Raw genomic sequence first — 114,537 nt, forward strand, 5'->3', positions numbered from 1 at the left:
GTTGGCACTCCTCGGTTTCAGTTGCGCAGGTCTTGCGGCAACAGGTCGGCGGGGAAATTCTGGTAGGCGACGGGGCGCAGAAACCTGCGGATCGACATGGTCCCGACGCTGGTTGCGCCGAAGTTGGTCGAGGCCGGGTAGGGTCCGCCATGCACCATGGAATCGACAACCTCGACGCCGGTTGGAAAGCCGTTGACCAACACTCTGCCAGCCTTCCGTTCGAGGATTGGCAGCAGGTCGCGGGCAAGGCCCAGATCGGCGTCGTCCATATGGATCGTCGCTGTCAGCTGTCCCTGAAAGCTTTCGGCAAGGGTGAGCAACTTTTCAGGCGAGCCGACGCGCACGACGAGGCCGAGAGGACCGAATACTTCTTCGCTGAGCGAGTGATCGGCAAGCCAGGCCGAGCCGTTGGTCTCGAACAGGTTCGGCGTTGCTTCGCGGTCAGCACTCTGTGCCGCCAGAACCGGAGCGACGGCATTGCTTGTCCGCATGCGCTCGACACCTTCGTGATAGGCCGTGGCGATGCCTTTGGTCAGCATCGTCTGCGGCGCCACCTTTTCAAGAGCCGCCTTGGCGGCACTGGTGAACTTGTCCGCCTCCGGCCCGTCGACGACAACGGCGATTCCGGGTTTGGTGCAGAACTGGCCGGCACCAAGCGTCAGGGAACCGGCCCAGCCTGAACCGATCGCCTCTGCCCGGGCAGCGGTAGCGGCCGGCAGCAGGAACATCGGATTAACGCTGCCAAGTTCCCCGAAAAAGGGGATCGGCTCAGGGCGTTGGGCGCAAAGGTCAAAGAGCGCCCTTCCGCCGGCAAGCGAGCCGGTAAAGCCAACGGCTTTGATGGCCGGATGCGTCACCAGCGCCGTTCCGACATCACGGCGCCCCCCTTGGATTAGGCTGAAGACGCCGGCCGGCATTCCGGTGCGCTCGATAGCGGCTGCAATCGCCTCGGCAATGATCTCACCTGTGCCGGGATGGGCTGAATGTCCCTTCACCACGACCGGGCAGCCCGCGGCAAGCGCGGCTGCCGTATCGCCGCCGGCCGTCGAGAATGCCAGCGGAAAATTCGAAGCGCCGAAGACGGCGACCGGGCCGATCGGCCGCTGCACCAGACGGATCTCGGGCCGCGGCGCCGGCTGCCGATCGGGTTGGGCTGCGTCGACGCGAGCGTCGAGATGCGCGCCCTTGCGGATATGGTCGGCAAACAGTTTGAGTTGGCCGGTGGTGCGAGCGCGTTCGCCGTTGAGCCGGCCCTCCGGAAGCCCGGTTTCCTGCGTTCCGATGAGGGTGACGGCCTCGCCGCGCTTGTCGATCTCCTCGGCGATTGCCTCGAGGAAAATGCCGCGCTCCTCGCGTGTCGTTGCCGAAAACGCTGCAAAAGCAGCTTCGGCGGCGCGGCAGGCGCGGTCGACCAGTTCCGTTGTGCCGACAGCAAAGTCATGTGCCTGCCCATGCGCCGGCTCTGACCGAAATGTCGTCGTTCCGGCAATCCACTCGCCGGCGATGAAATGCCTGCCTGAAGGGGTCCAGCTCATTGTTCTTCTCCTCGGCGGAGCCTCGCTCCGTCCTGATGCGTGAAGTGTTGTCCAAGGTTGGGTCGCCTTAGCGGCCGTTTGCCTTTCGCCATTCGGCAAAGAGCGTCAGATTGCTTTCGTCGGTGGCCGGGTAGAGGCCGATGATCGTATGACCTTGCTTGACGCGCTCGGTGACGAAATCTTCGTAAGCGGTCATCTCCACCGCTTCATCAGCGATCTCGTCGGCGATCTCAGCCGGGATGACGATCACGCTGTCGTCGTCGCCAACCATGATGTCGCCCGGGAAGACCGCCACATCGCCACAGCCTATCGGCACATTGATGTCGATTGCCTCGTGGAGCGTCAGGTTCGTCGGGCTGGAGGGACGATTGTGATAGGCGGGGATATCAAGGCCGCCGATGGTCATGGCGTCCCGGAAGCCGCCATCGGTGACGACGCCGCCGCCGCCGCGCATCATCAGGCGGGTAATCAGGATGTCGCCGGCAGAGGCTGCGCGCGGATCCTTGCGGCTGTCCATCACCAGAACAGAGCCTTCCGGGCACGTCTCGATGGCAAGCCGTTGCGGATGTTTCGGGTTCCGAAAGACATTCATTGCGTTACGGTCCTCGCGCGCCGGCATGTAACGCAGCGTAAAGGCTGGTCCGACCATATTGCGGCCCTTCGGCTGCACCGGCCGAACATCCTGGATCGTCTGGTTTCTCAGACCGCGCTTGAACAGTGCCGAACAAAGCGTCGCGACGGAGACGCCCATCAGTTTGTCACGGGTTGCGGGGTTCATATATCCTTCTCCTCGTTCTCATTCAGACGCCGAAACTGCAGGTTTCCACGGTCCAGTCACGAGCCTTGCCCGTCAGGCTGCAACCCAGGCCCGGACGGGCCGGCACGATCATCCGGCCGTCCTTGATATCGAGTTGTTCGTTGAACAGTGGCGCCAGCCAATCGAAATGCTCTACCCACGGCTCATGCGCATAGGCGGCCGCCAGATGCAGATGGATTTCCATGGCGAAATGCGGGGCCAGGCGCATACGTTTCGCCTCGGCGTGTGTGCAGATGCGCAGAAAGGGCGTGATGCCGCCGACACGCGGCGCATCCGGCTGAATGAAGTCGACCGCATCGGCCCGGATCAGCGCCATGTGTTCGTCGGCGCTTGCCAGCATTTCGCCGGTGGCGATCGGCGTGGCGAGTTCGCGTGCCAGTGCCGCATGGCCCTCGGCGTCGTAGGCATCGAGCGGCTCTTCGATCCATTCGAGGTTGAGCGGTTCGACCAGCCGGCCGAAACGCAAGGCCGTCGTGCGGTCCCATTGCTGGTTTGCATCGACCATCAACGGGACACGGCCATCGATATGGCTGGTCACCGCATCAAGCCGGCGAAGGTCGATCATCGGGTCCGGCTGTCCAACCTTGATCTTGATGCCGCCGATACCGGAGGCGATCGAGTGGTCGATGGCATCGCGGATTTCCTCGACGCTCGATGACAGGAAGCCGCCGGAGGTGTTGTAGCAGGCGACACTGTCGCGATGGGCGCCAAGCAGTTTTGCGAGCGGCAGGCCGGCGCGTTTCGCCTTGAGGTCCCAGAGGCAGATGTCGATGGCGGCGATTGCCTGCGTTGCGATGCCGGAGCGGCCGACCGAGGCCCCTGCCCAGCAGAGCTTGTCCCAGATGCGCGCGGTATCGTTGGGATCTTCGCCGATCAGGTTGTCGGCAAGCTCGCAGGCGTGTGCATAAAGGGCAGGTCCGCCTGCCCGCTTCGAGTAACTGAAACCAAGCCCACTATGGCCAGCCTCGGAGACGATCTCGCAAAATAGAAAGGCCACCTGGGTCAGCGGCTTCTGCCGGCCGGTCAACACCTTGGCATCGCTGATCGGCCGCGCCAAAGGCAGGTAAGCGAGCGACAGGGTGACCGATCGGATGGCGTCCAGCTTGGACGGACCGGCAGCGAAGCCAGCCTTGGGCGGCTGTGCGGGGATCGTGCGACGATTGGGATCAAACATCGTGGTGCCTCAGTTGATGGCCGGTTCCGGCGTCTTGCCACCGAATTGCGTTGTCAGGAAATCAAAGTCGCAGCCTTTGTCGGCTTGCTCGATATGGCCGGAGAACATAAAGCCGTAACCGCGTTCATAATGCCGCGTCGGCGCCACCCAGGCGGCCCGCCGCGCTGTGATCTCTTCTTCGGCAACCAGCATATTGAGGCTGCGTGCCGGAATATCAAGCTCGACCATGTCCCCCGTCCTCAGCAGCGCCAAAGGCCCGCCAACATAAGATTCCGGTGCGACATGCAGCACGCAGGCGCCGAAACTGGTTCCGGACATGCGGGCGTCCGAGATGCGTACCATGTCGCGCAGGCCGAGCTTCAACAGCGCCTTCGGCATCGGGATCATCCCCCATTCCGGCATGCCCGGTCCACCCTGGGGGCCGGCATTGCGGAGCACGAGAACCGTGTCCGGCGTCAGCGGATAGTCGGGATCATCGATGATCTTCTTCATCTCCGCATAGCTGTCGGCGACCAGCGCCGGGCCGCGATGGCGATGGAATTTTGGGTCGCAGGCCGCCGGTTTGATGACCGCGCCGTCGGGACACAGGTTCCCCTTGAGCACGGCCAGCGAACCTTCATGATAGACCGGGTTCGACAATGGCCGGATAACGTCGTCATTGTAGATCTTCACCTGGTCGAGACCATCCACCAAGGGTTTTCCCATAACGGTGATCGCGGTGGGATCCAGCTTGTCGCCGAGCTGCTTCATCAGGGCACGCAAGCCACCCGCATAAAAGAAATCCTCCATCAGGTAGGTCGAACCGGAAGGCCGGATGTTGGCGAGAACCGGCGTCGTGCGACCAATGCGATCGAGATCATCGAGCTCCAGCGGGACGCCGGCGCGCCGCGCCATGGCGATCAGGTGAATGATCGCATTGGTGGAGCAGCCGGTCGCCATGGCGACCGTGACCGCATTGTCGACGGCCGCGGGAGTGATGATCTGCTCCGGCGTCAGATCCTCCCACACCATATCGACGATGCGGCGGCCGCAGGCCGCCGACATGCGCTGGTGGTTGGCGTCGGCTGCTGGGATCGAGGATGCGCCCGGCAGCGTCAATCCCATAGCCTCTGCGATCGCCGTCATCGTCGACGCCGTGCCCATGGTCATGCAATGGCCGTAACTGCGGGCGATTCCGCCTTCGATGCCCTGCCACTCCTCCTGGGTGATCGTGCCGGCGCGGCGCTCGTCCCAATATTTGAAGCCGTCGGTACCGGAGCCCAGCGTCTTGCCGGCATAGTTGCCGCGCAGCATTGGGCCGGCAGGGAGATAAATGAAGGGAATGCCCATGCTGACTGCGCCCATGACAAGGCCTGGTGTCGTCTTGTCGCAGCCACCCATCAGAACGGCGCCATCGACAGGATGGCTCCGCAACAGTTCCTCGGTCTCCATCGCCAGCATATTGCGATAGAGCATCGTCGTCGGCTTGACGAAGTTTTCGGAAAGGGAAAGAGCGGGCAGTTCCATGGGGAACCCGCCCGACTGAAGAATTCCCCGCTTCACCCATTCGGCGCGTTCACGGAAATGCATGTGGCACGGCTGCGCATCGGACCAGGTGTTGATCACCGCAATGATCGGCTTTCCCTGCCAATCCTCCGGCGCGTAACCCATCTGCATGGTCCTCGACCGGTGGCCGAACGAGCGCTGATCATCCGGCAGCATCCATCGGGCGGACCGCAATTGCTCGTAGGTTTTCCTCGCGGTCACGGCTTTCTCCCCACCTTTTCGCTTGCTTATTTCAGCGTTTGCACCAACTGATATTTTAGTTTGACATATATATCAATGGAAAGTTTGTCTTCTTGTGCATTAGGTCGTGCAAAGCTATGAATGGGACTGAAAAGGACGCCTCACATGAATTCCCAGTTCGCCTCCACATTCGGCCTGACCGCGCCCGGCTTTCCGGTCGTTGCCGGCAGTACGGTCCAGCGGGTCTATGATGATCTGCGAAAGCGCATCATCACCATTCAGTTGCCGCCGGACACCACGCTGTCGCGCACCGAGCTGACAGAGACTTATGAAGTCAGCCAGACTCCCATCCGTGACGCATTGCAGCTTCTCAAACAGGAGGGCCTGGTTCGCATTTACCCGCAGTCCCGCACTGTGGTGACCAGGATCGACGTCCTGCAGATTTACGAGGCACATTTCCTTCGTGTTGCACTGGAAACGGAAGTTTGCCGCCGCCTCGCAACCGATCCGGATCCGGATCCGAGCATCATCACCCGCGCCCGGTCGATCATCAAGATGCAGTCGGCAGTCGCCGACGACGCCGATCAGATTGCGATCTTCCAGGAGCTCGACGAGCTCTTTCACCAGACATTGTTCGCAGGCGCCAAGCGCAGCAGCCTCCACCAATTGATACGCGAGCGCTCCGGCCATCTCGAGCGTATTCGTCGCCTGCATCTGCCCGAGAAGGGCAAGATCGTCAGCATTCTCGATGGGCACCACGCCATCATCGATGCGATTGCCGCGCGCGACGAACAGGGTGCGGTCGATGCGATCCGAGAGCATCTCAGCCGCACCGTCGCAAAAGTGGAAGACCTGCGGAAGGAGTTCCCGGACTACTTCGTCTGATCTGCCGCGCCGCGGGTTTTGCCGGATCAATTGACCGGCGTCAGCAACGGCCTGCCTGCGAAGAAGGCGGCAAGATTGTCGACCGTCAATTGCGCCATCCTGTCGCGCGTTTCCTCGGTACCGCTGGCATGGTGGGGATAGAGCACAACGTTGTCGAGCGCGGCGAAGCGCGGATCGGGATTGGGTTCGTTGAGGTAGACATCGATGCCGGCCGAGGCGATCCGCCTTTCCTGCAAGGCCTTGATCAAGGCCGGCTCGTCGACCACGGTGCCGCGGGCAATGTTGATGAAGCTGCCCGTCGGTCCGAGCGCATTTAGTACGTTCGCCGAAATCAACCCTTCGGTCGAGGGCCCGCCAGGGGTCGCGACGATCAGGATATCGGCCCAGTCCGCCAGTTTTGCCGGTGCGTCGAAATAGGCAAAATCGTTGCCGGCTTTCTTCGTCCTCCCATAATAGCCGATCGTCAGGCCCACAGCTTCGCATCGCTTGGCAATGGCCATCCCTATGCGGCCGAGGCCGACGATCCCGGCCTTCTTGCCCGATGTCGATGTCGTCAGCGGCATCATGCCCTTCTGCCCCCAATCGCCGGAGCGCACATAGCGATCGCCTTCCGGCAGGCGCCGGCGTGCCGCCAGCATCAGAAGCAGTGCCATGTCCGCAACGTCGTCGCACAGCACCTCGGATGTGTTGGTGAGCTTGATGCCGCGCCGTGTCATCGCCTCGACGTCCATCTGGTCGTAGCCAGCCGAGGAACAGGCGGCGAGCTTTAATGCCGGCAATTTCGAAAGCAGGGCTTCGTCGATCGTCACATGGCCGTTGCAGACCAGCGCGGAAGAGATCGGGCCGGCTTCCCGCAAGAGAGCATCCCGCTCTTCGCCTTTGACAAGATCGAGCCGGTGCAGCGTGTAGGTCTCCTCCAGCATTGCCATCTGATGGGGCCGGAGCGGATAGGCGACGATGACATCGGGCTTCATGCGGAAACGAGTCCTTCCTGTCGTTGGCGGGCGGCGCGTCGGGTGGCCTGGATCTCCGGATCGGGATCGAGGCTCGCGGCAAGAAGCGCCTGCGTGTAGGGGTGGGAGGGCGCGTTGAAGATCTGCTCCACCGGACCCTCCTCGACAATCTCGCCGGCCTTCATGACGATGACACGATCGGCGAAATCGCGAACCACCGGTAGGTCGTGCGCAATGAAGAGGTAAGACAGGCCGAATTCGCGACGCAGGCCCTCAAGCAGGGCAATCACCTGTGCCTGGATCGACACGTCGAGCGCCGAAACCGCCTCGTCGCAGATGATCAGTTTCGGCTCCATCGCCAGCGCCCGGGCAATCGCGATGCGCTGGCGCTGGCCGCCGGAAAACTGATGTGGATATCTATCGGCCATATCCGGTTTCAGGCCGACCTTGACCAGCAACTCGGCCACTCTCTCCTTCCATTTCGCTTTCGGCAGGATATCCGGGTGAATGACCCAGGCCTCGGAAATCAACCGGAACACGCTCATCCGCGGGTTGAGGGACTGCGTCGGGTCCTGAAAAACCATCTGCAAATCGCGACGCAGTCCGAATATTTCTCTCGGGGTCATCGCAAGCAGATCGTTGCCGCGGTAGAGAACCTGGCCCTCCTGAGGATCATCGAGGCGAACGATCGCCCGGGCAAGGGTTGACTTGCCGGAACCGCTCTCGCCGACAACGGCAACGGTTTCGCCGGGCATGATGACGAAGTCCACGCCCTTCAGCGCCTGGAATGCGCCGAAACTCTTTTTCAAGCCGATGGCGCGCAGCAGAGGTTCGCCCTGCCGGTCACGCTCTTGCGCCATCGCACCCTTCCCCGGCGCGGCGGCAATCAGCTTCTTCGTATAGGCGTTCTGCGGGTTGCGATAGACTTCGGCCGCATTGCCGGTTTCGACGACGCAGCCGGAATTCATCACCACCACCCGGTCGGCGATCTCGGCAACGACGCCCAGATCGTGGGTGATCAGCAACAGGCCCATGCCGGTTTCCTGCTGCAGCTCCTGCAGAAGTTCGAGCACCTGCGCCTGCACGGTCACATCAAGCGCGGTGGTGGGTTCATCCGCGATCAGGATATCGGGCTTGCAGGCGATTGCCATGGCGATCATCAGGCGCTGCCGCTGTCCGCCGGAGAACTGGAACGGATATTTTCGCATCGCCGCCTGCGGATCGCTTATGCCGACGCGCCCGATCAATTCGAGCGCCCTCGCGCCGGCGCGCTCCGCCGACTGGCCATGCGTCGTCATCATCTCGGTGATTTGCCAGCCGACCGGATAGACCGGATTGAGGTGGGCGAGCGGGTCCTGAAAGATCATGGCGATCTTGGCGCCGTTGATCGAGCGCCGCTCCTCGGGCGTCATTTTCAGCATGTCGCGCCCGTTGAGGAGAATGGTGCCGCTGGTGATCTTGCCGGGCGGCATGTCGATCAGGTTCATGATAGCCGAGGCCGACACGGACTTGCCCGAACCGCTTTCCCCAAGGATCGCCAGCGTCTCGCCGCGATCGAGATGCCAGCTGACATCCTGCACCGCCTTGACGGTCCCGCTGGCGGTGTGGAACTCGACCGAGAGGTCACGCACTTCCAAAAGATGTTCAGCCATTTTTCCTGCCCCTCATTTCAAGGCGCCAGCGTTGTGTCGGATCGAGCGCGATGCGCAGCCAGTTCGACAGAAGGTTCAGCGACAGCGTCGTCAGAATGATTGCAAGGCCCGGCCAGAAGGAAAGCCACCAGGCATTGGTGAGATAGGGTCGTCCTTGCGCAACCATGAGACCCCAGGTGATCTCCGGCGCCTGAATGCCGATCCCAAGGAACGACAGGGAGGATTCCGCCAGCATGACGAAGGCGAAATCCAGCGTCGCGATGGTCACCAATGTGGGAAAGATCACAGGTAGGATGTGATGGAAGACAATGCGCCAATACGATGCTCCCATGACCTTCGCCGCCTGCACGAACATCCGCTCGCGCACTTCCAGCACTTCGGCGCGCGTGGTGCGCAGATAGATGGGAATGCGGGTGATCGCCAGGACGAGGACGATATTGGTGACCGAGGGCTCGAGCATGTAGAGCACAATCACCGCCAGAAGCAGCGACGGAAAGGACATGATGACGTCGCCGAGGCGCATGATCCATTGAGCCGCGGAGGAACGGCTGTAACCTGCCACCAGACCGAGCGTCGTACCGATGACGGATGATGCCAGTACGGCTGCCGCGGCAACCAGGATGGTGTTTTGCGCCGCCACGATGACGCGGGCAAGAAGCGGCCTGCCCAGCGCATCGGCGCCGAGAACATAAAGCATTCCGCGGGTGATATCGAACGGCGGCGCGTTGCGGCCCCGCAGGTTCTGCTTGGTGGCGATGGCTTCCAGCAGGAGCGGGCCAAACAGCGCACAGAGCAGAACGATCAAGAGGAACAGAGCCGCGAAGAAAGCGAGCTTGTCCGCCCACAGCATCGTCAGCCAGCGCCCGATCGGGCCGCTTGGTTTTTTCTCGGCGAGGATTTGTGTGTCGGCCATCGTCATCGCTCAATACCGGATGCGCGGATCGAGCAGCGCATAAGCGATGTCGATCAACAGGTTCATGATGAAGATCGCCAGTGCCGAGACCATGATGACGGCCAGCACGACGGCGAAATCGCGAAGCAAAATGGAATCGATCATCAGCTTGCCGATTCCAGGAAAGCCAAACACCGTCTCGACGACGACGGCACCGTTCAAGATGGCGGCCGCCTGGTCGCCGATGACTGTGATCACCGGCAGCATGGCGTTGCGCAGTCCGTGAATGAAGATGATTGAGTTCGAGCGGACCCCCTTGGCGCGGGCTGTCTTCACATAGGCGGAAGACAGAACACTGATCATCGAGCCTCGGACCACCTGCAGGATCAGGCCGAAAGGCCGGATGAACAGCACGCTGACCGGCAGGACCCAGTGCCAGAAAGTTCCCGTCCCCGATGTCGGCAGGACATGCAGTTTAACGGCGAAAATGACGATCGCCACGATGGCCAGCCAGAAATCCGGCGCCGCAGCGCCGATCAGCGAGAAAAAAGTGGCAAGACGGTCGAAGACGCCGCCGACGCGAAACGCCGCCAGCGAACCGATGACGATCGCGGCGACCGTGACCAGCGCCATGGTGATGGCAGCCAGCCAGAAGGTCCAGACGAAGGCCTCCAGCACCACATCCATGGCCGGACGGGCCTGTCGCAGTGACTGACCGAAATTGCCTTGGGCAAGATCCGAGACATAACGGCCGAATTGGATGATCAACGGATCGTTGAAACCGTTCATCTCGCGGAATTGCTGGCGCATTTCCGTGCTCGCATCGATCGGCAGATAGAGGTCGGTCGGATCGCCCGTCAGCCGGGACAGGAAGAACACGATGACGATAAGCACCACGAGCGATACGCCACTGGCGATCGCGCGTTTGCCGATGAAACTCTTCATGCCACTCCTCCCGAGTGACCCCCATAGGGGCCGTGATGTCCGGTTTCGTCTTCGTCTGTGCTACCTGTGATACCCCTCCGGCAACAGGCACGGCTCGACGACCAGTCTCTGTAACTGAAATATTAGTGCATCTAGAATTTTTGTGAACCCCAAAAATGATCGGGGTTTATCGCGGCGGCTTGCGTCGCCATGTCATGCCGCGGGTTCCAATAATGGCCACGCCGATGATCACAGCGGCTCCGATCCACGTCTGTACGGCCGGAACTTCCGCGAAAAATGAGAAGGCCATGAGGGCGACGACAGGCAATCGGAGAAAGTCGAGCGGTGCCAGAACGCTTGCGGTCGCCATACCGAAGGCGCGCGTGATCAGCGTCATGTTGAGTGCGCCGAGTGCCCCTTGGAGGGCAAGCAGTCCGAGTTGGCTCCACGTCGGCATCGACCAGACCGGCAGCATGACGATCAGGCCTAGCGGTACCGTCGCTATCAGATTCCATGCAACCAGCCGGTCGGCACTATCCCTCAATGCCATCCGCCGCAGCATCAATTGGCTGGCTGCCGTCAAGACCGCTCCTGCCAGCGCAAAAAGCAGCCAGTGGTCGAAACCGGACGCTCCAGGGCGAATGATGATCATGACGCCGATAAAACCTGCGACAATGCCGGCCACGCTGGAGATGCCGACATGTTCCTTCAACACCAGCCACGCACCGAGAACGAGAAACATCGGCATGGTGAAATTGATCGCCGTGGCATCGGCGAGTGGCGCGTGCGCAAAGGCGACGAACAAAGCAACCAGTGAGGCAAGCTTCAGACCCGCGCGCACGACATGCAGAACACGATAGGGAGAGGATTTCAGGTCGACCCGCGACACGATCCAGGGCGTGACGACAAGAAGCCCGAAAAGCGACCGGAAAAAGCCGATCATCAATGGATGCACGTCGCCGGCCAGCAAACGCACAATGACTGCGTCGAAACTATTTAAAATGGAGGCAGCCACCATCAAGCAGACGGCAAGGCCTGTGCGACCAGGCTGCATCACGCTTCTCCTGACCAGACCAAGGTGAACCCCGCTATATCGGCCATTCGATACAGCTGCGCGTTGAACCGGCAATCCATTGGAAATAAAGCCTTCCTGGCGTGTCTGCTAATCTCCCACTCCCACGGTTTGCCGCGACGGAGACCACTCATTCTCACCAGGGGCCGGCAGCATCCATTATCTCCGGCGCGGATTAACGGCTTTATCTCAATCCATCAGCCGCCGTCCACAGTGAGAGCATGATGCCGAAAAGTGTGAGCGGTTTTCGGACGACATCATGCTCTAACTATAAGAACAGGATTCAGATTTTAGGCCGAGCCGGCCTAAAATCATCCTGTTCTAGTGGATCATTCCGTTCGTCTTCGCCCGGTTCGAGAACTGGTGAACGAGCATGATACCCTGCTCGAGGAGCAACTCGGCGGCCTGCAGATCGCGCGGCGTCAGATCGCCGGATAGACCGCGAATCGTATTGGCGACGCAGATGGAGTTGGCGACGAAGCGGACGTCGCCCTCCCCTTCCGCCTCCTCGGCCGTTGCTTCCAAGGCGTCGGCGACGGTGTCGAGCAGGCTCGAGCGTTCGACGAGCGTCATGTCGTTCAGGGTTTTGGAAATGCCGTTCATGATTGTCTCCTCGCGTGTGCTCAAGGCGGATCGCAGCTCCGTTTTCTCGATTTCAGTGACGTGGCGGTGACTGTCAGATAGGATAGCTGTGTTCAGAAGCAACTCATGGCTGCCGCGCACCTCACGCATGAGTGAAGCGAGATCAGACGGCTCAATCAATAATTTCGGGCCGATCATTCAAGATGCGTCAGGAGGTCGGCAAGCATCGGTCGCTGCCCTTTCAACAGTTTTATGGCTGCGTCGGGCGGTGAAAACCACCCCGCGCGATCGACCTCCGGAAAGCTCTTTACCTGGCCCGACCGTGGTGGCCATTCCATTTCAAACTCGGAACTCTGTATCGTATTCACGTCCAGTACCGGATCGGCTTCGATCGACCACGCAACAACCATCTTTCCGCCAGGTTGCCGGTATTCGCCCAACGGTGTGAACCTGCCATCGACTGCTACACCCAGCTCTTCGGTAGTCTCCCTTATTGCTGCCGCGAGCTCATCTTCTCCAGGCTCGACCAGCCCCTTCGGGATCGACCACGCAGCCTCGTCTTTCCTAGCCCAGAAAGGACCGCCCGGATGGACGAGAAGGACTTCGATGTCGCTGGAAACGCGCCGGTATATCAGAAGTCCGGCGCTGCGGATTGCCATCGCCTTGTACCCTTCTTGTGTCGATCACGAGGCCAGGCATTCCTCACAGATGCCGCAGCCGTCATCGTCCATCCACCGACGCCGGCGCTTGCAGCAAAGGCAAGCAGCACGGTCTGGCTGTTCTTTCGTGTCTTCCGGTGGAATGATCTCGATCGTCTTGTCGATTAGAGTGTCGGCCACAAGCTCCGCCATCTCATTGCTCCATCAGTGTATTCTAATAAGATAGGAGCGGCGATCGATACCGGCAAGCTCTCGACGCCGGTCGGAGCGGCAAATGGCATGCCGAACCACATTCGGCGCTCTCAACATCGAGCGCTGGGCCTTTTTGCGACAGGTGATATAGTTCAATTTCGGTCGTCCACTAAAGCATGTTGCGCAAAATTGTGCAGCGGTTTTGCGAGAACGACATGCGTAAAAAACAAAGACCTAAAGCGCGAAGAGCGAATCTGAAAGATCGCGACGCGCTTTAGCGCGATACGACAAAGGAATATTCCATGGGAGACCAGAAACGCCCGCTGCAACCAGGAGAAAGTGCCCCCGCCTTTGCACTCGCTACGGCCAACTTCGACGGAACCGTCTCCTTCGCTGACTTGAGCGGTCGCCCGTTCGTGATCGGGTTCTTTCGCGGGTTGCACTGCCCGTTCTGCCGGCGTCAGTTAGAGCAGCTTGCCGGCGTACACCCGACCCTGCGCGCCGCCGGGGTGGAGACCGTGGCCGTCATCAACACGCCGGTGGAACGTGCCCGCCTGTATTTCCGCCACCGGCCGACGCCGATAACGCTTCTGTGTGACCCGGACTGCCGCACGCATCGAGCCTACGGTGTGCCCCATGGCGAGTTCCTGCCCGAAGGCAGCTGCGAGCAGCCCGAATGGCCCTATGGTGCAACGATGGCGCAGTTCCAGGCGGCACGCATCAACCCCACGGGCGAGCTGCCGGAACCGCTGCACCCGATGGAAGCCAACACGGTACTCAACGCCAAGGACGGCTTCGAGCTTGACGAAGCCGATAATGCGATCTTCGCGAACCACGCTACCCAGCTCGTCGGGCACTTCCTGGTCAATGCGAACGGCACCATCGCCTGGTCGCAAATCGAGGCGCTGGACGGGCCTAACAGTCTTGGCATCTTCCCGACTGCGGCGGAGATAATCGCCGCCGCCGGCAGCCTTGAACGCTGACTTTCAACGAACCATTGGCCAGCGTTGGCGAACTCTCCGACCTGTCATCAGTTTGACCTCCGCGTTCCGCCAGCCCGAGAAAATAGTCACGTTAGACAGACTTCAACCGTTGCTCGGTTTTTGCGTCGAACAGATGCAGTTTACTGAGATCCGGGGCAATGACGATCTGGTCGCCGGCGCGCAGATTAAGGCGCTCTCTTACCGTCGCAACGAGGTGATCCGCACCAAACTTCGTGGTGACCTGGATCTCCGCACCGGTGGGCTCGACGAGAACGACCTCAGCGGCAACGGGACCTTGTCCGATTGTGAGATGCTCAGGGCGAATGCCGTAGATAAGCTGTGCGCCGCGTTCCAATGGCGCTGCTTCGGGCAGCGGCAGCCTACCTCCGCCGTCCGCGATCAACTCCAGCGGCCCCGAAGTGCTGACTTGGCCTCGAATGAGGTTCATCGCCGGCGAACCGATGAAGCCCGCCACGAAAAGGTTTGCCGGCCGGTCGTAGAGATCGAGCGGCGAGCCTATCTGCTCGACGAAGCCGTCCCGCATCACAACAATCCGATCGGCCATCGTCATCGCCTCGATCTGATCGTGGGTGACGTAAATGGTCGTTGTCTTCAGTCGCTGGTGCAGTTGCTTGATTTCCGAACGCATCTGGACACGCAGCTTCGCGTCCAGGTTCGACAATGGTTCGTCAAACAGGAAGACCTGCGGATTTCTGACGATGGCACGGCCCATCGCCACACGTTGGCGTTGGCCGCCCGACAGGTTTTTCGGATATCTGTCGAGCAGATGCGCGAGTCCCAGAATTTCAGCGGCCTCTCGAACACGTTGCCTGGTCTGTTCCTTGGGTGCTTTCGCCAGCTTCAGCGAAAAACCCATATTCGCCTCGACTGTCAGATGGGGGTAGAGCGCATAGGACTGGAAAACCATCGCAATATCGCGTTCTTTTGGCGCGACATTGTTCACGACCTTGCTGCCGATCGAAATCCGACCAGCCGAAATCTCTTCGAGGCCGGCGATCATCCGCAACAATGTCGACTTCCCGCACCCGGACGGACCGACCAGGATCACGAATTCGCCGTCTTGGATATCGATATCCACCCCATGCAGAACTTCGAAGTGACCGTAGCTCTTGCGGGCATTCGCCACACTTACTGACGCCATAACTTTCTCCGGCTGAATGTTGGTATCTTCGGGACGCAGCCGCTCGTCTGACACGGCTGTCGATTGCTCATCGGATTGCCGTGGCGGCGGAATAAGGCGCCAGTGCCGCGTCGACCGCAGCAAGGCAGAGTTCGCGGGCCTTCGGAGCGACCCGCTTTGACACCACGTCGGAATATAGCCGGCCGAGATATTGGCTGATCAGAGTTTCGGGAATTTCATCGGGGAGCCGGCTGAACAATTCGCCGACGGCGGCGGATGCGCGAGGATCCGGCCAGTAATAGCGAATTCGATCACTATAGCTGAAATGTCGTTGCAGTCGCTCCTCATCGGGGCTGCCGCCATAGTGGCCCGCCCAGCTTGCCGGTTGTTCGACCATGATTTTTTCCATGGTCGTCACCAGTCCGGATCGTGGCGTCTTCCCGGCAAGCACGTCAGCGATCGCATCGAGACCGTAAAGCGCTTCGCGCAGCGCGAAAGTCAGCCCTGGTCCGACCTTGAGGATTGCAAAGCCGCCCTCAACGAGAGCAGACAAGGCTTCGGCCGGTTGGTAGTCGGTGGAATGTGCTTCGAAAACCAAGCCCGGCATGTCGTCCAGCGAACGAATGAGGCTCTTGGCCCGTTCAGGCTTGTAGAGCGCCACGTCCGTGTTTCCAAATTCCACGCCCGGCTGAACCACGATCCCAATGACCCGCTCCATTGCCGATGCCAAACCTGCTTCGGCAAACGACGCCCGGTGAACCGCCAGCGTTTTCATCGCCGCATCGGCCCGGGTAATTTCGATTTCTTCGAGTGCGTGCGTTGCACCACCTGGAGGCGGCACCTCGGTTCCGATGATATAGACCGGCGGACGGTGGTCTGAACGAAGAGCGGCCTCCTCAGCGGCCTTTGCCAATCGAGCGGCCCGCGCCGCGGTCAATTCGTCATCGAGCGCCGTTGGTTCACCGGCACAGCCCATCGACGTGTCCAGGTGAATCTTTTCAAACCCTGCCTCGACATAGGCCGTCACCATAGCCGCGGCGCGCAGCATTGCCTCCTCGGCCGCCAATTTTCTCCATGGGTTGGGACCGAGGTGATCGCCTCCGAGGATGATGCGTTCGGCTGGAAAATCAGTCGCTGCGGCGATGTCCTCGATGAACCGGCGAAAGTCCGCCGGCGTCATCGCGGTATAGCCGCCCTCCTGATTGACCTGATTGCAGGTGGCTTCGATGAGGACCGCCCGGTGTTCCATCCCGGCACGCCGAAGGGCTGCCTCAATGACCAGCGGATGCGCCGAGCAGACCGAAGTGACGCCATGGGGAAAAGGCAGGTTTCGGGCACCGAAAAGCTTTCGCAGCGCGGTCTGCCGGTTCTCTTTGATCGGCGTCATGCGAGCGTTACAACCTTCGTCAGGTGACGGGGAGAGACCGTATCGATATGCCGAGCCTGCGCGGCCCGCTCGCCGAGGACCTGCAACGCCGGAAGGACAACGAGACCCGCAAGCGAGAGATCGACATCAACGGCGAGTTCCAGATCGCCTGGACCACCCACACCGATAACGACCGCGCCTTTTTCTCTCAGTTCTCCCACCAGTTTCGTCTCCGCCTCCCTCTGGTCGGAGCTGTACAGCATGACCGCAACCGTCTTCCCGTCAACGAGGCTGATCGGCCCATGCCGGTATTCCAGCGGGTGGAAGGCCTGGGTCATGATCTGGCTCATTTCCATGAGCTTGAGCGCTCCTTCCAGGGCGACGCCGAAGAGCGGCCCGCCACCGAGAAAGACGAAGTGCGACCGGTCTGCGATAATTCCAGGAAGCGCCGCATCGAGAGCGCTCGCCAGCTGGCGGGCCGAATTCACGACAGAGGCAGGAACCTTCTGCCCGATCATCTGCAAACCGAGAAGGACCATGAGGCTCGCCGAGACCGTCATGACGATACCTTCATCCGGATGGGTTTCGGCCGCGACCATCCGATCGCAATTTTTCGCCAGAGAGCTTTCCGGTTCAACGGTTATCGCCGTCACGAAGGCGCCGGCGGCCCGGCTTGCCTTTGCTGCGGCGACTGTTTCTGTCGTCTCGCCGCTCCGGGAAAGCGCAACGACGTGTGTGTTGCGCCACTCGGGCCAGAAGGCCGACGGCCGGTTTTGCCATTCGGCACCAGGGACCGCGATTGCCTTGCGTCCGGCCATATTGGCATAGGCTGCCAGCGAGAGTGCAAGATTGAAGGATGTGCCGCAGCCGACGAAGACGAGCAGCTCCGCCCTATCGACAGCTAAATTCGAGCCGATCGCCTTCTCCCAATAGGGAAATTGCTCGAAAATGACTTTTTCGGTCGTGTTCATGAAGTCTCCGATTATTTGACTGAACCAGCCAACAGGCCGCTGACGAGGTAACGGTTGAGGAAGATGACGACGAGGGCGGGGATGACGATGGCGATCGAGCCGCTCGCGGTGATGAGCCCGTAGTCGATGAAGTTCTTCGTGACGAATTCCGGGATCAGAACCGTTAGCGGCTTCGTTGCCTGCGGCGAAAAAATGAGCGGCACGAGATACTGTCCCCAGGCACCAAGGAAGGTGAGGATCGCCGCTGCCGTCAGACCCGGTCCGGCCAGCGGCAGGACGATATTGAAGAAGATGTAGAGCCGACCCGCTCCGTCGAGTTGCGCCGCTTCCTCCAGTGCGATCGGAAGAGCTTCGAACACGCTCCGCAGCAGCCAGAGCGACAGGGGCAGGAAGGCCGAGACATAGATCAGCGAGACGCCCAGATAGGTATCGACGAGATGCAGCTTGATCATGATCTGATAGAGCGGGATCAAGACGGCGTAGGCAGGAATGGCCAGGGTCGCGACGACAGCGACAAAAAGCGCTTTGCGGCCGGGAAACTGCAGCCTGGTGAACGCGTAAGCCCCAAGTGAGGATATCGCGACGCAAAGCAGCGTAGCGGCGATCGATGTCACCACGCTATTGAGCAATGCGGCACGGAACTGTTTGAACACCTCCACACCCCCGATCCGGGCGATATTGATGCCGAGCAGCCGGGAGTAGTGATCGAGCGTAAAGTGCTGCGGAAAGAAGTTGATCGGTCGGGTCGAAAAGTCTTCGCTGGGCGTAACCGAACTCGCGATGGTCCAGTAGATCGGCCCCAGAGACCAGATCAACAGGATGACGACACCGGTCCAAATCATCATTCGATAGGCAATAGTGGATCTCATCAGTCGAACCGTGTGTTGCGATAGACACGAAGGACGTAGACCAGCGAAATCAGCAGAGACACGAGAGTGATCACCACCGATAGCGCCATGCCATACGAGAAGCGGAGATTCTGGAAGGTTTCGAGGTAGATCTGGACGAGCACTGGTCGGGTCTCGAGGCTGGCACCCGCCAGAACCCAGGCCTCGTCGAAGAGATTGAAAGCGTTCACGGTTGCGTTGGTCATGGCGACAGCGATCGCACTGCGAACCAGCGGCAGGGTTACCCATCCGAACATCTGAATGCGCGTGGCTCCATCGATCCGCGCAGCCTCATAGAGATGAGCAGGGATGCTCTGCATCGCGGCAAGGACGATGACGATCGTCAAAGGCATCATGCGCCAGACGTGGACGATTGTTACGGCGACGATGGCGCTGGTGCGATCGTTGAACCAGACGTGATTTTCGAAAGGGAGCCCGAGCGCCGAAAGAATGCCGTTCAACAGACCCGCGCCAGGTTGATAAATCCAAAGCCAAATGACCGAATTCACAACGCCGGGCAGCGCCCAGGGCAAGATCACTGCTGCGAGCACCCACCGCCGCCCGACCTTGATCTGATTGATGAGAGCGGCGGCAAGAACGCCGAACACGGTTTCGGCGACGACGGCCAGAACAACGTATGTGAGCGTGTTGCTCCAGGTCGTCGCGAGCTGGCCATCCGACAGCATTCGGCTGTAGTTTTCCAGGCCGATGAATGGCGTGCCGGCCTGCATGGGGTTGACCCTGTGCAGGCTGTCCCAGACGGTTCTTCCCATCGGGTAGAAGACCAAAGCTGCCATCGTGATAACGATGGGCGACACCAACAGCAAGCCGAGCGTGGCGTCGGCGTTGAAGCCGACCCCACGCTTGCTCGTGGCCCCTTCGGACGCCAAAGCTGTCATTGCGCCATCGCCTGCTTGGCGGCGGAAGCGATGGCCTCCATCGCCTGGTCGACGCTCATCTGTCCCTTGGCAGCGCTATTGATCGCTGTGTTTACGCCGCTGGAAAATTGCGGATACCAAGGCGGCGTGCCTTGCGGGAACAGCGGCTCAACGGTTTTGGACTGCGCCACGAGAGCGTCACCGCTGTTCAGCTTTCCGGACTCGTTGAGTTCGGAAAGCGCCGACGTGCGGGTCGGAAGGAAGCCGTTCACGGCATTCTTCTTCTGGAAGTCCTTGCTGGTGAACCATTTGACGAAAGCGATCGCCGCCTCCTTGTTGGGAGAGACGTTGGGAATAGCCAGCGCTTCCGGAAGGCCGAAGCTGCGCGTTTCACCGCTTGCAGTCGGCACGAGGATCGCCTCTACTTGGCCGGCGACTTTCGACTGCTTGGGATCGTTCATCTGGCCAAGACGACCAGGCTCACCGGAGATCATGATGCTGGCGATGCCCTGCGCGAACATGCTCTCATTGATCTGGCTATCCTTCAGACCGGTAGACGCAGGATCGACCAGCCCTTCCTTGAGGAGCATCAACTCGAAAGCAAGCGCCTTGTAACCAGCCGAATCCGGCGAGGTGAAGAGCGGATTGAAGTCCTTGTCGAAGAGTTCGCCACCGAAGGCCTTAGTCAGCAGGTACCAGCTCGTTGACGCGCCTTCTGTTGCTGAAACCGGCAGGCCGATCGGATACTCGACAATGCCTTTTTCCTTGATCTTCTTGGCTGCAGCGACCAGGGCGTCCAATGTTTTCGGCATCTCGGTGATGCCTGCATCCGCGAAATGCTTCTTGTTGACGAGCATCACCCGGAAGTCGTTGGTGTAGGGAATTCCCAATAATTTGCCGTCAACCGTGAAGATCTTGGCAACGCCGATATCTTTCAGCGTATCGGCGTCGATCACGTCGTTGAGCGGCATATACCAACCGGCCGCGCTGAACTGACCGGTCCAGGACCAATCGAATTCGGTCACATCCGCTGGCGCCGTACCGGCAACCAAGGCTGTCACCAGCTTCGGGCGGATGTCGTCCCACGACAGGGTCTGCAAGTCGACGTGAATGCCGGTTTCGGCCTCGAAGTCAGAGGCGATGTTCGGTCCCTGCGGCGATGGCATGAGCACCGTGATCGACTGACCGGCAAGCGGCTTGGCGTCCTGGCCAAGAGCGGGTGCGGCGATTGCCAAGGCCGCCGATGCAAGTAGAGGCAAGATCAATTTATGCATGTTCCCATCCTTCATTATTCTTGAGCTCAATTCACTGGGATGCGCAGTCACCGCCTTTGGCCGTGGCCACGATTTGCCCGAACCAGCCGTCGTCTAACGGCCAGCCGAGAAGCTGGGCGGCAGCCAGGAGCGCGCCGCCAATCGGGGGAAGTTTCGGCAAAGCCGAAGGCCTGCCAATTCGCCGTTCAAGCGCCTCCAAAAGAAGCCGGCTCGAAAAAGTACCGCCGGCATAGGTCCAGTCGGCATCCGGATCACAATGGCCCGCAATTGCCGCATGATGCTTCGCCAATTCATCGGCGGCCTGCTCGATCAACCCGACCGCCCCTTTATCGCCGCCAAGTGCGACCTGATCGACGAGGGTCGAAATTGCTGCAATGTCCGCCCGTTCATTCGCCAGGGAGCTGGCCCAATCGCCTAGCCCATTCATCGGATTGCTCAAGTCGATGCGAAGGTGGTCAAACAGGGCCTTTGCAAGAGCTGTTGCCGGAGCACGCCCGTCCAAGCTTTGGCTGACGAGATTGAGCGCCCTCTGCCCGATCCAATGGCTGCTGCCCTCGTCACCGATGAGATCTCCCCAGCCACCGGTGCGCGCCGACCGGCCTTTGGAATTACGCGCCCATGCCATTGAACCCGTGCCGGAAAGAATGAGGATACCCGGCTCGCCCGCAAAAGCACCGAGGTGCGCCGCGTCCACATCGTTGAGGACGCGCCGGTGGACGTTTGGGAACAGGCGCTCGATCGCATCGCGCTGTAGAGCCGACAGGCGCTCAACCTCGCCGTAGGCGGGCAGCGCTGCGGCGACGGCCGCCAGATTTCCTTCATCGCGAAAGGGAAGGAGATGCTGCTCCAACTCCTGGAGCCAATTCGGATTGTCCATGGGATTGACGCCATGGCCGCGTGAACGCCGCAATATCCGGCCACGCTTGTCCGCGAGGGCAACCAGCACCTTGCTTCCGCCACCGTCGATGCCGAGGATCAGCGCGTCGCTCACTCTTTCGCCCTCAGATCCGCGATTGTTGCGTCGACGCCGAAGTTGACAAGCTCCTCGCGCCAATGCCGCGAAAGCCCGGAATCGGTAATGACTTTCGCGGTGTCCAGCGGAGCGACCTTGTAGGTCGCCGTGGTTCCGAATTTCGAGGAATCGGCCAGGACGAAACGATTGGCCGACCGAGCCAGCATGCGCCGGTTGAGGCTCGCTTCCGCACTGTCCACGCTGTAGATCGCGCCGTCGGAGCTGATGGCGCTGGCGCCAAGAAAGAGCTGGTCGAACCATAATGTTTCCAGCATTGCCTCCGCCTGAGGTCCGACAAGCGACGCATTCTCGCTGCGCAGCTGACCGCCGAGAAGCACCACTTCCAAATTCGGAATATTCAGGAATTCCTGCGCTACCGTCAGGCCGTTGGTGAATATCCTGAGCGGCATGGGGTTGATGCGAACGAGGCGGGCAAGCTGGAGGACGGTCGTTCCCGCGTCGAGAAAGATCGCCGTACGCGGATGAAGCAGGTCGTAGGCCGCGGTGGCAATCGCCCGCTTGGCCGATAGATGGCGCTTTTCGCGCTCCTGAAATGCAACCTCAACCGACGATCCCTCGGCAATGCGCGCTCCACCATGCACGCGATCAATGGCGCCCTCCTGCTCAAGGATCTGCAGGTCTCTACGAACCGTGGCAAGCGATGCTCCGACCGCATCGGCAAGCGCCTGAATAGTCGAAAAGCCGTTCGCGTAGAGGTGGCTGCGAATGGCATCCAGTCGATCGACCTTCACTCCAACTGGCTGGCTCAACGAAAACCTCCCTCACGGCCGATCCCAATTTCGATCATACTTTCATTTCAAATGATCAGTGTCAATCAATTTTCTGACGTTTTTTGATTTATTGGATGGCGCTGGAATGAAAAAAACGCGCCGTGAATTCCCGGCGCGCCTAAAACGAATGAACTGCCATACGCTTGTGGCTGTCTTACCCGCGGGATCTCACTGATATCTCGGCAACAAATCGCCGTGAGCATCGATCAGGTCGTCGACAAGGTTCCAGATTTGGTCTGGCGACAATTCCGCGGACGTATGCGGATCGAGCAGAGCGGCTTGGTAGATGCGCTCGCGTTTTTTTGTAAGAGCCGCCTCGACCGTCAACTGCTGAACGGAAACGCTCAAGTTCATGACGGCGGAAAGCTGAGAGGGGATCCGACCGACCCGGACCGGCTGAATTCCGTTTCTGTCGACATGGCAAGGCACTTCCACGATGCATTCATCGGGCAGATTCTCGATCAGGCCGTTGTTTGGGACATTGCCGTATATCAGCGCCGGGTTGCCAGTCACTGCGGCATGAATGATGCCGGCCGCATATTCGTTGCTGCGGCACACCTCGATCGGCTTGTCGCCTTCCAGTTCCTTGCGCAGGGCATGCCACTCTTTGATCTGCACCTCGCAGCGCCGGATGTATTCGTCCAACGGAATATTGAGCTGATCGATCAGATCCCTTCGTCCCTCCTTGATGTACCAGGAGGTATACTCGGAGAAATGCTCGCTGGATTCGGTGACGAAGTGGCCGAGCCGTTTGAGCACATCGAACCGCACCCGATCGTCCGGCGGAACGCGGCTATCGGCGGCGAAAGCGTTCAGTCTCGGATAAAGGTCTTCCCGCCGTCCGTCGCTATGAATTTTCTCATATTTCAGGAAGAAGGCGACGTGGTTGATCCCTGCCGAAACATAGTTCACGTCGGCAATGTCCTCGCCGAGGCATTGCGCGAGATGCCCGGCTGTGTGCTGCACACTGTGACACAAGCCGACTGTGCGGATTTCCGGGGCCAGATCCTTGATCGCCCAGCAGTTGATGGCCATCGGGTTGACATACTGCATCAGAAGAGCCTGTGGGCAGACCCCCTGCATATCTCGGCAGATCGCCTCAAGGACTGGTATCGTCCGCAAACCGCGGAAAATGCCGCCGATGCCAAGGGTGTCGGCGATCGTCTGACGCAAGCCATATTTTTTCGGAATGTCGAAGTCCGTGACGGTCGCCGGTTTGTAGCCACCGACCTGCATCATGAGGATCACGAAATCGGAACCGCGCAACGCTTCCCGCCGGTCGAGCGTAGCGTCTATCCTGACGTTTGAAAGCTTAAGCGACTCGCAGATCCGGCGAGCAACGATCTCTGAGGTCTTCAGTCGCTCTGGATCGATATCGAAGAGGCTGATGACGTAGTCGCCGCCTCTCTGCGAAGACAGGACATCTCCTAGAATGTTCTGAGCAAAAACGGTGCTCCCAGCGCCTACCAGGCAAATCTTCGGCATTGCAATCTCCCTATCGGTTGTGATTGCTTATTGCTCCTTCTGGATCAGAATTTCTTCCCGGCATCGGCCTATTAATTCCGGAATTCGAGTCTTGCACACATGAAACATACCCAAAGCCGCGGTGAATGGATTGGATCCCGAGGGGAGTTCCTGATCGAGCGTCACATCGCCGATGCGATGGCCGCACCGCATTGGCACGACCACGTTGAAATAAACCTGCTCATGGCAGGCCAGATGACCTACCTTTTTAATGGAAGGCAGGAACAGGTGGAGGCCGGCCGCATGGTCTTATTCTGGGCCGCAATTCCGCATCAGACGATCGCTGTTAGCGAAAACGCGCCGCTGGTGTGCCTCTATCTTCCCCTTGTCGATTTTCTGGGTCTGCCGGTGGACAGAATGGCAAGGCAGTCGATCATGCAGGGGAGATTTTTGGCGCAGGGAAATCAGGAAACGATGGATGCTTTGACCCTCCCACGATGGGAAAAGGAATGGCAGTGCGGCAGTGCGGCAAGACGGAAATTGGTCGTGGAGGAAGCACGACTGCGAATACGACGTCTGATCCTGGACAATGCTGAAAGCGACAATTCGCCAACCCATGTCTCTCCGACATCGTTGGCCGGCCAGGCGGTGCGACACGTCGAGCTGCTGATCGACCTCATCAATTCCCGCTACGCAGATCCGGTAAGCGTACCCGGTCTCGCAAAACTCGCGGGCATGCATCCAAGCACCGCCAACAGCGCTTTCCGAAAGGTTTTGGGAATATCAGTCAACGAATACCTGACCCGACATCGCATTGCCCGGGCGATGCAGCTGCTGACGGATACGGACGATCCGGTCCTCCAGGTCGGTTTTGACTGCGGGTTTGGTTCCAGCAGTCGCTTCTACGAGATTTTCAAGGAGCGAACGGGTACGACCCCGCGTCATTTCCGGGAAGCGGTGAACTCCAAGAACGCTCCGGCGCCTTGACGGGATATGGACCAACGACCTGTTATTGCGGTGGATTTTTTATCTAGAAAACACCAGTTGCGGTTATGTGAGGGTAGTAGTTCAGTGGTCCGCCGAACAAACTATTTGATCCTTTCGTTCGAGAGCGCGCGTGGCCCCCGCTGATGTCACACCTCTGCCATAAGATCGGTCCTCACGGCACCGGAACCGAACACGCGCCCGTCAAATGACGGACGCGGCTCAGCGGGAGGCGCCGGGGGATCAGTCTATCCGATTGCCTTCGGTGGAGAAGAGGTGGATTTTCTCGGATTTGGGAGCGAGGTGGATTTGCTGGTCGGGCTTTAAATCCACCCGCCGGTGCAGCACGATGGTTGCCGTCTGCGTGCCGACACGCACCGAAAGATGGGTCTCCGCACCGGTCGGCTCGACAGTCAGCACGGTGGCCGGAATGCCCGTCTCCGCAATGTCGAGGTCCTCAGGACGGATGCCATAGGTGCGCGCCGCGCTTTGGCTCAATTGCGGCGGAAGCGGCAGGGAAACACCGCCTTCGATACGGAAGCCGCCGTCGCTGACGCCACCCTCGAAGAGGTTCATCGACGGCGAGCCGATGAAGGCGGCGACGAAGGTGTTATCTGGACGGTCGTAGAGATCCAGCGGCTTGCCGATCTGCTCGATGCGGCCGGCGCGCATGACGACGATCTTGTCGGCCATGGTCATCGCCTCGATCTGGTCGTGGGTGACGTAAACGATGGTAGTGCCAAGGCGCTGATGCAGCTCCTTGATCTCGCTACGCATGGTCACCCGCAGCTTGGCGTCGAGGTTGGACAGCGGCTCGTCAAAGAGGAACACTTTCGGATGGCGTACGATGGCGCGGCCCATGGCGACGCGCTGGCGCTGGCCGCCGGAAAGCTGTTTCGGCAGGCGCTCCAGCAGGGGTTCAAGTGCGAGAATGCCGGCGGCTTCGCTCACCAGCTTGTTGATTGTCGCCTTATCGCGCCCCTGCAGCTTCAGGGCAAAGCCCATATTTTCGCGCACCGTCATGTGCGGATAGAGCGCATAGGACTGGAATACCATGGCGATATCGCGCTCCTTCGGCGCGACGTCGTTCATGACGCGGCCGTCGATGCGGATTTCACCGCTGCTGATATCCTCTAGCCCCGCCAGCATGCGCAGAAGCGTGGACTTGCCGCAGCCGGACGGCCCGACGAGCGTGACGAACTCACCGTCCTCGATATCCGCGGAAACCCCATGGATAACGGAGGCCGCGCCGTATTGCTTCTGAACCCGGTCGATTGTTACCGATGCCATTGTCTGTCCTCCCTCACAGTTTCAATTGCCAGACGCCGGCCCCGGCGACGGCGCCGGTGAGCGTTGCCGAACGTGCGGCGGCAAAGCCCGGAATCCGTTTGGACCCCGTCCAGCGGCCGTTGTCAGCGAAGACCTCGATGGAGCCGGCATCGAGGAAGATGCGCAGGCTGGACGGTTTCGCGCCGGCGGCGACATAACGTGGCGGCGCCATACTGGTGCGAGCGTCGAAGACAATCGCCAGCCCATCGGCATCGAGTTTCACGCCTAGATCGACATCCGGATGATCGAAGGTGAGATCGAAGGCGGCGCCCGGCTCGGTGAGATCAAGGACGATCTCGACGGCGCCGGTGCCGAGCGGCACGGTCTTGCCGGCGGCAAGCGCGGTGTCGTCCAGCAAGTGATGGCGCAGGCTTTCGACGGCTGCGACCGGCGGGGTCAGCACGGTATCGCCGTCGAGAAGCACGCGGCGCGGTAGGGTCATGGTCGTCGGGAAATCGTCCTTCTTGGAAAAATCCGTCCAGTTGGCGAGCCAGGCGATGCCGACCGGGTCGTTGCCATCAACGAAGGCCTGGAAGGCATAGGCATCCGAACCGAAATCCAACTCCTGCACGAACTCCGCAGTGAAGGTACGGCCATCGAAACCGCCGACGGTGACGGACGTGAGATTGCGGCGGCCGGTGGCCGGGTCGCGGCTGGTGAGCAGACCGAAGATCAGCGCCCAGCGGGTTTTTCCGTTTTTGCCGGAAAGCGGCACCATGCAGGGGCATTCCGCCGCCGTCATGCCGAAACCGTCCTCACGATGGAGGATGCCGAGGAAGGTCCAGCCATCGGCGCCTTGCGCGTCTGCAGTTTCATAGAGCAGTACGACGCCGCCCTGCCTGTCGCGGCTGCCGAGCAGCATCTTCCAGCGCCCGTCCGGGCCTTTGAAGACATAGGGGTCACGGAAATCGGTGGTGAGGTTCAAGCCTTCCGGGCGCAGCGGCATCACGATTTCCGACGGGCCGGCGACGATACCGTCGCAGCTGACGGCGGAAAGCTGGATTTGCTCTTCCGGTTGCCGGTCACGCACATGCTCGGTGTAGAAGACGCGGATCTCCTCGCCTTCCGGGCCGGCGCCGGGGATCGCCGAGCCGGAGAAGGCACCGCCGCGGCCATCGTCCTTTTCCGATAGATGCGCCGCCGGGAAGAGGAACATGGGCAGATGCCTCCAGCGGACGAAATCCTTCGAGACGGCATGACCCCAGTGCATAGTATTCCAGCGCGGCTCATGAGGATAATGCTGGTAGAAGAGGTGAGCGTTTTCGCCGAACCGTCCAAAACCGTTCGGATCGTTCATCCAGCCGAAGGGCGGGCGGAAATGGTAGCTGTCGGGCACGTCGGGGGCGGCGGTGCGGGCATCGCTGTGCAGGACGCGGATGCCCTCCTTCATCACGGTTTCCGGCCGGAAGGCGTAAGCGACGGAGAGCGCTGTGCTTGTCGCATCATAAGACAGCGTGGCACGACCGCCTTTCGCGAGCGTCACAGCGAAGAACTCAAATTCCCCTGTGCGGCGGGTCGAGGGCTCGCCGATGTCGTTGCCATCAACGGCGACGAAGAGCTTCGCCTCGCCGCCGGCATGGCGCGCCTTCAGCCAGAGATGCAGCACCGTGCCTTCGGGCAGTTCCGCTTCAATGGTTTCAGGTGCTGACGTTTCGGATTTTGCCTGCAGAGACATGATCAACCTTTCACGGCGGAGCCGACGAATGAACTGACGAACCAGCGCTGGAAAGCCAGATAGAGAATGAGGACCGGGATCATCATCAGCACCGAGGCGGCCATGGCGCGGTCCCAGTAGATGCTGTCCTGTCCGAAGAAGGTGGCGATGGCGACGGCAATCGGCCGAGCATAGTCGGTCTGGGTGACCAGCGTCGGCCAGAGATACTGGTTCCAGCTTTCGATGCCCATGAGGATCGAGACCGTGGCGAGCGCCGGCAGGCTGAGCGGCATGTAGATCGACCGGTAGATGCGGAAGGCCGATGCGCCGTCCATTTCCGCCGCTTCATAGAGTTCTTTCGGCAGCTGCGCGAAGAACTGGTAGAAGAGGAAGACATAGAGCGGGCTTGCCACCCAGGGCAGGATCTGCACCGCGAAGGTATCCGTCAGCCCCGCCCGCGACATCATGACGACGAGCGGCATGATGATGCTTTCCTGCGGGATGACATAGAGCGCGACGACCAGCGCCAAGAGTGCCGCCTTGCCGCGTAGCGAGCCCCAGGCCAGAACGAAGCCCGCCATGGAATTGACGACCAGTCCCGAGACGACTGTGGCGACGAGGATCACCAGCGAATTGAAGAGATATCGGCCATAGGCCAGCTCGCCGGAGAAATGGGCGATCTCCTTGTAGTTCGACAGCGTCGGTTCGCTGACCCAGAAGGCGCGGAAGCTGCCCATGTCGGCGAGGATGCGGAAGCGGTCGTCCTTCAGGCTGGCGATCAGCAGCATGAACAGCGGCGAGATCATCACCAGCGCGATGACCAGGATGCAGAGGCTCTGCACGATGCGCAGGCTTCTCTTGCCGTTGCCCCTTGTGATTGCCAGCGGGACGGGCTGGGTCAAAGCGAGATCAGACATCGAAGCGCCTCAGGAGTTTGCGTTGCAGGAGCGCGATCAGAAGAACGATGACGAAGAGGATGACGGACACGGCCGATGCGTAGCCGAGTTTCTGCTCCTCGAAGCCGGCGCGCACCATGTAGTGGACAACGGTTTCAGTGCTTTCGTTCGGGCCGCCCTGGGTGAGGATTGCCACCTGCGTATAGAGCTTGAAGGCCTGGATCGTGGTGATGACCAGCACGAAGACATGGGTCGGGCGAAGGCCGGGCATGGTGACGTGCCAGAAGCGGCGCAGCGCGCTTGCCCCGTCGATGCGGGCGGCATCGTATAGTTCTTCGGGAATGCCCTGCAGGCCGGCGAGATAGATGATCATCTGAAAGCCATAGGCCTGCCAGGCTGAAAGCAACACGATGGAGAACATCGCCCAGTTGGGGTCGCCGAGCCAGTCGATCGGCTGAATCGTGCCGCCGGAAACGAAACCGACGATCTGGTTGAGCGGGCCGCTCGGATACTGGAAAAGCGTGCCCCAGATGACGCAGACCACCACCATGGAGGTGATCGCCGGCAGGAAGAACAGGCCGCGCAGCAGGTTTTGCATCGGCAGCTTCTGATGCAAGAGCAGCGCGGTCAGGAAGGCGAGGCCACACTGCAGCGGCAGCACCCAGACGGTGAAGCGCGTAACGTTCCACAGCGAGGTCCAGAACAGCGGATCGGTGAAGACGCGCTCGAAATTCAGGAGGCCGACGAAGCGCACCGGCGTCGGGCGCGGCACGAGCGGCTGGTTGGTCATCGCCGTCCAGAAGGACAAGAGGAACGGCGTGATCAGGAATATCGCCATAAGCAGAAAGGCAGGCGCGATCATCGCCATTTCCTGCCAGAGCCGCTGCTTGTCGCGGCGTTTCGCCGGACGTCGCAAAGCGGGCGTGGAGGTCTGTTGCAAAGTCATTGTTTCCTCCTCATCGGTCATCCTTCCCGAGATAGTCAGGGCCGGCAGGACGAGCCGGCCCCGTCAAAACCCCTTACTGCTGCTCGTCGAAGGGTGGGTAGCCGGCGTTGTCCTCGATATCCTCGTCGATCTTCTTGGCAGCGGCCGTCAGCGCTTCCTGCGCGTCACCACCGTTGAAGATCTTGTCGACGGCCTGCATGAAGGCCGAGGTGATTGTCGGATAGGCCGGGTGCGGCGGACGGGCGATCGCGGTCTTGGAAGCCTGCTCAAAGGCGACGGCGAGCGGACCGCCTTCCGCATAGAGCGGGGATTCGGCGGCGAAGCTCTTCAGGCCCGGATAGGCGGACTGGGTCTTGGCGTACTCTCTGTACTCCTTGTCCTTCAGCAAGAAGCTCAGGAACTTGCCGGCGATCTCAGGGTTTTCCGAGGTCGCGGAAATGCCCCAGATCCAGGTTCCGTTTGGGCTCACGCCCTTGTCGCCGATCTTCGGCAGCGGCATGACGACGATATTGTCCTTCATCGCTGCCGACGCCTCCGCGTAGAACCAGTGGCCGCCCATGGCGAGCGCGGCCGGCTGTCCCTCGGCGTAGAACTGGTTGGTGCCCGACGAAGTCGGTACGACCCAGCCCTTCTTCACCCAGTCCTGCATCATCGTCAGCGCCTTGACGCAGGCCTCGCCATCGAGCGTGCCGCTGGCCTTCCAAGTCTTGCGGTCGATCAGGTCGCAGCCGGCGCTTTCGAGCAGGGGGCCGTAGGCATAGGTGATCCACTCGGTCTTGATGCCGTAACCTCGGAAGGTGTCGATCGGCCACTTCACGCCTTCGAGCTTGGAAAGCTTTTCGAGATAGCCTTCGAATTCATCGCGGGTCCAGGCATCGTCGACCGATTTCGGAATGCGGGCGCCAATGGCTTCAAGATATTTCTTATTGCCGTAGAGCACGACCGAGGAGTCGGTGAGGCCGATCGCATAGAGGTCCTTGTCGATCGGATAGGTGCCCTGGGCGATATTCGAATCCGTCATGTCATCGAGCAGGTCCTTGTCAATGAGCGGCTTGACGGCCTGCAGATAGCCGGACCAGACATAATTGGCGAGGAACGGAGCATCGAGTTCCATGATATCGGGCAACTGCTTGGCCATGACGGCGGCGCTGAACTTTTCGTTGTAGGCATCGTGCGGCGCGTAGATCATCTCGATGTCGACATCGGGATTGGCGGCCTCGAAGCGGGCGGCAACGTCGCCATAGGCCTTCACCCAGCCGGGATCGCCCTGGTGCATAACGTGGATGACGGTCTTCGCCTCGGCGAAACCGGCGGTTGCGACCAGCGCGGCGGACGCTAAGAGTACGGAAAGTAAACGATTACCCATTAAAGTCCTCATTTCGTATTCTCCTCCTGTTTGGCACTATTCGATGTTCAGACGGATGCCCGTTCGACCAGATGGAACGGCAGTTTATGCAGATGCGGCGGTTCGGGCTGCTCGGCCAGGAGGATCTCCATGGCAAGGCGGCCCATGGCGCGGTGCGGCAGGGCCATCGTCGTCAATGGCGGGTCCAGCCGCGAGGCAATCTCGACCTGGTTGTCGAAGCTTGCCACCGCGATATCATCCGGAATGCGAAGGCCGGCGCGGGCAAGCGCCGCATAGACTTCCATCGCTACGCGGTCATTGCCGCACAAGATGGCGTCAGGCCGTTGACCGGATTTCAGAAGCGCCTCCACATGAGAGGCAACAAGGCTTGGCGCGCGGTCGCTGTAGACGCTGCGGCGCACCGCCGGCAACACGCCAGCGGGATCGATGCCCCCCTCCTCAAGCGCCGCACGAAACCCCGTCTCGCGTAGCGTTCCGGCGAGAATGCCCGGCAGGTTGATGAAGGCGATGCGACGGCGGCCGGCGACGAGGAGATAACGCACGATCTCCCGTGCGCCGCCCTCTTCGTCCGGCACCAGAGCGGTGACGCGGCCGGTAGCCTCGCGGCAGTTGATCATGACGCCGACGGCGCCCGCCAACCTGTCCGGCAGGGCGACATCCTTGTGGTACATGGCGGCATAAGCAACGGCGCGCGGCCGGAACTGCTGCACCTCGTCGAGCACCGAGCCGATAGACTGGCCGCTGCGGTGGTTGACCGCAAAGACCGCCATGCCGGCGCTGCGGGCCGCCCCGTCGAGGCCACGCACGATCTCGGTGGCGAAGGGCGAAGTGATGAGGCCGTCGGAGACGACTCCCACCAGCGGCAGCCAGCCCTGACGCACGCCACGCGCCGCAAGGTTGGTCACATAGCCGAGTTCTTCCGCAATAGCCTTGACCTTCTGGCGCGTATCGTCCGACATGCGGGCGGAGCCGCCGTGCAATGCGCCGGAAACCGTCTTTACCGAGACTCCCGCACGTTCCGCGATGTCAGAAAGAGATACTGCCACGATCCTCGCCATCCTCCTTGGGTGATCGATTACCCAATACTCGCGGCGGACGCGTTTTGTCAAGTGGCTTTTACGCGCACTGCTCAGCGTTCCGAACGCCTATCTGTCAATCGGCGCACAAAAATTGCCCCCTTATCGGCGCGCAATCTTCACCCGCTGTAGACGATCAGCGCTTTGCTTGGCCGGGGTTGAAAAAGGGTAGGCCGACTGCGGGTGACTGGGTTCTTCGGCTTTAGCTTTGAGAGCGGCTTTGAAGCGCCAGGATTCGTTTCCGGTTTCGACGATCTCGCAATGGTGGGTCAGGCGGTCGAGTAGTGCCGTCGTCATCTTCGCGTCGCCGAACACCGACGGCCATTCACCGAAGGCCAGGTTTGTCGTGACGGTGATCGAGGTGCGCTCGTAGAGCCTGCTTGATCAGGTGGAACAGGAGCTGGCCACCGGCAAACGCGCGGGAATGAAAGCAGTCGGGTTCACCTTCACCGGAGGTGGCCACGCGGCCGGTACAACGCGCCTTCCGGAAAATGATGGCTTTAGTGGAGCGTGCCGCTGATCACCATTTTTGACACGAATGCGGAAAGAAGCTGGCTATCGAAATGGCCCGGCGAATTCATCATCATGTTGATCGCCTCTGCTTGCGAGAAGGCGCGCTTATATGGCCTGATCGTGGTCAGCGCTTCGTAAACGTCACAAATCGCCGCAAGCCGGGCGACGTAGGGGATCTTCTTTCCGGCGAGCCGGCCAGGATAGCCCGAGCCATCGAACTTTTCGTGGTGGTAGCGACAAATGTCGAGCACCGGCTTCGGGACATGGGCGACATGAGAAACCAGCTCATATCCCCGCTGAGGATGTCCGCGGACAAGATCCATTTCCTCGGCCGTCAGCTTGCCGGGTTTCGTCAAAATTTCGTCCGGGAGCGCCATTTTTCCAAGATCGTGAACCAGTCCACCCAGTCCTAATACTCGCACATCCTCTTCTCCATGACCGAGGCTGCGCCCTAGGGTGATCATCAACGCGCTTACCGCAAGCGAGTGGAGGAACGTCAGCTCATCTTTTTCCTTGAGCTTTGCGACTGCGATCAGCGCGCCGGCATTGTCGAAGGCTGCCGACATGATCCGCTCCACAGCTGCGCTTGCCGCATCACTGGCGAAAGAGGCTTTGATCCTGGCGTGGGCAAGCATTTGACGGATCTGCGGTCTTGTATCCTCGACGCATTCCCTCGCCTGCTTGATATCCTTTGCTGAAAACACGGCACGAAGCTGGGCGTCAAACGCAGCCCGGTCGATGTCCTGTGCCCCGCTCGGGTCGACATCCGCGCCTTTTCCGACGTCGATAACAACAGTCATCAGACGGTTTGCCATCAAACTCTCGACCTGACCAGCGGCCGAGATCAGGAACGGCTTGAACCGGCGTGTCCTGTCTTCTCCCTCAATTTCGACGTCCTCGACATACATTCCTACCCGCAATTGGCTGACATGTATCCGTTTTCGCATCTGTGATCCGTTCAAAATAATCTTGATACTCAAGCGTTGTCTCAGGTATCCGGGGCTGGCCCGAGCGCGAAAACCTCGCTCAGGTTATAGGGCTCCGACACGGGTCTTGTCTTGGTTGAGCCGTTGTCCATGCAGCTCTAAAATGGCCGCGGCAACCGTGCGATCGACTGCTTTCGAAAACAGATAGCCCTGTCCGAGCTTGCAGCCGAGCTGGCTCAATTGAACAGCTTGGAGTTCCGTTTCGATCCCTTCTGCGACGACCCGGATTCCCAGCTTGTCAGCTATTCCGATCAGGCCCTCAACGATGAAGGTCCCAGCGTCGCCCGGCACCATGCGGTCGATGAAGGACTTGTCGATCTTGATGATGTCGACCGGCACCGTCAGCAGATGGGTCAAAGACGCGTAGCCCGTGCCGAAGTCGTCGAGGGCAACCAGCAAACCCTTGGACCGAAGAGCCTTAATCTCGTCCGCTACGACATAGTCCCGTTGTCCGAGATAAACCGATTCCGTCACTTCGAGGATGATGTGCTTGAGAGGAACCTCCGCTTCCCCGAAAATTCGGCACAGCCTGTCTTGCAGATTACCGCCACGAAAATCTGCGGCGGACAGGTTGATGCCGACATGCTGGAGAGGAAGGCCTCGGGCGAGCCAGCTGCGGATGTCTCTCGCAACCCTCAGCAACATCCGTTGGGTCAGCTCAGCAGCAATATGCGCGTCTTTCGTCGCCTCATGGAAATGCGCTGCGGCTATGATTTCACCGGAAGGCGTGGTCATTCGACACAAGGCTTCAAAACCGACGATTTCCCGAGTATCCAGGCGCAAGATCGGCTGGTAATGCGCGTCGATCCGATCGTCTTCCAGGGCAACGCCCACGTCCCGAACCGCCCTGAAGCGTCTGGTCAGGGCTGTGCCCAGGCCGGGATAGTGTTGCACGTACCGGCCACGGTTGTGTTCTTTCGCATGATAGAGCGCCAGATCGGCGTTCTGGCGGGTCTGGTCAGGGTTTGTTTCCGTCTCCGCCAACGCACCGCCAATCGTCGCGGCGGGAAAGACGACATGACCGTCGCACGTTGAAGGAGAAGACAGTGCTTTGAGGATGTCGGTTGCCCTCGCATTCAGATCAAGGTCTTTGTCGTCCGACACAATGACAGCAAACTCATCTCCACCGAGCCTAAACGTGTTTTGGGAGCCTGCTGTCGTGGCGACCCGGTCCGCAACCACTTGAATCAATGCGTCGCCGGCTGCGTGCCCGAACGTGTCGTTCACGAGTTTCAAGTTGTCGATGTCAACAAGCAAGATGCCCCAGGCGCGCCCGGACCGAGGCAGATCTTCGGCGAGAAGCTGGTTGAAACGAGCGCGATTCGACAGCCCCGTCAAAGCGTCGCTGTATGTCAGCCGCTGACGTTCCATCACCCGCTCTTCGCGATCGATGGCGATTGTGCAGAGATGGACACAAGCCTCGACGAGGTTCCGTTCGACGGCCTTCGGAGCGCCGTGTTCTCGATAATAGAAGGCGAAGGTGCCGATCACCCGCTCGCCACGCTTGATCGGGCTGGACCAGCAAGCCTTCAACCCCAGCGGAAGGACCAGGGACTTGAAGTCCTGCCAACGAGGATCGGTCTCGATGTCGGTGACAACGACCGCTTCTCCGAAATAGGCAGCGGCGCCACAGGAGCCCGCAAGCGGACCCGCTTCAAGATTGTCGACAGCCGCTGAATAGTCAGGCGGAAGGGAGGGGCCAGCAAGTGTGTGAAGACGGCTCCCGTCGAACGTCAGCACCGAAGCGGTGATCCCGGGAACGGCGGCCTCAACCTTGAGGCACAGTTGCTCGATCGTTGCTGCCAGCGGTTCCCCTTTGGCAATCATTTCCAGAATGGCATTCTGCAACTCAAGGATCATGACGTCACTTCCCGGAAGGAGACCCTCCGTACCAAACCGACTTTCAAATCAGGTTACGCCGTTGATTAGATTTTGATCGAATGAACGCACTCGCGAGCCATCAACGGCCGAGCCCCCAAGTGGGGTAGAAGGTCCAGACCGGTCGATCGGCTCACGGAGGCCTTGAACGATCGATCGTGGGACTCATCTCCTTTGCTCGTGGAACAGACGTTCCGGGCTGTGGACGGTGTGATGCCCGAGTGGGCGCATGCCCGGGGCGTCTCTGATCGGCGGGGCTTGGTGCCCTGTTCGACGATGCCCATGCCGTTTGAGGCAGACGTCCTCGACCGTCGGCTTGCTTCATTCAGATGTCACGGAGAGCAGAACATGACGAAAATTCCAACTATCGCCCGTATCTGGCGCGGTCGTACGAAGCCGGAATTTGCTGATGAATACGAAGCTTACAATCGCGCTGAGGGAATTCCGCCACTGCTAGAGACGGCGATCGGCGTTCAATTGCTGCGCGAAGATCGAAAGGATGAAACATGGTTCACGACGATCTCCTACTGGGCCGACATGCAATCGATGACGGCGTTTACGAAAGGTGATCCGGAGCAGGTTCATCATCTGGCGCGAGATGCAGAACTGCTGTGCGAACTTCCGGAGCGTATCCAGATACATAAGATAGTGGTCCCTCCAAATCTGCGTTGAGCGTTCTTAGCTGTCTTCCTGCAGCTCCTGCGCCTTTTGCCAGCCAGAGATAATCGCAGGATTCCTGTGGCTTTCATCAAGCCAAAACGTTTTGGCTTGACTCCCAAAACGTTTTGGAGAATCTTTTTCGCACTTCGGGAGGAAGATCTTGGCCAATCTCAAACAACTCGCGCAATCGCTGGGGCTGTCGATCACCACGGTGTCGCGTGCGCTCGATGGTTATGCCGATGTGTCGGCTGCCACGCGCGAGCGGGTTCGCGAGGCCGCCGACAAGGTCGGCTACCGGCCGAATGCTTCGGCCCGCCGTCTGCGCAGGCAGCGCGCCGAGCTCGTTGCCGTCACGCTGCCGAGCGATCCTGGCCATATCGGTCCTCCGCATTTCCTCGATATGCTGTCCGGCTGTGCCGAACATCTTGCCGCTGCCGGCCTCAATCTCGTGATTGCGCCGGTGCCGCGCGGCGAGAGCGAACTCGACATCTGCCGCCGCTTCGTCGATGGCCGCCGCGTCGACGCCATGCTTCTCGTCCGCACCAAACGGAAGGACGAGCGCGTCGAATTTCTGCAGTCGCGCGGCATTCCCTTCGTCACCAACGGCCGCACGGAAAGCCTGCTGCCCCATCCCTATATCGACGGCGACGGTTTTACCGGCTTCCGGGCCGCGACGCTGCGCTTCCATGCTGCTGGCCACCGCCGTATCGGCCATATCGCCGGCCCGCAGGAATATTACTTTGCACATGACCGCTGCCGTGGCTGGCGGGCGGCGATGGAGGAATGCGGCCTTGCCACCGACCTCTGCGCCGAAGGCGCGCCGTTGGAACAGGGCGGTTATCTCGCCGCACTCGAACTTTTGCGCCAACCATCGCGTCCGACCGCACTCGTCTGCGCCACCGACGAAATGGCGATCGGAGCGCTGAGGGCGCTACGCGAGGTCGATGGCGGCAACCAGATCAGCATTGTCGGCCATGACGACCTGGCGATGGGCGCATTCACAAGCCCGCCGCTCTCGACCATGCGCATGACCGGCGAAAACCTCGGCGCAAGCTTCGCCTCGCTGCTGCTCCGCGCCATCGCCGGAGAGCCTGCCGAAGAACTCCAGGAGCTTCACGCGATTGAATTCGTCGATCGCGACAGCCATCGCCGTCCCGCCAAGGCGGCATAGACAGCCGTGCATTCAAACAAAGAACAATGAAGGAGGAGAAGATGAAACATATCATGTCATTTGGAATTCTGGCTTCCACCGTGCTGGCCTTCGCCTCGCCGGTGCTTGCCCAGACGGTTTTCGTGTCCACCCAGCTTCGTCCGATCGAGGAAGCGACCGTCGTTCGCGAGGAACTCCTGAAGGACGTCGGCTCGGTCGATTACGTGGTCGAGGAGCCGCCGCAGTTTGCCGTCCGCATGGAAGCCGAACGCCAGGCCGGCAAGCACACCGTCAGCCTCGTCGGCGCGCTGCATGGCGAGCTCTCGCCGCTTGCCGACAAGGACACGCTCGAGCCGCTCGACGATCTCGCCAAGAAGTTGGCTGCGAGCGGCATGCCGCAGTCGCTGCTCGACCTCGGCAAGCTCGGCAAGTCGACCCAGCAGTACATCCCATGGATGCAGGCGACCTATGTGATGGCCGCCAAGAAGGAAGCGCTGCAATACCTGCCCGCCGGCGCCGACGTGAACGCGCTGAACTACGATCAGCTGATCGAGTGGGGCAAGAATATGCAGGACGCAACCGGCCAGCCACAGATCGGCTTTCCCGCCGGCCCGAAAGGCCTGATGGCGCGTTATTTCCAGGGCTATTTCTATCCGTCCTTCACCGGCGGCGTCGTGCGCACTTTCCAGAGTGCCGATGCGGCCGCCGGCTGGGAGAAGCTGAAGGCGCTATGGGCCTATGTGACGCCGAACTCGACCAGCTACGACTTCATGCAGGAGCCGTTGGCAGCCGGCGAAGTTATGGTCGCCTGGGACCATATCGCCCGCTTGAAGAATGCCATTTCCGCAGCACCTGACGATTACGTCGTCTTCCCGGCGCCTGCGGGTCCGAAGGGCCGCGGCTATATGCCGGTCGTTGCCGGTCTCGCCATTCCGAAGGGTGCACCCGACAAGGCCGGCGCCGAAAAGGTCATCGAGCACCTTTCGATGCCGGAGACGCAGCTCCTGACTGCCTCCAAGGTCGGCTTCTTCCCGACGCTGAACATCAAGCTGCCGCCGGATCTCGATGCCGGCGTCGCCCTGCTCGCCGGTGCGGTCACCGCCATCCAGGCTTCCAAGGACGCGGTCATCTCGCTGCTCCCGGTCGGCCTCGGCGACAAAGGCGGCGAGTTCAACAAGGTCTACATGGACAGTTTCCAGCGCATCGTGCTGCAGAACGAGCCCGTCGCAGACGTCCTGAAGGCCCAGGGCGCGACAATGGCCAAGCTGATGGCCGATACGAAAGCTGCCTGCTGGGCGCCCGATGCCAAGAGCGACGGCCCCTGCCCGGTCGAGTAAATCCGCCCATGAAGCGTCCGGGCGGAATGCCCGGGCGCTCTTCCAACACTCTGCTCGTCAAGGCGGGAGCCGATGACCAATAGCCGACCCTGGATCCCCTATCTGCTGATCCTGCCATCCGTCGCCTTTCTGGCGCTGCTGTTTGTCGTGCCGCTGGTGCAGACGATCTGGCTGGCGGTGTCGGATAATGGCGCGCCGTCGCTCGCCAATGCCGAGCGCATGATCACCGACATCAATTTCACCCGTTCGGTGAAGAACACCTTCCTGCTGACGATCGCGGTCGTGCCGGTGCAGATCGCCTTGGCGCTTGCCATGGGCACGATGGTCGCCAAGGTCGGCCGCGGGCGTGAGACGATCCTGTGGATCTGGACGATCCCGCTCGGCATTTCCGATCTCGCCGCCGGTCTCGTCTGGCTGTCGATCCTGCAGAATACCGGCTATCTGAATTCGTTGCTCTTCGGCCTCGGCATCATCGGCAGGCAGGCAAGCTGGCTCTCCTACCAGACGCCGGTCGCGCTCTTCCTCGCAATTGCGGTTGCCGAAATCTGGCGCGGCACGGCCATCGTCATGGTCATCATCGTCGCCGGCCTCAACCAGGTGCCGAAGGAATTCAAGGAAGCCGCCGAAATTTTCGGCGCTGGTCCGTGGACGCGCTTCTGGCGCATCACCCTGCCGCTGATCCGCCCTGCCCTGCAATCGGCGCTGATCCTGCGCACCGTGCTCGCCTTCGAGGTCTTCGCCGTGGTCTATGCGCTCGGCGGGCGCAATTTCCCGGTTCTCGTCGGCGAGGCCTACAACTGGCAAAACCAGAACCAGAACTACAGCGTCGCTGCTGCCTATGCGGTGCTGATCATGATCATCTCGCTTGCCGCCACGCTTATCTATCTCAAAGCCTTGAAGGTCGATCCGGAGCGCCTGCCATGACCACGGATACCGTCAGAACGACCGCGGACACTCCCAGAACCGCCGGCTTCGTCTCCTCGCGCCGCTGGCTTCTCTGGAGCGGCATCGCCGCCCTCTGTGCCTGGGTGCTGGTGCCGATTTATCTGGTCGCACTCGGCGCGCTCGGCGGTCGCCAGGGCGTCTACATCTGGCCGAAGACCGGTCTTCCCACGGGCATATCGCTGGAGCCCTTCATTCTCTTTCTGAAAACCGAAGGCGTCGTCCAATCCTTTCTCAATTCGCTGGGGGCAGCCGGCATCACGGTGGCGCTTTCGATCTTGCTCGGCGCGCCGGCCGGTTACGCGCTCGCCCGCTACGATTTCCGCGGCAAGGACAGCTACCGCCTGCTGGTGTTGCTGACCCGCGCTTTTCCGCTGGCAATCCTGGCATTGCCGCTGACGGTATCCTTCATCCGGCTCGGCCTCTACGATACGATCCTCGGCGTCGGCTTGATCCATACGGTGCTGGCGCTGCCTTTCGCGGCACTCGTTACGCAGGGTATTTTCCTCGGCGTGCCGAAGGAGTTGGAGGAAGCCGCCTGGGTGTTCGGCTGCACCCGCATCCAGGCCTTCTTCAAAGTGGTGGCACCCTTGGCGCTCCCCGGCATCGTCGCAACAGCGGTCTTTGCCTTCGTCATCTCTTGGAACGAGGTTTTTGCCGCCTCGGTGCTGACGGTGCGCAACCGCACGCTGACCGCCTACCTGCTGACCGTGCTTTCGGAAAGCCCGATGCACTACCGTTTTGCCGGGGGCCTGATGCTCATCCTCCCCTCGGTTGTCTTCATCTTCGCGGTCAGGCGCTACCTCTTCGCGATCTGGGGCATTTCCTCCAAATAACGGGACCAGAGATATGGCCAATATTGTCATCGACCGCATCCGCAAGAGCTTCGGAGCCTTCCAGGCGCTGAAAGAGGTCTCGCTGACGATCAACGACGGCGAATTCGTATCGCTGCTCGGCCCGTCCGGCTGCGGCAAGACCACGCTGCTGCGCATCATCGCCGGCCTCGAGACGGCAACAGCGGGAGATATCCGTATCGGCGACAAGTCGGTGATCGGCCTGGCACCCCGGGATCGCGGCCTTGCGATGGTCTTCCAGAACTATGCCGTCTTTCCGCATATGACGGTCTACGAAAACGTCGCCTTCGGGCTGCGGATGCAGAAGGCCGACGACGCACGCGTGAAGGCGCAGGTCGAGAAAGCCGCCGGCCTCCTGCATATCGAGCAATATCTCGACCGCTACCCGAACAAGCTTTCCGGCGGCCAGCGCCAGCGCGTTGCGGTCGCTCGCGCCCTTGCCGTCGAACCGAAGGTTCTGCTGATGGACGAGCCGCTTTCCAATCTCGACGCGCTGCTCCGCTTGGAAATGCGCACCGAGCTCAAGACCGTGCTGCAATCGGCAGGCACCACGACGATCTATGTCACCCACGACCAGACGGAAGCGATGGGCCTTTCCGACCGCATCGCCGTCATGCATGGCGGCGTGGTCGAGCAGGTCGGCCATCCGGTCGAGATCTACAACCACCCGGCGACACGTTTCGTCGGCGGCTTCATCGGCAACCCGCCGATGAACTTCATCGAGGTGCCGGTTTCGAACGGCCAGGTGGCGGCCGGCGCCGAACGGCTCGTGGCGCCGCAGGAATCCGGCGATCAAATCATCCTTGGCCTGCGCGGCGAGGCTGTCGAACTCGCGCCGCTGCCCCAGGGTCTCGAAATGCGGGTACGCGTTGCCGAACCGATGGGCTCGCACCTGCTGTTGACCGGCTCGATCCACGACCAGCCGGTCCGCGTCATCCTGCCGGCCTCGGAAACCGTGAAGAGCGGCGATACGATCGGCCTGAGGCTCGACCAGAAGCGCATCACCTGGCTTTCGCCTGAAAGCGGCAAGTCCTTTCCGGCCGTTTTGGCCTAAGAATACCGGAGCATCCAGAATGAACACGCATATCGACCAGGCGAAGCGCATCCTCGCCGTGAACGATCGTGGCGGCTATACCGTGCCGACCGACAGGCTCTACCCCTTCCAGTGGAACTGGGATTCCGCCTTCGTCGCCATGGGCTTCGCGCTCTATGATACCGACCGCGCCTATCGCGAGCTGGAGCGGCTGGTCGAGGGTCAGTGGATGGACGGGATGATCCCACATATCGTCTTCCATGCACCAAGCGAAACCTATTTCCCCGGACCGGATGTCTGGCGCACGCAGCACACGATCCCGACCTCCGGCATAACCCAGCCGCCGGTCTTCGCAATCGCGCTGCGCAAGCTGCACGAAGTCGCCGGCAAGGGTGCCGAAGCCCGCACCCTGCCCCTCTACGTGGCGGCGCTGAAATGGCATCGCTGGTGGTATTCGGCGCGCGACCCTGAAGGCACGGGGCTCGTCGCGCTGCTGCATCCCTGGGAAAGCGGCAGCGACAATTCTCCCGCCTGGGACATCGCGCTCGCCCGGGTGCCGACCAGTACCGATACGCGTGTCGTGCGCAAGGATACCGGCCATGTCGATGCCGACATGCGTCCTCGCGACGAGGATTACCGCCGCTTCATTCATCTCGTCGATACCTATGCCGCTTGCGGCTGGGAGCCGGCGCGGCAATGGGAAAAAGCATCGTTCAAGGTCGCCGAGATCCAGACGACCGCCATCCTGCTCAAGGCCGGCGAAGACCTCGAACACCTTGCCCGCCTGTTCGGCCGGACCGGCGACGCAATCGAGATCGCTGCCTTCAACAACCGCACTCGCAAGGCGATGACGGCCCAATGGCGGCCGGAGCTTGCCCGCTTCGTCTCGCGCGACCTGATCTCCGGCGAAGATGTCGAAGCCGCCACGCAAGCCGGCTTCATTCCGCTCCTCTCACTGGACCTCGACAGGCAGGTTGCCGACGCCCTGGTTTCGGAAATGAAGTCCTGGTCCAAGGATCTCAAGGTTGCCTTCCCCACAACCAAACCCGGCATCGCCAGCTGGGAGCCGAAGCGCTACTGGCGCGGCCCCGCCTGGGCGATCATCAACTGGCTGCTGATCGACGGACTGAAACGCAATGGTTATGCGGATGTCGCCGAAGAGCTGCGGCAATCCACCATAGCGGCGATCGAGACGGAAGGTTTCGCCGAATATTTCGACCCGGTCACCGGTGAAGGCTGCGGCGGCCTCGGCTTTTCCTGGACGGCCGCAGCCTATCTGTGGCTTGAGCGTGGCAGAGTGCTTGCCTGAGAATCGATCCTCATCAATCCGGCTGCCATGGCTGCATGGTGAGCACGTTGCCGCCCAGCTTGGCGAAGGCGCGCTGGCGGCAAGAGAAGACGAGGATCTGCTGGTCGCTCGATTGGCGGTGCAGCGCGTCGAACATCCGCTCGATCCGGTCATCGTCGGAATAAACAAGCGCGTCGTCGAGGATCACGGGCGCCGGCCGGCCGTCGCGGGCGAGCAGCCTTGCGAATGCGAGGCGGGTCAGCACCGAGAGCTGCTCCCGCATGCCGCCGCTCAGCCGATCGACATCCTCGTCCAGGCCGTTGCGGCGCACGATCTGCGGCAGCAAGGTGTCGCCGTCGAAGGTAATCGAGATATCGTCGAACAGCAGGCCCACCAGCGGGGCGAGCTCGTTCATGACAGGTTTGAGATAGAGGTCGCGCGCGGCTGCTCGCGTCGCCGTCAGCGCCTTGCGCAGGCGATCCAGGACGGCGACCTCCGCCTCGAAACACTTTACCTGTTCCCGCGCAGCGTCAAGCAAACCGCGAGTTTCCAGCCAGTTTTCTTCCACCGCACTGTCTGAGCGGGTGCGGATCTGACCGCCGAGATCGGCAAGCTCCTCGCGAAGCTTGGCAATTTCGCGGCCTGCGGCGTCGGCGACCGAGCGCGCCCTGGCAAGGGCGGCCTCTGCGCCTGCGAGGTCCCGACCTGTCCTGCGCAAAGGCGCGGCCCGGAGTTCGACAGCATCGACCTGTTCTTTGGCGCTGGAAAGTTTTACGGCAAGGTCCTGTTGCAATTCAGTCCGGCCGGCTTCGGGGCCGATGACCGCTTCGATCGCCTCGCGTTCCTGGCCAAGCCTGGCGTGCTCGGTCTGCGCGCGCAATATGGCCTCGCCTGCTTCCGTGCGCATCACTGACGCCTCCCGCGCCCGATTGCGCGCCAGTTCGATGCGTCGCGTCGCATCGGCGAGACGGGCGCGCACCTCCTCCGGGTTGGCGTCGAGTTCGACCGGACCCTGGCTGAGTTCAGCAAAGCGTGCGGCGTCGAGGTGAAGTTCGTCGATGCCATTCGGGGCGAGATCAGCGAGCCGCTGGCGTGCCCGCACCAGCTCCTCCTGCTTGTTCCGCGCGGCAATATCGCGCTGTCGTGCCGCCCGCAGACTGTCGACACCGAGCTTGGCAAGCAATGTTTGGCGCGTGGCTTCCGCACTCTCCAGCGCCCCGTCCTGATCTGCCTGTCGGCTGGAATGGATGGTCAGGGTGCCGACGCCTGCTATGTCAAGCCTCGCCATCCCGGCAAAGCTTCTATCCTCGCCCCCGGGCAAAGGCTGGCGGTCCATGCTCACCAAACCTGAGACGTCCTTCAGGTAATCGATCCTGAGCGTGGGAAGGCCGACCTCGGCGGCCGCGCGCAAGCCGACGATCTTGAGATCCAGCGCTTCAAGCCGTTCGATCGCATCGAGCGGAATGGCGAGCAACGCATGTGCAGCCTCGCCATCTTCGATCTGCTGGCGCGCCGCTTCGGCCTGTTCCAGACGCAGACGCACCTCGGCCAGCCGCTCTGCGGCGTGGCGTGAACGGAGCGCTGCCTCCAGCCGCGCAAGCAGCTCGCGGTTTACCCGCTCTTCCTCTTCGGCCGCTTGCACCTCAGCCGTCGCAGCTTCGCTTTCAACAAGCGATGCCGCGCGTCGCTCGGCTGCATTTGAGAGTTCTTTTTCCGCCACGGCGAAACGCCGCGCGAGTTCGTCGCTGCGGTTCAATGCCGTGTGGAAGCGGTCGAAAGCCTGCTGCGCCTCATCGCGGCGGCTGGCAGCCAAAGTAGCCTCGGCGTCGAGCGCTTTGAGCTCCCTGTCGTGCAGTTTAGCTGCCTCGAGCACTGACTCGGCATTGGCAATCGCCGCTCTCCGGCCGGCCTCTTCGTCCGAATTTTCCAGTTCGCTGAGTCTGGCCTGCACTGAGCGGCGGCGGTCGAGCGCGCCGTGCAGCATCTCCACCTCCTTGGCCAGCCGCGCCTCCTCCGCCTGCAGCCGGTCACGATCGTCGAGCGCGGCGGCAAAGCGGCCTCCGGTCTTTGGCCGGAGCGTCGCGGTGACCAGGCGATTGAGTTCTTCCTCGCAGGCTTCGAGCACCGCCGACATGCGCCGTCCGCCCGTCAGCGCCTCCACCTCGCCCTGCACCGAAGACAGCAGGCTTTCGCGCACACGCTTGTCGTTTTCTTCCTCGCTCTTGCTGCGATTTTCGATGCCGGTGACGCCCTGCCGCACCCAGAGCAGGCCCGCCGGGCCGGCAGTTCCGCCGGAAATGAGATCGCCGATGAAAGCCTCGGCCTCGTCGGCCTGGGCGACGAGCCGGCCGCTGCCGAGATCGGTGACGCTGGCGCGCCGTCCGCCATAGAACTGCTTGGTCAGGCGGTAGCGGCCAGCTTCTGTCGTGATATCGGCCTCGACGATCGGATTGCCGCCGCTATAGGGGCGCAGCATCTGAACGCTCTTTGGCGTGCCGCCGTGCGGCTGGAAGAACAGCGCATGCAGCGCCTCGAAACAGGTTGATTTGCCATGTTCGTTGGCAGCGCTCAGCACATTGACGCCGTCGGCGATTCCTTCGACGGATATGCCGCGGCCGGCGAAGCGTTTGACATTGTGAAGGCGAAGAGCGTTGAGTTTCATCGATCAATCGCCTCGCAATAGGAAAACAGGCGGATCAACGCCTCGCGCGCCACGCCCCTGTCATCGCCCGAGCGGGATTGGTCGAGGCTTTCGGCAAGCAGCAAATCCGCAGTATCGCGCAGCGCACCGGCTCGGTCGATGATCTCGAGATCATCGCTCTCGCAATCGGTCCCCAGCAGTTCCGTATCGATCTCCAGATGCGCAAATTCCGGCGCGACCTGTTGCAGCAGGCTGGTCATTGCTGTGCGCCCGTTCAATCGCGCACGGCCGGACAGTGCGACGCGCAACAGGGTTTGTCGCCGCGCGAACGGTTCCGGCAGTGCGGCCTTCAGCGCTTCAACACCGTCTTCTGACGCCAGCAGGGGAAGGTGCAATGTCTGCCAGGAAAAGCTGGCGGTCGCGACAGCCGTCGTCGTCGGCATCGCTCCCTGCCCGGCAATCGAAACGATCATCGCCTGCCCCGGCCGGTCATGCTTGAAACGGTCCGGCTCTGGCGCGCCGCTGTAATATGTTCTGGCGTCCACCGCCACCGATCCGTGCCAATCGCCGAGCGCCATGTAATCGAGGCCGGCCAACGCCGCGCGGTTCGGCGCAATCACATTGGTGGCCGTGGCATCCTCCGAGAATTCCTGGATCGGGCCATGGGCGAGGCCGATGCGGATGGAACCATCCGGCGTGGCTGCACCCGTCATCCATTCGGTCAGGTCGCGGCCCGGCCTCCTGGTCGTGCAAGGCGCCGGCAGCAGGATGACATCAGGTTCAAGCGGAAGGGGCGCCGCTTCCGTCGCCAGGATGACATTGTCGGGCACCACGCCACGCGCCGCGCTCCAGAGCTGATCCGCCAGCAGTGAATCGTGGTTGCCCGGAAGCAGAACCCAGCGCAGCGGCGTATTCCGAGCCATCTCGCCAAGCGCTTGGCGAAGCACGGCCGGCGTCGGCGTCTCGGTGTCGAAGGTGTCGCCCGCGAGCAGGATAGTACCCGCCCCATGCTCTCGTGCCGCACTGGCGAGTCTCCCGATCACGCCATGCCGCGCCTCGCGCAGGCGCCCTCTCAAATCCTCCGGAAGATTGCCAAATCGCTTGCCGATATGCAGGTCCGAACTGTGCAGGAAGGAAAACATTAATCAGCCATGTTTGCGATGCGCTGCGAGTTTTCGAGCATGGCCAAGGACCTCTCGTCCGCAGTTGTGATTCCGTTGTTCCGAGGCAGACCATGCCTCCCGGTTATGGGCGAGGCAAGTCCATCCTGGCCGAGCAAGCGGTTATCCAATGTTTGTCTAATTTTGAGCGGTGCACGACACCCATCCCGTCGCCGTAGAAGAATTATGCAGGCGCGGTGACCGACCACGTCGGCGAAGGCATCGTCTATTATCCAAGGGTTTTACTTGCCGAGGGAAATCGAACAGTTGATCCCATCATCGCTGCCCCTAAGTCACCTGGTTGAACACCACCATCTTGTCGTCGGCCATCTCTTCCATCGTCCAGGGAATGCCGCCGACCCCGTATCCTGACTGCCTGCGTCCGGCGAAAGGCATCCAGTCGGTGCGGAACGCCGTGTGGTCGTTGACGAGAACGGCCGATGCATCCAGATGTTTTGCCGCCTTGAGAGCAACCGCTATGTCGGCGGAAAAGACGCTTGCCTGGAAGGCATAGGGCAGCGAGTTGGCGATGCGGATCGCTTCGTCAAGGTCGCGGTAGCCGTAGACGCAGGTCAGCGGTCCAAAGACCTCGAGCACCGACACTTTCGCCTCAGTAGGCGGGTTCAGCAAGACAGATGGCAGCAGTGTCGTCTCGGACATCCGCCCGCCTCCGATCTGTCTGGCTCCGGCGTCCGTCGCCTCCTTGATCCAGGTCGTGACGCGGTCTGCCTCGCGTGGCAGGATGAGCGGCCCTACCTCGGTTTGCGTAAGTGTTGGATCCCCGACACGCAGGGCTGCAACCTTGGCGGCGAGGGCTTCGGTGAAGGAAGCCAGAATATCCTCGTGCACGAAAAGACGCTGAGCCGACACGCAGACCTGCCCAGCGTGATAATAGCCACCTTTGACGATAGTGCCGACAATCGCATCGACATTGGCGCTGCGGTCGACGATGACGGGTGCCGCTCCGCCATGCTCCAGCGCGCATCGGGTGCCCGGCGGCAGCTTGCTCTTGAGGTACCAGCCGACCTTGGCGGAACCGATGAAGCTCAGGAACGCCACGCGAGGATCGGTTGCGAAGGCCTCGGCAAGCGCGTTGTCCTCGGTAATGAGGGTCTGGCACCAGCGTTCGTCGAGACCGGCCTCCCAGAACAGCTTGACGATCTCGATGCAGGAAATCGGCGTTGTTGCCGCCGGCTTGATGATCACCGGGCAACCCACGGCGATCGCCGGCGCGATCTGGTGGATGATGAGATTGAGCGGATGGTTGAAGGCCGATATCGCCGCCACGACGCCGATCGGTTCCTTGGTGGTGAAGGCCCATCTGTTGGCGCTGGCGGCGGTCAGCCCCATGGGGATTTCCTTGCCGCCGAAATTGCGCAGCTCGTCCGCCGCGTTCACCAGGCCGTCGATCCCGCGCGTCACCTCGATGATCGCATCCGTGAGCGGCTTGCCGCCTTCACGGGCGATCATCATCGCAAAACGATCGCGGTTCTCCTGCAGAAGCGCAGACGCCTTTCTGAGGATCGCCATCCGTTGATGCGGGGGCAGCCAGCCATCGCGATCGGCGAAGGTTTTGGCGGCGAGCTGAAGCTTGCGCTCGAGTGCGGCCACGTCGTCTGCCGGCAGCTCTGCAATCGGCTCGCGGTTGAACGCCTGGTAGACCTTCATGGTAGACTGCATCTCAGGCCTCCAGTATCGCGGGGAGCCGTTCGCGAAGCTCCTTCACCAGCACGCGTTCATTTTCCGAGTAGTCGACCGGAACGTTCACCAGATGGACGCCACCTCCGGAGAATGCCTCTTCGAGCACCTGTTTGAACTGGCCGATATCGTCGACCCTGGTTCCCTTGGCGCCGTAGGATTCGGCATATTTCACGAAGTCGGGATTGCCGAAGGTCATCCCGAAATCCGGGAACTCGTCCACCGCCTGCTTCCAGCGGATCATCCCATAAGCATTGTCCTCGATGACAAGAACCACGAGGTTGAGTTTCAGCCGGACGGCGGTTTCGAGTTCCTGGGAGTTCATCATGAAGCCGCCGTCGCCGCAGATCGCCATGACACGCCGCTCCGGGTAGAGCATCGAGGCAACCATGGCCGACGGCAGCCCCGCTCCCATCGTTGCAAGAGCATTGTCGAGCAGCAGCGTGTTCGCCATCCGCGTCCGGTAGTTGCGGGCAAACCAGATTTTGTACATGCCGTTGTCGAGCGCCAGGATGCCATCATGCGGCATCACTTCTCTTATATCGTGGACCAGCCGCTGTGGCGTGAAGCGATCCTCCGTCGCCCGCGCGGCGATGCGCGCGAGAATGCGCTCGCGGAGATGGAGAAGCGCCTGCGCATTTGGTAGCTTGCCCTCGAGGCGATCCGCCAGCGCCTTCAGCGAAGGGCCGATGTCGCCGATGACCTCGGATTGCGGGAAATAGACCTGCTCGACGGTCGCCGGCTGATATCCGATATGAACGACCTTCGGGCCGCCCTTGCCCATGATGAAAGGTGGCTTCTCGATCGTGTCGTGCCCGATCGTGATGATAAGGTCGGCCTGTTCGATGGCCTCGTGGACATAATCCCGCTCCGACAGCGCCGCGGTGCCCATATAAAGTTCGGTTCCGCCGGGCACCGTTCCCTTCCCCATCTGGGTGGTAAAGAACGGAATGCGCGTACGGATCACAAACTGCGCAATATCCGATGTCGAGCGGGGACGCGAGGCGGCGGCCCCGAACATCAGAAGCGGACGTTTGGCTGCGGCAATGAGGGCGGCGGCGCGATCGAGGGCCGCGTCGCTTGCCGTCGGCAGTTCGAGCTGATGCGGCGCAATCAGCGCCACCTCCTGGCATTCTTCGGCCGCGATATCTTCCGGAAGCTCCAGATGCACCGGCCCCGGCCTTTCCTCCTGGGCGATGCGGAACGCTTCCCTGACCGTCGTCGGGATCATCTGCGGCGACACGATCTGCCTTGCGAGCTTGGTCAGCGGCTTCATCGACGCGACGACGTCGACCACCTGGAAACGTGCCTGGCGGGACGAGAGGATCCCCTTCTGACCTGTGATCATCACCATCGGCATCGCGCCGAGCAAGGCATAGGCGGCACCCGTCGAGAGGTTCAGAGCGCCGGGGCCAAGCGTTGTCAGGCAGACGCCGGGCTTTCCAGTCAGGCGGCCATAGGTCGCGGCCATGAACGCTGCTGCCTGCTCGTGTCGGGTGAGGACGAGCTCAATCGACGACTTGCGGATGGATTCGACGACGTCGAGATTCTCTTCGCCTGGGATGCCGAAAATGCGGTCGACACCTTCGTTCTCAAGCGCTGCCACTAGAAGATCGGAGCCTTTGGTCATGGATGTGTGCCCGTGCTGTTTGATTCGAGACTTCCAAAAAGGAAGGTCTCTCGAAGATATGTTCTTTTCCGGGCCTGTCCATGCGTTCGGCGGCATCGGCGGTTATCGTCGATGTTCAGCCACAGTTCCGGCTCGATCCCGGATCGTGACGAGTGCTTGCGCCGTCATTGAGCGCTGGCTCATATGGACGTTTCCGAGCGCTCACTGTGGATGAAGCTCGCGGGAGCACTGCGGGCATTTGGAGCCAGCGCTCAGTCGAAAAATACGTCTTGGTCTTCACCTGCGAATTTGAAGTCGCCTTAAGACCAAGAACAAAATTGAAGACATTTGCGCTGTCTGCTTCGCGCGTAAAGCTGAGATAGGAGCCGAATCGTTCGTATTCGACATTTCGAAGGTTTTGAATCGAGGCAAGAGTATCCTCGAAATCACGCCAGCACGCCTGCTTCACGATGATCTCGAAAATGCGCAGGACAGCCGGAGCGAGACGTCCCTGGGCGTCGGTCGTCGGCCCAATGATCTTGGCGCGGATATCAAGAATACCGCCCATTTCATCTCCACGAACCTTAACGAAGGTCGAGCTGAGGGGACGCACCTCGTCCCGTTCGTAGATGCGCTGAAAATAACATTCATAGCTGCGATTGCGCATCGATGCGGCTTTCCATTCGCTCATCTCGATGCCGGCCTCTCGAAGAGCACCGCACATATTCCGCCCCGAGACGCGCCAGATCCGCAGAAACTGACTTGCCAATTCCAGCTTCGGGACCTCGATCAGTTGCAGCGATATCGACGTTGACGGGAGGGGAGAAGGAGCCGCCGGATCTGGGCGGGCGGCGATGCGAGGTGATCGGGCAGCCTTATTGAGAGTTCGAGTTTCAAAGGGCTCGACCGGCTCTTCGAGGTGGTGGACTTCATGGTAAAAAATGACGAGGGCTGCAAGAAGCAAAATCGATATCAAAAGCCCCGGCCAAAGCAGGGACCAACGGTTGCTCGGCAATGGGAAGTTCCGGTGCCAACGTGGACTGTCGCGAGGAGGATCGACGGGTGATAACACTTTATCCACGGCGCGACCTCACAAGCAAATAGGAGCGGCTGCGAGTTCGAACTCAATCAATCTCGATCCTATTTGCGACCAACCGGTGTCGGTCGGCGATTGGATCAATCAGCCCCTGCTGGCGACTCCTTCTAAGGTGAGCAACGGATGCGAAAAACGGTACAGTCTGTCCGACTCACCTTCGACACTGCGAGTGTGAAGTCGCGTGTGTGCAGCGTCAAGCAGGCGGCGATCGATCAGGCTGCGCGTCGCAGGGTTGATGGCATATTCAGTGGCACGCTTGCCTCGGGACAAGCGGCGTCAAGATTTCGTCGTACATGGTGGCATCCCGTAATTTTGTCACAGGACCTGAACCTATGCGACAACCCGGTTTCCAATAAGGATAGATCGCAGGCCGGAGCTGAGTCTTGCACCCTGTTACAACGCAGCGGCGGCGATCTGGTGCCTGGCGCGCAAGCGGCCGTTGCCGATAGTGGTGGCCAGCAGCTGCTCGTCAAGCTTGCCTTCCCATTTGGCGACCACGACGGTGGCAAGCGCATTGCCGATCAGATTCACAAAAGTCAGCCCCTCGGCAAGGATGCGGTGAATTCCGAGGATCAGCGCGATGCTGGCGACGGGAATGGTTCCGGTGGTATTCAGGGTTGCCGCCAGTACAACGAAGGCCGCTCCAGCGATGCCCGCCGCTCCCTTCGAGGTGAGCAGCAACACTGCGATCAGGCCGAGTTCGTGCCAGAAGGTCAGATGTGTGTTCGTCGCCTGTGCCAGGAACACCGCGACGGTGGTCAGATAGAGGCATGTGCCGTCGAGGTTGAACGAATAGCCGGCCGGGATGACGAAGCCGACCACGCTTTCCTCACAGCCGGCCTTGCGCATCTTCTGGATGAGGCGCGGCAGCACCGTTTCGGTCGAGGTGGTCGCAGCGACGATGACGATTTCATCCCAGAGATAGCCTAGCAGCCGCCACAAGCTGACACCGCACCAATGGGCAACGCTGCCGAGGACGATTGTTGTGAACAAGGCGCAGACGACGAAGAACTCGATGATTAACTCGCCCAGCGACCAGAGCGAGGCGGTGCCGAACTGACCGACGGTAAAGGCAATCGCGCCGAAGGCCCCGAGCGGCGCGAAGTACATGATGTAGCCGATGATCTTGAAAAACCCTTCGGAGGCGCTTTCGATCACCTGGAACACCGGGCGTCCGCGTTCTCCGATGGCGGCAATGGCGATACCGAACAGGACAGAGATAAACAGGACCTGCAGAACGTGTCCTTCCGTCAGTGCGCTGGCGAAGGTGTCTGGGATGATGTCAAGGAAATAGCTTGAAATGGACTGGTCGTGCGCCGTCGCAAGATAGGTCTTGATCGATGCGGTATCGATTGAGGCAGCGTCGATGTTCATGCCCTCGCCCGGACGCCACAGATCGACTGCGATCAGTCCGAAGATCAGCGCCAAGATCGTGATCGCCTCGAAATAGATGATGGATTTCAGCGCGACACGCCCGACGCTCTTCATGTCGTTCATGCCGGCGATACCATGCACAACGGTGACGAAGATGATCGGCCCGATCATCATGCGGATCATTTTGATGAAGGCGTCGCCGAAAGGTTTCATCGCTACCGCGGTGGCGGGCGCGAAATGACCCAGCAGGATGCCGAGCAGCGTCCCTGCCAGCACCTGAAACCACAACTGGCCAAAGAGGCCAAATCGGCTCGGCGATTTTTGCGTCTCATCCACAGGTGTCATCGTTTTACTCGCCTCCAAATACGTCATGTTTTGTTTCCTCCCAAGCTGCCTGCTTGGCCAAGATGTCACATCTTTCAATTGTTCAATGGCAACTGCACCGTCCAATTGGCGCGCCCGGCGGCCCCGAAATGGTGACTGCGGAAGCAGCGATGCGGGCACTCGCAAAGATCGGCCGCAACCGGCCGGCCAGCGGTCCCGTGCGTCCCTGCGCATCGTGGACGATGGGGACTCCGGCATCTGCCAGGCCGTGGATGATGGCGGTATCGGCGCGTTCGATCTGGGTAATCGCATCGGGCATGCTCGATCTTCCCTCCTGTCTTGGCTGGGAATTAGGGGAGGGAATATTGAGCGGCAAAGCAAACTTGATTTGCGCACCGGTCATAAGCTGTGTTGAAGTGTGATGATGATTGCACACCGCGAACTCAACCTTCGCCACCTCGAGGCCGTCGCTGCCGCCGCGCGGCTGGGCAGCATCAGCAGCGCGTCTCACACCATGAATTTGTCGCAGCCTGCTCTGACCCAAGCCGTTGCCAAGGTCGAGGCGCAGCTTGGTCATGTGCTATTCGATCGCCAGCCGAGCGGCGTTACCAGCACCGAAGCGGGGCGCTTGATCACCGCCCGCATCGAACGCGCGCTCGCCTATGTGGCGCGCGGCGGCCAAAGCGTGCGACGTGGCGCCCGCTTGCCGCCGCTGCCTCATATCGAGCGGCGCATCACTTTTGGACAATTGCGCGCGCTAATCGCGGTCGATCAAGCAGGCAGCTTTGCGCTGGCATCGAAGCGAATTGGCCTGTCTGAACCGGCATTGCATCGGGCGAGCCGCGATCTGGAGCAGTTGCTGGGTGTGCCACTTCTCGTCCGGCAGGGGCGTACCGTTCAACCGACGGCGGCCGCCGCCGTGTTGCTGCGGTTCGCCCGTCTGGCGCAATCGGAGCTGGAGGCTGGGTTCGACGAATTGGAGGCACTGCGGTCTGAAGGCGCCGGACGTGTCACCGTCGGCACGATGCCGCTGGCGCGCGCAATCCTGTTGCCGCAGGCATTGGCTCGTTTCGCTCGCGCCTATCCAATGGCGTCGGTGAACGTGGTGGAGGGGCCATATGTGGAGCTATTGGCCAGGCTCCGCGAAGGCGAGATGGATCTGCTGATCGGGGCAATGCGCGACCCGCCGCCGGTCAAGGACATCGCTCAGGAACCGTTGTTCATCGATGATCCGGTGATCGTCGGTCGCGCCGGACATCCCCTGCTGTCCAAGCCGGGATTTGCCTTCTCGCGGCTATTGGATTTCCCATGGGTTATCGCCGCGACGGGCGCGCCGGTGCGCCATCGGTGGGAGGAGATGTTCACAGAGCACGGGCTTGAGCCGCCACGGCTACGCATCGAATGCGGTTCGGTTCTGGTAGTGCGCGGGCTGATGCTGGAGGACGATTGGTTGACGCTGATGTCGCGCGACCAGTTCCTGTTCGAACGGCGTGCTGGCCTGCTTGGCGAAGTCGCCGGCGCTGGGCTGTCGTTGCGTCGTCAGATCGGCCTCACGGTGCGCGATGACTGGCGTCCGACACAGCTGCAAACGGCATTCATGGATACCTTCCGCACGGTTTGTGCGGAGTGGACTTCAGGAAAAGCAATGGAGCGTGAACCCTTCCGATATGCCTGATCGTCGTCCGGTTCGTTAGAACGGGGCATGAGCAAACACCAAACGATCGCATTCACCGGTTTCGGAAAGCCTTCGCAGGCTTTCCGTAGGGGCTGGCTTCCGCGCCGGCTGCGACCTCGAGCGAATGCCGGTCCAGGAGCTAAGCCGCGTCATCGCCGGCCGGCTCCCCATGCCTTCCCCTCCGACCGCGGAATTCGCTGCCGAGGCGAACGCATCTTTGCCGCTACAGGAACCTCAAAGATATGATCATCGACTGCCACGGCCACTACACCACGGCCCCTGCGCTCCATGGCGAATGGCGAGCACGACAGGAGGCCGCCATCAAATCGGGCGGCGATATCGATCCCGCCTATCCGGACATTTCCGACGATGAGATCCGCGAGACCATCGAGGCCAACCAGCTGCGCCTGCTGCGCGAGCGCGGCGCCGACATGACTATTTTCTCGCCTCGGGCCTCGGCGATGGCGCCGCATATCGGCGGAGAATTGGTGGCAAAGGTCTGGGCGCGCCGTTCCAACGATCTGATCAAGCGCGTGGTCGATCTCTATCCCGAGACTTTCGTGGGCGTTTGCCAGCTGCCGCAATCCCCTGGGGTCTCGATCGCCAACGCGATCGACGAGCTGGAGCGCTGCGTCAACGAACTCGGCTTCGTCGGCTGCAATCTCAATCCCGATCCCTCCGGCGGCAAGTTCGATTCGCCGCCTCTCACCGATCGCGCCTGGTACCCCTTCTTCGAAAAGATGGTGGAACTCGACGTTCCCGCGATGATCCACGTTTCCGGCAGTTGCAATTGTGCGATGCATGCGACCGGCGCCTATTACATTGCCGCAGACACCATTGCCTTCATGCAGTTCGTCGAGGGCGACCTGTTTGCGGATTTCCCCTCGCTGCGGTTCATCATTCCGCATGGCGGCGGAGCCGTTCCCTATCACTGGGGCCGTTATCGCGGCCTCTCCGACATGCTGAAGCGGCCGCCGCTGGCCGAACACGTGATGAAGAACGTCTATTTCGATACCTGCGTCTATCATCAGCCGGGTATCGACCTGTTGTTCGAGGTGATCGATGTGGAAAACATCCTGTTCGGATCGGAAATGGTTGGCGCAGTGCGCGGGATCGACCCGCAGACGGGTCACTATTTCGACGACACCAAGCGCTATATCGAAGCTCTGACGATATCCGATGAGGACAAGCGGAAGGTGTTCGAACTCAACGCGCGCCGCGTCTATCCGCGTCTCGATGCGCAGCTCAAGGCACGGGGGCTGTGATGGCAAATTTCCAGATGGATCCCGATTGGCTCCGCTATCATCCCGACCCGAGCAAACCGCGCTACATTCCGCCGCCGGGTGCAGTGGATGCGCATTGCCATGTCTTCGGGCCTGGGGATGTGTTTCCCTATGCGCCCGAGAGGAAGTACACACCCTGCGATGCCGGCAAGGAGCAACTGTTCTCCCTGCGTGATTTTCTCGGATTCGAGCGCAACGTCATCGTCCAGGCGACATGCCACGGCGCCGACAATCGTGCCCTGGTCGATGCGCTGCATACGGCCGGCGATCGTGCTCGCGGGATAGCGACGGTACGCGACACGGTGACGAACGGGGAGCTCGCCGAACTGCATGACGCAGGCGTGCGCGGCGTGCGCTTCAACTTCGTTCGCCGCCTGGTCGACCCGAAACCGGATGCCTATTATCGTGCGATCATCGACCGTATCGCGCCGCTTGGCTGGCAGGTGGTGATCTATTTCGAGGCGGCCGATCTCGAGGAGCGTTGGGACTTCTTCACCTCGCTACCGACGACCGTCGTGGTCGACCACATGGGCCGGCCGGATGTCTCCCAACCTGTCGACGGCCCGCAGTTCGGCCGCTTTATCCGGTTCATGACCGAGCATGAAAATGTCGTCAGCAAGGTGAGCTGCCCGGAGCGGCTGTCGCAATCAGGTCCACCGAACTACGACGACGTCGTTCCGTTTGCGCGGACGCTGGTCGAGCGCTTCCCGGAGCGTGTCCTGTGGGGCACCGATTGGCCGCATCCCAATATGAAGGACCACATGCCCGACGACGGCGCCCTGGTGGACATCATCCCGCGCATCGCGCCGTCCGAGGAGTTTCAGCGCAAGCTGCTGGTTGACAATCCTATGCGGCTCTATTGGCGGTAACCCGCCTTCGGGGATGGCTGGACGACGCATCCCACGCAGGTGGAGGGCGCCGATCTGGATGCGCAAGGCATTCATGCATCGGTTGTGCGGACATCGCTGCGTGCATCGACATTTATTAAGAGGAGGAGATTATGAACATGAGCCTAGGACAACAAGTGAGCACGCCATCCCGGCGGATCGTAACATTGATGAAATCGATTATCCCGGCGCTCGTTCTAATACTCGCGATGGCGGTGGAAGCACCGGCGCAGGAGAACGACTATCCGAGCCGCGAGATCAGTCTTGTCATTCCCTTCGGCCCTGGTGGAATTGCCGACATCACTGCGCGCATCGTTGCGGATTCTCTCGGCAAAAAGCTTGGGAAACAGATCGTCATCCTGAATCAGCCCGGCGCGGGAGGATCGGTCGCCGCACGGGTGGCGCTGAATGGGGAGCCAGACGGATATACGCTCGCACTGCTGTCGAACGGAACTGCAGTCAGCGTTCCGTTGTTCAAAAACCTGCAGTTCGATCCCGTCGCCGATTTCGTTCCGGTATCCAGCCTCGCCTATTTCGACTTCGTATTCGTGACCAAGGCGGATGGTAAATTCAAATCCCTCAAGGATATTCTCGAGGCAGCCCGCGCAAACCCGGGCGCGCTCAATGTCGGGACGATTAATGTCGGGAGCAGCCAGAATCTTGCGGCCGAACTCTTCAAATCGACGGCCGGAGTGGACGTCACGATCGTTCCCTACAAGGGCACGCCGGATCTTCAAGTTGCCCTTCTCGGTGGGGAGCTTGACCTGATCATCGATAGCCAGACGGCGCTAAAAGCGGCACTTCAGCAGAACCAGGCTGTTGCGATTGCATCATCTGGCTCGGCCCGTTCTATCCTCCTGCCGGACGTTCCGACGGCCCAGGAAGAAGGCGTAAAAGGGTTCGATGTCACGTCCTGGAACGGTATCTTCGCTCCCGTCGGCACACCTCAGGCCGTCGTGAACAAACTGAACACGGCGCTCGTCGAGGTTCTTGGCGACCCCGACGTCAAGAAGCGGTTTGCGGATCTCGGCGTCGAGGCCCGTTCCAGCACGCCGCAGGAAATCGGCGATCGTCTGATGGCTGATATCGACAAGTGGTCAAAGGTCATAAAGGATGCGGGCATCGCGCGGCAATAGACGGAACGCGTCCGCCAGCCTTCCCGTGCCTCAGCCGGCCGGGTCGCTTCTCCAGCCGATCCGGCATGCCCACCCATCCACTTCGCGATCATCCCGTCGCTGCGGCTGACGATCTTTTCGGTCGCCGTCTTCAGCGACGGGTTCGGGCTTCATCCTGTTCTAGGAGGCGATGATGGAGCTTTTCAGCAATCTCGCTTGGCGCCAGGCCTCATAACGCTCGAGGGTCTCCTGGTTTGGCGGGTATACGCCCAAGGTCGATTTGCCTGACTCGATTTCCAGCTTGAGAAACTCTTCCTGCTCCTCCATCGCGACAGCTTCTTCGGCAATGTCATCGACATATTCCCGCGGAATAACGATCACCGCTTCGCTGTCGCCAAAGATGATGTCATCGGGATAAACGGCGACGCCGCCGCAGGCGATTGGCTGGTTCATGTCTGAGGCATGGTGGGCAACCAGGTTCGCCGGCGCTGCCGGTCCCATGCAGTAGGTCGGGAGCCCCAGCTGCGCGATATCGGCCGTATCGCGGACGCCGCCGTCGAGCACGAGACCGGCGGCGCCACGATAGACGAGACGACGGGCGAGCATGGCGCCAATGCCAGCGACCTCCGCCAAGGAGCGGCAATCGAAGACGAGAACATGGCCGTCGGGGATCGTATCGATGGCCTTGCGCTGTTGATTGGACGGATCCGAACTGTAAGTCGAACCGTCGATATCTTCCCGTGCGGGGATGTAGCGTACGGTGACGGCTGGGCCGATCATCGGCCTGCCGGCGCTCGCCAGCGGTCGCACGCCGCGAACCGCGGTGTTCTTCAGGCCACGCTTCAGCAACAGAGTGCTGAGACTTGCAGAATTCGTCCGCAAAAGCTTTGCGTAAACTGATGGGTCCAAAGCCGTCATGAGATCCTCCATTGTCCGGTGGAAGCTCTAGCATAACGAGAAGATAGTTCAATAAAGAATTTTATGTTTCTTATTTGGACAATGGCTGCTTGCCATTGATCGCCTTGGTCAAGATGGCGGCGCCCTCCACAACCTCGCGCTTGATTGCGCGCGCCCTGTCCGGCGTCGCTTCACCAATAAACGGGACGCTGATCGTCGCGACGAGTCGACCTTCGGAATCGAAGACGGGCGCGGCAAAGGCCCGGAGGCCAAGGTTGGATTCCTGATTGTCCTCGGCGCATCCATTGCGCCGAATTTCAACGAGTGCTTCTTTCAGCGCCTCCGGATCGGTAATCGTGTATGGCGTCTTCGACTCCAGTCCGCCGCTGCAATAGGCCTCGATGTCACCGTAGTCCGAATAGGCAAGGGCGAGCTTGCCGGCGGCGCCGACATGTTTACGCGAGCGACTGCCGACCTTGATGAAAAGCGAATAATCGCCGGGACTGGAGGCTGCAAATATCGTCATCATCTCGTTGCCTTCGGGGGCGGCCAGCCTGAAGGATTCGAAAATGCGGTCAGCCGCAGCCGTCAGGATCGGCCTTGCCGCCTCGATCACCGTTGCCCTGTCGGCGCCGGGCGAGATGCGCCGCGCAAGCTCGACGAATTTTGGCCCCAACTCGTAGGATGCTCCACCATTCACCCGCGCCACAAGCCCATGCGCGGCCAATGAATTGAGGATCCGATAGACGGTCGAACGCGGAACTCCAAGCTGATCGACCAGCGCGGCCAGGGAAATTCCCGTCTTCGCATCGGCAACGGCCTCAAGCAGGTGGGCGGTCTTTTCGACAACGGGTGATCCATGCTTTGGTTCAATCATGAACTTTGAATTCCATATGAGAATTATAATGTTGACTTCACCGGACTGAACGAGCATGCTCAGTGGCGTGAGTGTCACATTTGACACTACGCGCTTGGCGGAGGAAGTAAAGCCATTTGGATAGCCGCCGAGGCGGTGCGCAACCGGATGGTTTTCACAAGACGGCACTGCGATGGGCGGGATGCCGCTCGTTTGGATCTGGAGGAGGGATTTCATGAAGAAGATCAAGGCAATTGGTGCGCTGAGCATCGGACTGGCATTTCAGCTGGCTCCAGGCAGCGCAATTCGCGCCGACGCTGCCTCGGATAAGCTGACGGTGGTGGTGACCGACGAACCGAAGTCGCTCGATCCCTGTGACACCGACCTTTCGGGCAATTCTCGCATTCTGCACAACAACATCACGGAAGCGCTCGTCAATCTGAGCCCGGCCGACGGATCGGTCGTCCCGAGCCTTGCCACCGGCTGGCGGCAAGTGGGCGAACTGACCTGGGAATTCAAGCTCCGCGACGACGTCACCTTCCACGACGGCAAGGCCTTCGATGCCAATGCCGTCGTTGCCGCTCTCAAGCGGGCGCAGGATCCGGCACTGGCCTGTGAAGTCGGACTTGCGACGTTGAAGGGCGTCAAGTTCAATGCAGAAGCGGTGAACCCGACGACCCTCCTCATCAAAACGGATATCGTCGAGCCGATCCTGCCGAACAAGATGTCCGCCGTGGACATCGGTTCGCCGGCGACCCCGAACGACGGCAAGTCGCGTTCCCCGGCCGGAACCGGACCTTACAAGCTTGCAGCTTGGACGCCCGGGCAATCGGTCGACCTCGTGGCCTATGACGGCTATTGGGGCGACAGGCCGGCGGTCAAGAACGCAACCATCATCTGGCGCGCCGAATCCGCTGTTCGCGCGGCGATGGTCGCCACCGGTGAAGCACAGATCGCATATGAAATAGCGCCCCAGGACGGCACCACGGAACAGGATCATGCCTTCCCGAACGCCGAAACCTCGCTGCTGAGGATCGACGCAGAAATTCCGCCGCTCAACGACAAACGCGTGCGTGAAGCCCTTAATCTTGCGATCGACCGGGACGGCCTTGTCGGCACCATCTTCCACCAGGATGCCCAAAAGGCGATGCAGGCGGTGCCGCCGTCCGTCTTCGGCTTCAATCCCGACATCCCCGTCTGGACGTATGATCCGGAAAAAGCGAAATCCCTGCTCGCCGCGGCGAAAGCCGATGGCGTGCCGGTCGACGAGGAAATCGTCATCTACGGCCGCATCGGCATCTATCCCAATTCGTCCGAAAGCCTGGAAGCCATTCAGGCAATGCTCGCGGATGCCGGCTTCAATGCCCGGCTCGAAATGCTTGAAACAAGCCCGTGGCTGAAGAAGCTGCTGAAGCCTTGGGAGAAGGAACGTCAGCCGTCGATCCTGCAGACGCAGATCGACAACACCGAAGGCGACGCCGTATTCACGCTGCCGAACCGTTTTACCACCGACGGTAACCAGTCGACCATCGCCGATGCCAAGCTCGACACATTGATTGCCGACGCGTCGAAGGCAACCGGCGACGAACGCAAGAAACTGTTCGAGGAGGCGTTCAGCTACATCGCCGTCGATGCGGTCAATATCGTCCCGCTGTTCCACATGGTCACAATCGCCCGCGTCGCCGAGAATGTCACCTACACACCCGATGTGCAGGCCGGCAACGAGATCAAGCTTAAATCGATCAGCTACCGCTGACCGCCCAGACTGGTCGCCGAACGTCCCTTGAGGAGAGCGGATGTCCTTCACCTACTTCCTGAAACGTGCAGCCTTTGCGGCACTCGCACTTGCAGCATTGATGACATCCGCCTTCTTCCTGGTGCGGTTGACGGGTGATCCCGTCAATCTATACCTGCCCGTCGATGCCTCGGATGCGGCCCGCGAAGCCATGCGCGTCCGTCTCGGCCTCGATCGCTCCCTCCCATGGCAATTCCTCGATTGGGCCGGCGACATGCTGAGCCTCGATTTCGGCACGTCGCTTTGGCACAACCGCCCGGCCATGGACGTTGTCCTGGAGGCGTTGCCGAATACGCTGGCGCTCGGTGCCATTGCCTTGACCCTGGCCTTCATCGCTGCCGTCATTATTGGATCGATTGCCGCTGTGAATGCCGGCGGCTGGATCGACCGGGCTATTAACGTGCTGTCGCAGGCAGCGGCGAGCGTGCCGGATTTCTGGCTCGGGCTGATGGGCGTCCTGCTGTTTGCCGTTACCTTGCGCATTCTGCCGACATCGGGTTTCGGCGGTCCGATCTATTGGATCCTGCCGGTTGCCTGTCTTTTTGCCCGACCGTTCGGGACGCTGGTGCAGATCGTCCGCGGCTCGATGATCGAAGCACTGAACGCGACCTTCGTCCGGACTGCGCGGGCCAAGGGCGCGCGCGGCGGTCGGGTTACCTTCGTGCATGCGCTGCGCAATGCGCTGCTGCCCGCGGTGACCGTGACCGGTGACCTCGCCGCCCAGTTCGCCGGTGGCGGCGGCGTCGTCGAAGTTGTTTTCGGGTTTCCCGGCATCGGCAAGCTGCTGATCGACGGCATCCTGAAGCGCGATTTCGCGATTGTCCAGGCATCGATCTTCGCGGTCGCCGTCGTCATCTTCTTCATCAATATCCTGGTCGACATGCTCTATGCATCGATCGATCCGCGCGTGAGGGTCGAATGACCAGCACGTCCGCCGACTTCCTCCCTGCCCGCGAGCGCCGAAGCCGCCGCATCTTGTGGTTCATGCGCGCGCTCGCAGGCGACCCGATGGCGGTCGCTGCGACAATCTGGCTGCTGATCGTTGTCCTTGCCATTCTTGCGGATGCATCGTCGCTGCTCGGCGAAAACCGCATTTCGCTGAAGGCGCGCAACCTGCCGCCCTTCGACTTCGGCCAGTCCTGGACGTTGTGGCTGGGCGCCGACGCCCTCGGGCGCCCGCTCCTCGTTCGCCTCATTCAGGCGGCATCGACAACGATCGGCATAGCGCTGGTGACTGTTCTGACGAGCCTGATCGGCGGAACGCTGCTCGGCGTGATCGCCGGTTACTTCGGTGGCATCATCGGCAACCTTGTCATGCGGGTGTGCGACATCATCCTGGGTTTCCCGACGCTGCTGGTGGCGCTCTTCGGGCTCTACCTGTTCGGCCCGAGCGTCGGCAACCTCATCATCGTGCTCGCCGTTACCCGCATGCCTGCCTATATCCGCGTCGCAAGAGCCGAAACTCTGGAAGTCCGGGAGAGGCTTTTCGTTGATGCGGCGCGCGTCTTCGGGGGCGGGCCTGTCTGGATATTGCGCAATCACATTCTCCCCAGCGTCGCTCCCACGATGCTGACGCTCGCCTCGGTCAATCTGGCCATGGTCATGCTGTTCGAATCCGGGCTGAGCTATCTCGGTCTCGGCATCCAGCCGCCTGCCGTGAGCTGGGGTCTGATGGTGGCGCAGGGCCAGGGATATCTGTCATCCGCCTGGTGGCTGGGCTTTTTCCCCGGTCTGGCTGTGATGCTCACGACCATGTCCTTCAATCTCCTCGCCAACTGGTTCCGGATCGTCAATGACCCGTCGCAGCACTGGCGTCTTGTCAACCGGAGGCGCTGATGGCTCTTCTCGAAGTCAAGGACTTGCAGGTCAGTTTCGATACGGCCGCCGGCCGCATCCTGGCGCTCAACGGAGTTTCCTTCTCGCTCGAGCGTGGAGAGGTGCTGGCGCTTCTTGGCGAAAGCGGCTCCGGCAAGTCGGTGACCGCATCGGCCATCATGGATCTCGTTCCCAGCCCGCCGGGCGAAATCAATCGAGGATCGATCCGCTTCGACGGTGTCGAGCTGTTGCAGCTCTCGCGAAACGAGCGGCGCGATCTCTGCGGCGACCGGATCGCTCTGATCTTTCAGGATGCGCTCGCAGCGCTCAACCCGGTCTATTCCGTGGGTTGGCAAATCGCTGAAATGTTCCGCATCCACGGCCGTACTCCGGAAGGCGGTGTCGAAAAAGCCGTGATCGATCTCCTGACGGCTATCGGCATTCCCGACCCTGAAAGCCATGCGAGGCAATATCCGCATGAGTTTTCGGGCGGCATGCGCCAACGCATCATGATCGCCATGGCCGTGGCACTGGAACCGGATGTCATCATCGCAGACGAGCCGACGACAGCGCTCGACGTCACGATCCAGGCGCAGGTGGTCGATCTTCTGGAGACGATCCGCAAACGCAGCGATGCCGGCATGATCTTCATCACGCATGATCTCGGCGTCGTCGCCGAACTCGCCGATCGCGTTGCCGTCATGTATGCCGGCCGCGTCGTCGAGACAGCGAGCGTCTTCGAACTGTTCGAAGATGCACGGCATCCCTACAGCGTCGGATTGCTTGCCTCGCAGCCGCGCATGGACACGGATGAAGACGAATTGGTGCCGATCCCCGGCTCAGCACCCAATCCTGTCGCCCTGCCTTCCGGCTGCGCATTCAGAACGCGCTGTCCACGTGCCGAAGGGCTCTGTGCAGAGGTCGTCCCCTCTCTTGAAACCGTAGGGCCGGGCCGCCAGGCCGCCTGCCACTTCCCGGTATCACCCGTATGATCGAACCTCTGCTCAAGGTCCAAAACCTTTCCCGGCACTTCGGCAGCGCCTCGGCGCCGGTGCGTGCCGTCGACGATGTCAGCTTCGAGATTGCCAGTGGAGAGACGCTCGGCCTCGTCGGCGAAAGCGGTTGCGGCAAAACCTCGCTGGTTCGGACGCTCTTGAAGCTCGGGCCGGCGACAAGCGGCAGCGCGATGCTCGACGGCGTGGACATTACGACAGCCGGTGGCCGGCGGCTGCATGAATTGCGCCGCAAGATGCAGGTCGTTTTCCAGGATCCTTACCAGTCGCTCAATCCCCGCATGCGGGTCGACCGGCTGATTTCCGAACCCTGGGCATTGCACCCGGGGGTCGTGCCCAAGAGCAGCTGGCGTGAAGAGACGGTCAAGCTGCTCGAATCCGTCGGGCTACGCGCCGAGCATGCGGACCGTTATCCCTCGGAATTTTCAGGCGGCCAGCGGCAGCGCCTTGGCATTGCCCGCGCTCTTGCGCTTAATCCGACACTTCTTGTCTGCGACGAGCCTGTCTCGGCCCTCGACGTCTCGGTCCAGGCGCAGGTGATCAACCTGCTCGCCGGACTGAGGCGCGAGCGTAATCTGGCGATGCTGTTCGTCGCGCATGATCTCGCCGTCGTGCGGCATGTCTCGGACCGTGTGATGGTCATGTATCTCGGCAAGATCATCGAAACGGGGCCGAAGCAATCGATTTTCAGCGCAGCGGCTCATCCCTACACGCAGGCCCTGATGTCGGCGGTCCCGACACCGGATCCGAGGCGTCGCGCGCAGCGCAAGCGCATCGTTCTGCAGGGCGATCTGCCGAGCCCCGCAAATCCGCCCAGCGGATGCCGTTTTCGAACGCGCTGCTGGAAAGCGACGTCGATCTGCGCAGAACAGGAGCCTGCCCTGACCGCGCGAACGGCAGCACCTGGTCTTCTGACCGCCTGTCATCACGCCGATGCGGAAATCGCCAACGAAATCCCTCGCCTTGAAAGGACCTGAACCCAGGCCGATCATGCCAAGGTGATCGCAAAGCTGCGCACACCGTTGCGCCGGTCATCGACGATTATTTTCCGTTCGTGTTTCCTGATTGTTTGGTGGCTGCCTTCAGCCCGCCTTGCTGCAGATCCGCCTCGTCGGCAACAATGGCGGCTGCCTCGTCGAGCAGGACGTCTTTTGCGTTCTTGCGGGCATTCTCGATGGCAATATCAGCGCTCAGGCTGCGCTCGCCTGCCTCCAGGCCGTCATCTCCAAGATCCTCGCCACCGCTTGCTTGCGCTCGATCCTTGAACCGTTTCTCGCGCGCCGTCGCTTCTTTGCGACGTTCGGCTTCATTGAGGGAAACAATTCCTTTTTCCCGCTGCGCCTTGAGGTCGGCAATGTCTTTTATCAGGCGTTGGAAGTCCGGATCGCTCTCAATCCGCGCATCATGGCGGCTTTGCAATGTCGGCAGCAACGTCGTGACAGTGTCGGCGGCCGTGTACTTCGCAGGTTTGATCTGAGCCCACGGCAGGGCATTGTCATAACTGGTCTCGCCGAAGCTCGTCGGATCGGAAAGTCCTGGCAAGCCGATATCGGGCGTTACGCCGTGCAGCTGCGTCGTCCCGCCGTTGACCCGGAAAAACTGGGCAATCGTCACCTTCAGCTCCCCTAACTCGGGTTTGCTGTTGCGGACGATCCGGTCAAGATCGACGACGGTCTGAACGGTGCCCTTCCCGAAACTGGGTTCGCCGACGATCACGCCTCGACCGTAATCCTGGATTGCCGCGGCAAAAATCTCCGAAGCCGACGCCGACCCGCGATTGATCAGGACACCCACCGGGCCTGTCCAGATAGGCGCTGCAAGATCCGAGCTCCTCACCTCGACTTTGCCATCGCTGCCGCGTTGCTGAACGACCGGGCCATTGCCGATGAACAGGCCGGTCAAATCGATCGCCTCGTCCAATGAGCCGCCGCCGTTGTTGCGTAGGTCGATGAGAACGCTGTCGACCTTTTCTTCGCTCAACTCGCCGAGAAGCTTGGCGACATCACGGCTTGCGCTTTTGTAATCCTTGTCTCCTTTGCGCTTGGCTTCAAAATCCTCATAGAATACCGGCAGAGTAATGATCCCGATTTTACGCGTGGCGTCGCCCGCTTTTACCGACAGTACAGTCTTCCGGGCGGCCTGCTTGTCGAGACTGATTTTGTCGCGCACCAGGCTGATGACGCGATGCGTGCCCTCGGCTCCGGCATCTGCCGGCAGGATGTCCAGCCGCACGACGGAACCTTTTTTCCCGCGTATCATCTGCACGACTTCATCAAGGCGCGTGCCCACCACGTCCTTGATCGCGCCGTCCTTGCCTTGACCAACGCCGGTAATTCGATCTCCGACCGCGAGCTTGCCGGACAGCTGTGCCGGTCCGCCAGGAACGAGCTCACGGATCGTCGTGTAGTCGTCGCGCTCCTGCAGGACCGCACCGATACCAAACAGCGAAAGCTTCATCGAGACATTGAAGTCGGCTGAAGCGGCCGCACCGAAATAATCCGTGTGCGGATCGATCGACGTTGCGTAGGCGTCCATGAACGATTGGAAAACGTCGTCGCTTTTGAACTTGTCAGCGCGCTCGAGCGTGTTTTCGTAACGTTTGTCGAGTGTTTCGCGAATGGCCGCGTCGTTTTGGCCGCCCAGTTTCAACCGCAACCAGTCGCTCTTGACGCGCTTGCGCCAAAGCTCATTGCTCTCGGCTTCCGACTGCGGCCACGGCTCTTTATCGCGAAACAGGGAATAATTTTCCTGCGCGCTGAAATCGAAGCCCTGCTTAAGCAGGGTGCGCGCATAATTCATGCGGTCGACAACGCGCTGTTGATACACTTTGAAGATCGCAAACGGGATCTTCAAGTCCTTATCCTCGATGGCATCATCGATTTCGCTGCGGTCAGACATGAACCCGTCGATGTCGGCTTGCAGGAAGAGCATGCGGTCCGAATCAAGTGACTTGATGAACCCATCCATGATCCTGGCCGACAAGGCGTCGTCGAGTGGAACGGGCTTGTAGCTATACCGCGAAAGAAATTGTGCGCTCAACTCGGCGGCTTGCGCCTGTCGCTTTAGAGGCGCCAGAGCAGGCGGTGATGCAACTTCAGCATATGCGGACTGTGCAATTGCAAGAAATGCACCAAGGAAAAAGTAGGCTATGCGCATTCAGCGTTGTCCAATTCTTAATGCCGAGTGTCGATGTGCGATCTATGTGACGCAATCATGGTTTTTTGGCAACCAAATGGCAAACGACATGGTTTGCAAAGCTGCGGACATATCCGGCGCCTGGTTGGGGTCTCCGCAGCCGGCGCTCAATCCGCCTGCACGTCTTGCCAGGATTCGAATGTCGCAGCCTGACCGCGACGGCATCCGCTGCGGTCGACGAGATCCCAGACGATGGCGCTCTCGATATAGAAACGCCGCCCTGATTTGGCGATGCGAAGTCCACGATAGTCGGCGATAAAGCCGTTGGCCGCCACGGCATTCAACAACCTCTCGCGTTCGGCGCGATCGGGCGCCTCTGCCGAAAGACGCGATGGCAAAGTGACGAACTCGTCCCATGAATATTCAAAGCAGGCCTGGGCCGCGCGGTTTGCGTAGATGAAACGCGGATCGGCGTCGGTGTTGTGGGCAAGGACAACTGCCGGCGACTGGTCGTAAAGCCATTCGGCACCCCGGCCTTCCGGCGTCAGGCTGCGTCCCACGCTTCGTTCGAAGCTTTCCGCCATCAATGCGTAAAATTCGGGATCGTAGGACAAGTCGAGCCCGGCGTCGTTATAGTCGGCAATCATGCTGCGCATCCTGGATTGCGGCGAGAGATGTTGACGTGATGGTCTCGCTACAAAATCCTTTTGCGCTACGGAAAGTGCAAGCTCCAAATGCGACGCGGTCAAGCTGGGCGATCGGGACTTCAGGCGTCATCCTGGAGGTAGCGTTCCGCGAGCCTTGCCCACATGGCAGCGCCAACCGTCAGGCTGGCATCGGCGAAGTCATATTTGGCGCTATGCAGGATGGCGGAATTCATGCCGTTGCCGAGACGCAGGAAGCTGCCCGGCTTGTGCTCGAGAAAGTGCGAGAAATCCTCGCTGCCGGGAATGAGCGGGCAGGTCGCGACCTTGTCTTCGCCGACCAGTTCCATCGCGACGATCCGGGCAAAATCCGTCTCATCAGGCGAATTGACGACGACAGGATTGCCGCGATCGTAGTCGATCTCGATGGAGGCATTGTGCCCTTCTGCCACCGAGCGGGCGAGCTTGGTGATGCGTTCCTGCAGGAGGTCGCGAATGCCAGGCTCGAAGGAGCGCACGCTCAATGCGAGCTTGGCATATTCCGGAATGACGTTGACGGCATCGCCGGCATGGATCGTGCCGACGGTGATGACCGCCGTCTGGGTCGGATCGAGGTTGCGCGAGATGATGGTCTGCAGCGAGACGACGAGGTTGCACGCCACGACCACGGGATCAACGGTCAGGTGCGGCCGCGACGCATGGCCGCCTTTGCCCTTGACGGTAATCTCGACGGTATCAGACGCCGCCATCATCGGGCCTGACCGCAGCAGGATGGTGCCTTCGGGAGCGCCGGGGTGGTTATGCAGGCCAAAGATCGCGTCGAACGGAAACCGCTCGAACAGGCCGTCGGCGATCATCGCCTGGGCGCCGCTATTTTTGCTCGCCTCTTCCGCCGGCTGGAAGATCAGCGTCACCGTGCCGTTGAAGCGGCGGGTGCGGGCGAGATATTCGGCTGCGCCGAGCAGCACGGTGGTGTGGCCGTCATGACCACAGGCATGCATCTTGCCGGGGGTGCCGCTGGCATAGGCAAGTCCGGTTTCCTCGACGATCGGCAGTGCATCCATATCGGCGCGGATGGCGATGCCCTTGCTGCCCTTGCCGGCGCTGAGCCGGGCAACAACCCCGTGACCGCCGACATTGCGGGTCACGTCATAACCCCAGCCTTCCAGCTTTTCCGCGACATACCGCGCTGTTTCCGCTTCTTCGAAGGAGAGTTCCGGATGGGTATGCAGATACTGGCGGGTTGCCTTCAGCTCCGCCTCCATGGCTTCGAAATCGGAAAGGCGGGCATAGGCATTGTCGAGCGTGGGCATGAAAACATCCAGTCTTGATCGAAAAGGGCGATTGCTCCGGCCCGAGGGTCGAGGCAGAAGCTGACACCAGTCAGAGAAAACGGGCGAGAAAAGCCTGGGTCCGGGGATGTTGCGGATTGCCGATGACATCCTCGGGCTTGCCCATTTCGACGACATTGCCGCCGTCCATGAACACGACCCGATCGGCCGCCTCACGGGCGAAACCGATCTCGTGGGTGACGACGATCATGGTCAGGCCCTGTTTGGCGAGATCGCGCATGGTGGAGAGAACTTCGCCCACCAGTTCCGGGTCGAGCGCCGAGGTGGGCTCATCGAACAGCATCAGCTTCGGCTTGATCGCCAGGGCACGGGCGATGGCGACGCGCTGCTGTTGCCCGCCGGAGAGCTGACGGGGATAGCTACCCGCCTTTTCCGACAGCCCCACCCGCTCCAAAAGCCGCAGGGCGTTCTCGGTCGCGGCCTTGCGGCTTTCTCCGTGCACGCCGATCGGGGCCTCGACGATGTTCTGCAGCACCGTCATATGCGGATAGAGATTGAACTGCTGGAACACCATGCCGATCTTGCGCCGCTGGCTGGCGATCCCGTTGCTCGACAGCTTTTCCAGCCGGTCCTTGCGAAGGCGATAGCCGATCTGCTCGCCATCGACTTCGATGAACCCCTTATTGATCGCTTCGAGATGGTTGATGCAGCGCAGGAAGGTCGATTTTCCCGACCCGGACGGGCCAAGCACCACGACGACTTCCCCCGGCATGACATCGAGGTCGATCCCCTTTAGCACTTCGAGCTGGTCGAAGGACTTGTGGACATTGCGTGCCCTGACGAGGGGCTTTGCGGTCTCGGCGGCGATCAATGGTTTGCCTCCTGGACAAGGGTGTCGAGCTTGGCGGTAGCGACATTGTTGCGCCGTTCGCTGCGGCCGTAATAGGCCTCGATATAGCTCTGGCCGAGATTGAGGATCGACGTGATGAAGAGATACCAGAGAACCGCGACAAGCAGCATCGGCACGATCTCGAAGGTGCGATTGTAGATCGACTGGACGGAATAGAGCAGATCGGCCATGGCGATGACGCTGACGAGCGATGTCGCCTTGATCATGCTGATCAGCTGGTTGCCGGTCGGCGGCACGATCGAGCGCATCGCCTGCGGAATGATGATCCGCCACAGCGCCCTCGCCTTGGTCATGCCGAAGGCTTCCGCCGTCTCGAACTGGCCGCGGTCGACCGAGAGCAGGCCGCCACGAATGATCTCGGCCATGTAGGCCGCTTCGTTCAAGGCAAGACCGACGATTGCCGCCGTCATCGGCGTAATCACCGAATTGGTCTCCCAGCTCGCCAGCGTCGGGCCGAACGGAATGGTGATCGAAAGTTCGGGAAAGAGGGTCGAGAGATTGTACCAGAAGATCAGCTGTACCAGCAGCGGCGTGCCGCGAAAGAACCAGATGAACAGTGACGCCAGCGAACGTGCGAGCCGGTCATTCGACAGCCGGGCGATCGCCAGTCCGAGGCCGAGAACGATGCCGATGGCCATCGCGACCACTGTGAGGCCCAAGCTGACGTAAAGGCCGCTGATGACCGTCGGATCGAAGAAATAGGCCGCGACGACAGGCCAGCCGAAATTCTCGTTATGGGCGACGATCCATAGGAAGTTCGCGGCAATCAGGAGCACGACCACCCACAGGACGAGCCGGCCCGTTTGAAAAGGCTTGTGGGCGTGGGCAACATCCCTGATATCCGCACCGCCCAAAGGCGGTGCGGCAGTCGTGCGGTCATTGCTCATTTCGGCAGGGCTCCACCAAGATTGAGGCCGGGCTGCTTGATCATGTTGTTCTCAAGACCCCATTTCTTCATGATGGCGGCATAGGCGCCGTTATCCATCAACGCCTTGATCGAGTCGAGCAGAACGGGGCCGAGCGGCGAGCCCTTCGGCACGACGGCGCCTTGGTAGAGATCCTCGAACCCGTTTTTCTGGCCGACGCCGCTCAATTCCAGCTGGCCGTTTGCCTGGGACACGAAATAGGTCAGCGGCGCCTGCGAGGAGAAGAAGGCATCGGCGCGTTTGGAGCGGACCGCCAGGATCGAGCTCGGCTGGTCGGTGTAGGACTGCACTTCGGGCGCGGGCTTGCCCGCCGTCTTGCACTTTTCGACCTGGGCTTGGATTACCTTTTCGGCGGAGCCGCCGGCCATGACGGCGATGCGATTGCCGCAGGCGCTGTCGAGCGAGGTGATGGCCTTCGGATTGCCCTTCTGGACGGAGAAGACCACGTATTCCTGAACCCAGTCGACGAAATCATTGGCCTCTTCACGGGTCTTGAAGTCACCGATCGGGCCGAAGGCGAACTGGTATCGGCCGGAATTGATGCCGGCGAGCAACGCGCTCAACCCGCTGACGGTTTCGTGCTCGATCTCGACGCCGAGCATCTGGCCGATCGCATCGGTCAGATCAGCGCTGGCGCCGGTCAATTTCGTACCGGTGACGATCTCATAGGGAGGAAAGGAACCGTTGTTGACGGAGATCATCTTGCCGTCCGTGCGGATCTTCTCCGGCAGGCGGGCGCGAAGCGCGTCATTGACGGTCTGCTTCGGGACGGCCGCCTCCTCAGCGAACACCGAAGTCGTCATCATCAGGCCCATCAGGGCGGCGGAAGCGGTCAGTTTCAAATGCATGTCATTCCCCTTGTTTTGGTTTGCTAATTTGGTGGTCGACGATGAGGTCGCTTTCACTTCGCCATCGTCACCGGGACTTGGCGTGCCACGGAAAGAACTCGGCGGGCGTCAAAAGGCGCGGCATGATCTTCTGTTCGTAAAGTTCCTCGCCGAAATCGGCGATCATCGCCTCGTTTTCGGTAAATCCGCTGGTCCTCCAGGTCGGCGGCAGATCGGCCGCGCAGCGGCGCAGCTCGTCGATCATCCAGGGCGTGGTGTCGGCGTATTTCTCGCGCTTCTCCAGCCAGAGGCGCTGGGACTCGTCGATTAGCGCGCTGAGTTCATCCATGATCCAGGGGTGCTCCTGGACGATATCAGCCTTGAAGCCGATTAGATGCATGCCCGGCACATAGCCAACCTCATTGAGGTAAGCGACTTCCGCGGCGCGGAAATCATCCAGCACCTGGCGGAGCGGCGATTCCTGATCGAAGAAGCCCTTCGGCATGAAAGGCGTGAACACGGCATCCAGCCCGCCATCCAGCAAAAGATCGACCATCGGGCGTTCGCCGGGAGCTACCTCGATGCGCCCGGGCCTTCCAAAACCGTCGAGCCGGTCGACGATCGGATGAGCCTCCGTCAGGCGCCCGGCATACCACATGGCATCCTCGACGCCGACGCCTTCCCGGCGCAGCGCAGCACGGGTCCAGGTATTTCCGGAATCGCGCCAGCCCGTCACGCCGATGTTCTTGCCGGCCAGATCGGACAGCTTGCGGATCGGACTATCCTTGGTGGTGATGATGCAGCGATGGCGGAAGCCGCGCATGATGAAGTTCGGCATGCCAATGACCCGATCATCGCCATCATGACGCATCTGCGAATAGCGGCTGAAGGACATTTCCGCGGCGTCATGCGTCGGATCATCGGCGAGGCTGGAGACCAGCGTGCCCACACGATCCACTTTGATATCGAGACGGGAAGAACTGACATCTCCGAGCACGAGCGGTGTCATGTAATCCCAATCCCGGAGGGCGATGCGAAGCGTCACAGGCATGCAAAAACTCACAAAATTGCTCGACGAGTGGCAAATTAAATGTTCAAAATAGAGAGTACAAATGTTATTACGTTATTGAACATTTAAAGTGAGAGAAAAATGGGCGACACGGTCGAAGCCTCCTGGTTTGCCGAAAAAATAGCCGACCGCAGCATCCGGGGGATCGCTCTCGAAACGAGCGCGCTGATCCGTGCCGGTGTCCTGCCCATTGGGACGCGCCTGCCGGCGATCCGCGATATCGCATACGAATTGCACGTCAGTCCGGCAACGATCTCCGAAGCCTGGAGCGAATTGCGGCGGCAGAAGATCATCAGCGGCCGGGGGCGCAACGGAACCTGGGTCAGCGGCGACCGCTTTGTCGCCAAGCCGGAACGTCTCGCCAGCTCGGGAAATTATGCAGCAGGTGTGCTCGACCTCACCTTAGCCGGACCGGATGCAGCACTTCTTCCGCGCCTCGCCGAAGCTATGGCCTATGGCGCGTCCGTCGATGACCTCAACAGCTATGAGCGCAGCCGGATCGTCCCCGAGTTGAAGGACGCTGTTTCAGAGCGATGGCCTTATGAGGCGGAAGCCTTTCTGGCCACCAATGGCGGCTACAACGCCGTCTATACGATATTGCATGCGCTGGTTTCCTCGGGTTCGTCGGTCGCGATCGAACATCCGACCGCCATGCGGCTGCTCGATATTCTGGAAGATCTCGGCGTGAAAATCATCCCTGTCGCCTGCGACGGCGAAGGCCCCCTGCCGGATTCGCTGCGCGAAGCATTGCAGCAACGTCCGGCGGCTTTCCTGTTCCAGCCACGGCTGCATTCGGTGACCGGCGTGACAGTCAGTTCATCCCGCCTCGATCAGCTCGGCGATGTGCTGGAAGACAGCGATACGCTTATCGTCGAGGATGACGGCGTCGGCGACGTGTCGGCGGCACCTCCGCAGTCGCTCGGCGGTCGATTTGCGGAGCGGACGATCCATATCCTCTCACTCTCGAAAAGCCTCGGCCCGGATCTGCGTCTCGCGGTTCTGTCGAGTTCCGCGCCGATCGTCGACCAGATCCAGTCTTACCGTTCCTTCAGCGCCGGCTGGACCAGCCGTATCCTGCAAGGTGCCGCCGCCTGGCTATTGCGCGATCCGGCAACCTGGCAGCTTATCGGCGAGGCGCGCGAGATCTATCAGCAGAGGCGGGACGCCCTTGCCGATGCGCTCAGCGAACGGGGTATAGCCATCCCGGCAGGCCAGGGCCTGTGCCTCTGGGTGCCCGTCGTCTCCGAACCATTCGCGATGGTGACGCTCGCCGCACGCAATATCGCCGTCAATCCGGGCAGCAAATTCTCCGTCCTGCCAAGCAGTCACATTCGTGTCGCGACCAGCACGCTCAGCCATCGCTGCGAGGAAGCCGCCGATGCGATCGCGTTGGCTCATGCGCCGTGAAAAGGCAGGGCCGCAGCCCACGTCTCTGATCCCTAGTCATTCCACCCAAGTCCGGAAACTACTTTCCCTCAAGCCACTCCAGCAGCTCTGCCTCAGCCCGCTCCAGAGCGCTGTAGTTCAGGAGTTTGCGCAGGAAAGCGACGGTGACGGCGCGGGCGCGCAGATTGAAGCGGCCGTCCTCGTGGTCGTCGCCGGCGCTCTGGTAGACGTCGAGCTTGTCGTAGAGCTGCTGCAGGCGGTTCTGCACGCTGCGCAGCGAAAGGCCCCGACGTTTGGCGATGGCCCGGTCGGTGAGGCCGAGCGCGATATCGACGAGGATCTCGTATTCGGAATCGGTGAAGCCGTTCGTCTGGCCGAGGCTCTTCTGCTGCAGGCCCCGCACCTCGCGGTCGATGACGCATTGGCTCTCGATGAAGATCGAGCGTAGCGCAAGCTTCAGCCGCTCGTCGGAGGCGGATTTCAGCACATAGCCATAGGCGGCGCCATCCGGCACTATGCGCGAGACGCCGCGCACATAGGCTTCGTCCGAGTAATTCGACCAGAACAGGATGCGGGTCTCCGGCCGCTCCTTCCAGATGGTGCGCGCCGCCTCGATGCCGTTGCGGTTCGCCATCTGCAGGTCCATGACAATATGCGCCGACTTGTGGTCGCGGGCGAGCTTCTCGCCGACGGTTCCATTCTCAGCCTCGATCACCGTATCGCATTCCGGCAGGGCCGCGTTGACCGCCTCGTGCAGATAGGATCGGTGCAGCGGGTCGTCCTCGACGATCAGAACCTTCATAGTGCCCTTCTCCTCAGTTTGGCCCGCTCGGCGGGTCGTTCGGTACGAGCGGTAGCACGACCCGCACCACAGTGCCGCGATTGTTGTGGCCGGGGCCGGTCGTGAACCGCGCCGAAATCAGCCGCGCCCGGGTCTTCATATTGTCGATGCCGCCGCCGATCCGTCCCCGCGCCTTGGTAAGGCCGCTCCCGTCGTCGGAGATTTCGATCGACAGCCGCTCCTCGTCGGCCTCGAGTCGCACCATGACGGCCAGCGGCGCGGCATGGCGCACCGCATTGTTGATCGCCTCCTGGGCGATCCGAAACAGCGCGACGCTGACGGTCGGTTCCAGTCGCTCCAGTGCGCCGTGCGTCTCGTCGACAAGGCCCCATTCGATCCCCGATCCGCTGTCGCGGGTCGATCTGTCCAGATGATGTTCGATCGCTTGGGCGAGGCCGAAGAGCTGGAGCACGGAGGGTTTTGCCTGCTCGATGATCTGCCGCAGATCCTGCATGCAATGCTGCAGGGAACGGGAGATCGGCTCCAGCGTCTCGGGCGCCACCTCGCCGTTGCGCGACAGTCGATCGATCCGGCGGGCGAGCCGCGTCAGGTCGGCGAGCGTCTGGTCGTGCAGGTCCATGCCGATGCGCTGGCGTTCCTGCTCCAGGGCTTCGGTAAGCTTCAGCGCACCTTGCCGCAAGCCCTCCTCGCGGGCGCGGGCCTCTGCCTCGACAATGGCCGAGCGTTGCGCCTGTTCGGCCGCCTGCAGCGCGAAGAAATAGGGCGTCAGCAGATCGGCGATGATGCGAGCGCGTTCGATATCCTCCATCGCATAGACGCCCGCCCTGTGCGACGAACAAGAGAGCGCCGCGATGATCGTGCCCTGCACCTTCATCGGCACATGCAAGCGGCTTCTCAGCGACTGTTCGACGATCGGCCGCTTGAACGCGCCCTCGAAGTGGAAACGCGGGTCGGTCATGGCGTCGTCCGCCAGCAGAAAATCCACCTCGCCCCTGAGCAGCGAGCGGATGGGGCTGTTGACAACAGGCGCGCCGGCAAGCCCGCCCCAGGCGGTCTCGATGCCCGTCTCGTAGGCCGTGTGATAGTTGCCGCCCTCAAGCAGCACGCAGACATCGAGATGGTCGTGCGGGATGATGTGGGCGACCTCGGCCGCGACGGAACGGATAGCCGAGCGGAAGTCGAGCTGACCCGCGAGCAGCCGGGAAATGCCGAGATAATGGTCGAACATGGCTGCGGGTACGAGATGCAGCATCGTCAGTTCCTCCCCGAGGCGGTAGCAGGCTCCTCAACCCGCCGCGCCCCTTCCCAGTAAGCGCCCGCGGAAGCGCCGCCGTCTTGCGTAAACCCGCAGCTTGTTGCGCAAATCCCGCAAACGGATTGCCGCCTTGCCCCTGTACAGGCCGATCGATCTCCCGCATCCTGCCCTTACTGAGAGGAGGAAGCTCAGTGCAAGAACAATTTTCACTCGGACCCAGCTGGGCCGGCAGGAGTGAAGCGATCCGCCGACCAGCGCGATCATCAGGGAGGAAGACATGACAATCCGTAAGATGCTTCTGGCATCGGCCGCTATTGCTTGCGCCGCGATGCCCGTTTCCGCCTTTGCCGAGACATCGGCCAAGAAAATCGCCCTTTCCAACAACTACGCCGGCAATTCGTGGCGCCAGGCCATGCTGACGAGTTGGGGCAAGGTGACGGGCGAAGCCGTGAAGGCCGGCACCGTTGCCGCAGCCGACCCCTTCACCACCGCCGAGAACCAGGCGACGGAGCAGGCCGCGCAGATCCAGAACATGATCCTGCAGGGCTATGACGCCATCGTGCTGAACGCTGCCTCGCCGACGGCGCTGAACGGCGCGGTCAAGGAAGCCTGCGACGCCGGCATCACCGTCGTGTCCTTCGACGGCATCGTGACCGAACCCTGCGCCTGGCGTATCGCCGTCAACTTCAAGGAAATGGGCCGCAGCGAGGTCGAGTACTTGTCGAAGAAACTTCCGGACGGCGGCAACCTGCTCGAGATCCGCGGCCTTGCCGGTGTCTTCGTCGACGACGAAATCTCGGCGGGCATCCACGAGGGCGTCAAGCAGTTCCCGCAGTTCAAGATTGTCGGCTCCGTTCACGGCGACTGGGCACAAGACGTGGCGCAGAAGGCTGTTGCCGGCATCCTACCGAGCCTGCCCGACATCGCTGGCGTGGTGACGCAGGGCGGTGACGGTTATGGCGCCGCACAGGCGATTGCCGCAACCGACCGGAAGATGCCGATCATTATCATGGGCAACCGCGAGGACGAACTGAAGTGGTGGAAGGAGCAGAAGGACGCGAAGAGCTACGAGACCATGTCCGTCTCCATCGCGCCCGGCGTCTCCACACTCGCTTTCTGGGTGGCCCAGCAGATCCTCGACGGCAAGGAAGTCAAGAAGGACCTCGTCGTGCCCTTCCTGCGCATCGACCAGGACAATCTCGAAACCAACCTCGCCAATACCCAGGCCGGCGGCGTCGCCAACGTGGAATACACGCAGGCAGACGCAATCAAGGTCATCGAGTCGGCAAAGTAATTCTCCCGGCGACTGCCGCGCGGTCGTAGAAGGTCGCGCGGCATTTTTTGCAAGCAGGCATGGCGGGCAGCATGGATGACGTTTTGAAGGCGGTGATCGCCGTCGATGGCGCCAAGGTGAGTTTTGGCGCAGTCAGGGCACTCGATGGCGTGACCCTTCGCGTCATGCCGGGCGAATGCGTCGGGCTTGTCGGGCACAATGGAGCCGGCAAGTCCACCATCGTCAGCGTGATCAATGGCGGCCTCACACCACATGAAGGAAGTGTGGCGAGCGACGGCGAACGGCTGGAGCGCTATGGCATCAACGCTGCGCGTGCCCGCGGCGTGCGCTGCGTCTTCCAGGAGCTTTCGCTCTGCCCCAACCTTTCGATCGTTGAGAACACGCGCATCATGCATCGCCATCTCGGAGGCTTCGGCTGGCGACGGCGCGCCGCAAAAATCATCGAGACGAGCCTCGACGCCGTCTTTCCTGGCCATGGCATCGACAGCAGCCGGGCCGTGGGAGATCTTTCGATCGCCGAGCGGCAGATGGTCGAGATATCAATGGCCTTTTCCGACTCCGGCATTGCGCCGCGGCTGGTGATCCTCGACGAACCAACCTCGTCGCTCGATGCAAGCCTTGCTAGGCAGATGCTCGACCATGTCCGCCGCTTCATTGCCACGGGCGGGTCCGTCATCTTCATCTCGCATATCCTGCACGAGATCCTTGAAACCTCCGACCGCATCGTCGTCATGAAGGACGGCCGCGTCGTCGCCGAGCGCCTGGCACAGGGTTTCGACCATCACGGCCTTGTGGAAGCCATGGGCACTGTTGCGAAGGAGGAAACCAAGCGCTCGGCCCGCGAACAATCCACCGCTCCGCTCATGCTGTCCCATCAGGGGAAGGGCCTTTCCTTTGCGGCCCGCAAGGGCGAGATCATCGGACTGGCGGGTCTGGCGGGGCATGGGCAGACCGAACTCCTGCTCGCCCTGCATGCCGCCCAGTCCAGCAACTGGCTGCCCGAGCGCGATCCGCTCGTCACCTTCGTCGCCGGCGACCGCCGCCTGAACGGCGTCTTCGAACTCTGGAGCATCCTGCACAACTTCTCCATCGCCTCGCTCGGTGACCTCTCCCGGCGCGGCCTCATCCTCGCGGGCGAAGAGGAGACGAAAGGCGCCGACTGGAAGCGGCGGATCGAGATCCGCACGCCCGATATGGACAACCGCATCCTGTCGCTTTCGGGCGGCAACCAGCAGAAGGTGCTCTTTGCCCGCGCGCTTGCGACGCGCGCGCCTGTTGTCCTGATGGATGATCCGATGCGCGGTGTCGACGTCGGCACCAAGCAGGAGGTCTACGCGATCATCCGCGACGAGGCGGCGCGCGGCCGCACCTTCATCTGGTACTCGACGGAAATGGACGAGGTCCGCCTCTGCGACCGCGTCTACGTCTTCCGCGAAGGCCGCATCACGGCCGAACTTGCCGGCGACGCCGTCAACGAGAAGAACATCATCGCCGCCTCCTTCGAAGGGGTCGCCGCATGACGTTCCGGCTGTCGTCCGACGCCCTGCGTCTTGCCATTCCTGCCTTGTCGCTGACGCTGCTGCTCGCCGCCGTCTTCTGGCTGCAGCCGCGCGCCATGAGCTATGTCGGGCTCAACCTGCTGTTCAACCTGGCTGTGCCGATCGCGCTTGCGACGATCGCCCAGATGATCGTGATGGCGGTGAACGATCTCGATTTGTCGATGGGCGCCTTCGTCAGCTTCGTCGCCTGCGTCACCGCGACCTTTCTGCGGGATGCTCCGGTGATCGGCGTGCTGATCCTTGCCGGCGCGATCGCAACCTATGCGGCGCTCGGCGTCGTCATCTATCTGCGCAACCTGCCGTCCATTGTCGTGACCCTCGGCATGAGCTTCGTCTGGGGCGGCCTTGCCGTTCTGCTGCTGCCGGCACCGGGCGGGCAGGCGCCGGACTGGGTACGCTGGCTGATGACCGTCAAGCCGCCGCTGGCGCCGATGGCGATCGTCGCCAGCATCGTCATCGCCTTGGTCGCCCATCTTCTCGTCATGCGGTCGTCGCTCGGCGTGCTGATGCGCGGCATCGGCGGCAACCAGCGCTCGGTCGAGCGCGCCGGCTGGTCGATTGTCGGGGCGCGCGCTGCCGCCTATGGTCTTGCCGGCCTCTTCGCGGTGCTCGGCGGCATCGCCCTCGTCGGCCTGACCACCTCGGCCGATGCCAATATCGCGCTGCGCTACACGCTGCTGTCGATCGCCGGCGTGATCCTCGGCGGCGGCGAGTTCATTGGCGGCCGCGTCTCCCCGATCGGCGCCGTCATCGGTGCGCTGACGCTGACGCTTGCCGGCTCGTTCCTGTCCTTCCTGCGCATCTCGCCGGACTGGCAGATCGGCGCTCAGGGCGCGATCCTGATCATCGTGCTGGCACTCCGCCTGATGCTGAACCGCCTGGAGAAGCGGGAGAAACGCCGATGACCCCGCCCCTTCGCCTGTTCCGCAAACCCTGGATCTGGTCCTGGCTTGCCGCCTTTGTCGTCTGGTTCCTGACGATCATGGTGACGCTCGGCGCCAGCACGCTTGGCCTGTCGCAGGCAGCCTTCACCTTCGCGGCCTTCTCGGTCATCGTCGGCATCGGTCAGATGTTCGTTATCACGCTCGGTCCCGGCAACATCGATCTCTCGGTTCCCGCCACCATGACGCTTGCCGGCACGGTGGCGCTGAAGCTGATGAATGTCGAAAACGGCATGATCCTGCCAGGTCTTCTCGTTGCCATCGTCATCGGCCTTGTCGTCGGTCTCGGCAATTATGCGCTCATCAAGGCGCTGCGCATTCCGCCGATCATCGCCACACTGTCGATGAGCTTCATCGTGCAGTCCGCGGCGATCTGGACGAACCGCGGATTGCGCATCAAGCCTCCGAGCGTGCTGGCGGAATTCACCACGTCGAACACGCTCGGCGTGCCGAATGTGGCGATCGTGGCATTCCTCATCTCGCTGCTTGCCTGGTTCCTGCTCGAGAAGACGATCTACGGGCGCTGGATCTCGGCGATCGGCCAGAGCATGCCGGCAGCGCGCATGGCCGGCATACCGGTCGACGGCACACGTTTCGTCACCTATCTCTTCTGCGCCGTGCTCGCATCGGTCGCAGGCTATCTACTCGCCTGCTTCTCCGGGGGCGCGGCGCTCAACATGGGCTCGGAATATCTCTTGATGTCGATCGCCGTCGTCGTGATCGGCGGCACGGCAGTCGCCGGCGGCGATTCCAACGTGCCGGGGATCTGGGGCGCATCGCTCTTCATGTTCCTGGTCGTCTCCATGCTCAACACCTACGGGCTCGGCGCGGGCATCCGCCTGATCATGACCGGCCTCATCATCATCAGCGTCATCATGCTCGCCGGCGGTCGCCGGGCCGGCATGCGATAAACGGGAAGACCGCCATGGCCGAGGCCAGCATTTACGAAATCCACGACCCGCGCTTCCGGCAGATGATCGTAACAAGCGCCGGCCTCGACGAGCTCTATTCCGGCTGCCGCTGGGCGGAGGGTCCCGTCTGGTTCAACGACGCGAACCAACTGCTCTGGAGCGATATTCCCAACCAGCGCATGATGCGATGGACGCCCGAGAGCGGCGTCTCCGTCTATCGGCAACCCTCCAACTTCACCAACGGCCATACGCGCGACCGGCAGGGTCGGCTGATCTCCTGCGAACATGGTACGCGCCGCGTCACCCGCACCGAGGTCGACGGCTCGATCACCGTGCTCGCAGACCGTTTCGAGGGCGCCAGGCTCAATTCGCCGAACGATGTGGTGGTGAAGTCCGACGGCTCGATCTGGTTCACCGATCCGACCTACGGCATCATGTCGGACTATGAAGGTTATCGCGCCGAGCCGGAGCAACCGACCCGCAACGTCTACCGGCTCGATCCGACGAGTGGCGCGCTTGCAGCTGTCGTCACGGATTTCATCCAGCCGAACGGCCTCGCCTTCTCGCCCGACGAGACAATCCTCTACGTTGCGGATTCCGCCGCTAGCCATGACGAAAGCCTGCCGCGCCACATCCGCGCTTTCGACGTGGTCGACGGCATCAGGCTGGCAAACGGTCGCGTCTTCTGCCTCATCGACAACGGCATCCCGGACGGCATCCGCACCGACGTGAACGGGAACCTCTGGTCGAGTGCCGCCGATGGCGTGCATTGCTTCGACCCGACGGGCAAGCTGATCGGCAAGATCCGCGTACCGCAGACCGTCGCCAACCTCACCTTCGGCGGCCCCCAACGCAATCGGCTGTTCATTGCGGCGACGCGGTCGGTTTATTCGGTCTATGTCGCGGTGAGTGGGGCTCAGGTGCCGTGAGGTTGGTCGCCTTGAACCAATACAAACCGTTGCTACAAAAAGCTCGGCGGCCCACGTATGCTGGCCGCCCAGCTCCACATAAATCTCTTCATCATATGGGCTGATTGAACCCTCCGCTCGAGTCCGTAAGACCATGCATTTCCCGGATCAGATCGGCCGCCCGCTCTCCGATGACAACACAAGGCGCCATCGTGTTGCCGGTGGTGATGCGAGGCATGATCGAGGAGTCTGCGATGCGAAGGCCATCAATACCGTACACTTTGAGCTCGTTATCGACCACCGACATACTGTCGCGTCCCATCTTGGCTGTGCAGGATTGATGCCAGTAGGTGACCGCCGAACGCCGGATAAAGTCGATCATCCCTGATCTGTTGCGCGCGCCCGGAGCAGTCTCGGCCGTTACCAACGGCTTGAAAGCGTCGCTATTTCCCAATTCCCGGCATAGCTCCACCGCGGCCAGGGCAGCAGCCATGTCTTCTGGTTCGCTCAACGAATTGGGTTCGATGAGGATAGGGTCACTTGCGTTGGGGCCGGAGAGCCGAAGCCAACCACGGCTTTTCGGCTGGGCGAGGCCGTTAAACATCGTCCAGCCATGTTCCGGCGTTTCGAGACCCGTCTCGATGGGCGACGGCACGGCGAACTCCAGCTGGCACTGAAGAATGTCCGGCTGGGCGAGACGCGCGTCGCTTTTCCAGTAGAGTTTTGCTTCGCAGCCACTGCCACCGACGGCTTCTGGTTTTCGATATGCCCAGGTGCAGCCGAATGCGAGGTGATCCTGATGATTGCGCCCAACGCCAGGTAAATGTTGGACCACGGGAATGCCGTGGGCTTGCAGATCATCTTCCGGCCCTATGCCCGACTGCATCAACACTTTCGGTGTGTTGATCGCGCCGAGCGACAGTACCGTTTCGCAACGCGCAATGAATTGACGTCGCTGATCACCGACGAGAGCCTCGATCCCCGTAACGCGCTTGCCATCGAAGATGAGCCGCGTGACCAGTGCGTCGGTCAGCACAGTCAGGTTCGAGCGCGACATGAGCGGGCGGACATAGGATCCAAATACAGACTCCCGCTTGCCATCCCGGATCCGCAGTTCAGCGATGGATGCGCCGCCCGGGCCCTCCATCATTTCACCGTTCGGGCTATCGTAGACGGGAATGCCGATAGTGGATGCCGCACTCAACAAGGCCTCTGCGATCGGTTGGGGCGCCCGCGGCTGCGCTACGTATGCCGGCCCTCCGACGCCGCGACGCGTTGGGTCCGGAGCGCCCTGCCAATCTTCGATCCGGCGATAGTAGCCGAGGACAGACTGATAGCCCCACGCGTCATCGCCGGCTTCAGCGGCAAAGTGGTCCCAGTCCCCCTTGTGTCCTCTGGCCCACACCATGACATTGATGCTCGAACCGCCACCGAGCCCCTTGCCCATGCTGAGAGGAAGACGTCGTCCGTCCAGGCCGGGGGTCGGTTGTCCAACAAAGCCCCAGTCCCGGCTCGAGCCGAGATTGAGCGGCCACTGCGCAGGGTTCGTAACGGTTTCGGCCGCATCGTCCCCACCCGCCTCGAGCAGCAGAACGCTCGCGTTCCCATCCTCTGCCAGTCGCGCAGCGACAACGGAGCCGCTGGACCCGGCGCCGCAGACGATGAAGTCGAAAACAGCACCGACCTCGCGCTGAGGAATGGGCGGATTTTCGGGTGCATTTTGGTCATGACTATTCAGCTTCACGTGACTACCTCCGTGAATGGATTCAAAACAATAGCGAATTTGCTGGGGATCCCGGGGGCGAATGCGGGCAATGGATCCCAGTCCGAGATCGTGCGGCCTTCCATGTGCTCGCTTCGGCCCGACCTCGCTCGGTTCGACAGCCCCTGCTCGTCGTCATCGGGACAGTGCGGACTGTCCCGATGAGGCTACGTCTGTCATTGCTTCTTCGCCGAGACGGCCTTAGCGGCCTGATCAATGGTATCGGCGACCACCTTCGGCTGCGTCATGAACAGGGCGTGGCTTGCCGAAACCTTGGTGATCTTCGCCTTGATGCGCTCTGCCATGTGGATCAGCATCGCCTGATCGAATGCCTTGTCTTCGGTAGCGATGACGGCCCAGCTCGGCTTGGTGCGCCATGCAGCATTTTCCAACTTCGTGCCGAACGCCGACATGTTGATCGGGACCTGCGCATCCCTCATGAATGCAACATCCGCATCGCTGACGTCATGAGCAAAGCCAGCCTTGAACTTTTCCGGGCTGACATATCCAAAGCCATCTTTCGTGGTCTCAATGACGAATTCCGATGCAGGAGCAAATCCTTGGTATTGCTGTGCCGTTGTCTCGCCGGCATCGGGGGACAGCGCAGAAACATAGACGAGGCCAGCAACCTTTGCGTCGATGCCCGCTTCCGTGATGACCGTGCCGCCCCAGGAATGTCCAACGAGAATGACCGGACCATCCTGCCGTTCCAGCGCACGTTTGGTGGCGGCAACGTCGTCTTCGAGGGAGGTCAGCGGGTTCTGGACGATCGTAACGCGATAGCCGCGCTTGGTGAGATTGTCGTAAACACCCTTCCAGCCAGAACCGTCCGCAAAGGCGCCGTGGACAAGCACAACGTTTCTGACCGACTGGTCTTGAGAGATGGAGTCTGCTGCGTTCGCCGGCAATGCGGCAGCGGACAGTGAGGCTGCAGCAGCAATTGCGGCTACGGTGGTCGTGGTCTTGCGTGTCATGGCTATCTCCTCGGTAACTGCGATAACTGTTATCGCGATATATGTAAGCTCGCAGACTTTGGATTGCGCGTCAAGATAATTCTTATCGCGATATTTAATTTCTCTCTAGCATGGGCTATATGGAGTCTACAGGAGCTCACAATGACCGCACGCCATAACGACCCGCCCCCTCTGCACGACCAATTGTGCTACGCAATTTACACTGCTGGTATTGCCATCCAGCGTGCTTACAAGCCCCTTCTCGATGAGTTGGGCCTGACGTACCCGCAGTACCTCGTGCTCAACGTGCTGTGGGGCGAGGATGGGCAGACGGTGGGCGCCATTGCCAATGCCCTTGCCCTGGAATCCAGCACGCTGACGCCGCTTCTAAAGCGCCTTGAGGTATCCGGCCTGCTGCGTAGGACCAGAAACCTGAGCAACGAGCGCCAGGTGTTGATTGCGTTGACCGACGAAGGCAGGGCGTTACAGCACAAGGCTGGTTGTCTCAGCGACACCTTGCTTGCAGCTTCGACCCAGACGCCACAGGAACTGGGCGCTCTGAACCACGACGTCCGCCATCTCCGCAACGCGATCTATTCCCAGATCGGCGGCTGGGACGCACCCGCCTGATTTGCCGTGTATGTCGGCGCCTAAGCTGTTGGCACTGTCCCCCCATCGATTGTATATTCGGTACCGGTGATCGATGCAGCCCGGTCCGAGGCGAGGAAGGCAATCAGGTTTGCGACCTCTTCCGGCTTTGCCGGACGCCCCAGCGGAATGCCGCCCAGCCCGTCCATGATGATCTTTTTGCCCCCCTCGAGGTCTGTTCCGGCCTGCTTCGCGAGGCGCTCTGCAAGGTGGACCGAAGCTTCCGTTTCGATCCAGCCTGGCGACACCCGAACGACACGAACACCTTTGGGCGAAACTTCCTTCGACATCGCCTTGCTGTAAGTGGAAAGCGCTGCCTTCGCCGCAGCATAGGCCGTCGTCGATTCCGGAAGCGGCAGGACTCTCTGGATGGATGTCACATGCACCACCACACCGTTTCCTTGAGCGACCATGTCCGGAACCAGTTGCCGATCCAGGCGAACGGCTGGAAAAAGGTTGAGCGACAGCTCCTTATGCCAGTCGTCTTCCGACAGTGCAGAAAATCCACCTCCGGCCGCTGAAGAGCCACCCAGCATATGGACGATGACGTCGACGCCGCCAAGGCGGCGCCGCGTGGCCTCTGCGACGATTGCGCATCCCTCTTCTGTGGTCAGGTCCGCCTCGACGAACATTTCTTCCGACAGGCTTTCCGGACAGGCCCGCGCTGTCGTCAGCACCTGCGCGCCGAGCTCCCGAAACAGTCTGACGGTCGCGGCACCAGTACCTTTGGTTCCAGCCGTAATGAGGGCCCGTTTGCCTCTCAGGTTGAGAAAGTCGGCCATTATAATATCTCCAGCCTGACGATCCTGTCGTCCTTGATGGTGAAGGCGTGGGTGAGCATCACCGGGCTACCGGGAAACTGGCCGCTCACCCTCGCCCGGACGAGTGCCTTGTCGCCGTCAACCGCGGATTCCACGGGTTCGGCACGGTATCGGGTCGCCTTCTTCGCAGCCACCCACCAGTCGCGGATTGCGACGGCGCCCTGATGGCGAGCGTTCTCATCTTCGACCACGGCATCGACCGCGAGGGTCTTCACCAGCGCATCGGCATCATTGCGACTGTCGGCGTCAAAATACATGTTCACGATATCGGGCAAATCCATCCTGTTTCTCCTCATGATCTGCCCCGATAGTTAGCGCTCGACCATTGCATAGATAAGTGGGATAAACCGGAATGCGGTATTGAACAGATCGGGACAATGGAACACGCCAGCTTGAAGGAACTCGAAGCGGCCATTGCGATTGCCCGGCGCGGGACATTCCGCGCAGCAGCCATCGATCTCGGCATGTCGACCACCGCGCTCAGCCACACCATAGGCAGGCTTGAGGCCGGGCTCGGCGTGCGACTGTTCAACCGCACCACACGCAGCGTGTCGCTGACTGATGCCGGCAGGCTCTTTGTGCAGCAGGTCGCGCCATCGCTCCAGGATCTTCATGCGGCTCTGGATCTGGTGCGCTCCCACCGCGAGACCCCTTCTGGAACGATAAGGATCAACGCAGCGCCATTTGCGGCGCGCGCCATCATCTCACCGCTCGTGCTGGAGTTCCTGCGCCGCTATCCCGACATGAATGTCGATATCGTTACCGAGGGTAAAATGGTCGATATCGTCAAGGACGGGTTCGATCTGGGCGTCAGGGTTGAAGGCCTCGTTCCCAGCGACATGATTGCCGTTTCGCTCGGCCGGCCTCAGCGACACGCAGTGGTTGGGTCTCCCGAGTATTTCGAGAAACATGGTAAGCCCATGGTGCCTCCGGATCTTCTCAATCACAGGTGCATTCGTGTTCGCCTGCCAGACGGCTCCTTGTTTCGATGGCGGTTCGAAAAAGACGGCGAGCCGGTGCAGATAGACGTGCGGGGGCCAATCGCACTCGATGAGGCCAGCCTTACGCGGACTGCTGTGCTCGAAAGCGCCGGCGTGGGCTACCTCTTTGAACAGGACATTCTCTCGGACATAGAGGCGGGGCGCGTTGTTCGTGTTTTAGAAGATTGGACGCTGCCGTATCCAGGGCTATGCCTATACTATCCTGGACGCCGAAATCTATCGGCTGGCGTCCGAGCATTCCTCGACTTAGCTCGTGAGTTCTCCCGAAAAGCGGCTTGACCCACTGCCTTCACCTTGAACCGTTGGCCGATGCGTCGCTCCTGTCTACCGCCGGCCCTACTACTGCGCCGGTTCCAGCATCGCGCAATCTTCCCCGCCGGTGCACTCGCCCGAGAGGGTGCGCTGACCGAGGGCAATGATAAGGACGGTTGCGGCCCCAGCGGCTGCAGACACCCAGAATCCGCTCTGGGGACCGTAGCTGTCGACGACCCAGCCCGTGACGAAGGCGCCAAGCGCCATGCCGATGCCGATGCCGGTCATCACCCAGGTGACGCCTTCCGTCAGCACCGATTCCGGCACGCGACGCTCGATCAGTCCGAAGGCCGTTATAAAAGTTGGCGAGATCGCGATGCCGCTGACGAAGACGGAGATAGCAAGCAGGGTTACCGAGCTGTCGGCGACGAGCAGCGGCAGCGAGGTCAGTGCGAGGATCGCAACAGCGATCAGCAGCTGACGGTGCAAGGGGATGCGCAGATTAAGCGCGCCGAGGGTCAGACCCACTAGGAAGGAACCGAGGGCATAGACACCGATCACCAGGCTTGCCGCATTCGGTTGACCAAGCTCCTTGGTAATGGCGACGACACTCACTTCAGCGGTTGCGAAGATCGCGCCGACGAAGATCAGCGCGAGCGTGATGATCTGCACCGGACGCTGGCGGATCGCGGAGCCAACCGAAGCCGCGCCGGCGACATGACGCACCTTCGGCTCGGTGCCGCGCTGCACGATGAAGGCGGCCGTCCCGAGTGTCAGAAAAGCTGTGCTCACCATCATGCCGGCTTCCGGGAATAGGGCGACGGCCAGCCCGACCGATAGCGAGGCGCCGGCGATATAGACCAGTTCGTCCGCGGCACTTTCGAACGCGAAGGCGGTATTGAGCTCGGGCTGGTTGCGAAAGAGTTCCGTCCAGCGCGCCCGCATCAGCGCCGGAATGCTCGGCATCGCCGCTGCGAGGAAGGCTGAGGCGAACAGCGTCCACACCGGCCAGTTCTGGTTGGTCGCGGTGATCAGCGCGATAAACGCCAGCACGGATACGATGGTTGTGGGAACGACGACTGCCGTTTGGCCCAGCCGATCGACCGCGCGCGAAATCTGCGGCGAGATCACCGCATTGGTGAGCGCATAAGTCGCCGACACGGCGCCCGCCAGCCAATATTCGCCATGTGCCTGGGAGAGCATGGCAACGATGCCGATCGGCGCCATGGCGATGGGAAGGCGTGCGAAGAAGCCGGCTGCGGAGAAGCCCTTGGCCCCAGGTGCCGCGAATATTTGTTTATACGGATTTGACATGGGACGATCCTTCCAGCTATCGGATAGAACACTTATATACGGAGCGTATGTGTTTAGATAATGCATACGTCCCGTATGTCAACGAAAAAGATACGCGGCGTATGCCAATGGAGAAGCCATGCGCAAACCGCGCCAGGAGATGATCGCAGAGACCCGCGGCAAACTGATCGCAGCCGGGCGGCGTGCCTTCGGCACGATCGGCTATGCGGAAGCGTCGATGGACGATTTCACCGGCGAAGCGGGATTGACGCGCGGGGCCCTCTATCACCACTTCGGTGACAAGAGGGGCCTGCTCCAGGCCGTGATCATGGAAATCGACGCGGAAATGACTGAACGGCTGAACGAGGTCTCGGCCGCCGCTCCCACGCGCTGGCAGGGCTTTGTCGACGAGTGCTCCGCTTATATCGAAATGGCGCTTGAGCCCGAAATCCAGCGTATCATGTTTCGCGATGGCCCGGCTGTCCTCGGCGATATCTCGCAATGGCAGAACACCCCCGGCTGTATCGCCGCCCTCTCCCGCAGCCTCGACCGTCTCAAGGCCGATGGCGAGATCATCGACATCGACACCGAAACCGCCGCTCGCCTCATCAATGGCGCCAGCAGCCATATGGCGCTTTGGATCGCCAATGCCGAGAATCCGGAGGCGGTTTCGAAGCGGGCGGTTGCGGGATTCAAGGCTATGCTGGGCAGCCTCCGCAGGCAGCAATGAGGTGTTTGATTTTCTATTCCGGCGCCGTGGGGCCTGGGTCGTTCCCTGACGATCGCGTTCCCGCCGCTGTATAGCTGCCACTCCACACTCTGATACGTTTTTGGCATTTCTTGAAACATGCCAGATACGCAGACCCGTCAGACATCACTCCGTCACGAAATGTCGCCTCGGGCGACAAGAACATGGAGTGCCTCATGAAGAAGTTTGACAATATTCTCGCCTGGCGCCGGCTTGCCCGCGGAGCAATGGTGATGGCGGTTGGACCGATGTTGCTGTTCCCAGCCGGTTACCTTGTGCCAGCGAGTGCAGCCGACGTCACATCGGACGGGCCGGCGACGCCGATCGAGGCCGACGAAACGATCCGCCCGTTCCAGATCCACGTTCCGCAGTCACAGCTTGACGATCTGCGCAAGCGCATTGCCGAAACGCGTTGGCCAGACAAGGAGACCGTGAGCGACACCTCGCAAGGCATCCAGCTTTCGCGCGTCCAGGATCTGGTCCGTTACTGGGGCACTGATTACGATTGGCGCAAAGCCGAGGCGGAGCTCAATGCACTTCCGGAATTCATCACGACGATCGACGGGGTCGATATCCAGTTCATCCATGTGCGATCGCGTCATCCCAACGCCCTTCCGGTCATTCTGACCCATGGTTGGCCGGGTTCGACCTTCGAGTTCATCAAGGCGATCGGCCCTCTTACCGATCCGACTGCTTATGGCGGTAAAGCGGAGGACGCATTTGACGTGGTCATTCCTTCCATCCCCGGCTACGGCTTTTCGGGTAAGCCGACGGAGCTTGGCTGGGGCCCCGACCGCGTTGCGCGGGCATGGGACATCCTGATGAAGCGGCTCGGCTACGCGCACTACGTTTCCCAGGGTGGCGACCATGGTTCCGTTATCTCCGACGCGCTGGCGCGCCAGGCACCCAAGGGCTTGCTTGGTATCCATCTCAACATGCCGGCGACCGTTCCGGGCAATCTCACCAAGGCGATCAATAGTGGAGACCCGGCTCCTGCGGGACTGTCGGCGCCCGAGCGGGATGCCTATGAATCGTTGAGCACCTTCTTCGGCCGGAATGCCGCCTATGGGGCCGTGATGGTGACGCGTCCGCAGACAATCGGCTACTCGCTTTCCGACTCGCCGTCGGGTCTGGCTGCCTGGATCTACGAAAAATTTGCTCAATGGAGCGACAGCGAGGGCATTCCCGAGCGTGTTTTTTCCAAGGACGAAATGCTGAATGACATCACATTGTACTGGCTGACCAACACTGGGGCATCCTCGTCGCGGTTCTATTGGGAAAACAACAACAACAACTTCAGCTCAGACGCCCAGAAGACCAAAGAGATCAAGATCCCGGTGGCAATCAGCGTGTTCCCGAAGGAGATCTACCAGGCGCCGGAGAGTTGGAGCAAGGAGGCCTATCCCACGCTGCATTATTACCATCGTGTCGATATGGGTGGTCACTTCGCCGCCTGGGAACAGCCCAAGCTTTTCGCTGAGGAACTGCGAGAGGCATTCAGGTCGGTGCGCTGATCCATCGGCTGCAGAATGACGGCTTGGCATATCCGCGGCTGAGAGTGGCGAATTCAAAGCCGCGGAGAATCGAACTCGAACCGTTTCATCAAATCATCCTCATCTCACTCTATTCCTGGGGTCAGTTCAATGCGCCGCCCGCCGCCAATACCTCGTCCGGTGTGTCGACGTCGAGCAGGGCCGCGTCGCCAACATCGACATCGAGCACGGGCAGGCCTGATGTGGCGATGATATCGCGCGCGCCGACATCGCCTTCAAGTCTCAGGATTGCCTGATTGAGAGAACGTGGCAGGATAACGGGATTGCCCGGCTTGCCGCGTGAGACGGCGCGCACGACGGCCTCGCCGCCGGCGTTTCGAAAGGTGGAAATCAGGGCATCGAGATGCGTCGTGGAAATGCCGGGCATATCGGCCAGCATGACGAGAATGCCTTCGGCGCTGTCAGCGTCCCTCGATGAGAATCCTGCTTTGAGCGAGCTCGCCATGCCGCTGGCGTAATCGGGATTATCGATGAAAGTCAGAGCGAGCCCATCGAGCGCGGCCTCGATCTCGCTCCTGCGATGGCCCGTGACGACAATAACGGACGCTGCATCCGCAGCGAGTGCGGTCAATGCCGACCGCCGCACGAGCGGCACGCCGTCGAATTCGGCCAGCAGCTTGTGCCTCCCACCCTCACCCATCCGGCTTGCCTTGCCGGCAGCGAGAATGACGATCGCGACTGACGCCTCACGCATAAGCCACCAGTCTTGCCGCGGCGACATCCGCCAGAACAGACAGGGCGAGCGAGGTTGCATCTCGCGTCGGGCCGAACATCCCGATGGGCGCCTTGATGCGACCGATATCATCCTTTCCGAAAGCCATGGCTGTCAACCGCTCGACACGCCGATGATGCGTCCGGGTGCTGCCGAGCGCGCCGATATAAAAGGCGGGTGAGTGAAGCGCGGTCTCGAGAATGGCGGCTTCGGCGTCGAGGTCATGATGCAGGAGCACGACGGCCGTGAAGGGGTCGATGATGTCGGCTGCGACCTTGGCCCCCTCGTCCTGCCCCCTGACGATCACGTCGTAGGCGGAAGCCTCGGCCAGTCGTGCGACGGCCTGCGCTTCGATGGTCCGCCCGGAAAGGACAATGCGGGTACGGGGACGGTAGACGGTCAGAAAATCTCGCTCGAGCCAGCACGCCCGTGGCAGTGGGTCTACCGCTTCGAGCGTCTGCCGCTCCGGCGAATATGCAAGGCCGGCTGCCTGCCTGCGTTCGAGACGATCAAGAACATGCTGCAAAGCTCCGACATCTTTGAGGACATGGATTGCAACAGCGATCCCGCCGCCGCAGGGAAGGACAATGTCGAAGAAGGGAGAGCCGTCGCCGAACTTGACCGTGCGGTCCCGTCCTTCCGCCATTGCAAGAAGTGCTTCGGAAGCGACGGCGGCTTCGACGCATCCGCCGGAGACATAGCCGCAGAACCGCCCGTCTGCGGCAACCGCCATATGAGCGCCGAGCGCCCGCGCCGCTCCGCCCCGGATTTCGACGAGGGTGGCAAGTGCCGCCGCGCCGAGACCATGGGCGTCTATCGCGAAGCGAAGCAGTTCCGCCGGATCGTCGGTGGACGAGGCCCTGACGGGAATTGGCGCCGTGATGGGCGCAAGTGTCTGATCCATCGGAAATCCTACAGGAAGTGACGGCGGTCCGCTTTCGAGACCACCGCCGAAATAATCAGGCCACATCCGGCAAGCCACCGATGAGCTTGTCAAGTGTCAGCGGATAGTGCCGGACCCTGACGCCGGTCGCGTTATAGACGGCGTTGGCGATTGCTGCCGCGACGCCGCAAAGGCCAAGCTCGCCGACGCCCTTCGCCTTCATCGGCGAGGACATCGGATCGGTCTCGTCCATGAAGATCACCTCCTGGTGCGGAATGTCGGCATGCACCGCCACTTCATAGCTGGCGAGATCGTGGTTGACGAAGAAGCCGCGACGGGTGTCGACCGCCAATTCCTCGGACAGTGCACCGCCGGCCCCCATCGTCATCGCGCCGATGACCTGGCTTCGGGCGGTGATCGGATTAAGGATTCTTCCCGCCGCACAGACTGCGAGCATCCTGCGGATCCGGCTTTCCCCAGTGGCAATGTCGACGCCAACCTCGACGAAGTGCGCGCCGAATGTCGATTGCTGATGCGTTTCGGTGAGCTCGCCCCACTTGATGGTGTCTTCGCCGACAAGGCCATCCGGACCGGCGGCTTCGGCAAGAGGCACCGAACGATTGCCCGAGCGGACCGCGCCATTCTCGAAGACGATGTCTTCGGAGTTGAAGCCGAGCTTCTTGGCGATGGCCTCACGCAGCGTGACACAGGCTGCGTAGACGCCAGACGTGGAAGAGTTCGCACCGAACTGTCCGCCGGAACCCGCAGAAACCGGAAAACGCGAGTCGCCGAGTTGGACGGCGACCTTGTCGATCGTGACCCCCATCATCTCGGCCGCCGTCTGGGCGATGATCGTGTAGCTGCCCGTCCCGATGTCGGTCATGTCGGTTTCGACCGTTACGACGCCTTCCCGGTCGAGTTTTACCCGAGCTCCGGAGGGAAGGACGAGGTTGTTGCGGAAGGCAGCGGCAACGCCCATGCCGACCAGCCAGTTGCCGTCCCGCCTGGAACCCGGTCTTCCCCGTTCACCCCAGCCAAACCGTTCGGCACCGAGCGTGAGGCAGCCGACGAGATTGCGCTGGGAAAAAGGCCGCTGCGGCTTTTCCGGATCGACCTGCGTGTCGTTGATGATCCGAAACTGCACAGGATCGATCCCAACTTTTTCGGCAATCTCGTCGATGGCGATTTCGAGCGCCATCAGTCCGGGGGCTTCGCCCGGAGCGCGCATGGCATTGCCCTCCGGGAGGTTGAGCGTCGCAAGACGCATTGCGGTCATCCGGTTTGCACCCGCATAGAGGAGCCGTGTCTGGTTGACGGCTGTCTCCAATCCACCGCCCGGAAGATCGCCAGACCAGCTTTCGTGGGCAATGGCGGTTATCTTGCCGTCACGCTCGGTTCCAATACGGATCCGCTGGATCGTCGCCGGCCGGTGGGTCGTGTTGTTTATCAGGAGGGGGCGAGGCAAGGCGACCTTGACGGGCCGCTTGACCGCACGCGCACCGACAACGGCCAGCACGGCATCCGCCCGCAGGAACAGCTTGCCGCCGAAGCCGCCGCCGATGAACGGCGACATGAGATGGATCTTCTCCTTGTCGATGTCGAGCGTTGTTGCAAGGTCGGAGCGCCACCAGTCGATCATCTGGCTGGAGGTCCAGACGGTCACCTCGTCGCCATTCCAGGCCGCGATCGATGCGTGCGGCTCCATCATTGCATGCGACTGGTCGGGCGTCGTATAAGACGCGTCAACAGTGACGGGAGCTGACCTGAAGGCAGCCTCGAAGTCGCCGACCGCGGTATCGGGCTGCTGCGATTCATCCGGCTTGACGGCCGAATCCTTTGCTTGGCCGAGATCGAACACACCCTTTTCTTCGGCATAGTCGACCTTGACCAGGGAGGCTGCGGCGCGTGCCTGCTCGAAGGTCTCGGCGACGACGACCGCGATTGCCTGGTGATAGTGCTGAACCTCGTCGCCACCGAAAAGCTTGGCGGTGTTGAACCTGCCCTTCTTCCGCTCGCCGATGTCGAGCGTCGTCACGACGGCAAGCACACCCGGAGCCCTTTTGGCGGCGGAAACGTCCATGGACGTGATGCGGCCCTTGGCGATGGCCGCACCGACGGGATAACCATAGGCGTAGGACATATTCGGATCGTGCCACTCATAGGCGTACATCGCCCGGCCGGTCGTCTTGAGCTGACCGTCGATGCGGTGGATCGGCTGGCCGACGACCTTCAGATTGTCGATCGGGTTGGTTGTCGCTGGCGTATCGAACTGCATGGCTCAACCCCTTGCTTCGGCGATGACCGCGCCGAGCGTGCGCTCGACCAGGTCGATCTTGAAACGGTTCTGTTCGGTCGGGCGGGCGCCGGCAAGAAGCACGCCTGCCACCGCCCGCGCGCCTTTCGGCAGCTCGGCTTCGGCGGCCTCGATGCGCCACGGTTTGTGGGCGACGCCGCCGACGGCGACACGTCCTGTCCCATCCGGCTGGATCACGGCTCCGACCGAGACCAGCGCAAAGGCATAGGAGGCGCGGTCTCGCACCTTGCGATAGATGTGCTTGCCGCCGATCGGGGGCGGCAGCAGGACCGCCGTGATGAACTCGCCGCGCTCAAGAACGGTTTCGATATCAGGCGTGTCGCCGGGCAACCGATGAAAGTCGGCGATCGCAATCGCGCGGCGACTTCCGTCGGCCTTGACCGTTTCCACAACAGCATCGAGCGCCCGCATGGCGATGGCCATGTCACTCGGATGAGTGGCGATGCAGCTCTCGCTTACCCCGACCACTGCATGCTGACGGCTGAAGCCGCCGATGGCGGAACAGCCGCTGCCGGGCTGCCGCTTGTTGCACGGCTGGTTCGGGTCATAGAAATAGGGACAGCGCGTGCGCTGCAGGAGGTTGCCGGCCGTCGTCGCCTTGTTGCGCAGTTGGCCTGAGGCGCCCGCGACAAGCGCCCTGGAAAGCAGGCCGTAGTCGCGGCGAACAATTTCGTGAGCTGCAAGAGCGGTGTTGCGGACCAAAGCGCCGATGCGCAGCCCGCCCTCCGCCGTGGGTTCGATCTTGTCGAGGCCGACACCGTTGACGTCGATCAGATGCGCCGGCGTCTCGATCTCGAGCTTCATCAGGTCGAGGAGATTGGTGCCGCCGGCGATGAACTTGGTTTCGGGATTGGAGGCCGCCGCCTTGGCCGCGGCCTCGACGGACGAGGCACGTTCATAGGTGAAGGCTCTCATGCTTTTATCCCCGCGACTTCCGCAATGGCATCGACAATGTTGGAATAGGCGCCGCATCGACAGATATTGCCGCTCATGCGTTCGCGGATTTCGGCTGCAGTGACGGCCGCCTCTGCCGTAAGATCGCCGGTGACGTGGCTCGGTATGTTCGCCTTGATCTCCTCGAGCACCGCCACGGAGGAACAGATCTGTCCCGGCGTGCAGTAGCCGCACTGGAAGCCGTCATGCTTGACGAATGCCGCCTGCATCGGATGAAGGTTTTCAGGCTGGCCGAGGCCCTCGATCGTGGTGATTTGATCGCCTTCGTGCATGACCGCCAGCGTCAGGCAGGAATTGATGCGGTGGCCGTCGACCATGACGGTGCATGCACCGCATTGGCCGTGGTCGCATCCCTTTTTCGTGCCGGTCAGATGCAGGTGCTCGCGCAGTGCGTCGAGCAGCGACGTTCTGTTGTCGACCTCGAGATCGCGCTTCTCACCGTTAACCGCGAAGGAAACCTTGGATGTATAGGCCATGTCATTTCCTGGGGACTGTGCCGCCGCGGGAGCGACGGCTCCGGTGACCGCAATCGTTGCGGCCGACGAGATAAGTAGATCTCGACGGGAAAGTTCCAGTTGTATCTGGCTTGGCATGAACTGCTCCACCTTGCTCGTTGGACATAGGCGCGCGTCAACGCCGTCAGCTGAGGTAGTGCAACTCCGTCTCCTGATTAGACCCCTTCCGTTGCATACGGTTATCGATCTGGCTCATGAATTCCCCGAGCCGCGGTCATAAGATGCCGCGAGCCACAACTTCAATGAAGTTGGCTTGGACGCGGAAGCGCCAGCGGAGCAACGCCCGCCGATGCGCGCGAAAAAAAGCAGCGCCATGCGCAAAAAATGATGCTTTTCGGGCTCATCGTTATTCCCTACTCCCTATCGAAGCAGGTGACGAAAGGGGAAGACCGCATGCCCACGCCGTTTTACTGGAACGAGCTCAATACATATGATTTTGCCGGCCTCTCCCCCGAGACCACGATTGCCGTTCTGCCCATCGCCTCGACGGAACAGCACGGCCCGCATCTGCCGATCGCAACGGATGTCGCGATCGCGACCGGCATGCTGGCGGAGCTGAAGAGGCAGCGGCCGGAGGATCTGGACATGCTGGTCCTTCCGACACAGGAGATCGGCAAGGCCAACGAACACATCTACGGCCCCGGCACGCTGTCGCTCGGTGCCGAGCTGCTCATCCCCGTCTGGACGGCGATCGGCGCAAAGGTTGCCGAAGCCGGGCTGCGGAAGATGGTGATCGTCAATTCCCACGGCGGCAATGTCGACATCATGAGCATCGTCGCGCGCGAACTGCGCGTGCGCCATCAAATGGCGGTGGTCTCCACGCAATGGGGCCGTTTCGGTCATCCGGAAGGCATGGTCAGCGATCACGAGAGCAAATACGGCATCCACGGCGGCGATGTCGAGACGTCGTTGATGCTGCACTTCCGCCCCGAACTGGTGCGGATGGACAAGGCGCAGAACTTTGCCTCGAAAGCCGAAGGGATGCGGGAGCAATCCAAGTTTCTTCAGCCTCTGCCGCCGCATTCGCTGGCCTGGATCGCGCATGACCTCAATCCCTTCGGCGTGGTCGGCGATGCCTCGATTGCCACTGCCGAAAAGGGCGAGGCGATCTGCTGCCATCAGGTCAAGGGATTCGTCGAGCTGCTCCAGGATCTCAAGGCCTATCCGCTTTCGAATCTCTATGTGAAATAGGTTCAGCCGCGGGTTTCACATCCGGTGGGATATGACCCTTGGCCTGCAATTCCTGCACCAGGCCGAGCAGTTCGGCGAGCAGATATTCGACGAAAAGGCTGGTGGCCGCGTCAAGCGGCGCACGGGCGCGGGCAAACAGTTTCATCTGCTGGTAACGCGCATGCGGCTCGGCGATCGGCCGGAAGACGAGTTCACCGCGCCGGCATTCGGTGATGACGTCGAGCGGATTGAGCAGCGTCAGCCCGGTGCCGCATTTGACGAGCTGTTTCAGCATCTCCGATGCATTGGTTTCCAGCACCGGCTCGACCGAAATGGGCAGACGCGCAAAAGCAAGGTTGATCACCTCGCGCAGGCTGGTGCCCGGCTGCGCCAGAACCAGTTTTTCCTGGGTGACATCGGCAATGTTGATCGGCCCGGGACCGATCAGGTGATGCCCCGGCGGCAGCACGACACCGATCGGGATATCGAAATTTCCGAGCGTGCGGATGCCGGGCATGGCGGGGATGTTGAAGCCAAGACCGATATCCACCTCGCCTGATACAACGGGGCTGGCCGTCGTGCCGCCGGTGTCGTTGCGCAGCTGGACGAAGACGCGCGGATGTTCTGAAAGAAAGCGCGCGATGATTTCGGGCAGCGGTCCGGCGGCAAGCCCAACGGTGGTCACCATGCGCACCTTCCCCGCTTGCTGCATCTTGAGGCTGCGGATGCGCCCCTCCAGACGCTCGTAATTCTTCAGCACGTCCCGGATATGCTCGATGCAGAGTTCGCCGGCAGCCGTCAGCCGCAAGCCACGCGGCAGCCGCTCGAAAAGCGGCGCCCCGATCTCCTCTTCCAGCGCCAAAATCTGCCTGTTGACCGCCGATGACGCAACATTGAGGCGCGCGGCCGCCTTGCGGATCGAACCGCAACGGGCAATCTCGTTGATGTAAAGAAGGCGTCTGGAGTGCAGCACGGTCTCTCCGATGCATAAATTTTGCGCAGAGCGCACAAATTATTTTCAGCTTTCCGACAGATGCCGAAAAGGCATCAATGCGCACGAATTTTGATGCTTTTCAAAGCGCATGGCAATGGCTCAAATTCCCTCAAAAGGAGGCCGACCAAGGCCTCCCTCGGTCAAAAAGGGGAACTGCCGACCATGTTGAAAGCACAGACGAAGACGCAATTCCTGGGCTGCCTCGGCCTCGCTTCGATGCTTGCCGCCGCCTCGCCGGCGCTTGCCCTCGACAAGGTGAGCTACGGGACGAACTGGCTTGCCCAAGCGGAGCATGGCGGCTTCTACCAAGCCGTCGCCGACGGCACCTATGCAAAATACGGCCTCGACGTCACCATCGTCCAGGGTGGCCCGAATGCGGCAAACAGCGCGCTGCTGATCTCCGGCAAGCTCGATTTCTACATGGGTGGTCCTCAGGGAGAAATATCCGCCGTCGAGCAGGGCATTCCGCTGGTCGATGTCGCCGCGATCTTCCAAAAGGATCCACAGGTACTGATCGCCCATCCGGACAATGGCGTCGACAAGTTCGAGGACCTCGCCAAGCTGAAAACGCTGTTCCTCAGCAAGGACGGCTACCTCACCTATTTCGAATGGATGAAGGCCAACTTCAAAGGCTTCAAGGACGAGCAGTACAAGCCCTATAACTTCAGTCCCGCCCCCTTCCTCGCAGACAAGGAGTCTGCCCAGCAGGGATACCTGACCTCCGAACCCTACGAGATCCAGAAGCAGGCAGGCTTCGAGCCGAAGGTCTTCCTGCTCGCCGACAACGGCTATTCGCCCTATTCGACGATGATCACGACGACGCAGGCGATGATCGACGGCAAGTCCGACGTCGTGCAGCGCTTCGTCGATGCCTCGATCGAGGGCTGGTACAACTACCTTTACGGCGACAACGCCAAGGCGAACGCGCTGATCAAGAAGGACAATCCTGAAATAACGGACGGCCAGATCGCCTATTCGATCACCAAGATGAAGGAATACGGCATCATCGAATCCGGCGACAGCCTCGACAAGGGCATCGGCTGCATCACTGACGCCCATTACAAGAAGTTCTTCGACGAGATGACCGCCATCAAGGTGTTCAAGGCCGATACCGATTACACCAAGGCCTTCACGACGAAGTTCGTCTGCAAGGGTGCCGGAATGGCACTGAAGAAGTAGGCCGGCCGACGGCTCTCCTGGTCCGCCATTGAGGACGTGGCGGGCCGTATCCTCCCGCATGAACGAGACAGCGATGCTCCCAGCAGAAGCCCAGGCGGTATCCCCGAAAGAGACGCGCAAGCGGCCGCTTGTTATCATGCAGTCGGTCTCGAAGGTCTTTTCCAGCGGCACTGTCGCCCTTTCGAACATGTCGCTGACGGTCGAAAGCGGCGAGTTCGTCAGCCTGCTCGGTCCTTCCGGCTGCGGCAAGTCGACGGCACTGCGCATCATCGCCGGTCTCGGTGATGTCACCTCGGGAACGATCGACTGGCCGAGTTCGCGCATCAATTCCAGAGGTCTGCCGGAAGGCGATATCGGCTTCGTCTTCCAGGAGCCGACGTTGATGCCCTGGAAGAACGTGTTCGACAATGTCCATCTGCCGCTGAGGTTGAGGCGCGTTTCGAAGGCAGCCGCGCATGATCAGATCATGGAAGTGCTAGCCACCGTCGGCCTGCAGGATTTTGCCAAGGCCTATCCGCGCGAACTTTCCGGCGGCATGAAGATGCGCGTCTCGATCGCCCGTGCGCTGGTGACGAAGCCGAAGCTGCTGCTGATGGACGAGCCTTTCGCCGCGCTCGATGAGATCACCCGCCAGAAGCTCAACGACGACGTGCTGCGGCTGTGGAAGGCGACCGGCATTACGGTGATTTTCGTGACGCATTCGGTCTTCGAGTCCGCCTATCTCTCGAACCGCATCGTCGTGATGAAGGCAAGGCCCGGGCGCGTGCATGCCGACGTGCCGCTGATCACCAGCCTCGAACGCGACGCGCACTACCGCACCTCGGAAGAATACCGCAAGGCCTGCGAAACGGTGTCGCATTCGCTGATCGGGGCGATCAATTCGGCAGGGGATCATTGATGAGTGACGAAACAGACACATCGCCGCTGCTCATTAAGGGTACCGCAAGCGCAAGGCACCGCGATCTTGCGCTGCGCATCGCCATCCCCTTCCTCGTCATCGGCCTGATGATCCTCGTCTGGTACGCCTATGTGAAACTGTCCGGCGTGCCGCCCTATATCCTGCCAGGACCGGCCGCTGTGGCAAACGCCTTCGTGACGGATTGGGGTACGTTGGCCCCTGCCCTCTGGGTCACCACCAAGATCACCTTCATGTCGCTGATGCTGGCGCTTGTCGGCGGCGTCGGCTTTGCGATCTTTCTCGTGCAGTCGCGCTGGGTCGAGCTTGCCTTCTATCCCCTTGCCGTCATCCTGCAGGTAACGCCGATCGTCGCCATCTCGCCGCTGATCCTGATCTATGCGCCGTCGACGCAGGTCGCGCTGCTGATCTGCGCCTTCCTCGTCGCCTTCTTCCCGATCCTTTCGAATATGGTCCAGGGACTGAAGAGCGTCGACCACAATCTGATCAACCTCTTCGAGCTCTACGGCGCCTCGCGCTGGCAGACGCTGCTCTTTCTCAAACTGCCTGCCGCCCAACCCTATTTCATGACCGGCCTCAGGATCGGCGGTGGCCTTGCGCTGATCGCCGCCGTCGTCGCGGAATTTGCGGCAGGTTCGGCAGGCGCGGGATCCGGCCTCGCCTTCCGCCTGCTCGAAGCGCAGTACCGGATGAACATCCCGCGGCTCTTCGCGGCCCTGTTGATGCTCTCCATGCTTGGCGTAGCGATCTTCGGCCTCACTACCCTCATCGCCTGGCTGAGCCTCCACCGCTGGCATGAGAGCAGCATTAAACGGGAAAACTGATGACCTATTCCTTTATATCCCCGCCGAATGCGGCTCGCTTCGTGCTGAGCAATGCGACAGTGCCCGCCGTCAGCCTCGATCATGTCGACGTGCCGGTCACGGAAGGGCTGGCCACGGTCGATATCGTCATCAGCGACGGCATGATTGCCGCCATCCGGCCGGCCGGCGCCGCACCCGCCGATTATGCCAGGACCGATCTCAGGGACGGCATGGTCTGGCCGTGCTTTGCCGATATCCATACCCATCTCGACAAAGGCCATATCTGGCCGCGCCAGGCCAATCCCGACGGTAGCTTCATGGGTGCGCTCGATGCCGTCAGGGCCGACCGTGAAGCCAACTGGTCGGCGGCAGACGTCAAACGGCGCATGGAATTCTCGCTCCGCTCCGCCTATGCCCATGGCACCAGCCTGATCCGCACGCACCTGGATTCGCTTGCGCCCCAGCATCGCATTTCCTTCGAGGTCTTTGCCGAAATCCGGGATGCCTGGAAAGACAGGATCGCATTGCAGGCGGTTGCCCTCTTCCCGCTGGATGCCATGGCAGACAGCGCCTTCTTTACCGATCTCGTCACAACAATCCGACAGACCGGCGGCCTGCTTGGCGGCGTCACCCGGATGGGGCCGGAGCTTGTCTGGCAGCTCGACACGCTCTTCAGGACTGCCGCGGAGCATGGCCTTGATGTCGATCTGCATGTCGACGAGACGGATGATCGCGGCGCCGAGACGCTGAAGGCAATCGCTGAGGCCGTGCTGCGCAACGGGTTCGAGGGCAAGGTGACCGCCGGCCATTGCTGCTCGCTCGCCCGCCAGGACGAAGACACCGCCGCGCGCACCGTCGAGTTGGTTGCCAAGGCAGGTGTCGCGGTCATCGCGCTGCCGATGTGCAATATGTATCTGCAGGACCGCTATCCCGGCCGCACCCCGCGTTGGCGCGGTGTCACCCTGTTCAAGGAGCTGGCCGCTGCCGGTGTCGCGACCGCGGTCGCATCCGACAATACCCGCGACCCCTTCTATGCCTATGGCGATCTCGATCCGGTGGAGGTCTTCCGCGAAGCCGTGCGGATTCTGCATCTCGACCACCCGCTCGATACCGCCGCCCGTGTCGTCACCACCTCGCCCGCCGCCATCGTCGGGCGACCGGACAAGGGCCGTATCGCCGCCGGCGATCCCGCCGATCTCGTGCTCTTCAGCGCGCGGCGCTGGAGTGAATTCCTGTCCCGTCCTCAGGCTGACCGCGTCGTGCTTCGCCGCGGCAAGGTGATCGACCGCAGCCTGCCGGATTACCGTGAACTCGATAGCGTCGTTGGAGCCTGACATGGCCGATTATCAGAAGATCAAAAAGGACCTCGAAGGCATCGCCGTCGAGGACAATCCAGCGCTCGTTCGCCAGAAGAGCCGGGATTTCTATTGGTACTCGCCGATCCTGAAGGCGCAGCTCGACAATGTGACGGCCGATCTCGTCGTCACGCCGAAGACCGAGGAAGAGGTTATCCGGACGCTGAAGGTCGCCTTTGCCCATGGCGTGCCGGTCACGCCGCGCGGCGCCGGCACCGGCAATTACGGCCAGGCCATGCCGCTTTCCGGCGGTATCGTGCTGAACCTTGCCGCCATGGACAAGATCAAGGAGATCCATCCTGGCCGTGTCGTCTGCGAACCGGGCATCGTTCTTGCCCAACTCGACAAGCAGACCAAGGCCCATTCCGGCCAGGAGCTGCGCTTCCACCCCTCCACCGCGCAGACGGCGACGGTCGGCGGTTTCATCGCCGGCGGTTCCGGCGGCGTCGGCTCGATCACCTGGGGCGGCTTGCGCGACATCGGCAATATATTGCGCCTGCGCGTCGTCACCATGGAAGCCGAACCGCGCGTGCTCGATCTCACCGGCTGGGATCTCCAGAAGGTGAGCCACGCCTATGGCACCAACGGCATCATCACCGAGATCGAGATGCCGCTTGCACCTGCCTATGACTGGGTCGATGTGCTGGTCGGCTATGACGACTTCATGGAAGCGGTGCGTTTTTCCGATGCGCTGGCGAAATGCAACGGCATTCTCGTCAAAGAAATTGCCCCGATCGCCGCTCCCATTCCTTACGACTATTTCACCCGCCACAAGCCCTACATCCGTCAGGGCCAGTCGATCGTCGTGCTGATGATCGCGCCGCACTCCATGGATGCCTTTCTGGCTTTCACGGCGCCGCAGAAGGGCGAGATCATGTTCCGCTCCGACAAGGTGGAAAGCATGCGCGGCATCCCGCACGCCTACGAGCTTGCCTGGAACCACACGACATTGCGCGCGCTGAAGGTCGACCCGAGCTTCACCTATCTGCAGGTGCAATATCCGGGACCCGATCATGTCGCCAAGGTGCGGAAGATGGTCGAAATTTTCGGTGACGAAGTGCCGGGTCATCTCGAATTCATCAAGTTCGATGGCCAGATCCAGTGCTCCGGCCTGCCGCTGGTGCGCTATACCACCGAAGAGCGGCTGGAGGAGATCATCAAGATCCACCAGGACAATGGATGCCCGATCTTCAATCCGCACCGCTATACGCTCGAAGAAGGCGGCATGAAGCGGACCGACGCGGTGCAGCTCGCCTTCAAACAGGAAACCGATCCGAAGGGCCTGCTCAATCCCGGCAAGATGATCGCGTGGGAAAATCCTGATTTCGATTTCAACGCCGGCAAGAACTATCTCTTCCCTGGCCTGGCGGCCCTGATGGAGGCCTCATGAGGGTTCTCGTCCTCCACTCTCACCCGGTCGAGGAAAGTTATGGCAAGGCGCTTTACCGGCAGACCGTCGAGAGCCTGCAGAAGGCCGGGCATATGGTGGACGCCTGCGACCTCTATGAAGAGCGGTTCGATCCGGTGCTCTCGCGCCAGGACCGGCTCGCCTATCACGACTATCCGGAAAATCTGAAGCTGGTGGAATCGCATGTCGAAAGGTTGAAGGCGGCCGAGGGGCTGGTGATCTGCACCCCGATCTGGAACTTCGGCTTTCCGGCGATCCTCAAGGGATATTTCGACCGCGTCTGGCTGCCGGGCGTTTCCTTCGAGCTGGTCAACGGCAAGGTGGAATCGCGGCTGCGCCACATCCGCAAGCTCGCAGCCGTCCTGACTTATGGCGCAACGCCCTTCCGGGCCTTCGCCGCCGGCAACCCGCCGAAGAAAATCGTCAAGCGCGTGCTGAGGGCGCAGATCAATCCGGTGAGACCGGTGACGTTCCTCGCCCATTACGACATGAACAATTGCACCTCGGAGACGCGGGCAAAGTTCCTCGCCCGCGTCGGAAACGCGATGGAGCGATTCTAGAAAATTTTCGCGGCCGTCACTTCCACTTCGACCAGGAACTCAGGGCGCGTAAAGCCGCCGATGACCAACAAGGTGGAAACCGGCTTCGGATCGAGCGTATAGCGATCCCGTACGGCCATATAGGCCAGGAAATCCTCGCGGCGGGTGACGAAGCCTGAAATGCGGATGACATCGGCAAAACTCATTTCCGCCTCTTCGAGTATCGCCTTGATCGCCTCGAAGCAGAGTTCCGCCTGAGCAGTGATATCGCTCGGAACAGTATCGTCGAGACCGATACCAAGCTGACCCGACGTGACCAGAAGCGATGCGCCGGGCGGCACCAGCAGGCCGTGATTGTAATTTCCAAAAGGCCGGCGCACTGAGGCCGGATTGAAGGTCTTCTTCATCGATCTCTCTGAAATTTTCCCATAGGTTCGCAGTCCCGCGACCCTACAGGACGCAGCGGGATATGAGAATATCGCCGTCTTCCATGGTGTCTTGCGGCAAAAGAGGGAGGACCGTGGCAGTATCACTTCGGGCTATCGGACTTGCGCTCGCCTGAATTTCAGCCAAAATCCTGATCGTAATACGCCGGCTACTGACAGCAGTGCGGCGTGCCTGAAAAATATTCATTTCATAAATCAAAGATGATTGCAGATTGATGGCAGCGTGGCGGCGACAATCGGCCCGCCGAGACCGAACAATTCGAGTTTAGATCTATCTTCGCGGCGTGGATGCGACATGACTTTCGTGGAATCGCAAGGGGACAGAAAGTATCGGACCAGCGAGCGAGTGGGCGGGCTCGTTGAGTGCTCATCGCTGCAGGTCGAGCTCCGGCGTTTCGATCCGGGCTGGCAGGTCGATCTTACACTCGAATGCACGGAGATAGCCGTCCTGCTGTCGGGCCAGTCGAAGATCAGGTGGACCGGTGACGGTCACAGGCAGGAGGCTATCGCTCGCCCCGGTGTCGCCTGGATATGTCCGGCGGGTGTCCATGAGAGCGATGTCGAAATCATCGGCACCATGCCCGAGTCCCTGCACATCTTCCTGCCGCCGTCGCTCGTCGGTGAGAGCGCGCTTTTGAACTTTGACATCGACCCGGCCAGGGTGCAACTCGCCTATGCGGGCGGCGTCCCCGATCCCATGGTGCTGCATATCGGCCAGCTCTTTCGCGGTTTGTTGAACAGAAGCCTGGAGCCGACCGATCGACTCTTCCTCGACGGGATTCAGATGGCGCTGGTGGCGCACCTGCTCGGCACCTATTCGTCTGGTCGGTGGCATCCTGCCGCGCGGGTCCCGACCATCGATCCAAAAAGGCTGCAACGCGTCTTCGATTTCATCGAAGCCCGCATCGCCGCAGAGATCTCGCTGAATGACCTTGCTGCCGAGGCCTGCCTTAGTCCCTTTCATTTTGCCCGTATGTTTCGCAAGGCCACCGGCCTGACCCCGCATCGCTACGTCACCGAGCGACGGATCGAGGCGGCCAAGGAAAAGCTGCGGCTTGCGCGATCCTCGCTCGTGGAGATCGCGCTCGATACCGGCTTCGGCTCGCAGGCGAATTTCACGCGCGTCTTTCGCAAGATGACCGGTTTGACGCCCGGCCAGTACCGCGCGCTCATCACCGATTAGCAGTTTCTGCCTGCCGGAGAAGTTCGCCGTTCGTGCACGCACGCACGCCGGAGCGCAAGATTTGCGCATAGCGCAGCAAGAGCTGAAAATACTGCAAAGCCCTTTTCGGCCTACACCTGTCTCATCGAGCGGGGGCCTTAGTCCCCAAACGAAAAGAGGAGTCAGGCAGATGATTACCATTGACGACGCTCGCCGGATCATCGCCGCAGGCGAGTCGCGGGCTAAAGAAATCGGCGTGCCGGTCAATATCACGGTCTTGGACGCCGGAGCCCATCTCAAGGCGTTCAGCCGAATGGACGGCGCAGTGCTCGGCTCGATCGACCTTGCTATGGGCAAAGCCCGGACGGCCGTATTGTTTCAAACGACAAGCGAGGCCGTCTGGGAATATTGCAAGCCCGGCGCTCCCGCCCATGCCCTCGAATTATCCAACGGCGGCCTGGCTCCCTTTCCCGGCGGCATCTCGCTTTTTGCCCGCGACGGCACGGTGATCGGCGCCGTTGGCGTTTCCGGCGGAGCGGTTCCGCAGGATCTCGAGATCGCGCAGGCAGCGGCTGCAGCCGTCGCGTGATGCTTGTGCCGACCCTTGATTTTGACCAACCCCAAAGTATCGAAAGGAATGTCGCATGACCAAGACCATTTTGATCACCGGTGCAGGCTCCGGCTTCGGCAAGGCTGCCGCCATCGGCATGGCAAAGAACGGCCACAACATCATCGCGACCACGCAGGTTTCGTCACAGGTCACGCCACTGCGTGAGGAAATCGCCGCCCTCGGACTGAAGGACTTCCGCGTCGAGCGTCTCGACCTCACCGACCCCTACGACATCAAGCAGGCGCAGGGCTGGGACTTTGACGTCCTCTGGAACAATGCCGGCATGGGCGAAGCCGGCCCGGTCTGGGAAATCCCGATCGAGCTCGTTCGTAAGAACTACGAAGTCAACGTCTTCCTGCCGCTGGCGCTGACCCAGGGCGTCGTCCAGAAATGGGTGCGCGAACGCAAGAAGGGCAAGGTGGTTTTCACGTCCTCGATGGGCGGCCTCTTCACACCGGCCAACTGGGGCACCTATGTCTCCACCAAGCACGCTTTGGAATCGATCGCCGAAGCGCTGCAGCAGGAACTCGCCCCTTATGGCATCAAGATCCAGACGATCAATCCAGGCGCCTACTACACCGGCTACAACGAGACGATGGCCGACAATCCGTTCCGCTGGCTGGATGACAGCAAGAACTTCACCAAGCGCGCAGATCTGCGCAAGGGCTTCGACGATTTCTTCGCCACCCCCGAAGGTACGATGGACCCGAAGGAAATGATCGACCGTATGATCGACATCGTTCCGGCCGACACCGGCAGGTTCCGCAACGTGGTTCCGAAGGTGGTCGAGGACATGCTGAAGGAGCATCAGCTGAGAGCCTGGGAAAACCAGATCTGAGCAGAGTTTTTGGCGGCAAGCGCTGCAAGCGGCACCCGGCCTGCGGGTGTCGCGCCACCAACCCGATCCTTGGAGGAAACGATGTCCATCACCGCAACCGCAACTGTCCGCAGCCAGGAATCCTTTGTCCGCCGCATCTTCAACGCTGCCTTCGGCATCGCCGCCACCATATTGGCTATGGGTGGGCTGGAAGCGCGCGCCGCACCGCAGACGCTGACCGAGACCGAACGCCGCAACAAGACGACCGTCGAGGCTGGCTTTGAAGCGTGGGCGGCCGGCACAGGCAGCCCTTATGACCTCCTCGCTGACGACGCCCGCTGGACGATCGAGGGTTATTCGCTGGCATCGAAGACCTATCCCAGTCGCGAGGCGTTCTTGCGCGAGGTCATCCGTCCGTTTAATGCCCGCATGAAGGCGCCGCTGAAGCCCGCGATCCGCAACGTCTATGCCGACGGCGACACTGTGATCGTCTTTTTCGACGCCCGCGGCATGGCCCGCGACGGGGAGCCCTACGCCAACACCTATGCCTGGTTCCTCGACATGCGCGACGGCCGTATCGTCCGCGCCTCGGCCTTCTTCGATTCGGTCGTGTTCAACGCGTTCTGGACCCGCGTGACACCGGCCGAATAGCCGGAACGGCCACATACTGGATCCATGCAGCATTCGTCAGGACGGAAGTTCAAGTTATCTCGTGTATCTGATCTGACGTCGGTCAGGCTTCATCTTTGCGTCACGCGCCGCGAAGCGACCAAGTGGATTGGCCTATTGCCTTCAAAGGCCCGCCCGCTGCGCTGCCCGTCCGCGGCACTTTTGTCGCCGTCCAATTGAAACTGGTTGACCAGATCCCGCAGGCGGCCTGCCTCGGAGGACAATGAGGCAACGGCAGCCGTCGATTGCTCGACCATTGCCGCGTTTTGCTGGGTCGCCTGGTCCATTTGATTGACGGCCGTGTTGATCTCGGCAAGTCCAGTCGACTGCTCGCGCGCCGATGTGGCAATCGCATCCATGAGTTGGTTGATATGGACAACGTACTCACCGATCGACTTGAGCGAGGTTCCGGTTTCGAGGACCAGTTTCACGCCATTTTCCACATCAGCTGATGACTTTTGAATAAAGCCTTTGATTTCCTTGGCCGCTTGAGCGGCACGCTGGGCGAGCTCACGGACTTCCTGGGCGACAACGGCAAAACCCTTGCCCGCCTCACCCGCACGGGCAGCCTCAACGCCGGCATTCAGCGCCAGGAGGTTCGTCTGAAAGGCGATTTCATCAATTGCACCGATGATGTTCGAAATCTGCTGTGAACTGTCTTCGATGCGTCGCATGGCCTGTTCCGCCTGAGAGACGACATTTGCCGACCGCTGGGCACTGATATCGGCTTCTTTGGCGACATTGCGCGCCTCGTCGGTGCGTTTGGTCGCCATCGTCACATTCGACGTGATCTCTTCCAGGGCTGCGGCCGTTTCCTCGAGAGAGGCGGCTTGTTGTTCGGTGCGCTTGGAAAGATCCTGCGCGGCAGATGCAATCTCACCAGTGCCATTATCGATGCTGTATACCGTCTGGAGCACGGCGCCGATCGTCGCGCCCAATTGCCGGAGCGAAGCGTTGAAGTCTTCGCGCAAGGCTTCGTATTCGGCCGCAAATTGCTCCGAAAGCTGGAAGGATATGTCGCCTGATGCAAGCCGCCGGAGACCTTCGCCCAATGTCGTGGTCGCGAAGCGCAGTTGTTCCGCCTCGCGTTCGGCGCGCTGCTGGGCTGCGGCGCGCGCTGCTTCGCTCTCGCTGCGGGATTCGGCGGCTTCCTTCTCGAGCCTGACGACGTTGAGGGCGTTATGACGGAAGATTTCAACCGCGCCGGCCATCTCGCCGACTTCGTCGGCGCGACCGGCATAGGGAATATCGCTGTCAAGATCGCCATCCGACAAGCGCCTCATCGCGGAGGCGATGCTTCGGATTGGGTTGGCGATGCCTGATATCGCAAATAAGATTCCGGCTACGGCAAGAAGCACGGCCAGCACTGCGATCGTGGCCGTCAGCATGAAAGCGGATTGTGCGGAAGCACCGCTCGCGGCCACAAAGCCTTCGGCCTGGCTGAGAATGAAAGTGACCAGGTCCGCCACCGCCTTGTTCACCAGCTCGGCTTGTGGCTCCATATTTTCCTTGAAAAGACGGATTGCTTCAGGCGTCTTCCCGTCATTTTCAAGCGCGATCATTTGCTCTGCCAGCGCGCGATATTTGGCGAGTTCCGGCTTCATCTGGTTGATCAGTTCGCGTCCACGCTCGGTGCGGACACCCTTTTCGTATTCGGTGACGACTTTCTCGACCGCGGCGCCGGCGGCATCGATTTTTTGTTGTCCGACCATCCGCTCCTCCGCCGTATCCTCCAGGAGGTACTGGGCATAGACCAGTTTCAGGTCGAGGAAGTCATCCTTGATCTCGCGAGCCGTCACAAGCCGCTGCATCCAGAAGGTCCCGATCTGCTCGGTATTGGCACGAAGCGTCGAAATCGTGCTCAGCGAGACATAGGACAGGCTAACCATGAACAGAGTGATGATCGACAGCTTTAAGATCAGGGCTTGCTTGATACTCGGGCGTTTCATGCGGGTCTCCTCGAAGATAGCTGGGACGAGCGGCGTGCCGGCTGATGTAAGATCTCGCACCGGATTCCATAATTTAGTATTAACTAAACAATGTTCCCGCCTCATTTGCGAAGATCTTCTGAGTTGACCAATACTTCCGCGATCAATTAAACGCGTTACGACCCTGAGTTCTTGAAAATTCAGGGAGATAGCAGCCACGGCGAGCGAAAATGCACCAACCTGGAGATCATCCTGCCGGCATTGAAATCGCGCTTTGGCCGTATTCCAAGATCGAAGGAGACTGGAACCGCTGGATGCGGTCGCTTTCACCGGATGAACGGGAGCGCGCTGCGACCTACCGTTTTGACCGAGATCGGACCTCGTTCATTGCCGGCCGGTATCTCCTGCGGCGGCTATTGAGCGTGCATACCGGGATATCGCCGAGCAAGCTCCTGTTGTCCCCGGACAACCGTGGCAAGCTGAGGCTTGAGGGGCGTGAGACGCCGCATTTCAGCCTCGCAAATACCGACGGGCTTGTGGCGGTCGCTGTCGCTTCAGGATGTGACCACCTGGGAATAGACTGCGAACGCGCCAACACCGAGATCGAAGCGGTGGCAGTGGATAGTTATTGCAGCGCAGACGAACGGCGCTGGCTCGGGGAATTGCCTACGTCCGAACGCACGCGTGCGGCCATTACACTTTGGACCCTGAAGGAGAGCCATCTGAAGGCTCTTGGCGTCGGGCTGCGCGAAGATCCCCGCAACGTCGCCTTTTCCTGGAAAGATGGCATCCCCGTCATGGTCGATGGCGGCGATCGCCATCGGCGCTGGCATCACCGTCTGGTCGAAAGCGGCAGCCAGCACGTCGTCGCGCTGGCTGCTTGCTCTCAATCCGGGCTCCCCGGCATTTCGACGCGCCTGTTTCAGGACGACAGCATGCCGTCCGAATAGCCGGTTCGGAGCTGATGAGGCATTGCCGAAGCGGTCTCCGTCGCCCAGGCCAGTTGCCCATTGTCGGGTTCCGCATCGAAATGCTGTCGGCCGAGAAGCGTATTGACAATGGTTGCGCTGCGCCAGGCCATGAGGCTGAGCTGGGAGTCGGCGATACCATGCGAGTATCGCCCCGCATTCTGCGCAAACAGCCGGTTGGCCCTCGGACCCGTCCACTGCATCGTGTAGTCGTCATTGAGAAGCGGATAGCCGTTTCTATCAAGCGTTATCCTGTCGCCCAGCGAGCCGAGAGCATCCGGCAATCGGAACCGGTAGCCGGTTGCCAGAACCACTGCATCCGCATGGAGCACCTCGATCCCACCGTCGAATTGGTTCCTGACGATGAGCCGATAGGCATTGCCGTTCCTCTCCATCTGGATCACATCGCGATTGGGCGCCAGAGAGGCATTGAGCGTGCTCGGTTCGAGATAACGCAACGCATAGAGGCGGCGATAGATCGCGTGAATTGTCGAAATCGACAAGCCGTCGCTGGTCAGGATCGAGTTCTTCAAAGCGGCCTGCTTCTGCTCGCCGCCGAGCTTCAGATAGGCCTGCACGTATTCCGGTGAGAAGACCTGGTTCGAAAACGGCGTGTCGTTGATCGGCTCGAAATTATGACGCCGGCTGATCCATGTCAGCTCCGTCATGGAACCGGGATCGGCAAGCAGGGCTTCGACGACCTCGCCGCCGCTTTGACCGCCGCCGACCACGACGATGCGGGCAGCACCGAGATCGCTGAGACGCGATTTGGCCTCGCTGTTATGAAAGCAATCAGCACCCAGAAACGGTTTTGCCCAGTCGGGCACGAAGGGTGAAGATCCTGTACCGATCACCAGGTTTCGCGCCTCCTCCTGCCCGTTGTCGAACCGCAGGAAGAAGCGGTCGTCGCGATGCTCGACGTCGCGGATCTCCGTGCCAAAGCGCAACCCGTCCACACCATTGGCGACCCAGGCGAGATAACGTGCAAACTCCTGCCGGGGAACGGCGTCATAATTGGCGTTCAGGAAGGCGTAGAGCCTCTTATGGGCAACCAGATAGGAGACGAATGACCAGCGACTGGTCGGCAGGACCGGGGTGACGAGGTCTTTCAGAAAGGACGATTGCAACTCGACGCCGGGCATCATCATGCCGGGATGCCAGTCGAACGCGTCTCGTCGCTCGAAGAAACGGCTTCTGATCTCGGGCACCGACTCGAACAGGCAAGCGAGGCTCAGATTGGAGGGGCCGATGCCGATGCCGGCAATATCCAGCGGTTCGGCGTCCCTGCGGGCAAAAGCGACGGTCATGCGATATCCTTCTCTGTTTCCTTGAGACGCAGGGCAAGCCTTGAGTGGAAGGCGGGAGACCCGATCATGTGCAGATGGTTGGTGCCGGTGATGATTTCGGCCGCACGCGCCCGCGGCGACAGGCGGCGCCAGTCGATCAGGTTGAGGCCGCGGTTGAGGCTGTCGTCGGCAGCCCAGGGATAGATCGGCACATCGTGGGGAACCAGCCGGTGCTTGCGGAAGATCAGGGCATTGTCGATCAGCACCCAAAACGTATGCTCGCGACTGCTGATATCGGGCCCGTCGTTTGGAAGCGGCTCCTTTTCGTCGCCGACAAAGCGCAGGAACTGATCGTAAGTATCCGCGTCCATCGTCGACAACAGCCGGTCCCATTCGGGGCGCATCGCCGTTTTCCCAAGCCAGGTCTCTACGTCTCGATGAAGCTCGTCGCGCTCGCCCGGCCGGAACCTCGGCTTTGCGCCGATCGCGAATTCCGATCCGAGATCGCAAACGTCGACCATCGCCATCATCCTGACGTCGATCTCGTTGCCGAGGGTGCGGGCAGCCTCATAGGCCAGAAGCCCGCCCCACGACCAACCGAGGAAATAGCAGGGCGCTCCCTGGCTATGCATCCTGATGTAATCGACATAGCTCTCGATGATCTCTTCGACCGGAGCGCCGACTGCCTTTTTCTCGGAAAGTGAGTGGCAAATGAAGCCGGTCGCCGGCTGATCGGCTCCGAGATAGTCGACGAGCTTGACATATTCGCGAGTGCTGACGAGAAGTCCAGGGAAGCAATAGAGCCGCGGCTTGGCGCCCGAAGCACGCAGCACGATCACCTCGGACAGATCCCGCTGGTCCCCCTGCTCCATCACTCCGGTAAACGAGCGTATGGTCGGGTTGTTGAAGATATCGGCAACGGTGAGCGGGGTTTTCGGCCGGCGCTGCCGCAGTTGCGAAAGGATGCGGATCGCGCCGAGCGAATTGCCGCCGATCGCGAAGAAATTGTCCTCGACGCTGATTGCTTCCAGCTTGAGAACCTGCCGCCAGACATCCAGCACCTCCTCTTCGAGCGCGGTCGCCGGTTCGACGATTGTGCGTTTGACCGGTTGTGGCGCCGGCAGCGCGAAGCGATCGAGCTTGCTGTTCGGATTAGTCGGCATTTTTTCCAGTTCGACCACCGCAGACGGCACCATGTAGGACGGCAGGCTGCGTTCAAGGCCGGCGCGGATCGTCTCGACGTCCAACGTCTCGTCTTTCTTCGGGACGACGTAGGCAACGAGCGCCTTTTCGCCGCCGGCATCGTCATCGCGGAGGACCACCAGGGCTTCGCCGACGCCGGGCTGCTGCAGGAGCGCCGCTTCGATCTCGCCGAGCTCGATCCGATAGCCGCGAAGCTTCACCTGATGGTCGACACGACCGACGAATTCGACGGTTCCGTCATCACGCCAACGCGTCAGGTCGCCGGAGCGATAAAGCCGGCCGCCATCGCTTGAGAACGGATCGGGGATGAAGCGGTCCGCCGTCGTGTCCGGCTTGCCGAGATAGCCGCGTGCGATGCCTTCGCCGCCGATATAAAGCTCGCCGGTCACGCCGATCGGGCATGGATTGAGATCGGGGTCGAGCACATAGACGCGCCTTAACCCGACAGCGCGACCGAGCGGAGCATAGACCCCCTGGAATTTCGTGCCGGCCCTCACCTTCCAGACCATCGGCGTCATGATGGTTTCGGTCGGCCCGTAGCCATTGATCAGCCATTCCGATTTCAGCGCCCGCGACAGCAGATCGAAGGTCGGTTGCGCCAGCCCCTCGCCACCGAAGGAATAAAGACGCATCGGCGGCGCGCCGTCGGTAATATCAGCCCATTCCGCCAGTTGCTGCAGATAGGTTGTGGGAATGCTGGCATTGTTGGCGCCGTGCTTGCGCATGGCCGTCAATGTCTCTTCCGGCGTCCACAGCGGCTGGTCGGGAAGAATGATACTGCCGCCCTCCATCAGCGGGTTCATCCATCGCTCATGCCCGCCGTCCGAACTGAAAGGCAGGAACGGCAGCTCGCGCGA

General features: G+C 61.1%; 103 protein-coding genes and 1 pseudogene (1 of these 104 running past the window's edge). 41 read left to right on the plus strand and 63 right to left on the minus strand.

The window, feature by feature from the left end:
* Positions 1-17 precede the first annotated feature (17 nt).
* The 4 genes from GR198_RS11345 to araD all read right to left on the minus strand — a co-directional run bounded on the left by GR198_RS11345 (position 18) and on the right by araD (position 5,272).
* Positions 18-1,535 (minus strand): aldehyde dehydrogenase (NADP(+)), encoded by a 1,518-nt coding sequence (locus GR198_RS11345; protein WP_164068936.1) that lies wholly within the window; start codon positions 1,533-1,535, stop codon positions 18-20.
* 67 nt (positions 1,536-1,602) lie between these two features.
* On the minus strand, positions 1,603-2,313 hold the full coding sequence (locus GR198_RS11350; RefSeq protein WP_017996184.1) for a ribonuclease activity regulator RraA: 711 nt from the start codon (positions 2,311-2,313) through the stop codon (positions 1,603-1,605).
* 22 nt (positions 2,314-2,335) lie between these two features.
* The gene (locus GR198_RS11355) at positions 2,336-3,526 is read right to left on the minus strand and encodes an L-talarate/galactarate dehydratase (RefSeq protein WP_003550772.1); all 1,191 of its coding nucleotides are present in this window, start codon (positions 3,524-3,526) and stop codon (positions 2,336-2,338) included.
* A 9-nt stretch (positions 3,527-3,535) separates the two neighbouring features.
* Positions 3,536-5,272: an L-arabinonate dehydratase gene (gene araD, locus GR198_RS11360; protein ID WP_164068938.1), complete on the minus strand. Its 1,737-nt coding sequence runs from the start codon at positions 5,270-5,272 to the stop codon at positions 3,536-3,538.
* 144 nt (positions 5,273-5,416) lie between these two features.
* On the opposite strand from araD, the gene GR198_RS11365 reads away from it, so the two are divergent.
* Positions 5,417-6,136 (plus strand): GntR family transcriptional regulator, encoded by a 720-nt coding sequence (locus GR198_RS11365; RefSeq protein ID WP_164068940.1) that lies wholly within the window; start codon positions 5,417-5,419, stop codon positions 6,134-6,136.
* 26 nt (positions 6,137-6,162) lie between these two features.
* Here the strand turns inward: GR198_RS11365 and GR198_RS11370 are convergent, their stop codons facing one another.
* The 8 genes from GR198_RS11370 to GR198_RS35370 all read right to left on the minus strand — a co-directional run bounded on the left by GR198_RS11370 (position 6,163) and on the right by GR198_RS35370 (position 13,062).
* Entirely contained in the window at positions 6,163-7,110 is a 948-nt protein-coding gene (locus tag GR198_RS11370) for a 2-hydroxyacid dehydrogenase (protein WP_164068941.1), read from the minus strand.
* A complete protein-coding gene (locus tag GR198_RS11375; RefSeq protein WP_164068943.1) occupies positions 7,107-8,741 on the minus strand; it encodes an ABC transporter ATP-binding protein in 1,635 nt (544 codons plus the stop codon). Before GR198_RS11375 ends, GR198_RS11370 begins: the two co-directional genes overlap by 4 nt.
* Positions 8,734-9,660, minus strand: coding sequence for an ABC transporter permease (locus tag GR198_RS11380; protein WP_204337066.1), 927 nt, complete (start codon positions 9,658-9,660; stop codon positions 8,734-8,736). Before GR198_RS11380 ends, GR198_RS11375 begins: the two co-directional genes overlap by 8 nt.
* A 3-nt stretch (positions 9,661-9,663) precedes the next feature.
* Entirely contained in the window at positions 9,664-10,578 is a 915-nt protein-coding gene (locus GR198_RS11385) for an ABC transporter permease (RefSeq protein ID WP_164023389.1), read from the minus strand.
* A gap of 166 nt (positions 10,579-10,744) precedes the next feature.
* A complete protein-coding gene (locus tag GR198_RS11390; RefSeq protein ID WP_164068944.1) occupies positions 10,745-11,611 on the minus strand; it encodes a DMT family transporter in 867 nt (288 codons plus the stop codon).
* Positions 11,612-11,950: 339 nt separating this feature from the next.
* Positions 11,951-12,232 (minus strand): hypothetical protein, encoded by a 282-nt coding sequence (locus tag GR198_RS36235; protein ID WP_029871626.1) that lies wholly within the window; start codon positions 12,230-12,232, stop codon positions 11,951-11,953.
* 173 nt (positions 12,233-12,405) lie between these two features.
* Complete coding sequence (locus tag GR198_RS11400; protein ID WP_011649022.1) at positions 12,406-12,870, minus strand: NUDIX domain-containing protein; 465 nt, start codon at positions 12,868-12,870, stop codon at positions 12,406-12,408.
* A gap of 24 nt (positions 12,871-12,894) precedes the next feature.
* The gene (locus GR198_RS35370) at positions 12,895-13,062 is read right to left on the minus strand and encodes a hypothetical protein (RefSeq protein ID WP_165422458.1); all 168 of its coding nucleotides are present in this window, start codon (positions 13,060-13,062) and stop codon (positions 12,895-12,897) included.
* Between the two features lie 302 nt (positions 13,063-13,364).
* On the opposite strand from GR198_RS35370, the gene GR198_RS11405 reads away from it, so the two are divergent.
* Positions 13,365-14,045, plus strand: a complete 681-nt coding sequence (locus tag GR198_RS11405) for a redoxin domain-containing protein (protein WP_164068947.1) — start codon at positions 13,365-13,367, stop codon at positions 14,043-14,045.
* A 91-nt stretch (positions 14,046-14,136) separates the two neighbouring features.
* On the opposite strand, the gene GR198_RS11410 is transcribed toward GR198_RS11405, so the two are convergent.
* The 9 genes from GR198_RS11410 to GR198_RS11450 all read right to left on the minus strand — a co-directional run bounded on the left by GR198_RS11410 (position 14,137) and on the right by GR198_RS11450 (position 23,850).
* Positions 14,137-15,207 (minus strand): ABC transporter ATP-binding protein, encoded by a 1,071-nt coding sequence (locus GR198_RS11410; RefSeq protein ID WP_164023600.1) that lies wholly within the window; start codon positions 15,205-15,207, stop codon positions 14,137-14,139.
* 67 nt (positions 15,208-15,274) lie between these two features.
* Complete coding sequence (locus tag GR198_RS11415) at positions 15,275-16,573, minus strand: D-tagatose-bisphosphate aldolase, class II, non-catalytic subunit (RefSeq protein ID WP_164023392.1); 1,299 nt, start codon at positions 16,571-16,573, stop codon at positions 15,275-15,277.
* Positions 16,570-17,523 carry an SIS domain-containing protein gene (locus tag GR198_RS11420; protein WP_164023393.1) on the minus strand — a complete coding sequence of 318 codons (954 nt, stop codon included), beginning with the start codon at positions 17,521-17,523 and terminating at the stop codon, positions 16,570-16,572. The genes GR198_RS11415 and GR198_RS11420 overlap by 4 nt, the downstream gene beginning before the upstream one ends.
* An 11-nt stretch (positions 17,524-17,534) precedes the next feature.
* On the minus strand, positions 17,535-18,368 hold the full coding sequence (locus GR198_RS11425) for a carbohydrate ABC transporter permease (RefSeq protein WP_204337101.1): 834 nt from the start codon (positions 18,366-18,368) through the stop codon (positions 17,535-17,537).
* A 23-nt stretch (positions 18,369-18,391) separates the two neighbouring features.
* Complete coding sequence (locus GR198_RS11430; RefSeq protein ID WP_164068951.1) at positions 18,392-19,309, minus strand: carbohydrate ABC transporter permease; 918 nt, start codon at positions 19,307-19,309, stop codon at positions 18,392-18,394.
* Positions 19,306-20,562: an ABC transporter substrate-binding protein gene (locus GR198_RS11435; RefSeq protein ID WP_032986819.1), complete on the minus strand. Its 1,257-nt coding sequence runs from the start codon at positions 20,560-20,562 to the stop codon at positions 19,306-19,308. The genes GR198_RS11430 and GR198_RS11435 overlap by 4 nt, the downstream gene beginning before the upstream one ends.
* A gap of 31 nt (positions 20,563-20,593) precedes the next feature.
* Positions 20,594-21,553, minus strand: coding sequence for an N-acetylglucosamine kinase (locus tag GR198_RS11440; protein ID WP_164023394.1), 960 nt, complete (start codon positions 21,551-21,553; stop codon positions 20,594-20,596).
* Positions 21,550-22,344 carry a DeoR/GlpR family DNA-binding transcription regulator gene (locus tag GR198_RS11445; protein ID WP_164068953.1) on the minus strand — a complete coding sequence of 265 codons (795 nt, stop codon included), beginning with the start codon at positions 22,342-22,344 and terminating at the stop codon, positions 21,550-21,552. Before GR198_RS11445 ends, GR198_RS11440 begins: the two co-directional genes overlap by 4 nt.
* A 189-nt stretch (positions 22,345-22,533) precedes the next feature.
* Positions 22,534-23,850 (minus strand): alpha-glucosidase/alpha-galactosidase, encoded by a 1,317-nt coding sequence (locus tag GR198_RS11450; protein ID WP_164068955.1) that lies wholly within the window; start codon positions 23,848-23,850, stop codon positions 22,534-22,536.
* Positions 23,851-23,949: 99 nt separating this feature from the next.
* Here GR198_RS11450 and GR198_RS11455 point away from each other — a divergent pair, with 99 nt between their 5' ends.
* Complete coding sequence (locus GR198_RS11455; RefSeq protein ID WP_164068957.1) at positions 23,950-24,816, plus strand: helix-turn-helix domain-containing protein; 867 nt, start codon at positions 23,950-23,952, stop codon at positions 24,814-24,816.
* A gap of 240 nt (positions 24,817-25,056) precedes the next feature.
* Here GR198_RS11455 and GR198_RS11460 read toward each other — a convergent pair whose 3' ends face one another.
* The 9 genes and pseudogenes from GR198_RS11460 to GR198_RS11500 form a co-directional block, all read right to left on the minus strand.
* On the minus strand, positions 25,057-26,103 hold the full coding sequence (locus tag GR198_RS11460; protein ID WP_164068958.1) for an ABC transporter ATP-binding protein: 1,047 nt from the start codon (positions 26,101-26,103) through the stop codon (positions 25,057-25,059).
* A 13-nt stretch (positions 26,104-26,116) separates the two neighbouring features.
* A complete protein-coding gene (locus GR198_RS11465) occupies positions 26,117-27,817 on the minus strand; it encodes a glycoside hydrolase family 32 protein (protein ID WP_164068960.1) in 1,701 nt (566 codons plus the stop codon).
* 2 nt (positions 27,818-27,819) lie between these two features.
* Positions 27,820-28,713 (minus strand): carbohydrate ABC transporter permease, encoded by an 894-nt coding sequence (locus tag GR198_RS11470; RefSeq protein WP_164068961.1) that lies wholly within the window; start codon positions 28,711-28,713, stop codon positions 27,820-27,822.
* A complete protein-coding gene (locus GR198_RS11475; protein ID WP_017967544.1) occupies positions 28,706-29,638 on the minus strand; it encodes a carbohydrate ABC transporter permease in 933 nt (310 codons plus the stop codon). The genes GR198_RS11470 and GR198_RS11475 overlap by 8 nt, the downstream gene beginning before the upstream one ends.
* A gap of 73 nt (positions 29,639-29,711) precedes the next feature.
* Entirely contained in the window at positions 29,712-31,004 is a 1,293-nt protein-coding gene (locus tag GR198_RS11480; protein WP_164068963.1) for an ABC transporter substrate-binding protein, read from the minus strand.
* Between the two features lie 47 nt (positions 31,005-31,051).
* The gene (locus GR198_RS11485) at positions 31,052-32,062 is read right to left on the minus strand and encodes a LacI family DNA-binding transcriptional regulator (protein ID WP_164068965.1); all 1,011 of its coding nucleotides are present in this window, start codon (positions 32,060-32,062) and stop codon (positions 31,052-31,054) included.
* 120 nt (positions 32,063-32,182) lie between these two features.
* Positions 32,183-32,498 (minus strand): annotated as a pseudogene (locus GR198_RS35780) (ATP-binding protein); the annotation flags it as partial.
* Between the two features lie 82 nt (positions 32,499-32,580).
* Positions 32,581-33,540, minus strand: a complete 960-nt coding sequence (locus GR198_RS11495; protein WP_204329109.1) for an HD-GYP domain-containing protein — start codon at positions 33,538-33,540, stop codon at positions 32,581-32,583.
* Positions 33,541-33,624: 84 nt separating this feature from the next.
* Complete coding sequence (locus GR198_RS11500; protein ID WP_164068969.1) at positions 33,625-35,439, minus strand: putative bifunctional diguanylate cyclase/phosphodiesterase; 1,815 nt, start codon at positions 35,437-35,439, stop codon at positions 33,625-33,627.
* Positions 35,440-35,805: 366 nt separating this feature from the next.
* On the opposite strand from GR198_RS11500, the gene GR198_RS11505 reads away from it, so the two are divergent.
* The 7 genes from GR198_RS11505 (at position 35,806) to GR198_RS11535 (ending at position 42,742) form a co-directional block, all read left to right on the plus strand.
* Positions 35,806-36,129, plus strand: coding sequence for an antibiotic biosynthesis monooxygenase family protein (locus GR198_RS11505; RefSeq protein ID WP_164051362.1), 324 nt, complete (start codon positions 35,806-35,808; stop codon positions 36,127-36,129).
* A gap of 148 nt (positions 36,130-36,277) precedes the next feature.
* A complete protein-coding gene (locus GR198_RS11510; RefSeq protein ID WP_164068970.1) occupies positions 36,278-37,288 on the plus strand; it encodes a LacI family DNA-binding transcriptional regulator in 1,011 nt (336 codons plus the stop codon).
* A gap of 41 nt (positions 37,289-37,329) precedes the next feature.
* The gene (locus tag GR198_RS11515) at positions 37,330-38,604 is read left to right on the plus strand and encodes an ABC transporter substrate-binding protein (RefSeq protein WP_164068971.1); all 1,275 of its coding nucleotides are present in this window, start codon (positions 37,330-37,332) and stop codon (positions 38,602-38,604) included.
* A gap of 72 nt (positions 38,605-38,676) precedes the next feature.
* Positions 38,677-39,528, plus strand: coding sequence for a carbohydrate ABC transporter permease (locus GR198_RS11520; RefSeq protein ID WP_164068973.1), 852 nt, complete (start codon positions 38,677-38,679; stop codon positions 39,526-39,528).
* Complete coding sequence (locus GR198_RS11525) at positions 39,525-40,382, plus strand: carbohydrate ABC transporter permease (RefSeq protein WP_164047580.1); 858 nt, start codon at positions 39,525-39,527, stop codon at positions 40,380-40,382. The genes GR198_RS11520 and GR198_RS11525 overlap by 4 nt, the downstream gene beginning before the upstream one ends.
* Before the next feature lie 13 nt (positions 40,383-40,395).
* Positions 40,396-41,454, plus strand: coding sequence for an ABC transporter ATP-binding protein (locus GR198_RS11530; protein WP_164047581.1), 1,059 nt, complete (start codon positions 40,396-40,398; stop codon positions 41,452-41,454).
* Between the two features lie 19 nt (positions 41,455-41,473).
* On the plus strand, positions 41,474-42,742 hold the full coding sequence (locus GR198_RS11535) for an MGH1-like glycoside hydrolase domain-containing protein (protein WP_164068975.1): 1,269 nt from the start codon (positions 41,474-41,476) through the stop codon (positions 42,740-42,742).
* 13 nt (positions 42,743-42,755) lie between these two features.
* Here GR198_RS11535 and GR198_RS11540 read toward each other — a convergent pair whose 3' ends face one another.
* The 7 genes from GR198_RS11540 to GR198_RS35375 all read right to left on the minus strand — a co-directional run bounded on the left by GR198_RS11540 (position 42,756) and on the right by GR198_RS35375 (position 52,942).
* Positions 42,756-45,383 carry an AAA family ATPase gene (locus GR198_RS11540; protein WP_164068977.1) on the minus strand — a complete coding sequence of 876 codons (2,628 nt, stop codon included), beginning with the start codon at positions 45,381-45,383 and terminating at the stop codon, positions 42,756-42,758.
* Positions 45,380-46,504: a metallophosphoesterase family protein gene (locus GR198_RS11545; RefSeq protein ID WP_131712989.1), complete on the minus strand. Its 1,125-nt coding sequence runs from the start codon at positions 46,502-46,504 to the stop codon at positions 45,380-45,382. Before GR198_RS11545 ends, GR198_RS11540 begins: the two co-directional genes overlap by 4 nt.
* Positions 46,505-46,810: 306 nt before the next feature.
* On the minus strand, positions 46,811-48,202 hold the full coding sequence (locus GR198_RS11550; protein ID WP_131712988.1) for an aldehyde dehydrogenase family protein: 1,392 nt from the start codon (positions 48,200-48,202) through the stop codon (positions 46,811-46,813).
* A 1-nt stretch (position 48,203) separates the two neighbouring features.
* Positions 48,204-49,850: an acetolactate synthase large subunit gene (locus GR198_RS11555; RefSeq protein ID WP_164068979.1), complete on the minus strand. Its 1,647-nt coding sequence runs from the start codon at positions 49,848-49,850 to the stop codon at positions 48,204-48,206.
* 115 nt (positions 49,851-49,965) lie between these two features.
* Complete coding sequence (locus GR198_RS11560) at positions 49,966-50,844, minus strand: DUF6030 family protein (protein ID WP_029871658.1); 879 nt, start codon at positions 50,842-50,844, stop codon at positions 49,966-49,968.
* Between the two features lie 474 nt (positions 50,845-51,318).
* Positions 51,319-52,644, minus strand: a complete 1,326-nt coding sequence (gene dctA, locus GR198_RS11565) for a C4-dicarboxylate transporter DctA (RefSeq protein WP_164069052.1) — start codon at positions 52,642-52,644, stop codon at positions 51,319-51,321.
* An 82-nt stretch (positions 52,645-52,726) separates the two neighbouring features.
* Complete coding sequence (locus GR198_RS35375; RefSeq protein ID WP_164047585.1) at positions 52,727-52,942, minus strand: hypothetical protein; 216 nt, start codon at positions 52,940-52,942, stop codon at positions 52,727-52,729.
* A 102-nt stretch (positions 52,943-53,044) separates the two neighbouring features.
* On the opposite strand from GR198_RS35375, the gene GR198_RS11570 reads away from it, so the two are divergent.
* The 4 genes from GR198_RS11570 (at position 53,045) to GR198_RS11585 (ending at position 57,604) form a co-directional block, all read left to right on the plus strand.
* Positions 53,045-54,298, plus strand: a complete 1,254-nt coding sequence (locus tag GR198_RS11570) for a LysR family transcriptional regulator (protein WP_246711088.1) — start codon at positions 53,045-53,047, stop codon at positions 54,296-54,298.
* A 242-nt stretch (positions 54,299-54,540) separates the two neighbouring features.
* A complete protein-coding gene (locus GR198_RS11575) occupies positions 54,541-55,563 on the plus strand; it encodes an amidohydrolase family protein (RefSeq protein ID WP_011649051.1) in 1,023 nt (340 codons plus the stop codon).
* The gene (locus GR198_RS11580; RefSeq protein WP_164047586.1) at positions 55,563-56,450 is read left to right on the plus strand and encodes an amidohydrolase family protein; all 888 of its coding nucleotides are present in this window, start codon (positions 55,563-55,565) and stop codon (positions 56,448-56,450) included. Before GR198_RS11575 ends, GR198_RS11580 begins: the two co-directional genes overlap by 1 nt.
* Positions 56,451-56,581: 131 nt before the next feature.
* Positions 56,582-57,604, plus strand: a complete 1,023-nt coding sequence (locus tag GR198_RS11585) for a Bug family tripartite tricarboxylate transporter substrate binding protein (protein ID WP_164047668.1) — start codon at positions 56,582-56,584, stop codon at positions 57,602-57,604.
* Between the two features lie 159 nt (positions 57,605-57,763).
* Here GR198_RS11585 and GR198_RS11590 read toward each other — a convergent pair whose 3' ends face one another.
* Positions 57,764-58,501: a ribonuclease activity regulator RraA gene (locus GR198_RS11590; protein ID WP_164047587.1), complete on the minus strand. Its 738-nt coding sequence runs from the start codon at positions 58,499-58,501 to the stop codon at positions 57,764-57,766.
* A 70-nt stretch (positions 58,502-58,571) separates the two neighbouring features.
* Positions 58,572-59,357 carry an IclR family transcriptional regulator gene (locus tag GR198_RS11595; protein WP_020046928.1) on the minus strand — a complete coding sequence of 262 codons (786 nt, stop codon included), beginning with the start codon at positions 59,355-59,357 and terminating at the stop codon, positions 58,572-58,574.
* Between the two features lie 214 nt (positions 59,358-59,571).
* On the opposite strand from GR198_RS11595, the gene GR198_RS11600 reads away from it, so the two are divergent.
* The 5 genes from GR198_RS11600 to GR198_RS11620 are packed head-to-tail and all read left to right on the plus strand — an operon-like array spanning position 59,572 to position 64,936.
* Positions 59,572-61,092 (plus strand): ABC transporter substrate-binding protein, encoded by a 1,521-nt coding sequence (locus tag GR198_RS11600; protein WP_164068980.1) that lies wholly within the window; start codon positions 59,572-59,574, stop codon positions 61,090-61,092.
* Positions 61,093-61,132: 40 nt separating this feature from the next.
* On the plus strand, positions 61,133-62,053 hold the full coding sequence (locus tag GR198_RS11605; RefSeq protein WP_062941637.1) for an ABC transporter permease: 921 nt from the start codon (positions 61,133-61,135) through the stop codon (positions 62,051-62,053).
* Positions 62,050-62,967 carry an ABC transporter permease gene (locus GR198_RS11610; protein WP_062941638.1) on the plus strand — a complete coding sequence of 306 codons (918 nt, stop codon included), beginning with the start codon at positions 62,050-62,052 and terminating at the stop codon, positions 62,965-62,967. The genes GR198_RS11605 and GR198_RS11610 overlap by 4 nt, the downstream gene beginning before the upstream one ends.
* A complete protein-coding gene (locus tag GR198_RS11615) occupies positions 62,967-63,938 on the plus strand; it encodes an ABC transporter ATP-binding protein (RefSeq protein ID WP_164068982.1) in 972 nt (323 codons plus the stop codon). The genes GR198_RS11610 and GR198_RS11615 overlap by 1 nt, the downstream gene beginning before the upstream one ends.
* Positions 63,935-64,936, plus strand: a complete 1,002-nt coding sequence (locus GR198_RS11620) for an ABC transporter ATP-binding protein (RefSeq protein ID WP_029871671.1) — start codon at positions 63,935-63,937, stop codon at positions 64,934-64,936. Before GR198_RS11615 ends, GR198_RS11620 begins: the two co-directional genes overlap by 4 nt.
* Positions 64,937-65,000: 64 nt before the next feature.
* Here the strand turns inward: GR198_RS11620 and GR198_RS11625 are convergent, their stop codons facing one another.
* The 7 genes from GR198_RS11625 to GR198_RS11655 form a co-directional block, all read right to left on the minus strand.
* Positions 65,001-67,115 carry a carboxy terminal-processing peptidase gene (locus GR198_RS11625; protein ID WP_164023412.1) on the minus strand — a complete coding sequence of 705 codons (2,115 nt, stop codon included), beginning with the start codon at positions 67,113-67,115 and terminating at the stop codon, positions 65,001-65,003.
* Between the two features lie 146 nt (positions 67,116-67,261).
* Entirely contained in the window at positions 67,262-67,741 is a 480-nt protein-coding gene (locus tag GR198_RS11630) for an MEKHLA domain-containing protein (protein WP_164023413.1), read from the minus strand.
* 119 nt (positions 67,742-67,860) lie between these two features.
* Positions 67,861-69,051 carry a M20 aminoacylase family protein gene (locus GR198_RS11635; protein WP_131620733.1) on the minus strand — a complete coding sequence of 397 codons (1,191 nt, stop codon included), beginning with the start codon at positions 69,049-69,051 and terminating at the stop codon, positions 67,861-67,863.
* A gap of 70 nt (positions 69,052-69,121) precedes the next feature.
* Complete coding sequence (locus GR198_RS11640) at positions 69,122-69,901, minus strand: amino acid ABC transporter ATP-binding protein (protein WP_131620735.1); 780 nt, start codon at positions 69,899-69,901, stop codon at positions 69,122-69,124.
* Positions 69,898-70,827, minus strand: coding sequence for an amino acid ABC transporter permease (locus GR198_RS11645; RefSeq protein ID WP_131620737.1), 930 nt, complete (start codon positions 70,825-70,827; stop codon positions 69,898-69,900). The genes GR198_RS11640 and GR198_RS11645 overlap by 4 nt, the downstream gene beginning before the upstream one ends.
* On the minus strand, positions 70,824-71,714 hold the full coding sequence (locus GR198_RS11650; protein WP_131620739.1) for an ABC transporter substrate-binding protein: 891 nt from the start codon (positions 71,712-71,714) through the stop codon (positions 70,824-70,826). Before GR198_RS11650 ends, GR198_RS11645 begins: the two co-directional genes overlap by 4 nt.
* Before the next feature lie 67 nt (positions 71,715-71,781).
* Entirely contained in the window at positions 71,782-72,744 is a 963-nt protein-coding gene (locus tag GR198_RS11655) for a nitrate ABC transporter substrate-binding protein (protein WP_164023414.1), read from the minus strand.
* A 99-nt stretch (positions 72,745-72,843) separates the two neighbouring features.
* On the opposite strand from GR198_RS11655, the gene GR198_RS11660 reads away from it, so the two are divergent.
* Positions 72,844-74,169, plus strand: a complete 1,326-nt coding sequence (locus GR198_RS11660; protein WP_164023415.1) for an aminotransferase-like domain-containing protein — start codon at positions 72,844-72,846, stop codon at positions 74,167-74,169.
* Between the two features lie 58 nt (positions 74,170-74,227).
* Here the strand turns inward: GR198_RS11660 and GR198_RS11665 are convergent, their stop codons facing one another.
* Together GR198_RS11665 and GR198_RS11670 are read right to left on the minus strand one after the other, a co-directional pair.
* Positions 74,228-74,950, minus strand: coding sequence for a response regulator transcription factor (locus GR198_RS11665; protein ID WP_029871680.1), 723 nt, complete (start codon positions 74,948-74,950; stop codon positions 74,228-74,230).
* Between the two features lie 13 nt (positions 74,951-74,963).
* On the minus strand, positions 74,964-76,202 hold the full coding sequence (locus GR198_RS11670) for a GAF domain-containing sensor histidine kinase (protein WP_029871681.1): 1,239 nt from the start codon (positions 76,200-76,202) through the stop codon (positions 74,964-74,966).
* A gap of 280 nt (positions 76,203-76,482) precedes the next feature.
* On the opposite strand from GR198_RS11670, the gene GR198_RS11675 reads away from it, so the two are divergent.
* From GR198_RS11675 to GR198_RS11695, 5 genes are all read left to right on the plus strand, one after another.
* Complete coding sequence (locus tag GR198_RS11675; RefSeq protein WP_024321508.1) at positions 76,483-77,499, plus strand: ABC transporter substrate-binding protein; 1,017 nt, start codon at positions 76,483-76,485, stop codon at positions 77,497-77,499.
* 71 nt (positions 77,500-77,570) lie between these two features.
* Positions 77,571-79,019 carry a sugar ABC transporter ATP-binding protein gene (locus GR198_RS11680; protein WP_032983896.1) on the plus strand — a complete coding sequence of 483 codons (1,449 nt, stop codon included), beginning with the start codon at positions 77,571-77,573 and terminating at the stop codon, positions 79,017-79,019.
* Positions 79,016-79,963: an ABC transporter permease gene (locus GR198_RS11685; protein WP_029871683.1), complete on the plus strand. Its 948-nt coding sequence runs from the start codon at positions 79,016-79,018 to the stop codon at positions 79,961-79,963. The genes GR198_RS11680 and GR198_RS11685 overlap by 4 nt, the downstream gene beginning before the upstream one ends.
* On the plus strand, positions 79,960-80,910 hold the full coding sequence (locus GR198_RS11690; protein WP_029871684.1) for an ABC transporter permease: 951 nt from the start codon (positions 79,960-79,962) through the stop codon (positions 80,908-80,910). The genes GR198_RS11685 and GR198_RS11690 overlap by 4 nt, the downstream gene beginning before the upstream one ends.
* A 14-nt stretch (positions 80,911-80,924) precedes the next feature.
* On the plus strand, positions 80,925-81,839 hold the full coding sequence (locus GR198_RS11695) for an SMP-30/gluconolactonase/LRE family protein (protein ID WP_164023417.1): 915 nt from the start codon (positions 80,925-80,927) through the stop codon (positions 81,837-81,839).
* Positions 81,840-81,930: 91 nt separating this feature from the next.
* On the opposite strand, the gene GR198_RS11700 is transcribed toward GR198_RS11695, so the two are convergent.
* The gene (locus tag GR198_RS11700; RefSeq protein ID WP_164023418.1) at positions 81,931-83,562 is read right to left on the minus strand and encodes a GMC family oxidoreductase; all 1,632 of its coding nucleotides are present in this window, start codon (positions 83,560-83,562) and stop codon (positions 81,931-81,933) included.
* Between the two features lie 194 nt (positions 83,563-83,756).
* Positions 83,757-84,554, minus strand: a complete 798-nt coding sequence (locus tag GR198_RS11705) for an alpha/beta fold hydrolase (protein ID WP_131620753.1) — start codon at positions 84,552-84,554, stop codon at positions 83,757-83,759.
* A 141-nt stretch (positions 84,555-84,695) separates the two neighbouring features.
* On the opposite strand from GR198_RS11705, the gene GR198_RS11710 reads away from it, so the two are divergent.
* Positions 84,696-85,163, plus strand: coding sequence for a MarR family winged helix-turn-helix transcriptional regulator (locus GR198_RS11710; RefSeq protein WP_029871688.1), 468 nt, complete (start codon positions 84,696-84,698; stop codon positions 85,161-85,163).
* 20 nt (positions 85,164-85,183) lie between these two features.
* Here the strand turns inward: GR198_RS11710 and GR198_RS11715 are convergent, their stop codons facing one another.
* The gene (locus tag GR198_RS11715; RefSeq protein WP_029871689.1) at positions 85,184-85,963 is read right to left on the minus strand and encodes an SDR family oxidoreductase; all 780 of its coding nucleotides are present in this window, start codon (positions 85,961-85,963) and stop codon (positions 85,184-85,186) included.
* On the minus strand, positions 85,963-86,283 hold the full coding sequence (locus GR198_RS11720) for a nuclear transport factor 2 family protein (RefSeq protein ID WP_164023420.1): 321 nt from the start codon (positions 86,281-86,283) through the stop codon (positions 85,963-85,965). The genes GR198_RS11715 and GR198_RS11720 overlap by 1 nt, the downstream gene beginning before the upstream one ends.
* Positions 86,284-86,379: 96 nt before the next feature.
* On the opposite strand from GR198_RS11720, the gene GR198_RS11725 reads away from it, so the two are divergent.
* Positions 86,380-87,282 (plus strand): LysR family transcriptional regulator, encoded by a 903-nt coding sequence (locus tag GR198_RS11725; protein WP_164068984.1) that lies wholly within the window; start codon positions 86,380-86,382, stop codon positions 87,280-87,282.
* A gap of 60 nt (positions 87,283-87,342) precedes the next feature.
* Here GR198_RS11725 and GR198_RS11730 read toward each other — a convergent pair whose 3' ends face one another.
* Entirely contained in the window at positions 87,343-88,569 is a 1,227-nt protein-coding gene (locus GR198_RS11730; RefSeq protein ID WP_164068987.1) for an MFS transporter, read from the minus strand.
* 118 nt (positions 88,570-88,687) lie between these two features.
* Between GR198_RS11730 and GR198_RS11735 the strand changes: the two genes are divergently transcribed.
* On the plus strand, positions 88,688-89,278 hold the full coding sequence (locus GR198_RS11735) for a TetR/AcrR family transcriptional regulator (RefSeq protein ID WP_026238463.1): 591 nt from the start codon (positions 88,688-88,690) through the stop codon (positions 89,276-89,278).
* Positions 89,279-89,472: 194 nt separating this feature from the next.
* Complete coding sequence (locus GR198_RS11740; RefSeq protein WP_164068989.1) at positions 89,473-90,810, plus strand: epoxide hydrolase family protein; 1,338 nt, start codon at positions 89,473-89,475, stop codon at positions 90,808-90,810.
* 121 nt (positions 90,811-90,931) lie between these two features.
* On the opposite strand, the gene GR198_RS11745 is transcribed toward GR198_RS11740, so the two are convergent.
* Genes GR198_RS11745 through paoA form a run of 5 tightly spaced genes read right to left on the minus strand, consistent with a single transcriptional unit; the run spans position 90,932 to position 96,317 of the window.
* Complete coding sequence (locus GR198_RS11745) at positions 90,932-91,543, minus strand: nucleotidyltransferase family protein (RefSeq protein WP_164068991.1); 612 nt, start codon at positions 91,541-91,543, stop codon at positions 90,932-90,934.
* A complete protein-coding gene (locus GR198_RS11750) occupies positions 91,536-92,465 on the minus strand; it encodes an XdhC family protein (RefSeq protein WP_029871695.1) in 930 nt (309 codons plus the stop codon). The genes GR198_RS11745 and GR198_RS11750 overlap by 8 nt, the downstream gene beginning before the upstream one ends.
* A gap of 55 nt (positions 92,466-92,520) precedes the next feature.
* Complete coding sequence (gene paoC / locus GR198_RS11755; RefSeq protein ID WP_164068994.1) at positions 92,521-94,719, minus strand: aldehyde oxidoreductase molybdenum-binding subunit PaoC; 2,199 nt, start codon at positions 94,717-94,719, stop codon at positions 92,521-92,523.
* A gap of 3 nt (positions 94,720-94,722) precedes the next feature.
* Positions 94,723-95,673 carry an FAD binding domain-containing protein gene (locus GR198_RS11760; RefSeq protein ID WP_164023427.1) on the minus strand — a complete coding sequence of 317 codons (951 nt, stop codon included), beginning with the start codon at positions 95,671-95,673 and terminating at the stop codon, positions 94,723-94,725.
* Entirely contained in the window at positions 95,670-96,317 is a 648-nt protein-coding gene (paoA, locus tag GR198_RS11765) for an aldehyde dehydrogenase iron-sulfur subunit PaoA (protein ID WP_222379154.1), read from the minus strand. The genes GR198_RS11760 and paoA overlap by 4 nt, the downstream gene beginning before the upstream one ends.
* 234 nt (positions 96,318-96,551) lie before the next feature.
* Here paoA and GR198_RS11770 point away from each other — a divergent pair, with 234 nt between their 5' ends.
* The gene (locus GR198_RS11770) at positions 96,552-97,418 is read left to right on the plus strand and encodes a creatininase family protein (protein ID WP_204337068.1); all 867 of its coding nucleotides are present in this window, start codon (positions 96,552-96,554) and stop codon (positions 97,416-97,418) included.
* Here the strand turns inward: GR198_RS11770 and GR198_RS11775 are convergent.
* The gene (locus tag GR198_RS11775; protein WP_164068996.1) at positions 97,381-98,370 is read right to left on the minus strand and encodes a LysR family transcriptional regulator; all 990 of its coding nucleotides are present in this window, start codon (positions 98,368-98,370) and stop codon (positions 97,381-97,383) included. The genes GR198_RS11770 and GR198_RS11775 overlap by 38 nt on opposite strands.
* A gap of 183 nt (positions 98,371-98,553) precedes the next feature.
* Here GR198_RS11775 and GR198_RS11780 point away from each other — a divergent pair, with 183 nt between their 5' ends.
* The 6 genes from GR198_RS11780 to GR198_RS11805 all read left to right on the plus strand — a co-directional run bounded on the left by GR198_RS11780 (position 98,554) and on the right by GR198_RS11805 (position 104,612).
* Entirely contained in the window at positions 98,554-99,570 is a 1,017-nt protein-coding gene (locus GR198_RS11780) for an ABC transporter substrate-binding protein (protein WP_003550593.1), read from the plus strand.
* A gap of 73 nt (positions 99,571-99,643) precedes the next feature.
* Positions 99,644-100,468 carry an ABC transporter ATP-binding protein gene (locus GR198_RS11785; protein WP_027664398.1) on the plus strand — a complete coding sequence of 275 codons (825 nt, stop codon included), beginning with the start codon at positions 99,644-99,646 and terminating at the stop codon, positions 100,466-100,468.
* The gene (locus GR198_RS11790; RefSeq protein WP_164023430.1) at positions 100,468-101,310 is read left to right on the plus strand and encodes an ABC transporter permease; all 843 of its coding nucleotides are present in this window, start codon (positions 100,468-100,470) and stop codon (positions 101,308-101,310) included. Before GR198_RS11785 ends, GR198_RS11790 begins: the two co-directional genes overlap by 1 nt.
* Positions 101,310-102,623, plus strand: coding sequence for a cytosine deaminase (locus tag GR198_RS11795; protein WP_164023431.1), 1,314 nt, complete (start codon positions 101,310-101,312; stop codon positions 102,621-102,623). Before GR198_RS11790 ends, GR198_RS11795 begins: the two co-directional genes overlap by 1 nt.
* 1 nt (position 102,624) lies before the next feature.
* Positions 102,625-104,034, plus strand: a complete 1,410-nt coding sequence (locus tag GR198_RS11800; RefSeq protein WP_164023432.1) for an FAD-binding oxidoreductase — start codon at positions 102,625-102,627, stop codon at positions 104,032-104,034.
* Positions 104,031-104,612, plus strand: a complete 582-nt coding sequence (locus GR198_RS11805) for an NAD(P)H-dependent oxidoreductase (RefSeq protein ID WP_164068998.1) — start codon at positions 104,031-104,033, stop codon at positions 104,610-104,612. Before GR198_RS11800 ends, GR198_RS11805 begins: the two co-directional genes overlap by 4 nt.
* Here the strand turns inward: GR198_RS11805 and GR198_RS11810 are convergent.
* Positions 104,609-104,998, minus strand: a complete 390-nt coding sequence (locus GR198_RS11810; RefSeq protein WP_164069000.1) for a RidA family protein — start codon at positions 104,996-104,998, stop codon at positions 104,609-104,611. The two genes, GR198_RS11805 and GR198_RS11810, sit on opposite strands and share 4 nt — an antisense overlap.
* Before the next feature lie 334 nt (positions 104,999-105,332).
* Between GR198_RS11810 and GR198_RS11815 the strand changes: the two genes are divergently transcribed.
* The 4 genes from GR198_RS11815 to GR198_RS11830 all read left to right on the plus strand — a co-directional run bounded on the left by GR198_RS11815 (position 105,333) and on the right by GR198_RS11830 (position 108,277).
* Positions 105,333-106,220: an AraC family transcriptional regulator gene (locus tag GR198_RS11815; RefSeq protein ID WP_029871706.1), complete on the plus strand. Its 888-nt coding sequence runs from the start codon at positions 105,333-105,335 to the stop codon at positions 106,218-106,220.
* Positions 106,221-106,389: 169 nt separating this feature from the next.
* Positions 106,390-106,788, plus strand: a complete 399-nt coding sequence (locus GR198_RS11820) for a GlcG/HbpS family heme-binding protein (RefSeq protein ID WP_164069002.1) — start codon at positions 106,390-106,392, stop codon at positions 106,786-106,788.
* A 55-nt stretch (positions 106,789-106,843) separates the two neighbouring features.
* A complete protein-coding gene (locus tag GR198_RS11825) occupies positions 106,844-107,647 on the plus strand; it encodes an SDR family oxidoreductase (RefSeq protein ID WP_164069004.1) in 804 nt (267 codons plus the stop codon).
* An 81-nt stretch (positions 107,648-107,728) separates the two neighbouring features.
* Positions 107,729-108,277: a nuclear transport factor 2 family protein gene (locus GR198_RS11830; RefSeq protein ID WP_164069007.1), complete on the plus strand. Its 549-nt coding sequence runs from the start codon at positions 107,729-107,731 to the stop codon at positions 108,275-108,277.
* Positions 108,278-108,366: 89 nt separating this feature from the next.
* Here GR198_RS11830 and GR198_RS11835 read toward each other — a convergent pair whose 3' ends face one another.
* Positions 108,367-110,244: a HAMP domain-containing methyl-accepting chemotaxis protein gene (locus tag GR198_RS11835; RefSeq protein ID WP_164069054.1), complete on the minus strand. Its 1,878-nt coding sequence runs from the start codon at positions 110,242-110,244 to the stop codon at positions 108,367-108,369.
* 209 nt (positions 110,245-110,453) lie between these two features.
* On the opposite strand from GR198_RS11835, the gene GR198_RS11840 reads away from it, so the two are divergent.
* Positions 110,454-111,173, plus strand: a complete 720-nt coding sequence (locus tag GR198_RS11840) for a 4'-phosphopantetheinyl transferase family protein (RefSeq protein ID WP_164069009.1) — start codon at positions 110,454-110,456, stop codon at positions 111,171-111,173.
* Here GR198_RS11840 and GR198_RS11845 read toward each other — a convergent pair.
* The gene (locus GR198_RS11845; protein WP_164069010.1) at positions 111,146-112,498 is read right to left on the minus strand and encodes a lysine N(6)-hydroxylase/L-ornithine N(5)-oxygenase family protein; all 1,353 of its coding nucleotides are present in this window, start codon (positions 112,496-112,498) and stop codon (positions 111,146-111,148) included. The genes GR198_RS11840 and GR198_RS11845 overlap by 28 nt on opposite strands.
* A protein-coding gene (locus GR198_RS11850; RefSeq protein ID WP_164069011.1) for a non-ribosomal peptide synthetase crosses the window boundary here: on the minus strand, positions 112,495-114,537 show its 3' portion. Its footprint extends 1,950 nt past the window's final position; the window shows 2,043 of its 3,993 coding nt (coding positions 1,951-3,993); its start codon lies beyond the right edge, outside the window; its stop codon occupies positions 112,495-112,497. The genes GR198_RS11845 and GR198_RS11850 overlap by 4 nt, the downstream gene beginning before the upstream one ends.

This window comes from Rhizobium leguminosarum, assembly GCF_010668065.1.
GTDB lineage: Bacteria > Pseudomonadota > Alphaproteobacteria > Rhizobiales > Rhizobiaceae > Rhizobium > Rhizobium leguminosarum_S.

What these genes read in the sequence shown, in the direction of transcription:
- GR198_RS11345 (WP_164068936.1), bottom strand. Translation starts at nt 1,535, where the DNA reads ATGAGCTGGACCCCTTCAGGCAGGCATTTCATCGCCGGCGAGTGGATT.
- GR198_RS11350 (WP_017996184.1), bottom strand. Translation starts at nt 2,313, where the DNA reads ATGAACCCCGCAACCCGTGACAAACTGATGGGCGTCTCCGTCGCGACG.
- GR198_RS11355 (WP_003550772.1), bottom strand. Translation starts at nt 3,526, where the DNA reads ATGTTTGATCCCAATCGTCGCACGATCCCCGCACAGCCGCCCAAGGCT.
- GR198_RS11365 (WP_164068940.1), top strand. Translation starts at nt 5,417, where the DNA reads ATGAATTCCCAGTTCGCCTCCACATTCGGCCTGACCGCGCCCGGCTTT.
- GR198_RS11370 (WP_164068941.1), bottom strand. Translation starts at nt 7,110, where the DNA reads ATGAAGCCCGATGTCATCGTCGCCTATCCGCTCCGGCCCCATCAGATG.
- GR198_RS11375 (WP_164068943.1), bottom strand. Translation starts at nt 8,741, where the DNA reads ATGGCTGAACATCTTTTGGAAGTGCGTGACCTCTCGGTCGAGTTCCAC.
- GR198_RS11380 (WP_204337066.1), bottom strand. Translation starts at nt 9,660, where the DNA reads ATGACGATGGCCGACACACAAATCCTCGCCGAGAAAAAACCAAGCGGC.
- GR198_RS11385 (WP_164023389.1), bottom strand. Translation starts at nt 10,578, where the DNA reads ATGAAGAGTTTCATCGGCAAACGCGCGATCGCCAGTGGCGTATCGCTC.
- GR198_RS11390 (WP_164068944.1), bottom strand. Translation starts at nt 11,611, where the DNA reads ATGCAGCCTGGTCGCACAGGCCTTGCCGTCTGCTTGATGGTGGCTGCC.
- GR198_RS36235 (WP_029871626.1), bottom strand. Translation starts at nt 12,232, where the DNA reads ATGAACGGCATTTCCAAAACCCTGAACGACATGACGCTCGTCGAACGC.
- GR198_RS11400 (WP_011649022.1), bottom strand. Translation starts at nt 12,870, where the DNA reads ATGGCAATCCGCAGCGCCGGACTTCTGATATACCGGCGCGTTTCCAGC.
- GR198_RS35370 (WP_165422458.1), bottom strand. Translation starts at nt 13,062, where the DNA reads ATGGCGGAGCTTGTGGCCGACACTCTAATCGACAAGACGATCGAGATC.
- GR198_RS11405 (WP_164068947.1), top strand. Translation starts at nt 13,365, where the DNA reads ATGGGAGACCAGAAACGCCCGCTGCAACCAGGAGAAAGTGCCCCCGCC.
- GR198_RS11410 (WP_164023600.1), bottom strand. Translation starts at nt 15,207, where the DNA reads ATGGCGTCAGTAAGTGTGGCGAATGCCCGCAAGAGCTACGGTCACTTC.
- GR198_RS11415 (WP_164023392.1), bottom strand. Translation starts at nt 16,573, where the DNA reads ATGACGCCGATCAAAGAGAACCGGCAGACCGCGCTGCGAAAGCTTTTC.
- GR198_RS11420 (WP_164023393.1), bottom strand. Translation starts at nt 17,523, where the DNA reads ATGAACACGACCGAAAAAGTCATTTTCGAGCAATTTCCCTATTGGGAG.
- GR198_RS11425 (WP_204337101.1), bottom strand. Translation starts at nt 18,368, where the DNA reads ATGATGATTTGGACCGGTGTCGTCATCCTGTTGATCTGGTCTCTGGGG.
- GR198_RS11430 (WP_164068951.1), bottom strand. Translation starts at nt 19,309, where the DNA reads ATGACAGCTTTGGCGTCCGAAGGGGCCACGAGCAAGCGTGGGGTCGGC.
- GR198_RS11435 (WP_032986819.1), bottom strand. Translation starts at nt 20,562, where the DNA reads ATGCATAAATTGATCTTGCCTCTACTTGCATCGGCGGCCTTGGCAATC.
- GR198_RS11450 (WP_164068955.1), bottom strand. Translation starts at nt 23,850, where the DNA reads ATGCCGAAGATTTGCCTGGTAGGCGCTGGGAGCACCGTTTTTGCTCAG.
- GR198_RS11455 (WP_164068957.1), top strand. Translation starts at nt 23,950, where the DNA reads ATGAAACATACCCAAAGCCGCGGTGAATGGATTGGATCCCGAGGGGAG.
- GR198_RS11460 (WP_164068958.1), bottom strand. Translation starts at nt 26,103, where the DNA reads ATGGCATCGGTAACAATCGACCGGGTTCAGAAGCAATACGGCGCGGCC.
- GR198_RS11465 (WP_164068960.1), bottom strand. Translation starts at nt 27,817, where the DNA reads ATGTCTCTGCAGGCAAAATCCGAAACGTCAGCACCTGAAACCATTGAA.
- GR198_RS11470 (WP_164068961.1), bottom strand. Translation starts at nt 28,713, where the DNA reads ATGTCTGATCTCGCTTTGACCCAGCCCGTCCCGCTGGCAATCACAAGG.
- GR198_RS11475 (WP_017967544.1), bottom strand. Translation starts at nt 29,638, where the DNA reads ATGACTTTGCAACAGACCTCCACGCCCGCTTTGCGACGTCCGGCGAAA.
- GR198_RS11480 (WP_164068963.1), bottom strand. Translation starts at nt 31,004, where the DNA reads ATGGGTAATCGTTTACTTTCCGTACTCTTAGCGTCCGCCGCGCTGGTC.
- GR198_RS11485 (WP_164068965.1), bottom strand. Translation starts at nt 32,062, where the DNA reads ATGGCGAGGATCGTGGCAGTATCTCTTTCTGACATCGCGGAACGTGCG.
- GR198_RS11495 (WP_204329109.1), bottom strand. Translation starts at nt 33,540, where the DNA reads ATGCGAAAACGGATACATGTCAGCCAATTGCGGGTAGGAATGTATGTC.
- GR198_RS11500 (WP_164068969.1), bottom strand. Translation starts at nt 35,439, where the DNA reads ATGATCCTTGAGTTGCAGAATGCCATTCTGGAAATGATTGCCAAAGGG.
- GR198_RS11505 (WP_164051362.1), top strand. Translation starts at nt 35,806, where the DNA reads ATGACGAAAATTCCAACTATCGCCCGTATCTGGCGCGGTCGTACGAAG.
- GR198_RS11515 (WP_164068971.1), top strand. Translation starts at nt 37,330, where the DNA reads ATGAAACATATCATGTCATTTGGAATTCTGGCTTCCACCGTGCTGGCC.
- GR198_RS11520 (WP_164068973.1), top strand. Translation starts at nt 38,677, where the DNA reads ATGACCAATAGCCGACCCTGGATCCCCTATCTGCTGATCCTGCCATCC.
- GR198_RS11525 (WP_164047580.1), top strand. Translation starts at nt 39,525, where the DNA reads ATGACCACGGATACCGTCAGAACGACCGCGGACACTCCCAGAACCGCC.
- GR198_RS11530 (WP_164047581.1), top strand. Translation starts at nt 40,396, where the DNA reads ATGGCCAATATTGTCATCGACCGCATCCGCAAGAGCTTCGGAGCCTTC.
- GR198_RS11535 (WP_164068975.1), top strand. Translation starts at nt 41,474, where the DNA reads ATGAACACGCATATCGACCAGGCGAAGCGCATCCTCGCCGTGAACGAT.
- GR198_RS11540 (WP_164068977.1), bottom strand. Translation starts at nt 45,383, where the DNA reads ATGAAACTCAACGCTCTTCGCCTTCACAATGTCAAACGCTTCGCCGGC.
- GR198_RS11545 (WP_131712989.1), bottom strand. Translation starts at nt 46,504, where the DNA reads ATGTTTTCCTTCCTGCACAGTTCGGACCTGCATATCGGCAAGCGATTT.
- GR198_RS11550 (WP_131712988.1), bottom strand. Translation starts at nt 48,202, where the DNA reads ATGCAGTCTACCATGAAGGTCTACCAGGCGTTCAACCGCGAGCCGATT.
- GR198_RS11555 (WP_164068979.1), bottom strand. Translation starts at nt 49,850, where the DNA reads ATGACCAAAGGCTCCGATCTTCTAGTGGCAGCGCTTGAGAACGAAGGT.
- dctA (WP_164069052.1), bottom strand. Translation starts at nt 52,644, where the DNA reads ATGACACCTGTGGATGAGACGCAAAAATCGCCGAGCCGATTTGGCCTC.
- GR198_RS35375 (WP_164047585.1), bottom strand. Translation starts at nt 52,942, where the DNA reads ATGCCCGATGCGATTACCCAGATCGAACGCGCCGATACCGCCATCATC.
- GR198_RS11570 (WP_246711088.1), top strand. Translation starts at nt 53,045, where the DNA reads ATGATGATTGCACACCGCGAACTCAACCTTCGCCACCTCGAGGCCGTC.
- GR198_RS11575 (WP_011649051.1), top strand. Translation starts at nt 54,541, where the DNA reads ATGATCATCGACTGCCACGGCCACTACACCACGGCCCCTGCGCTCCAT.
- GR198_RS11580 (WP_164047586.1), top strand. Translation starts at nt 55,563, where the DNA reads ATGGCAAATTTCCAGATGGATCCCGATTGGCTCCGCTATCATCCCGAC.
- GR198_RS11585 (WP_164047668.1), top strand. Translation starts at nt 56,582, where the DNA reads ATGAACATGAGCCTAGGACAACAAGTGAGCACGCCATCCCGGCGGATC.
- GR198_RS11590 (WP_164047587.1), bottom strand. Translation starts at nt 58,501, where the DNA reads ATGACGGCTTTGGACCCATCAGTTTACGCAAAGCTTTTGCGGACGAAT.
- GR198_RS11595 (WP_020046928.1), bottom strand. Translation starts at nt 59,357, where the DNA reads ATGATTGAACCAAAGCATGGATCACCCGTTGTCGAAAAGACCGCCCAC.
- GR198_RS11600 (WP_164068980.1), top strand. Translation starts at nt 59,572, where the DNA reads ATGAAGAAGATCAAGGCAATTGGTGCGCTGAGCATCGGACTGGCATTT.
- GR198_RS11605 (WP_062941637.1), top strand. Translation starts at nt 61,133, where the DNA reads ATGTCCTTCACCTACTTCCTGAAACGTGCAGCCTTTGCGGCACTCGCA.
- GR198_RS11610 (WP_062941638.1), top strand. Translation starts at nt 62,050, where the DNA reads ATGACCAGCACGTCCGCCGACTTCCTCCCTGCCCGCGAGCGCCGAAGC.
- GR198_RS11615 (WP_164068982.1), top strand. Translation starts at nt 62,967, where the DNA reads ATGGCTCTTCTCGAAGTCAAGGACTTGCAGGTCAGTTTCGATACGGCC.
- GR198_RS11620 (WP_029871671.1), top strand. Translation starts at nt 63,935, where the DNA reads ATGATCGAACCTCTGCTCAAGGTCCAAAACCTTTCCCGGCACTTCGGC.
- GR198_RS11625 (WP_164023412.1), bottom strand. Translation starts at nt 67,115, where the DNA reads ATGCGCATAGCCTACTTTTTCCTTGGTGCATTTCTTGCAATTGCACAG.
- GR198_RS11630 (WP_164023413.1), bottom strand. Translation starts at nt 67,741, where the DNA reads ATGATTGCCGACTATAACGACGCCGGGCTCGACTTGTCCTACGATCCC.
- GR198_RS11635 (WP_131620733.1), bottom strand. Translation starts at nt 69,051, where the DNA reads ATGCCCACGCTCGACAATGCCTATGCCCGCCTTTCCGATTTCGAAGCC.
- GR198_RS11645 (WP_131620737.1), bottom strand. Translation starts at nt 70,827, where the DNA reads ATGAGCAATGACCGCACGACTGCCGCACCGCCTTTGGGCGGTGCGGAT.
- GR198_RS11650 (WP_131620739.1), bottom strand. Translation starts at nt 71,714, where the DNA reads ATGCATTTGAAACTGACCGCTTCCGCCGCCCTGATGGGCCTGATGATG.
- GR198_RS11655 (WP_164023414.1), bottom strand. Translation starts at nt 72,744, where the DNA reads ATGCCTGTGACGCTTCGCATCGCCCTCCGGGATTGGGATTACATGACA.
- GR198_RS11660 (WP_164023415.1), top strand. Translation starts at nt 72,844, where the DNA reads ATGGGCGACACGGTCGAAGCCTCCTGGTTTGCCGAAAAAATAGCCGAC.
- GR198_RS11665 (WP_029871680.1), bottom strand. Translation starts at nt 74,950, where the DNA reads ATGAAGGTTCTGATCGTCGAGGACGACCCGCTGCACCGATCCTATCTG.
- GR198_RS11670 (WP_029871681.1), bottom strand. Translation starts at nt 76,202, where the DNA reads ATGCTGCATCTCGTACCCGCAGCCATGTTCGACCATTATCTCGGCATT.
- GR198_RS11675 (WP_024321508.1), top strand. Translation starts at nt 76,483, where the DNA reads ATGACAATCCGTAAGATGCTTCTGGCATCGGCCGCTATTGCTTGCGCC.
- GR198_RS11680 (WP_032983896.1), top strand. Translation starts at nt 77,571, where the DNA reads ATGGATGACGTTTTGAAGGCGGTGATCGCCGTCGATGGCGCCAAGGTG.
- GR198_RS11685 (WP_029871683.1), top strand. Translation starts at nt 79,016, where the DNA reads ATGACGTTCCGGCTGTCGTCCGACGCCCTGCGTCTTGCCATTCCTGCC.
- GR198_RS11690 (WP_029871684.1), top strand. Translation starts at nt 79,960, where the DNA reads ATGACCCCGCCCCTTCGCCTGTTCCGCAAACCCTGGATCTGGTCCTGG.
- GR198_RS11695 (WP_164023417.1), top strand. Translation starts at nt 80,925, where the DNA reads ATGGCCGAGGCCAGCATTTACGAAATCCACGACCCGCGCTTCCGGCAG.
- GR198_RS11705 (WP_131620753.1), bottom strand. Translation starts at nt 84,554, where the DNA reads ATGACACGCAAGACCACGACCACCGTAGCCGCAATTGCTGCTGCAGCC.
- GR198_RS11710 (WP_029871688.1), top strand. Translation starts at nt 84,696, where the DNA reads ATGACCGCACGCCATAACGACCCGCCCCCTCTGCACGACCAATTGTGC.
- GR198_RS11715 (WP_029871689.1), bottom strand. Translation starts at nt 85,963, where the DNA reads ATGGCCGACTTTCTCAACCTGAGAGGCAAACGGGCCCTCATTACGGCT.
- GR198_RS11720 (WP_164023420.1), bottom strand. Translation starts at nt 86,283, where the DNA reads ATGGATTTGCCCGATATCGTGAACATGTATTTTGACGCCGACAGTCGC.
- GR198_RS11725 (WP_164068984.1), top strand. Translation starts at nt 86,380, where the DNA reads ATGGAACACGCCAGCTTGAAGGAACTCGAAGCGGCCATTGCGATTGCC.
- GR198_RS11730 (WP_164068987.1), bottom strand. Translation starts at nt 88,569, where the DNA reads ATGTCAAATCCGTATAAACAAATATTCGCGGCACCTGGGGCCAAGGGC.
- GR198_RS11735 (WP_026238463.1), top strand. Translation starts at nt 88,688, where the DNA reads ATGCGCAAACCGCGCCAGGAGATGATCGCAGAGACCCGCGGCAAACTG.
- GR198_RS11740 (WP_164068989.1), top strand. Translation starts at nt 89,473, where the DNA reads ATGAAGAAGTTTGACAATATTCTCGCCTGGCGCCGGCTTGCCCGCGGA.
- GR198_RS11745 (WP_164068991.1), bottom strand. Translation starts at nt 91,543, where the DNA reads ATGCGTGAGGCGTCAGTCGCGATCGTCATTCTCGCTGCCGGCAAGGCA.
- GR198_RS11750 (WP_029871695.1), bottom strand. Translation starts at nt 92,465, where the DNA reads ATGGATCAGACACTTGCGCCCATCACGGCGCCAATTCCCGTCAGGGCC.
- paoC (WP_164068994.1), bottom strand. Translation starts at nt 94,719, where the DNA reads ATGCAGTTCGATACGCCAGCGACAACCAACCCGATCGACAATCTGAAG.
- GR198_RS11760 (WP_164023427.1), bottom strand. Translation starts at nt 95,673, where the DNA reads ATGAGAGCCTTCACCTATGAACGTGCCTCGTCCGTCGAGGCCGCGGCC.
- GR198_RS11770 (WP_204337068.1), top strand. Translation starts at nt 96,552, where the DNA reads ATGATGCTTTTCGGGCTCATCGTTATTCCCTACTCCCTATCGAAGCAG.
- GR198_RS11780 (WP_003550593.1), top strand. Translation starts at nt 98,554, where the DNA reads ATGTTGAAAGCACAGACGAAGACGCAATTCCTGGGCTGCCTCGGCCTC.
- GR198_RS11785 (WP_027664398.1), top strand. Translation starts at nt 99,644, where the DNA reads ATGCTCCCAGCAGAAGCCCAGGCGGTATCCCCGAAAGAGACGCGCAAG.
- GR198_RS11790 (WP_164023430.1), top strand. Translation starts at nt 100,468, where the DNA reads ATGAGTGACGAAACAGACACATCGCCGCTGCTCATTAAGGGTACCGCA.
- GR198_RS11795 (WP_164023431.1), top strand. Translation starts at nt 101,310, where the DNA reads ATGACCTATTCCTTTATATCCCCGCCGAATGCGGCTCGCTTCGTGCTG.
- GR198_RS11800 (WP_164023432.1), top strand. Translation starts at nt 102,625, where the DNA reads ATGGCCGATTATCAGAAGATCAAAAAGGACCTCGAAGGCATCGCCGTC.
- GR198_RS11805 (WP_164068998.1), top strand. Translation starts at nt 104,031, where the DNA reads ATGAGGGTTCTCGTCCTCCACTCTCACCCGGTCGAGGAAAGTTATGGC.
- GR198_RS11810 (WP_164069000.1), bottom strand. Translation starts at nt 104,998, where the DNA reads ATGAAGAAGACCTTCAATCCGGCCTCAGTGCGCCGGCCTTTTGGAAAT.
- GR198_RS11815 (WP_029871706.1), top strand. Translation starts at nt 105,333, where the DNA reads ATGACTTTCGTGGAATCGCAAGGGGACAGAAAGTATCGGACCAGCGAG.
- GR198_RS11820 (WP_164069002.1), top strand. Translation starts at nt 106,390, where the DNA reads ATGATTACCATTGACGACGCTCGCCGGATCATCGCCGCAGGCGAGTCG.
- GR198_RS11825 (WP_164069004.1), top strand. Translation starts at nt 106,844, where the DNA reads ATGACCAAGACCATTTTGATCACCGGTGCAGGCTCCGGCTTCGGCAAG.
- GR198_RS11830 (WP_164069007.1), top strand. Translation starts at nt 107,729, where the DNA reads ATGTCCATCACCGCAACCGCAACTGTCCGCAGCCAGGAATCCTTTGTC.
- GR198_RS11835 (WP_164069054.1), bottom strand. Translation starts at nt 110,244, where the DNA reads ATGAAACGCCCGAGTATCAAGCAAGCCCTGATCTTAAAGCTGTCGATC.
- GR198_RS11840 (WP_164069009.1), top strand. Translation starts at nt 110,454, where the DNA reads ATGCACCAACCTGGAGATCATCCTGCCGGCATTGAAATCGCGCTTTGG.
- GR198_RS11845 (WP_164069010.1), bottom strand. Translation starts at nt 112,498, where the DNA reads ATGACCGTCGCTTTTGCCCGCAGGGACGCCGAACCGCTGGATATTGCC.